Here is a 99,804-nt window from a genome sequence, read left to right as displayed (position 1 = left end):
TTAGGGTGTATAACTCAAATAAAAATAAAAATACTGGGTGTATAACCAGATTGAAATTAATTCATTAACCTGTATAGCTATAAACGGATAAGACAGATTTGTTTCTACTTATCACCTTACTATCTGCTGCTCAATACCTCGGTCGTAGCTTGTTCGTAAAAAGTACCCTTTTTATGAGCCAGGTGTGCGCAAGCTACGAGCAAAGTACGCCCAAGGACGAAGGTAGAGCCAGATTTATTACAAGCCGCCTTTTATAGGCGGCTTGTATTTTTCTTAGGAGTTTTAGCTGGTCAGTTTTGCAGCATCACGCAAAGCCTTGATCGCATCATGCGCAGATTTGATCTCTTCAGCCTGCCGGCTTACAGTCGACAAAGCTTCGCCCCCCAATTCTCCTTTTTGCAAAGCCAGCTGATAAGCGGCCTTGATCGCGTCTTCCCCACGTTCTGCTTCATTGAGAATGCTCAACCGGTCATTTCCGCCAAATAACGACTTCACATCTATCCAGGCCCGGTGCAAAGTACCGGCAATGGTGTTGCCCGTTTCTACCTCTTCACCAAGCCCCGCTACCAATGCAACCAGTTCCTGGCTGAATTTTCTGCTCTGGGTACTGTACTCCTGGAATATTGCTTTCAAATCAATATTTTCATCTTTAATGTCTAAAGCCGCTTTCTGGAAACCTTCAATGCGGTCATTATTAATTTCGATCAGCTCATTTAAAATTGTTGTCGTTTTCATAGTCATCTTTCTTGAGTTTATATAACATGCAATCAATCGAATTGTTTTTTCTAGCTGGCAGCTGTTGGTACCGGTAAGCTATACCAATGGTTATGATCAGCCAACAGTACAGATGTGAAGTACAATATCAGGTTGACTACTGTTATTGAATTTGACGGGTATGATGCTACATGGATAATGGGCTCAAAACACTTATAACGATCTATTCTGCTCCAGATTCAGCTCTTTAAACACTTCTTTAGTAATAATCTTGGTATTATAAGCCAAATGCTCCCAATTACAATGGAGAATAGATATTGGATAAGGAATCCCATCCTGCCTTTTGGTTAAATCCATACTAATTACCGAATTCTCCATGATTTCCCGCTCACCCCGCATCAAACCAAAAATACGTTCGGCGAATTGCTGATCAACGCCCAAATAAAAGCTGGCATAAGTTTCCAAACCTTTAAGGGTTTTCATATTCAGCGAAATTTCAAAAGAAGTTCCCATAATAGAAGATAAAAAAAAGAGCCACCTGATGGCAGCTCTGTAAATTGATTTTACAAAAAATTATTTAATCTCTATCTGACGGCTTATTGCCTTTGCCTCTTCCCTTTTAGGGATATCAATAGCCAATATACCTTCGTTATAGCTTGCCTGTATGCCGTTTTCATCTGCACTTTCAGGTAAGGTAAATGAACGGACAAAAGAGCTATAACTATATTCGCGCTTGGCATAGTTTCTTTGCTCCTGCTTATCTTCTGTGCGCTTCTCTACAGAAATATTCAGCACATTCCGTTCAAGACTGATTTTGAAATCTTCTTTTTTAAGTCCCGGAGCAGCCAGTTCAACGTGATAGTGGTCCCCCGATTCACTGATGTTGGCCGCAGGTACCCTGGTTACCATACGGTCGGCAAAGAAGGTATCATTGAAAATAGAATCAAAAACATCATTAAAGCCCGGCATTAATGTGTTGTTTTTTTGTGGATTAAATTTAACCAGTGTCATAGGTTTTTCCTCCTTAATTTGATTTAATGATTAAAACTTATAATTAATTAAACAATTTGAACTCAAGGTTCGGTAAAAATATGACAACTGAAATGCCAAATGGATTTTTGCTTAAATTAACAGAAATAATTACAGCATTGCTGAAAAATATTCAGTTTCCGGCTGTCAAAAATTCAGAAATAGCGGGTTCATATCTGTAATCTATAACAAATGGAAAGGACATTTGCATCAGGAATTGCTGGTTTTGCCAGACAGGTGTATCAAATAAAAAGGGTTGCTCTTTGTGGAGCAACCCTTTTTATTTAAGCTTTCCGCTTGGCGGAGAGGGCGGGATTCGAACCCGCGGTACCGTTGCCAGTACGACAGTTTAGCAAACTGTTCCTTTCGGCCACTCAGGCACCTCTCCAATTCCCGTTAGCATCCTTGCTGAGGGAGTGCAAATATAGCAACGTGATCGGTGTTTGCAAAAAAAAATTACAGAGTTTGCTGATAATCTATGCGCACATGATAAATGCTCATCAGCATTGTCTTGAATATCAGCTTTATAGTTTCCAGATCTTTTAACGTAATATCGCAATTGTCCAACTGGTTTTGCTCCAGTTTATAATCTATGATCCTTTCAACAAGGTCATTTATACTTTGGGCATCCGGATTTTTCAGGCTCCTTGAAGCTGCTTCTACCGAATCGGCCAGCATCAGCACCCCTGTTTCTTTAGAAAACGGGATAGGCCCCGGGTACCTGAAAATGTTCTCATCTACAAATTTTTCAGGCGAGTTCTTTAAGAACGACTGATAAAAATAATCTACCCGCGTATTGCCATGGTGTGTCCGTATAAAATCAATCACACTCTCCGGCAGCTGGTGCCTGCGGGTAATTTCTATGCCCTTATGCACGTGTTTAATGATGATCTGAGCACTCTGCTCGTAAGGCAGCTTATCGTGCGGACTCAAAGCGGTATTCTGGTTTTCTATAAAATACTGCGGGTTCTCTATCTTACCGATATCATGGTACAGTGCCCCTGCCCTTACCAGCAATGAATTGCCCCCTATTTTAAAAATGGCTGCCTCGGCCAGGTTGGCCACCTGCAGGGAATGCTGAAAAGTACCTGGTGCTTTAAAAGCCAGCTCCCGCAGCAGCTTGTTATTGGTATTGGTCAGCTCAATCAGGGCCACATCCGAAGTAATGCCAAACATCTTTTCAAAGGCATAAATAAGCGGGTATGCCAGCAGCGAAAGCAGGACACTTACAATAAATGGCACAAAATTCATCCATTCTATCTGGGTCAGTGATCCTTCCCTTAGTAAAGCTATACCCAGGAAAGAAACAAAGTAAGCCGAAAGGATAAATAAAGCAGACAACAGCAATTGCTCGCGCTTAATTAAATTTCTGATACTGTAAATGGCGACCATGCCCGAGGTAACCTGATAAAAAACAAACTCAAAGCTGTTGGCCACAAAAAAACCAGAAATGAGCACCACCAGCAAATGCAGGTAAAGCGCAAGCCGGGTATCAAACAGGATACGGATAATGATGGGGACAATACAGAACGGTATATAATAAATACTCGGCAGATTGAGTTTAATGGCCCAGGTTAAGGCCAAAAGCATCGTGGTAATCACCAGCAGGATCAGTGACAGCTGCCGGTTATCGGCAAAAATATCCTTTCTGAACAGCTTAAGAAACACCATCAGCAGGCTCACGATAAAGCCCACCAGCAAGATCTGGCCCAGGTAAACCAGTTTACTGTCGCCTATGGTTTTGGTCTGGGCCTCATAGGCCTCCTTAAAGGAAAGCAGTTTTTGATATACCTCATCGTCAATCACATTGTCCTTGGAAATGATCAGCTCGCCCTTTTGCACCATCCCCCTGGTGGTAGACAGGCTGCTTACCGTGTTGTTCTGCACCACAGCAGTCAGCTTTTCATCAAAAACAATATTGGGCTGTAAATGATCCTCCGCCAGGTTCTCTACCACTTCCTCAATTTTCAGGTTAACCGATTTAAAGTTATTTTTAAAATAGGCCAACGCGCTCTGTACCGTAAAAACGTCCTGGGTGTTTACCGTCTTGCTGATGTTGTTGTTCAGCAAAGAAAAATCGTAATTGGGGTTATTGCTTTTCTGGTGTTTTATGTTGATGGCAATAATCCCTTTGTTATAGATATCCTGCAACAGCTTCAAAGCGCTTTGCCTGTAGCCTGGTCTTTCACTTTCAGGGAAGGCATTGGTCCTCCATTTCACATCAAATTCATTCAGATAAGCCTCTTCTACCGCGTTAAAAAGTTCTCTGTTTAACTTATAAATTGGCAAAACATTGTCCAATGCATCCTGTTTATCAATGGTAACCTGTGGATTTGTTTTTAAAATGGCAAAACTAAAGGGCGATACCAGGTCTTTGTTCTTCCAGATCGTACCTTTCTCAAACTCATACCTGAAACGCGGTTGTTTAGGCAAAAAAACCGTTATGATGAGCACTGAAAGCACCATCATAATGTATTTTATGTTAGATGAATACTTGCGGTACAATACCTTATGGGAATTCTTTCTGATTTTAGCCAAAGCGATATAAATTGATTATTACTCAAAAATAACACAAATATTCGTCGTAATGTAATTGTTTTTAAATCGCCGGGCGATGATCATGCGTTTTGGTAACGTAAAGCACCGGATTTGCTTTTCATATGCTCCATTTATTTTTAAATTTTTTTTTAAACATTTTTAGATCATTTTTAAATCTTATGTTGGTCAAATCGACCTAGCAAGGACCTAGCAACGTTCCAGTAAGGTCCTAATAAGGTTCTAATAAAATATAGCGCAGTTTAAACACATTTCATCAGGACCAGGCCCTGCGCTCAGCCCCCGGACATTGTAAAAGTTAAATTACCTGGTATTTAACCACCGATAGCCGGTAAATACTTAACTTTGTTCATAACTAACTTAAAAACATTAAATGAAAGAAGTAGTCATTGTTTCTGCTGTAAGAACCCCGATTGGAAGTTTTGGAGGCTCATTATCGGGCTTTTCTGCTATCCAGCTGGGTGCTTTTGCCATTAAAGCAGCTGTTGAAAGGGCCGGGATTAAGCCAGGCGACATCCAGGAGGTTTATATGGGCAATGTGTTATCTGCCGGACTGGGACAGGCGCCCGCCACGCAGGCAGCTAAATTTGCCGGTTTGCCGGATGTACCTTCAACAACAATCAATAAAGTATGTGCATCGGGTACCAAGGCCATTATGCTGGCCGCCCAAAGTATAGCCCTGGGCCAGAACGATATCGTTGTGGCGGGTGGTATGGAAAGCATGAGCAATGTGCCCTATTACCTGGACAAAGCCAGAAATGGTTACCGGCTGGGGCACGGACAAATTACAGACGGACTGGTAAAAGATGGGCTGTGGGACGTATATAACGATTATCACATGGGCGCTGCTGCTGAACTTTGTGCTGCTGAATGTGGCTTTAGCCGCGAAGAGCAGGATGCTTTTGCGATCGGTTCCTACAAAAAATCGCAGGCCGCACAAACAGAGGGCAGGTTTAACCAGGAAATTATTGCTGTAGAAGTGAAAGACCGCAAAGGCGATACTACAATGGTAGATAAGGACGAAGAGCCATTTGCCGTAAAATTTGATAAGATACCTGGCCTTAAACCTGTATTTAAAAAAGATGGTACTGTAACAGCGGCAAATGCGTCGACCTTAAATGATGGCGCTGCTGCACTGGTTCTAATGAGTGCCGATAAAGCTGCAGCACTGGGTTTAAAGCCCCTGGCTAAAATTTTAGCTTATGCCGATGCCCAGCAGGCACCGGAATGGTTTACCACTGCACCGGCAAAAGCCATCCCCCTGGCCTTAAAAAAAGCCGGAAAAAGCATCGCTGATGTTGATTATTTTGAAATCAATGAAGCTTTTTCTGTAGTTTCGTTAGCAAACAATAAAGAAATGGGTTTAAATGCAGAAAAAGTGAACATTAATGGTGGCGCGGTTTCAATGGGACATCCCCTTGGTGCGTCTGGTGCCAGGATTGTGGTTACCCTGCTTTCCGTTTTAGCGCAGCAACATGGCAAAATAGGCGTTGCCGGTATTTGTAATGGCGGCGGCGGTGCCAGTGCCCTGGTAATAGAAAACATGAACTAAATGATTAAGGCTTTAAAACCTTTACTGTTATTTTTTATACTATGCTGTGCCGCAACCCCGGTTTGGGCGCAGCATAGCTTCGACCTCAGCAATGTTCCGGCGTTAAAAAAATACCAGGACTCGCTCATCAGCATTTCCGAGGCAATGTACAATGCCGGGAACAACCAGGACCGCTTTGCGGCAAATGCAACATTTATTAAAACCCTGGTCAATGCATTAAAAACCCAGGCCTCCTTTAATTTCCCCTTCGACTCTTTAAAAAAGGTTACCGTTTTAAAATCGCCCGATAATGCCTTAAGGCTGATCTCCTGGTATGTACCCAATGATGATGGCACATACCGCTTTTTTGGGACCATACAAATGGCTACCAAAGACGGTAAACTAAAAATGTTCCCTTTAATTGACGGCACAGATAAAATTAAGGATGTAAACCAGGTAACAGACAATAAGAACTGGTACGGTGCACGCTATTATCAGATTGTGCCTGTTAAGATAAACGGACAGCAACCTTATTATGTGCTGATAGGCTGGAAAGGGAATAACGCCAAAACTTCAAAAAAAGTGATCGAAATCCTTTCTTTTGACAGGGCCGGGCAACCTGTATTTGGCAAGACCGTATTTGATGGCGTAAAAGGGAGCAGCCAGAAAAACAGGGTGGTTTTTGAATACAACAAGTTAAATTCCATGACCCTTACGATGGACAGGTCGGTAAACATGATCGTATTTGACCACCTCGCCCCTTTTACCCCTGATCTGGAAGGAAACTTTGAATTCTATGCATCCGATTTGAGCTTTGATGCGTATAGAGTTGCAGGCGGCAGGTTAAAGCTGGTTGAAAATGTAGAGATGAAGAATGAGCCCAATGCAATGGACGATTTTTATGCTGATCCGAAAGATAAAAGTACCAAAGCCCCAAAAAAACTTTAAACAACAGTATGAGGCAATTCAATCCATGTTAAAAATTTGTCAGTTTGACCACATGTAACTATCTTGCGCGATTAAAAAACAAACATTCCTATCATAAACTAACTAAACTTATTACATAAAAAACTAACATGAATACACAAAATTTGGACACACCAAATAACTTTTTCGAGAATAAGGTACTCGGACATCCGGCTGGATTGTTTGTCCTTTTCTTTACCGAGATGTGGGAACGGTTTTCTTATTATGGCATGCGGGCCTTGCTGGTGCTGTTCTTAATTTCAAACCTGGATAAAGGTGGCTGGCACTGGCCGGAAGAGAATGCACTGGCTTTATATGGCACTTATACCTCACTGGTGTACCTGACCACCATTATGGGTGGTTACCTGGCCGACAAATACCTGGGCTACCGCTGGGCTGTAGTTATTGGTGCCTGTCTGATGACCATGGGCCATGCCAGTATGGCGGTAGAAACACCGACGTTCTTGTACCTGGGCATCGGTTTCCTGATTTTTGGAAACGGCTTTTTCAAGCCCAACATGACCTCTATTGTTTCTTATATCTATAAAGACCATCCTGAAAAGAAAGATGGTGCCTATACCATTTTTTATATGGGTGTAAATGCAGGTGCATTTCTGGGCATTATGCTGTGTGGTTACATCGGCGAAACGGTGAGCTGGAGCTGGGGATTTGGTCTTGCAGGTATTTTCATGTTTTTTGGTATGCTGCAGTTCTATTTTACCCAGGGTATTTTTGGCGATGTGGGTAAAAGACCTACAGCTGAAGATAACCTTAAAAAGGCCAGCAACGATGATGGCGACAAAAGGGTACCTTTCACTAATCTTGACCTGACTTTAATTGTGGTTTCTTTGTTACTGGGCCTGGTATGGATCCTGAACGATCCCTATTCTAAGATCAGCGGTAACAATTTACTTGATTTTACGGCACTGGGCTTATCCGGACCAAGCTTTACCATTATCAGTGGTGTAATCATATTTTTAGTTTTACTGATCAGCAGGATCCTGCGTTACACTAAAGTAACCAGGGACCGTTTAATTGCCGTAACCATATTTGCTTTCTTTACGGTATTCTTCTGGGCCTCTTTTGAGCAGGCTGGTGGTTCTATGACCATCTTTGCTGATAAATATACACAGCGTGATTTTTCCGGCAGCGCAGCTGCCACCTTTAAGATCATCAATACCCTGCTAACAGTGGTACCGCTTGGCATCATCACCTTTGTACTGTGGAAACTGTTTACCCAGACTTTTAAAAAGTTTGCTGTTGGAAATATGATCCTGGGAACCAGTTTTGTGGTGATCTGGGCTGTAGTGATCTGGATGCTGAACAATGAGTTCCAGAAAGAGACCACTACTGTAGCCGCTTCCTGGTTTGGTATTTTAAACTCCTTTTTTATCATTTCTTTTGCACCCCTGGTCTCAAAGATCTGGGAAAGCAAATACAATCCGCCTGCAGCATTTAAATACGGACTGGGCATGACCCTGCTGGGTCTGGGCTTTGCCTCTCTGGCCTATGGTGCGTCGGCTATTACAGGTCCCGATGCCTCTATAAAAGTGAGCATGGTCTGGCTCATCTTTGCTTATCTTTTCCATACACTGGGCGAATTGTGCCTGTCACCTGTGGGCTTATCTTATGTCAGTAAACTGGTGCCTGCAAGGATGATCGGTGTGATGTTCGGCATCTGGTACCTGGCCATTGCCATTGGTAATAAAACTGCAGGTGCAATGGGTGGTATGATCAATGAAATTACCCATAAATATTCGCTTTCCACATTTTTCCTGATCTTTACCCTGGTGCCGGTTGGCCTGGGTATCCTGGTGATGTTGTTACATCCCCTGCTTAAACGGTTAATGCACGGTGTCAGATAATAAAAAAGGAATATGGCCGAACAATTGACATTAGAAGAAATCCAGGATTTTAAGGGCAAATACCCTAAACAACTCTGGGCGCTGTTCCTTGTAGAAATGTGGGAACGTTTCTGCTTTTACGGGATGCGGGGAATGCTGGTCATATTTATGATCGACAAGGTGCTTGGCCTGGCACTTACAGACAAGAGCGCCAACCTGCAATATGCGGCAATACAGGCCTTTGTGTATACCTTTACCTTTCTGGGTGGTATATTTGCCGACAAAGTGCTTGGCTTCAGAAAATCACTGTTCTTTGGTGGAATGGTGATGGTGCTTGGCAACCTGATCATCGCCACATCGCCTAAAGAGCTTTTCTATATCGGCATTACGCTTTCCATTATCGGGACCGGCTTTTTTAAGCCCAATGTTTCTTCAATGGTAGGCGAATTGTATAAAGATGGTGATGGCCGCAGGGATGCCGGTTATGGTTTGTTCTATGCTGGCATAAATGTAGGCGGTTTACTGGGTGGCGCTTTATGTGTATACCTGGGTAAGTACGTTTCCTGGAATTATGCTTTCCTGGCAGCGGCCGTTGTCATGGCGCTGGGGCTGGTTACCTTTATCTTTACCCAGAAAACCCTGGGCCCTATCGGTGATTCTCCTTTAAAGCATATGCCGCTAAATAAAAGAAGGATGCGTGAAATCGGTGTTTACCTCCTTTCGCTGATCTCTATACCACTGATCCTGATCATGGTGCAAAACACCAGGTACACGGATTATTTCATGTATACCATTGCACCTGTTGCGATTATTTATTTTTTGTACGAAACCTATACGGTTAAAGACCATAAGTTCAGGCTAAAACTATTTGCAGCCTTTATATTTATCTTCTTTTACTTTCTGTTCAATGCTATTTTTGAGCAAAGTGGTGGTTCTTTATCGCTTTTTGCGGCCGAGAATTTAAACCATAGCCTTCTTTTCTTTAACATCGACCCCAATGTGGTCAACAACAGCTCCAATTCTTTTTTTGTGATCCTGTTTAGTCCTTTAATTGGTTTGTTATGGTTATGGCTGGCCAAAAAGAAGATAGAGCCCAACTCGATCATCAAATTCGGCATTGGCTTTCTGTTTCTGGGTGCTTCTTTCTATATTTTCTTTTATACCCGTTTCTTTGCCGATGCAAATGGCATAACTTCCTTAAACCTGTTTACTTTTGGTTACCTGGTAACCACACTGGGCGAGCTGTGTTTAGGGCCTATCGGCATGTCGCTGGTTACCCAGCTTTCACCCAAGCGCTTAACAGGGATGATGATGGGCATGTGGTTCCTGGCCAGTGCATTCGGACAGTTTGCTGCTGGTAAACTGGGTGCCGATATGTCGGTAAGTGACGAGCATGCCTCTTTGGTTACCAAACTGCAATCGTACACGGATGGATACTACCAGCTGGCCATTTATGCTGCTGTTGCTGGTGTATTTTTAATTGTATTCTCACCTTTGATCAAAAAACTGATGCAGGGCGTCAGTTAATCGGATCATATTTAACATATTTTAACCCGTAACCGGTCACTGGCTACGGGTTTTTTCATTTAGAATCCATAATTTCGTGGATTAATTTATTTTACGTGTCAGACAGCCTGGTTATTATTCCCACTTTCAACGAAAAAGAAAACATCGAGAAGATCATCAGAAAGGTTTTTTCATTGAATTACTTTTTTGAGATCTTAATTATCGACGATGGTTCTCCCGATGGTACGGCTGATATTGTAAAAAAACTACAGCTGGAATATCCTGCACTTCACCTGGAACAGCGTACCGGAAAGTTGGGGCTGGGCACAGCTTATATCCATGGTTTTAAATGGGCTTTGGCGCGGCCGCAATATGCCTATATTTTTGAAATGGACGCTGATTTTTCGCATAGCCCGGAAGACCTGGTCCGTTTAAGAAATGCTTGTGTAAATGGGGCTGATGTGGCCATAGGCTCCCGCTATATCAACGGTGTTAACGTAGTGAACTGGCCAATGAGCAGGGTACTGATGTCGTATTTTGCTTCTATGTATGTCCGGATGATTACCCGTATCAACATACAGGATGCCACTGCGGGCTTTAAATGCTATACACGTAAAGTTCTGGCTACCATACCATTGGACAAAATTAAGTTTGTAGGCTATGCCTTCCAGATAGAGATGAAATTTACTGCTTTAAAATATGGTTTTAAAGTAGTAGAGATTCCTATCATCTTTACTGACCGTACCGAGGGGGTATCAAAAATGAGTACCAGGATATTCAGGGAAGCATTTTTGGGGGTGATCCAGATGAAGGTCTCGAGCTGGTTCAGAAAGTACGACCGCTCCTGAGTTATTTTTCTTCGCGCGGTTTACCGTCGCGCATCATGGTACCGAAGTCCCAGTCTTTATCCATTGCTGAAACGATCTTTACAATACGCTTGGTACGAGTAGCTTCGGTTTTGGCTGTATTTAACCAGTTGATGTGCCAGTTTTGATGTGATTTGGGCTGCTTTAAAAAGTTTTTGAGCAGGTGTGGTTCATCAGCCAGGCAAAGCTCAAGGTCTTCCGGCATTTCAATTTTAAAGGTCTTATCTTCCTCCAGGCTCAGTTCAATTACGGCGCCCTTCTCTTTCCTCAGTTTTTTGCGCAATGCCGCATTTAGGGCCATGATAAAATTGCCTTCGCCCATCGGCACAAAGGACAGGCCTTCAATGTCCACGTTATCTAGCTTACCTTTTACCCGAAAACTTTTTCTGCAATCCGGTTTAAGTTGATTTGCTATAGCCTGTGGAATAAAAACATAGGTCCAGCCAGATTTCTCCCCCATTTCGTTAAAACGTTCTATTTCTGCTTTAAAGGTGATCATACAAGTTAAAGTTATAAAGAATATCTTTTTTTTTTAAAACTTCTCTTCAACCCCTAAGCCAAACAAAGCAAAATCATACTTAACCGGGTCTGAAGGATCAAACTCCAGCAGGCGTGCAGTCAGCTCCACTGCCGTTTTCCAATCTGTCTGTTTACGTTCAATAAGTCCAAGCTTCCGCGCTACCCGGTCTACATGCACATCACAGGGGCAGATCAGGTCGGCAGGTTTCAACCGGTTCCATATCCCAAAATCAACCCCCTTATGATCCTGACGAACCATCCATCTCAGAAACATATTCAGCCGCTTGCAGGTAGATTTCTGCAAAGGGGAAGACACATGCTTGATCGTTCTGCGCGGGTAATCTGCCAAAGAGAAAAAATAAGAACGGAAATAATTGAGTGATTTTTCTATTCGCGGCACAGCACTGCTCAATTCCGGCAGCAGGCAGGCTGCAGAAGCACTGCCGCTAACCAGGGGTACTGTTCCTGATGTCATACCTGCTGTATATTCCGTCCTGAACTCATCTGCAGGTGATAGAAAGGCGGTTTCCAGGCTATCCGATTGCTGATAGTGCCGGTTAAAGAAGGACACAAAATACAGCAGGTCGGTATCGTTAAAAGTCCGGTGCTTAAAGCCCAGAAGCCCTTTCAGATCAGCATTGCCATGATGGAGCATAAAGTCGTAAGGCGCATGGTCCATTCTTGCAAAGAGTTCATTGCATTTATTGATGATGGTTTTGCGCTGTCCCCAAGCCAAAATTGCCGCAAAAAATGCGGCAATTTCTATATCCTGTTTTTTAGTGAACTGGTGCGGAATGCAGATCGGATCGTTTTGAATAAAGTTAGGGCGGTTGTACTGCGCCACCTTCATGTCCAAAAAATCTTTAAGTTCTAAAAATTCCAATATTTCATGTATTTATTTTAACTGTCTGCCTTTTATTTAAGTGCCTGTTCCAGATCCTCAATCAGATCGTCAATATCTTCAATGCCAACGCTCAAACGCAACAGGTTATCCGTTACACCAACCTTCTCACGCTCTTCCTTTGGAATAGAGCCATGTGTCATAGATACCGGATGGTTGATCAGCGACTCTACTCCGCCCAAAGATTCAGCAAGTGCAAAAACTTTAAAAGAACCTGCTACACGGAAAGTTTCCTGCAGATCGGCATTTTTTAAAGTAAAGGATACCATGCCCCCAAAATCGCGCATTTGCTGTTTGGCAATAGCATGGTTGGGATGATCTTCAAAGCCCGGCCAGTAGATCCGATCAACTTTAGGGTGTTTTTTAAGGAAATGCGCTACTTTAGCCCCATTTTCGCAATGTGCTTTCATGCGCAGGTGCAGGGTTTTAATGCCCCTTAAAACCAAAAATGCGTCTTGCGGACCAGGAGTGGCTCCACAGGCATTGTAAATAAACCAAAGGTCTTTATACAATTGTTCGTCATTTACCATTAAAGCACCCATTACCACGTCAGAGTGGCCGCCCAGGTATTTGGTAACTGAGTGCATCACAATATCAGCACCCAGGTCTATCGGGTTTTGCAGGTAAGGGGAAGCAAAAGTATTGTCAACCGCCAGCAACAGGTTATGCGCTTTGGCCAGTTTGGAAATACCGGCGATATCTACAATCTGCATAGTCGGGTTGGTAGGTGTCTCTATCCATACCAGCTTTGTTTTATCGTTTACAAAAGGCAAAATATTTTCCGGTCTGGAAAGATCAAGAAAATGGAATTTAATCCCATATTTTGCATAGATCTTGGTAAAGATGCGATAAGAACCCCCGTAAAGATCGTTGCCTGTGATCACCTCATCACCAGGCTGCAACAATTTCATCACTGCATCGGTAGCACCCATTCCGCTCGAGAAAGCCAGCCCATGTTTGGCATTTTCCAGGGCCGCCAGGCAATCTTCCAAAGCTTTACGGGTAGGGTTGGTACCTCTGGAATATTCAAAACCCTTATGATCGCCGGGCGATTTCTGCCAGTACGTAGAGGTTTGGTATATGGGGGTCATTACGGCCCCTGTGGTTGGATCAGGCTCCTGACCCGCGTGGATAGCTTTAGTCGCGAACTTCATATGTCTTATTTTGCTCTGTTTCTGCCTTAAACTGATAACCCAGGTGTTTACCAGTAGGATAACCACTGGCTACCAGCATAGATTGTTTTTGATTTAATGTGACGTCTTTTACCTGTGCAAAAGGTGGGATAACCAGGTCGGAGTCCAGACAGAACAGGATCGATCTTTCGATAATGTCTGTCAGCTTTTCTTCAGTTACCGTGTTGTTGGCAAAATCCTGGTACAGGAAATCGAGTGCCCCCTCCCCTTCCACTATAAAGTGTTTTTCTTTATTGATCAGGATCCTTGCAATCAGCGAACCTTCATCTGCCAAACGGTTATACTTAATAGAATCTGCCAGAAAATTATGGATGTAAATGATGCCACAATAGCTTAAAGAATCATCATCCTTAATGTATTTGGTCTGATATATGGAGTGTGAAGGATCGAAGGTGAAGATATTGGTATGCATAGATACCATCAGCATATCGCCGGAAAACTTTAGCTGGCCTTCAAATTTACTGTTCTCATTGAAATGAACCTCAACAGAAGGGTCTTTGGAGGTATAATCATGCTGTAATTTAATGGCAATCGTTGCCAGCTGTTTTTTCAACAGGGCAAATACCTCGGCCGTACTTCTGTAGATGGCCTGTTTTAAAGAAGCTTTATTTTCAAACTCGGTTAATATTTTCTGATAGTTTTCTGTCTCCATAATCAAAAATTAGCAGGCTTAATATGCCCTTGCAAATAATACACGCTGTTTAGATGGTTTGCCCGAATAAATACAAACACCGTCTTCCAGCTTATTGTTTAGCGGAACGCACCTGATGGTTGCTTTGGTCTCTTCTTTGATTTTTTGTTCCGTTTCGGGTGTTCCGTCCCAATGCGCTGCAATAAAGCCAGCCTTGGTATCCAGCAGTTCTTTCAGCTCATCATAAGAATTGGCCTCGGTAATGTGCGTATCCCTGAAGTTTAAAGCTTTATTATAGATGTTTTCCTGGATTTCTTCCAGCAGCTGGGCAATAAAGATCTCGAGCCCATCCTGCAATACAGTCTGTTTTTCCCTGGTATCCCTGCGGGCCAGTTCCACGGTTCCGTTTTCCATATCGCGGCCGCCAATGGCCAGACGTACAGGAACACCCTTTAACTCATATTCTGCAAATTTAAAGCCCGGACGCTGCGTGTCACGGTCGTCATATTTTACCGAAATGCCCATTCTTTTCAGTTTTGCGATCAGCTCGTCTACAAAACCGGTTATATTTTTCAACTCTTCCTCATGCTTATAGATCGGAACGATCACCACCTGTATAGGTGCCAGTTTTGGTGGCAATACCAGACCTGCATCGTCGCTGTGCGCCATGATCAAAGCCCCCATTAAACGGGTAGACACTCCCCAGGAACTGGCCCATACATGTTCAATTTTACCTTCTTTATTGGTAAATTTCACATCAAAAGCTTTGGCAAAGTTCTGGCCCAGGAAATGGGAAGTACCGGCCTGCAATGCTTTTCCATCCTGCATTAAAGCCTCAATACAATACGTATCCAATGCACCGGCGAAGCGTTCATTAGGGGTTTTTACCCCTTTTACGACAGGCACAGCCATCCATTGCTCGGCAAAGTCGGCATATACATCCAGCATTTTCCGTGTTTCTTCAACGGCCTCTTCGGCTGTGGCATGCGCAGTATGGCCTTCCTGCCACAAAAACTCGGTAGTACGCAAAAACAGGCGTGTACGCATTTCCCAGCGTACCACATTGGCCCATTGGTTGACCAGGATAGGCAGGTCCCGGTACGACTGGATCCAGCCTTTATAAGTGTTCCAGATAATGGTTTCAGAGGTTGGCCTCACAATCAGTTCTTCTTCTAATTTTGCCGTCTCGTCTACGATGATGTTTCCATTTCCATCATTTTTCAGCCGGTAATGTGTCACAACGGCACATTCGGTGGCAAAACCCTCAACATGTGAAGCTTCTTTTGAAAAAAATGACTTAGGGATGAATAAAGGAAAATAAGCATTGCTATGGCCTGTATCTTTAAATTTCTGGTCTAAAACCGCCTGCATCTTCTCCCAAATGGAATATCCATAGGGTTTTATGACCATACATCCCTTAACAGAGGAATGCTCTGCCAGGTCGGCTTTTATAACAATGTCGTTATACCACTGTGAATAATCTTCGTTTTTACTAGTAATACCTTTGCTCATAGCTGTTTGGAACGTTTTTTGTGTTAAATGACTTGTAAAGTAGGCTACAAATCTATAAATTTATACCTACAAAAAAACACAACACACAAAGAAGGGATATAGTTATGAAAGCAATTAATTTATTCACCGGCATGGCACTCACAGCGATAGTTGTGGCGTCGTGTTCTGCGCCCAGGTTAGCGCAGCAAAATTCGAATGATGATGTTTATAACTCAGTGGCGAAGGCTAAGGAATATAGACAGCAGGTACCGGTAAAAGAATCGGAGTACAATGCTCAGGATGATTATTATGGCACCAGTGATCCTTACTATGATATGGATTACTCTTCACGTATCAACAGATTTTCTTACGCCAACCCTTCATGGAGAAGCTATTACGATCCCTATTTTGATGGCGGATGGTATGGCAACTACGGTATGTCGTTGGGCTTAGGCTTTGGTTTAAGTCCTTTCTGGGGCTCTATGTGGAGCTCGCCATATTATGGCTGGGGCAATTATTATTCTCCTTTTTACGGTTATAACGGCTGGGGCTACAACAATTTCATAGGTGGCGGCTATTATGGCGGTGGCTACTGGGGTGGCGGTTATTATACAGGCAGAACCACTAATGTACCGGATTACAGGGCAAGACCCGCCAGAGGGGGCAGCAATGGCTACAATGGCACCAGGGGGAATGCAGAATACCTTTCTCCAAGATCAAGCGCAAGGGGACAAAACAATGCCGGCAATACAGCAGTAAGTTCAGGCCGTCCATCAAGGGGCAGCAGTGGTACTACACAACGTACTACCGAAAGTTCAAGACCGGGCAGCTCAGAAATGTCCAGACCAAGCAGGACTGAAACCTCGAGACCCGCTCCTACCTACACTCCTCCGTCAAGGGGCAGCGAAGGCAGCTCATCAGGCGGAAGCTATGGTGGTGGTTCATCGGGTGGCGGTGCAGGTGGTGCAGGCGGCGGTGGCAGACCATCAAGAGGTGGTGGCAGATAATTTTAGCGAAATACACAGATGAAGAAATTTACACAAATGCTAATGGTAGCTATGGTAGCTACCACTGGCACAACATACGCGCAGTACGCAGGCGATGCCATACGGTTTTCCAATGGAAATTATGGCAGTTCGGCAAGGTTTAAAGGAATGGGAAATGCCCAGATTGGGGTGGGTGGCGACATGAGTTCCTTAGGTGGCAACCCTGCAGGCCTGGGTCTTTTTACACGGTCGGAGTTCAGCTTTACACCAGAATTTAACAGTGCGGGTTCAAAATCTGACTTTCTGGGCAACAGGACAAACGATTCAGGCAATAAATTAAATGTAAACCAGGCCGGTGTGGTATGGTACAACCCTACCTATAGGATACAGGGAGAAAACACCAATAAAGGTGTGCTCAGCACTGTATTTGGCATAGGGTTTAACAGAAATGCTGATTTTACCCAGCATTATACTTATGGTGGCGACAATACAGCCAATTCCATGCGGAATTATTTTGCCGAGCTGGCCAATGGTTCAAAAAACCAGCAGGGCGACCTTGCTGCAAAATCATTGGAAAATTATGCTTTTGAAGATTATCTGATCAATTTTGGTACACCAGGTAACGCCAATACCTATACATCAGATGGTATAAATGGTGCTAGTCAGGTTAAAAAACAGATCTCATCAGGAGGTACTTCTGAACTGAATTTTTCAGGGGCATTGAACATCTCTAACCAGTTGTACATTGGGGCAACTATTGGAATGGTAAATGCACGTTATACCAGTGATGCAGAATTTACCGAGAATGGCGTTATAAACAGCTATAACGGTACCCCGGCTAATGGCCCTGTTGGTTTTGCCGGCAATGAGAATTACAGTTCTGTTTACACACAGAACCAGGAAACCAAAGCTTCCGGGGTTAACGGACGTTTGGGGATGATTTTCAGACCGGCAGGCAATTTCAGGATCGGTGCCACTTTTCAGACCCCAACCTGGTTATATGTAGAAGACATTTATGCTGAAAATTTGTATACTACATTGTCGGGCGAGCGTTTACCGAGCCGGAACGCACTCAATTACAGTTACAACTACCGTTTAAAAACCCCTTTAAAAGGGTCTTTGGGTGCAAGTTATGTGATTGGGGGCCAGGCCATACTTTCTGCTGATGTAGACTTTATTGATTATGCCAGTACCCGTTTTTCTCAGGATGGTGGTGGTACTCCTGACCAGACCATTATGGACAACAATGCAGATATAAAAAGACTGTATACATCAGCAGTAAACTACAGGGTTGGCGGCGAGTATAAGCTCAATAACCTAAGCTTAAGAGCAGGTTATGGCTTAAATGGCAGTCCATTAAAGGATGATACCCAGAACATATTTGACACCAAATATTACAGTGCTGGTTTAGGCTACCGCGTAAACGAGTATTATATAGATCTGGCCTACCAGCGTGTAGAGTCTCAGGACAGGGTAAGTCCTTACAGCCTTAACAATGGTACAGAACCTGTAGCCAGTCTGAAAAATGCAAACAACAATGTATTCCTTACTTTCGGAATCCGTTTTTAACAGCTTTATCCTATTGTCATAAAGGCCGGGGTTTTCCAACTCCGGCTTTTTTTATAGTATACCGTATAAAGAGGCCCCTTTAAGCCCCAGCCGTTCTATGTGTTTTTCTACCCTTTCATCCTTGATCAGCTCGGGTGCATGGTGCGGTTTTTTACGGGCATCAATAATCAGCGGCCCGCTGCAGCCCCAGTGCTTATTGTGGATAAAGGCGCCCAGTCCATGTACATCTGCTGCCGGATTGCTCCGTGTAAAGGTAACCCAGACCAGGTTGCTGATATTTCTGGCTGTAAATTCCTGATCGTCACAAAGTACAATTAAAGCCAGGCCATCATGCTGCTGACCTTTTAAATGCTGTTCCAGTAATACCAGTTCCTGCTCGGTATGCCCCTGATCTGTATAAGGCCTGGCCTTAAGGGCCAGCACACCAGGAATGGCCATCTGGTAGTGGTTAAAGGGTTCAGGCAGGTTAAAGCCTTTGGGCAGCTCATTTGCCAGTATCCTTTTTTGTGCCCCTGCGGCGGCAAAAACAACTTTTGAACCACTGTTAAGTCCATCGCCACTGTAATCCAGTGTATCTATAGTGGTGTTGGTATGGAAATGAAGATCAGTCCTGAAATCCATCCTCGAAAGCACATGCTGCATAAAGGCAGAAAGATCGTGCGTATCCAGGTGTTCATCATCTTCCCTGGCAGCAATAAATAGATATTTAGCCAGACTAAGCTGATTTTTTCCTAGAATATGATTGGCAATGGTCAGGATCTCCTGTGGCCTTCGGTCTTTCAGAAAAGGAGTATACCTTTCGCTGCCTATGGCAAAAAGCAAAGGATGTACACCTGCTGCATCCACTGCATTAACTTCTTTTAAGCCATGGATCTCTTTGGGCAGGGCCGATCCGGCAATTTCATGGATCAGTGCGCCAAAGCTGGTATCTTCCTGGGGTGGCCTGCCCACTACGGTAAACGACCAGACCGCATCTTTGCGGTGGTATACATTGTGCACCTTCATCAAGGGAAAAGGATGCGTAAGGCTGTAATAACCCAGGTGATCACCAAAAGGCCCTTCCGGTTTATTTTCCTGCGGATAGACCATACCGGTGATGACAAAGTCGGCATCGGCCGAAAGGCAAAAACCTTCTTCGTCGTAAAAATAGCGGAACCTTCTGTTGCCCAGTGCACCGGCAAAGGTCATTTCCGAAAGTCCTTCGGGTAAAGGCATTACCGCAGCCAGCGGATGTGAAGGTGGCCCGCCCACAAAAATGCTGACCTTTAAAGGCTGGCCTTTGGCATTGGCTTTACTCTGGTGTACCCCTATTCCACGATGGATCTGGTAGTGGAGCCCAATTTCTTTGTCCCGGATATAATCATTGCCGGCCAGCTGGATCCGGTACATGCCCAGATTGGCATTCAGGATACCAGGCTTGTCTATATCTTCTGTATACACCTGCGGCATGGTGATAAAAGGCCCGCCATCCATAGGCCAGTTTACAATCTGCGGGAGGGCGCTGATGCTTGTTTTACTGAATACCGACTTAAAACTCAGCTTTAAAGGGAGGGCCGTAAGGGCAGTAAACCCGATACCCGGTAATTTTAAAGGATTTTTAAGTGCCTTAATCGGATCGGCACGCAGGTTTACCAGCTGTTCTACTTTGGGCAGACTGTCCCTGAACATGAATTTAGCACGTTCAAGCGTTCCGAACAGATTGGAAACCGCCGGAAACTTACTGCCCTTAATGTTTTCAAAAAACAATGCGGGGCCATTTTGTTCATAAACACGAAGGTGGATCTGAGCCATTTCCAGGTAAGGATCTACCTCTTCTTTGATCCGGATTAAATGACCATGTTTTTCCAGGTCTGCAACACAATCTGCTAAACTTTGATATCCCATTACAGCCAAAGGTATTAAAGAATTATGGTTTTATGTAGCTGTTAAACAGAAAAGCCCCGCTTGCAGGCAGGGCTTTTCTGTTTAACGTCAGTATTATTTCTTACCGGCAAAGGAGCGCAGCATCCAGGTATTTTTTTCTTTAAACTGCATAAACCTGTTTACCATATCGTTGGTGCCATCGTCGCTGGCCTTATCTGTAGCTTCCAGCAGCTCACGTTCCATTTCAATCAGTTTGGCCATATCGTCCAGAATGGCATCTACCATATCCAGGTCTTTCATGCCTATCGTATCGATCTCTTTGATGGCCGATTCTTTAATGTAATCTGCAAAGCGGCTGTGTGGCGGCTTGCCCAAAGTAAGTACTCTTTCGGCTATCTCATCAATAGTTAGCTGTGCATTGGTATATAACTCTTCAAATTTGATGTGTAAAGTAAAAAAATTCTGGCCTTTGATGTTCCAGTGACACCCTCTTAATTTTTGGTAATGGATATGATAATTAGCCAGGTAATCATTTAACATATCTACTACTGGTTTTACTTGTTTTTCGTTTAAACTGATTTCTTTTGCGTCCATGGTATTTATTTTAGATTTATTCCTGAGATCAGGGTCCTGGAGGTATAACAGTCAACTTAAAAAATGGTTTTCAAAAATCTGCATTTACAGGCAATAGGACAATAAAAAGAACGTTTAATAATCGAATTCGACGCTTTATTTATATTATTCGTATAATTGCCCTTTAAAATTTATAAAGACATTAATGCACAAATATTATATAGTATCCGTATTCGCCCTGCTTTTAAACCTGTCGACATTCTCGGCAAGCGCCGAGAGCACCAGAGATTCGATAGGGGTAGAAAACCACAATGGAAAAAAACTGATTGTACACCAGGTTGTTGCCAAGGACACCTATTACTCCATAGCCAGGCGCTACAATGTATCCCCTAAAGACATCATGACCTATAACGACAGCAAATTTTTACAAATTGGCGTCATCGTTAAAGTACCTACCAATGTTCCTTTTAACAGTACCGTAACCCCTCCGGGTAAAACAGGTAAAGCCCAGGTTACAACACCTGCAGCTGCTGTTGCCACTGAAGGCGGGCTGACGGAGCATATCGTACAGAAAAAGGAAAACCTGAACATGCTGGCCGAGAAATACGGTACCACAGTAAATGAGATTAAGCGGGTAAACAACCTGAATTCCATCAACCTGCAAATTGGCCAGGTGCTCAAAATCCCTGGAAAACCGGCAGAACAGGAACCTGTTCAAACGGCCCAGGTGCCAGTTGTACAACCCAGAAAAGAAGAAACACCGGTAAAAACGTCTATCCCTCCTGAAAACAGGTATAAAAAACCGGAGCAGCAGCCTGCAAAAAAAGAAGCCGCCCAGGAAAAGCCCCAAGAACTTGTGGTACATACAGTAGCTTCTAACGAAACCATTTATTCTATTGCTACCACCTATAAAATGACTATGGACCAGTTAAAGGCCAAAAACAACCTGACAGACAATGCGCTGCATGTTGGCCAGAAGCTGCTGATCAGGGGACAATATCCGGTAAAAGGTGCTTATACGCCGGCCGAAAGCAGTGCAGATACGCTGAAATCTATAAAAGATCCGGCATTAAGGTATCCTGCAAGCCGGTACGGATTGAACCAGGTGGATGAAAAAGGAACAGGGATCTGGATTGCAGATGCAGACCTTGACCCTTCAAAAATGCTGGTGCTGCACCGCACTGCCCCAATAGGTACGGTGATGAAAATCACCAATCCCATGACCAACAGGTCTACCTTCGCTAAAGTTGTTGGTAAATTCACAGAAAATGAATCGACAAAGGATGTGATCATTGTAATGACTAAAGCTGTTGCTGATGCACTGGGTGCTTTGGACAAACGATTTTATTGCAATTTAACCTACGGCGGACAAGACAATGAACAATAAGCCTTTCCTGATTGGTATTGCCGGTGGCAGCGGTTCGGGCAAAACCTTTTTTTTAAATTCCTTTTTACATCATTTTAAGCAGGATGAAGTTACCCTGGTCTCGCAGGATGACTATTACTTTCCGGCCGGCGAAATGACGCAGGAAGAGAACAAATTATACAACTTTGACCTGCCCTCAACCATAGACCATGAACAGTTTTTGCTCGACATTAAAAAACTGATGAAAGGCGAGGTCATTTATAAAAAGGAATATAATTTTAACAACCCCCTTGCGGTTACAAAGATCCTGGAGATCAACCCGGCACCAATCATCATTGTAGAAGGACTTTTTATTTTACATTTTAAGGAAATAGCCGGCCTGCTGGACCACAGGATTTTTGTGGAAGCAGAAGACGGAGTAGCGTTGCAGCGCCGCATTAAACGCGATGGCATGGAACGCGGCTATCCTGAAGAGGATGTTTTATACAAATGGCACAACCATGTTGTACCCGCCTACAGGGAGTTTTTGCTACCTTACAAGGAAAGCTGCGACACCATTGTCGTCAATAACCAGGATACCCCCGACGACATCATCCGGATCACAGAAGAAATTTCTGCCGACCTGAAAAAAGAATATTGCAACAAAGACTAAGTCAGCACCATTTCCGGCACATGGTCAGCAGCAAACAGCTTACCGGTGGTAGATTGTTTAATAAAATCAACACTCACACCCGGGGCCCTTTCAATTAATTTAAAACCACCTTCAGGCAATACATCCAGTACTGCCAGTTCTGTTACGATCTTTTTTATGCACCCTACCCCTGTTAAGGGCAGGGTACACTGGGGCAGCAATTTGCTTTCGCCGGCCTTATTTACATGCTGCATGGCCACAATAATATTTTTGGCAGAGGCCACCAGGTCCATAGCACCGCCCATGCCCTTCACCATTTTACCCGGGATTTTCCAGTTGGCAATGTCGCCATTCTCCGACACTTCCATAGCACCCAGAATGGTCAAATCTATTTTCTGGCTCCTGATCATTCCGAAACTCAGGGCAGAATCAAATATGGACGATCCCGGCAAAGTAGTAATGGTCTGTTTACCGGCATTGATCAGGTCGGCATCTTCTTCACCTTCAAAAGGAAAAGGCCCCATGCCCAGCAAGCCGTTTTCCGACTGCAGGACGACATTTATTCCCTCGGGAATATAATTGGCCACCAGTGTTGGAATACCAATGCCTAAGTTCACATAATATCCGTCGCGTATTTCTTTTGCGATACGCTGCGCAATTCCGTTCTTATCCAGCATATTTTATGGGCTTATCCGTTGGTCCTTACTGTACGTTGTTCTATTCTTTTTTCATAAGCCGGGCCCTGAAAAATACGGTGTACAAATACACCGGGGGTATGTACCTGGTCGGGATCAAGCCCGCCAGCTTCCACCAGCTCTTCCACCTCGGCAATGGTAACTTTACCCGCCATGGCCATTACCGGGTTAAAGTTCCTGCTGGTCGACCTGTAGATCAGGTTTCCGGCAGTATCCCCTTTCCAGGCTTTTACGATAGCAAAATCTGCCTCAAAGGCATATTCCATCAGGTAATCTTTACCTTTAAAATTTCTGATCTCTTTACCTTCCGCTACTTCTGTACCCACCCCTGCCGGGGTAAAAATGGCCGGCATACCATAACCTGCAGCCATACAGCGGGTAGCCAGTGTACCCTGAGGGATCAGTTCCACTTCCAGCTCACCACTCAGCAGCTGACGTTCAAATTCTGCATTTTCACCTACATAAGAAGAGATCATCTTTTTTACCTGGCGCTGCTGCAGCATCAAGCCTATTCCAAAATCATCTACACCGGCATTGTTAGAAATACAGGTTAAACCTTTAACCCCCATTTTTACCAGTGCAGCAATACAGTTTTCGGGAATACCGCATAAACCAAAGCCACCAAGCATCAGGGTGCTGCCATCTTCGATGTCTTTTATCGCTTCTTCAGCACCTGAAACAACTTTATTGATCATATCATTAGATTTTGCTGCTAAATTATACTATATCCGGCGTACCGGCCAAATGTTTAGTTGATTTCTATGATCTTATCGTTGCTGCCATTGCTGCTGCCTATGTATATTTTGCCGTCGGGCGACTGGCATATGGCCCTTAAGCGGCCAAATTCATTGACAAAAAAATCTTTGCTGCCCAATATTTTATCACCCGCCTCATTCAGTTTAAGCTGGGTAAATTTAGAGGCCTTTAAACTGAGCAGCAGCAATGAATTTTTAAACTGGGGGATCAGATCGGAATTGTAATAGGTTAATCCGGATGTGGCAATAGTGGGTGTCCAGGCCATCAGCGGCTCTACCACATTGTTGGCGCTGCAAAAAGTCTGCTCGGCAGGTTTATCGCAAAAACCTTCCACATTTGGCCAGCCATAGTTACGGCCCTTCAGGATCAGGTTTACTTCATCATCATTGTTTGGCCCATGTTCCGATGCATAGAGCTTAGCACCCACCTGCACCAGTCCCTGCGGATTACGGTGCCCGTAAGTCCATACCCTGTTGTTCGCTATCGGATTATCCACAGGAATGCTGCCATCCATATTTACGCGTAATATTTTACCCGATAAAGAAGCGGTATTTTGCGCATTTGCAGCTTCACTGGCATCACCAGTGCTGATAAAAAGCTTTTGGTCATTGCTGATCAGCAACCTGGACCCATTATGGATGGAGGATGCAGGGATAAGGTCGAGAATGGTTAATGGCGAGGTTAAGGCAGTACCCGAATAGGTATAGCGCACTACCTTTTCTTTATAGCCCGAAGCAGAATTGTAATTGTATACCACATATACCCATGGATTGGTGCTAAACTGTGGGTTTATAGCCATACCCAGCAGGCCACCTTCACCATTGGACACCACATCGGGCACATTCAGCAGCAGGCTTACTGCACCTGTCTGCGGGTTAACGCGACTGATCTTACCAGCCCTTTCGGTGATCCACAACTGCTGATCGGGGCCATAAACCATTTCCCATACATGCGACAGGCCGGAACTTACCGTTCTGGTCTTTAATTCCACATCGGGCAGCTGTTCGCCCTCAAGGGTATTGGATTTGTTCTTTTTACAGGCAAAAAAAGCCATTAAAAGGGCAAACATACTTATAGCGAGGATTTTCATGAGCAATGGATTTGATGAATAAATTGGGTTACCTTAAATATAACACACTCATTTTAAATATGTTTAATTAAAATAAACATAAGTAATCCCATCGCCACCCCTGTCGGCATGCTCATCCTCTACCCTGTTCACCTGGCTGTACTTTTTCAGGTAATCCCTGATCAGTTTTCTCAAAATACCATCCCCCTTACCATGGATGAGCTTTACAAAAGGAAAACCAAGCATAATGGATTTGTCCAGGTACTTTTCTACCTCGTGCAAAGCATTTTCGCCCCGCATGCCCCTAAGGTCCAGTTCGGCATTGAAATTACTGATGGCCTCAGCAACGCTGCCGGTATAAGAATTCCGCTGTGCGGCTTTTTTAGCCTCCCTGTTGCTGATCTTAAATACCCTGTTCTTTTTGAGCACCGAACGCAGGTCGCCCAGCGCCAGCACCAGGTTGTCCCTGTTGATCTCCAGTACCTGGCCTGTGGTTTCACTGTCCTTCAGCTGCACCCAATCGCCTACTTCTATTGGTGTATTTAAGTTTAAAGGGCTAACCGGCTCGGGCTTTTTGTCTTCCCGTACCTGGTTTTGCACCAGCACCTGTTGCAGGTTTTGCCGCAGCTGTTTGGTTACCGCTTTATCGGCCTGCTTTTCCTTAATTTCGGCAATGGTATTTTCAACCAGCTTATTGGCATTTTTAATGATGTTCTGTGCTTCCAGCTTGGCCTCTTTGATCAGTATCTTTTTATTGTCGTCCAGAAAAGCCTTCAGCTTTTCATTCTCGGCCACCAGGTTTTTTACCTTGTTCTGCTGGTTAGATAAATTCAGTTTGGTATCGTAGATCTGTTTTTTCTCGCGTTCCAGGTCTACCAGCAAACTGTCTATCCGGTTCTGGTTGGTGCCTGTTTTGGCCCTTGCCAAATCCAGCACTTCCTTTTGCAGGCCTATATTCTGGGCTATCTCAAAAGCATAAGAACTACCGGGTTTGCCAATCTCCAATATATACAGGGGCTTCATCCGGTCGTTGTCAAACAACATAGAGGCATTTTCCAGTCCGGGTGTATTGCCAGCAAACAACTTTAAATTGGAATAGTGGGTAGTGATTACCCCCCTTGCCTTTTTATTGTTCAGCACTTCCAGCACCGCCTCGGCCATTGGTCCGCCAAACTGCGGATCGGTACCTGTACCAAACTCATCGATCAGTACCAGCGATTTTGGTGTGGCATGGGCCACAAAATAGCGCATTTTGGTTAAATGGGCACTGTAGGTACTCAAATCACTTTCTATCGACTGGTCGTCACCAATATCTGCAAATATATTGTCGAATATTCCTACCTCACTGGATTCATGAACGGGGATCAGTAAGCCCGACTGTACCATTAACTGCAACAGGCCCACCGTTTTCATGCATACCGATTTACCTCCGGCATTGGGGCCGGATACCAGTACAATTCTCAGTTCCTCGTTGATGTGGATGTTCAAAGGCACCACCGTTTTTTTGTCTTCCTTAAAGGAAAGATACAATAAGGGGTGCCTGGCATTGACCAGCCTGGTTTTTGCCGCATTGATCAGTACCGGCATATCGGCCTCTACATCAATGGCAAACAAGGCTTTTGCCCTTACAAAATCAAGTTTTGTTAAAAAACCATGGTACGATAGCAGCAAAGGTGTATAAGGCCTCAGTTCAGTGGTCAGCGCAATCAGTATTCTGATGATCTCCCTGCGCTTGTCAAACTCCAGGTCCCTGAGCTTATTGTTTAAGGTAAAAACCTCTTCCGGTTCAATGTAAACCGTTTGTCCGCTTGCCGATTCGTCGTGTACAAAGCCTTTCAGCTTACGCTTGTTTTCGGCCAGCACAGGGATGCACATCCGGCCATCGCGGATGGTCAGACTGCCATCGGCCACCCAGTTGTTGCTTACCGCCTGCTTATAGATCGAGTCCATCCGCTTGCGCACATCCTGTTCTGCTTTGGCAATATCGCCAATAATGTTTTGCAGTGCCGGCGAAGCATTTGGCTTTATTTTACCCTTTGGGTCAAGTACGGTTTCAATCTTTTTAAGGATATTTTTTTCTACCGGAAGGTGTTCAAACAAAGCTTCCAGATTGGGATAAACAGCGGCACGTTCTTCAAAGAAGCGCAATACCGAAAACACCGTTTGCAAAGAGGCGTACATCTGGTGCAGCTCTTCTTCTACCAGGTAAGTGCCTTCTACCCTGATCTTATCGGCCAGACTTTTAATGTCAAAAAAGGTACTGATCTGCAAAGGTTCCTGGTTTTCAAGAATACTTTTGAACTCCTGCGTTTGCCGCAAAAACTTATTGATCTGGTCAAACTTGGCCATCACCTGCATTTTTGCCACCATTTGCTGCCCCATCGGGCTTAAACAATGTTTGTGGATAAGCTGTTTTACCTCATTAAAACCCAAACGCTCCAAACAATTCTCCGGATATAACATACTTATTTTAAATCTTTTGGCCCCTTGTAGCCCATCTTTAATTTGATCACCTCCCTGCTTTCAACCGGCAAATCGCGGCTCCTGGCAGAATCTCTTAACAAAAAGTTGGCCCAAAAAAGAGAATCTGCCTTTCTTGTAGAGTCCTGCAATGCCTTTCGTCTTATCTTTAATACCTCATTTGCATTCAGCAGTGAATCGGCTTTTTCAATGACATTCATTTCTTTTTTCAGCTCGCCCACTACCTTACCGTAAATTGCGCTTAAGACTTTAGGATCATCGTAATAATAGGCCATACTGCGACTGTACAATGCCGAGTCTATATTGTATTTTTTATAAATCCCCTTGTAATAGGCGGCTGCAATCATTTTGGCCGAATCGGGGCGGCCCACATTGTTAACAACTGCATCTGTCAGATGGATATCGTGCAATACCATAGCCATCTCATCCGGCTGTATGATATCCTTAGGTATACCCGGTTTACAGCCAGAAACAGAAAAAATAACAACTATGCTATACAGAATTTTCCTCATTATGTTAAAACATCATTATTTCTTAGACAAAGTTCGCTAAGGTTATTAATTTTACCAAAAATACTGATAAATGAGTATAGCAGATAACTTATTAAAATATAAAAGCGAACTGGACCCGGCAGGTGTTAAATTAATTGCAGTTTCCAAGTACCAGGAAGCCGATGCAGTTTTAGAAGCCTATAATGCCGGACAAAGGATATTTGGAGAAAACATTGTACAGGAACTGGTTGATAAACAAGCTAAACTACCGCAGGATATTGAATGGCACCTGATCGGTCATTTGCAGACCAATAAGGTGAAATACATAGCACCATTTATCAGCCTGATCCAATCTGTTGACAGTTTAAAATTACTGGCCGAGATCAATAAACAGGCGGCAAAAAACAAAAGAGTGATCGATTGCCTGCTGCAGATCTATATTGCAGATGAGGATACCAAGTTTGGGCTGGGCTTTGACGAAGCGATAGAACTGCTGCGTTCGGAAGAATTTGAAGCCATGAAAAACGTGCGCATTACCGGGGTAATGGGCATAGCCAGTAACCATGCTTTGGAAAAACAAACATCAGATGAGTTTCATGAACTTAAAGTGCTGTTTGACGGGATTAAACTAAGCTTTTTTAGAAAGACTGCTCATTTTAAGGAGATCTCTATGGGCATGTCGGGCGATTATAAACTGGCCGTTGAACAGGGCAGCACCATGGTACGCATAGGCAGCAGTATTTTTGGAAAAAGACGGATTAAACATTATACAGTAGAATGAGCATAAATATAAGAGTAGCGGTAAAAGAAGATTGTGTCAGATTGCTGGAACTGGTAAATGAACTGGCCGTTTATGAAAAGGCACCGGAAGAAGTAACCGTAACACTGGACGAATTTATTGATGCGGGTTTTGGCAAAACCAAGGTTTGGGAAGCTTTTATAGCAGAAGAAGATGGCTTTATTGCAGGGTTTGCCATTTATTATACGCGGTATTCGACCTGGAAAGGCCGCCGCCTGTACCTGGAAGATTTTATTGTAACAGAAGCCTACAGAGGCAAAGGGATCGGAAAACTGCTTTTTGAAGCCGTCATTAAAGAGGCCGGAGAAAAGGGCTTTAAAGGAATGAGCTGGCAGGTGCTGGACTGGAACCAGCCGGCCATTAATTTTTACAATAAATACAATGCACAGCTTGAGGCAGGTTGGTTAAATGCCGCTTTTTCGACAGAAAAATTGGCCGAACTGCAAAATACATGAAACATATGCCAATGAAAAAACTATATATATTGCTGGTGGCGGCCAGTTTTGCGGCATGCCAGAGCGAACAAAAAGCTGGCAGCAATACAGATTCGACCATCATTGCCGCTGCAGAACAGCTCTCTTTTAAGTACGACTCCGTAAAAGTTTACAGTCAGCACCCCATCAGCAGCGAAAATGTAAAGGACACTACAAAAGCAGTGCTCTCTTACCCTGTATTTGCCGATCAGAAAATAAACCAGTTTATTGAACAAAAAGTAATGAACTCCGCCAATGAAGGTGAACATTACAGTTCTTATCAGGATTTTAGTGAAGCCTTTGTAAAGAACTTTGATGATTTCAGTAAGGAAAACAAGGATTATGCACAAACCTGGTTTATGAATGGCAAGGTAGAAGTTGCTGCCCGGCAGCCCCGTTACCTGTCCTTTTTATATACCTTTATCAATTACGAAGGCGGGGCACATCCCAACACTGTTTTTACCTATCTGAACTATGATCCGGTAAGTCACCAGGAAATTGTGCTCGACACGCTGATCAAGCCCGGAAGTATGCCCGCTTTAACGGCAGTAGCAGAAAAGATCTTCAGAAAAAATGAAAAGATTCCGCCCTCAGCAAGCCTGAAAGACAATTATTTTTTTGAAAACGATAAGTTCAGTCTGAACCAGAATTTCACCATCACCAAAGAAGGATTAAAGTTTCTTTACAATCCGTACGAGATCAAAGCCTATGCTTATGGCACAACTGAACTGCTGATCCCCTTTGCCGAACTGAAAGAAATTGCAAGACCCAACAGCTTATTAAACCCTAGAGATTAACAGATGAAAGTATTTAAATTTGGTGGCGCATCTGTAAAAGATGCCGAAGGAATAAAAAACGTTTCATCTATTATCAACAGTCATAGCGGCAATGAACTGCTGGTGGTGGTTTCTGCCATGGGCAAAATAACCAACCAGCTGGAAGACCTGTACAGGGCATATCTGAATGGCCAGGACGACATGCAGCAAATATTTGAAAACATTAAACTGTATCATTTCAATGTGCTGCACCAATTGTTTGCCGACCATAACCATCCGGTATATGACGAGGTGATGAACACCTTTGTAGAAATAGACTGGCTGATTGAAGAAGAACCCGATGATGCGGCCGATTACATTTACGACCAGATCGTATCTATCGGCGAGATTGTCTCTTCTAAAATACTGGCCGCATGGCTGGCTACCTTACGCAGTGATGTAAAATGGCTGGATGCCCGCAACTATGTGCATACCGACAATACCTACCGCGAGGGATTGGTAAACTGGGACAAGACTGAAGCGGAGATCAGCAAGAACCTGGTGCCATTGCTGCAGCAAAACATAGCGGTTACCCAGGGTTTTATTGGCAGTACCAGTGAAAATTTTACCACTACGCTGGGCCGTGATGGCTCTGATTATTCGGCGGCCATATTTTCTGCCTGCTTAAATGCAACATCACTTACCATATGGAAAGATGTACCGGGCGTATTAAATGCCGACCCAAAATGGTTTGATGAGACAGAAAGGATCCCGCAGCTTTCTTATCATGATGCAATAGAGCTGGCCTATTATGGGGCAACCATTATCCATCCCAAGACCATCAAGCCTATCCAGAACAAAAGCATTCCTTTATACGTACGCTCTTTTTTGCATCCAGAAGCCGAGGGGACCGACATTACAGACCTGAAGAACCACCTGCCTGTCCCTTCCTTTATATTTAAGGTAAACCAGGCGCTGATCTCTATTTTTCCAAAAGATTTTTCTTTCATCATTGAAGAGAACCTGAGCGATATTTTCAGCCTTTTCCATAAACACCGGGTTAAAATCAATACCATGCTCAACTCGGCCATCAGTTTCTCCATCAGCTTTGACCATGATGCACTGAAACTGGAGCATTTAATGGCCGACCTGTCCAGGCACTATAAGGTAAAATACAATACCGGTGTAGAGCTGGTGACCATCAGGTATTACAACCAGGAAACCATAGATCGGGTTACGGTAAATAAAAACATACTTCTGGAAGTGAAAAGCAGGAATACCTGCCAGATTGTAATGCGCGACAAAGTAAAAACGGAATAAACAGGCTATTGAACAAGCACATTTTAGATAAAGCCGTTCAGGAATACATCAGCAAACACCTAACTGAGGATGTACATAAAATGGCTATGGCCAAAAGTCCCTTTAAGGAAGTGGATGCCCGGGAACTGGCCGGGCAGATTGCCGCAAAAAACAAATCCTTTAAAAAATTACCTTCCTGGTACAGGCAGGAGGGCATTTATTACCCCCCAGTCCTTTCTGTTGAACAATGTTCTTCTGAAACTACAGCTGCTTATAAAGCGGGACTGGCGGTTGGCGATAACCTGATTGACCTTACCGGGGGTTTTGGGGTAGACAGCTGTTATTTTGCCAGGGTACTGAAAACGGTAACCCATTGCGAGATCAATACTGAACTGTCTGAAATAGCGGCACACAATGCCCAGGTACTGGGACTGACGAACATACAGTTTCTGGCCACCGATGGCATTGCATTTCTTAAAACCAGTGGAAAGCCATACGATTCCATTTATATCGATCCTGCCAGAAGAAGCACAGCCGGAAAAGTTTTTATGCTGAAGGACTGTACACCCAATGTGGTAGAACACCTGGATTTACTGCTGTCCTGCGCTCAACGCGTTATTGTTAAAACCGCTCCCCTGCTTGACCTTACTGCCGGTTTAAAGGAACTCAAAAACGTAGCAGAAATTCACATCGTAAGTTTGCGGAATGAACTGAAGGAATTGCTTTGGGTGATGGAAAAAGAAGCCACGCCGCCGGTTAAAATTGTTTGCCGCATGCTGAACGGGCCCCATAAAGGTTTCAGTTTTTACAGGGGGGATGAAGAAAGCAGCCATGCACAGCTGCTTGCGGGAAGTCCGTCGGGCTATCTGTACGAGCCCGATGTTGCCTTGCTGAAAAGCGGGGCCTTTAACCTGATCGCACAGGCGTATGGCCTGAAAAAATTAGATACCCAAACCCAGCTTTATACTTGCGAACTGGTAAATGACCGTTTCCCGGGAAGGATATTTAAGATCAACCGCTGCATCAGTCCGGGCGAGCTCAAAAAAGAAAAGCAGCTGTATGGAAATGTCATCGTCAGAAATTACCGGGACAAGGCCGAAAACCTGGTCAAAAAGTATAAGATCAAAGCCGACAATGAGCAGTTCCTTATTTTTACCCGCAGCAAGAGCGAAGGTTATGTGGTCATCGATGCCAGCATTGTACAACATTATTAGTCGGCCAAAACCAGGATTTCCCCTACTTTTAATCAACAAAAGCTTTCCAGCACCATTTTTTAACATTCTTTAACAAACTTTAACACTTGCAAAGAATTGTATCCTAATGATTTAATTATTTTTGATTAACCCTAAATCAAAAATCAAATCATGATCTCCTACCAACGCCTGAATAACCTTACCGGATTTATACTGTTTGGCATAGCCGCCGTAGTTTACTGGCTTACCATGGAGCCTACACTGAGTTTCTGGGACTGCGGTGAATTTATTGCCGCTTCCAGCAAATTAGAAGTGGGCCATCAGCCCGGTGCGCCTTTGTTCCTGATGATTGGCAAACTCTTTTCTTTGCTGGCAATGGGCAATACCACTAAAATTGCTTATTGGATCAACCTCAGCTCAGTACTGTTTAGCGCCGCAACCATTATGTTCCTGTACTGGACCATTACTGCACTTGCCACTAAACTTTACCCTGAAAAGAAAAGCAATACCCAGATCCTGAGCATCATAGCGGCGGGTGCCATTGGTGCGCTGGCCTATACCTTTTCAGATACCTTTTGGTTCTCGGCCGTAGAGGCCGAAGTGTATGCCCTGTCTACCCTGTTTACGGCCATAGTATTCTGGGCCATACTAAAATGGGAAAATGAGCCCGACAACCGCTGGCTGGTGTTTATCGCCTTCATGGTGGGCCTGTCGATAGGTGTGCACCTGTTGAGTCTGCTTGCCATTCCGGCCATAGTACTGGTATACTATTTTAAAACAACGGCAAAGCCTGGCCTGAAGGGAACGTTTAAGGCATTGTTATTTGGCTGCTTGCTGGTAGGTCTGGTACAGTTTGCCATTGTACAATATCTGGTGCTCAGTGCCGCACAGGCCGATCTTTTCTTTGTCAACACCCTGGGCCTTGGTTTTGGTACCGGCGCCATGAGTTTTATACTTCTGATAGTTCTATGGATTGCCTATGGCATTTATTATTCTGTTAAACACAAAAAATACCAGCTTAACCTGGCATTGGTATGCCTTGCCTTTGTGCTTTTTGGCTTCAGTTCCTATTTCATGATCGTGATCAGGGCAAATGCCAAACCGAACATCAACCTGTCCAATCCCGACAATCCTTTTTCCCTGTATGGCTACCTTGGGCGCACCAATTACGGAGATACGCCATTGCTGTATGGCCGTACTTTTGACGCCGGGCAAACCGGCATTAAAGAAACGGGTACCGAATATAGAAAGGGAGCTGATAAATATGAAGAATCGGGTAAAACATATAAGGCCGAATACGATAAAAACCTGATCTTCCCGCGCACCTATAGCCAGAAACCCAATCACATCGCCTTTTACCGGCAATGGCTGGGGCTTGGGGAAAATGAAAGCCCGAACCTGGCGCAAAACCTGAGCTTCTTTAGCACCTACCAGGTAGGTTTCATGTACATGCGCTATTTTTTATGGAACTTTGTAGGACGGCAGAACGACATCCATAGCCAGGGTAATTTTACCGACGGCAACTGGATCACCGGGATCAAAAGTATGGATGCCCTGCGCCTGGGCAATCAGGCCAAACTCCCGCCCTCCATTACAAAAAATGAAGGCAACAATGTATATTATGGCCTGCCCCTGCTGCTGGGACTGGCAGGAATGATCTATGTATACCGTAAAAACAAACAGGCCACACTCATTATAACCACGCTGTTCTTTTGCACCGGACTGGCCATTATCTGTTACCTGAACCAGGACCCGATGCAGGTTCGGGAACGCGATTATGCTTATGTAGGTTCATTTTATGCCTTTGCTATTTTTATTGGTTTTGGTGTGCTGGCCATTCAGGAACTGTTTCAGCGTTTTGCAGCAGCTAAACTCAGCCTGTCCATTGCTGTGCTGACGGGCCTGCTTGCCGCACCAGCAATTATGGGCATACAGGGCTGGGACGACCACAACCGTTCGGGCAAGCAAACGGCGCTCGATTTCGCCAGCAATTACCTGAACTCCTGCGCTCCCAATGCCATCCTCTTTACCAATGCGGATAACGATACCTATCCTTTATGGTATGCACAGGAGGTTGAAGGTATCAGAACTGACGTAAGAGTGGTGAACCTGCAATTTCTGGCCGACAGCGATTACATCAACCAGATGAAAAAACAAGCCTACCAATCGGCAGCACTGCCCATTGCCATGCGGCCTGATCAATACCAGAAAGGGGTACGCGATTATTTTCCTTATATCGATTACGGCTTTAAGGATAGTGTAGAGCTAAAAGACCTGCTGGCGGTACTTACATCAGACAGCAAGGAAGATAAGGTAGAAATGCAGGGTGGCTCTTTTGAAAACTTCCTGCCTACCAAAAGGTTAAAGCTCAGTGTAGATGCCGCTCAGCTGGTCAGGACAAATACCGTAGCTGCCAAAGACCTGGACAAAGTAGTGCCACAGATGGAATGGGACTTCAAGAAAGATTTTGCTACCAAGGCCGACCTGGCCATCTTTGATATCCTGGCGCACAACAACTGGGAAAGGCCGGTTTACTTTGGTTCTTCATTGTCTGATGACACCTATATCGGCCTGGACAAATACCTGCACCTGGAAGGTTATGCCTACCGGCTGCTGCCCTATAAAAAAGGGGCGGATGATCAACGCGACAAATCGCAGGTAACCAATTCTGAGGTCATGTACCACAATACCATGCAGAAAATGAACTTTAAAGGTTTCCATACAGCCAGGTACCTGGATCCTGAAACCCGAAGAGTAGCCAATGACACCTGGGTTTTTCAGAACGCACTGGCGGGCAACCTCATCAATGAGGGTAAAAAGGCCATGGCACAGCAGGTGATGACCAAAAGTGTAAGGGAACTGCCTTTAAAACTTTATTCTATCCACGACACGCTAAACAGACTGGAAACCATCAGTAACCTGAACCATTTAAACGACCGGAAAACCGCAAGCTTACTGGGCCAACAAACCTTGTCATTTTTAGATGCGGAGCTGGGTTACATCGCTTCCCTGTCGCCCGCCCTGCAGCGTGCCTCAATTGGCGACATACAGCTGGGTATGTATGTTTTAAGCGGACTGGATGAGTTAACCGCGAAAGGAATTGACCCAAAGCTGAACCAGCAGATCAAAGCGAAATTTAAAGAGCTGGAAGGTATTTTTAGCCGGAACTTAGGCTAAAAACTTAAAAAGGGGTATATCATTGATGATACACCCCTTTTTTATTGGGTTTTTACTTATTTGGCTGAGGGGTTGTCCTCAGGTAAGGTTTGATCACTTTATGCCCTTTAGGGAATTTTGCAGGAATATCCTCAGTTTTAATGCTGTTCATGACCACCACATCCTGGCCATCTTCCCAGTCGGCCGGTGTAGCCACGCTATACTTGGCGGTAAGCTGCAGGGAATCGATTACCCTGAGTACTTCATTGAAATTACGTCCTGTAGAAGCAGGGTAAGTCAGCATCAGTTTTACTTTCTTATCCGGTGATATGATGAACAAAGAACGCACGGTTAAGGTCTCGGATGCATTAGGGTGGATCATGTCATACAGATCAGCCACTTTTTTATCCTCATCAGCGATGATCGGAAAATCGACCTCGGTATTTTGGGTTTCGTTGATGTCCTTGATCCATCCTTTATGCGATTCTGCTGAATCTACGCTTAAGGCCAGTACTTTAACATTTCTTTTTTCAAATTCCGATTTCAAAGCCGAGGTACGGCCAAGCTCAGTTGTACATACCGGTGTATAATCTGCCGGGTGGGAAAACAAAACACCCCAGCTGTCCCCTAAGAATTCATAGAAATCAATTTCACCGATAGAAGTGTCTGCTTTAAAATTGGGAGCGGTGTCCCCTATTCTTAAACTCATAATTTTATATTTTTAGGTGTAAATAATGTAGGTATACAAGGTACCCAATAATGTCTACAAATTAAGTATAGTATTTAAAATAATTCTCTTTGTTTTGTAATTTCTTTGGGTTTGTCAATAAAATTGATTGCCGCAACTTTAGCGCCTAAATGCTGGTTAAATTGTTGTATGGTATAATCGGCCAGGATCGGGGTATCTTTCTCGTCATGCTGGTGCAGAAAAAAATACACCTTTTTTAAGCCTTTATCCAGCCAGGTCTTTATCCGGGCTGTCCAATCATCAATCCTCGCAAAGTCGGACGCTGCAAATTCCTGTCCGTTGCCCACAAAGCGTATAAATATTTCAGGGATGGTCAGCTCCATGTGCATACAGTCACGGCGCCCACTTGCATCTGTAATTACCGCACCTTTTTTTAAGCCGGCCAGCATGTCAAAAAGCCTGGCACGCATTTCAGCGTCCGAGAACCACTCTTCATGTCTCAGTTCCACAAAAACTTCCAGGTCTTTGGGCAGTTGTTTCAGGTAATTTTCAAGTACCTCAAAGTTTTTGGGGCCAAAATTATCGCCCAGCTGCAGAAAGCAGGGCCCCAGGAACTTACCAAATTCAGAGATGCCCGACAGGTAAAGGTCGGTAGGTACTTCAGCATCCTTTAACCTTTTGATATGGCTGATGGTCCTGGAAAACTTGGGACAGAAAACAAAGCCATTGCCTGAATTTTCTTCTGCTTTGATCCGCCATTTGCGGATCAGTTCGGCATTGGGGATACTGTAAAAAACAGCGTTCAGTTCTATAGAATTGAAATGTTTTACATATTCATCCAAAAAATCAGCTTCTTTTGTTTTGGGTGGATAAATCATATTTACCCATTCCTTGCGGCCCCATTTGGCGCAGCCGATATAAAAATCAGGGCTTTTAACCGGCTTCAGCCCATTCAGGGTCATGGCTGTTTGTTTACCATCTGGGGGCAATGTAAAATCGACACCAGCAATTGCGGCTGCAGCTACCTTTCCAAAATCCATATCTAAAAATCTATATAAAAAATAAAACCCCGAAACTTAGTTAAAGTTTCGGGGTCTTCAAATTTATATTTATTTAATGCTAATTATAAACTTTAATCATAAATACAAAGTCCTGCATCTTTTCAATTTGTTTGGTCAGTTTAAGGCCCTGCAACTGGTTGGTCTTACCAGATACAATCCGTTTCACCAGTGAATCCTGCGGGATGGCATTTAATGCTTCGGCAATGTATTTGGATTTTACTGCAAAAGCCGCCCCGTCGGTGTTGCTTTCCTTTGCATTGATGATACCGATTACGTTTCCGTTATTGTCTAGCAAGGGGCCACCGCTATTGCCCGGATTAACGGTAATGGCTACCTGGTAAGCCAGTGTATCTCCATTGAAACCCGTTTTAGAGCTCAGGTATCCTTTTCCAAATACCACATCGTCTTTAGGGTAGCCCAGCGTATAAACCTGTTCTCCCATACCTGCAATGCTCTTTTTCAACGAATAAGGCAAAGCTGAAAGATGAGAAAAATTCTTGTCGGTAATTTTCAGGATGGCGATATCGTTTACAGGGTCACTGTAAACCATTTTCACTTTATAAGAATCGCCTTTATAGTTTTGAACATATACTGAATCTGACTTTTCAATCACATGGTGACTGGTTAAGATGTAACCATTTGAAGAAAGGGCAAAGCCGGTACCGCCAAACTTACCGGGGTTTACATTCGGTTTTGCAGGTGCATTGGATTTTACATTTCTGATCAGGTTATTTGTTGAACTTCTCAGGTTATTTACTTCCTTATTCAGTTTTTCATAAGACCCTGTTTGTTGCGTGGTTTGCTGTATAGAATAAATGGTAACTACTGTTAACAGGATAAAGGATGCGGCCACAGCAATGGCAGCTTTATTTTTACGCCACAGGTTAACAATAAAAGAAGGATGAGGACCCAGTTTTCTGCTCAGGGCATTTACATCCATCTGCTCATGTATCAGGTTCATCGTATTTTTCAGGTCAGAAACCCTTGCATAATCGTTTAATGACTCCATAAAAACCTTATGGGCAACTACCTTATGATCAACAGCAGGATCATTTAAGCGCAATTGTTCAAAAGCTTTTGCTTCATCATCATTCAGTTTACCATTCAGGTAATCCTCAATTATACCTTCTAACTCTAACTCGTTCCTCATATCAATTTAAGATTGAAAAAATAACTTTTTTAACCTTTGCAGGCATTTATACTTCTGTGTTTTGGCATTATCGGTATTGGTATACCCAAACTTTTCACAGATTTCCTGCATGGAAAGGTTATTTATATAAAAATCCTGAATAATGGTTTTACAGGGTTCGCCTAGATGAAGAAGTGCGGACTGCATTTTTTCAAATTGCTGATCTTTTTCTTCATGCTGTTCCACATCTGTTTCTACAGCAATTACATCTTCAAAGTCTGAAAGGTCATTTGATTTCCTGCTCTGCTGTGAAAGCTTTTTCAACCAAATCCTCCGGCAAACCGAGTAGATGTATGTTTTGAGTTTACTGCTTAATTCAAAATTACCGCCTTTAATTTTATTGTACAAAACGATGATGCCTTCCTGATACACGTCTTTTGCATCATCCTCATTACCGTTGTTATTTAAAATAAACTGTAAAATCATCGGGAAATATCCCGTGTACAATTTATTTAGCGCTTCTTCCGAGTTATTTAGAATCCCTAAAACAACCTCTCTATCTGTTGGAACTGAACTGCTTAACTTATTACTCACCAATTAATACCTTTATACGTGAATGGTAACCCAATGTTAGCTAAAAAAATTATTTTTTTTGTGTATTTCACCTTAATACCTGAATAATGCCGGGGTAACCCATTGAACGCTTATCTTTTTTGTTACTAAAATACAGGCGGGGAAAGGCCTGGTTCTTCACAAAGAAAGCCATTCTTCACACCTGGTTCACCTATCCTTCACACCAAACCCACAAACAGGTACCTTTTTGTGAAGAAAGTGTGTAGCATGTGTGGACGATGTGAGGACCTGTTATCCGGAAAGGTTAAATTGAGCTTTAATTTGTGCGCAGGCAGGGCCGCGACCTCAACAAAAATAAAAAAATATACTTTAATGTATACATAAGTTATATCTTTGCGCCGTCGGATGGCCACTCACAAAATTTATCTAGCTATAAAACAGCTTGTTAACACATAAAAATAAGGTTATTAAAAATAATTTTACTTTTTTTTGAAACAGCTGGGTTACCTTTTAAGTTTTGGGGTATTAATCTGTAAAATTAATTAATTATTTAAAATAGAATTAGAATGAAAAACGCATTTAAATTTGGCTTTTTAGCTTTAGCAATCTCTTTATCAGTAGCAGCTTGTCAATCATCTGAAAAAACTGGCGAATCTACAGATACTACTTTAACTGATACTTCTGCTGTTGTAACTACAGTTGATACTACAGTTACTGATTCAACTGTAAAAGATACTACAGTTAAAACTACAACTGAAGAAGTTAAACCAGCTCACTAAGCTAAATGAATTTATAAAAAGGCCTTGGGTATCCCAAGGCCTTTTTTTATGCCGTCAGGATTGCTACCTTTGCGCTTGTAAAAAACCTTTCATTCATGAATTTATCTCCACTACAAGCAATTTCTCCGGTAGACGGCCGTTACAGAAACACCACACAAAGCCTTTCTAAATATTTTTCAGAGTCTGCATTGATCAAATACCGTGTCTATGTAGAAATTGAATATTTTATTGCGCTATGTGAGGCTGGCTTACCCGGACTGGATCAGTTTGATAAAGGTAATTACCCGAAATTACGCCTCATCCATGAACAGTTTAATGACCAGCATGCCCAGGAGATCAAAGACACAGAAAAGATTACCAATCATGATGTAAAAGCGGTAGAATATTTCATCAAGAAACAATTTGACCTGCTGGGGCTGGCAGATTATAAAGAGTTTATCCATTTTGGCTTAACCTCGCAGGACATCAACAATACCGCTATCCCCTTTACCTTTAAACTTGCCCTTAACGAGGTCTATTATCCTGGAATTACTGAATTGATCAGTAAAATAAAAAACCTGGCCAATGAATGGAAAAATGTGCCTTTGCTGGCCCATACCCACGGACAGCCTGCCTCGCCTACTAAACTGGGCAAAGAGTTCCTGGTATTTGCCGAACGCCTGGAAATACAGCTGAACAACTTAAAGAATATACCCAACAGCGCTAAATTTGGTGGTGCTACCGGGAATTTTAATGCACACCATATTGCTTATCCGAATATTAACTGGGTCCACTTTTCGAATCGCTTTGTAAATGAGGCCCTGGGCCTGACCCGTGCACAGCATACCACGCAAATAGAACACTACGACCAGTTTGCGGCACAATGTGATGCTTTGAAAAGGATCAACAACATCATTATAGATCTGGACAGGGATATATGGGCCTATATCTCTAAAAACTATTTTAAACAAAAGATCAAAGAAGGAGAAGTGGGCTCTTCGGCTATGCCGCATAAGGTGAACCCTATTGATTTTGAAAATGCAGAGGGGAATGCTGGAATAGCCAATGCCCTGTTTGAGTTTTTTGCTGCCAAACTTCCCATTTCACGTTTACAAAGAGACCTTACAGATTCGACTGTACTGAGGAATGTTGGGGTGCCCATGGCGCATACCAGCATTGCCATTGCCTCTACTTTAAGGGGATTAAACAAATTGCTGCTGAACCAGGAAGCCATTGATGCCGACCTGGAAAACAACTGGGCTGTGGTTGCCGAGGCCATACAAACTGTTTTGAGAAGGGAGGCCTATCCTAACCCTTATGAAGCTTTGAAAGACCTGACACGCACCAACCAAAAGATTACAGCACTGACTATGGCCGACTTTATAGATGGCTTAAATGTAACTGAAGCGGTTAAAACAGAACTGAAACAGATTACGCCATTTAATTATACAGGCATCTTTTAAGGGCATTAAAAGGGCTGTTTAAGATATATGACCTAAAACAGACACCTGCAAAGGGAATTGCATCAATGAATTATTTATTTTTGTATAAAAAATTAAGACAATGACGATCAACGTATATACAGAACAGACCCCAAACCCTGCTACAATGAAGTTCATGGTCAATAAATTATTGATCAATGGCAGTGAAGATTTTGCGACCAAAGAAAGTGCAGAACATTCTCCTTTTGCGAAAGAACTGTTTAAGTTCAGCTTTGTTAACGGTGTTTTTTTTGCCAGTAACTTTGTAACCGTTACTAAAACAGAGGATGCTGAATGGGCGGATATTGAACCTATCCTGAAAGAGTTTGTAAAAGGCGCGGTTGAATCAGAATATAAGATCAAGGAAGATACATCGGCCGAAGCACCAGCTTTTGAAGGATCCGACCTGGAAATTAAGATCCAGCAGATTTTACACGATTATGTACGTCCGGCAGTTGAACAGGATGGCGGGGCAATCAGCTATAAATCGTTCGACGATGGTGTGGTTACCGTAGAGTTAAGGGGTTCATGCAGCGGCTGCCCTTCTTCTACCATCACGTTAAAATCGGGTATACAAAACTTATTGCAGCGTATGGTACCGGAAGTGAAAGAAGTGGTATCTGAAGCCTTATAAGATTTACAAACACATAAAAAAAGGGGATCATTTATCATGACCCCCTTTTTTTATGTGTTTTATTTAAAGTGTTTCTGCATCAGCAAGAGCAGCTCTTCATCCAGCAAAGCATTGCTGGCCAGTATTTCTCTTTTTTCAATGAATTCATCCCCTCCTTCAAAATTCAGGATATGCCCGCCTGCCTGCTGTACAAGGTAAGCCCCGGCTGCCACATCCCAGGAGTTGAGGTTATATTCAAAAAAGGCATCAAACCTGCCACAGGCTACATAGGCAAGGTCTACCGCCGCCGCCCCTATTCTTCTTAAACCATGACAGCTGCGCATCATTTCGGCTAAAAGCTCCATATACTGCAACTGTTTGTCGAACTGATAATAAGGGAAACCGGTAGCCAGCAGGCAATCTGCCAGTCTGGTTCTGGATGAAACAGCAATAGGTTTGTTATTTAGAAAAGCCTGTCCCCCTTTAAAGGTATAGAACATCTCTCCGCGGTTGATCTCGTATACTACCCCAATAACAGGCTTAGCCTCTTCATAAAGGGCAATGCTGATGGCATAGGTAGGGATGCCGTGGATAAAGTTGGTTGTCCCGTCGAGCGGATCAATGATCCAGTTATAGGTAGAGCCTGTTCGGTCAACCGTCTTTTCTTCGGTAATGAAGCCGGCCCCGGGCAATAGTTTGGTCAAATTTCTGACCAGTTGCTTTTCTGCATTTTTATCTACATAAGAAACCAGATCATTCAGTCCTTTGAACTCAATGTCCGTAGCATCGAAGTTCATGGATTCTTTCCTGATAAAATTACCTGTAAGTCGGGCTATAGCAATAACCTTTGCGCACAATATTTCGTAGTTCAAACCCTGCAGATATTAATAATTAGCTAATTTTTCTTTATTTCTGACTGAATAGGTGACCAGCAGCAGACCGGCAATGAACAACATACTGGAGATCATTTCTGCCTGTGTAAACCTTAAACCTGCCACTTCATATTTTGTATTTACCCTGATCAGTTCTATGAAGAAGCGCTCCAGTCCGTTTAACATCAGATAGATACCGAACATCATTCCTGGCAACTTAATACGGTGACGGATGCGCCAAAGGAACAAAAACAGGATAAAACATACGACTACCTCGTAAATTGGTGTAGGATAAACCGGTAAAGGCAGTTCATTACAGAATTTGCCTACACAGCCAGCTATGCGTTCACCTTCGTTGGCCACGTTGTTTGGATAGGTATATGCCCAGAGCCAGTCGGGCAGCCAGCTGAAAGGTTTTGGGTTTACATTTACGACACCCCAGTCGCCATCGCCGGACATGTGGCAGCCTATACGGCCTACACTGTAGGCCAGCATCATACCAGGCCCACCAATATCGAGCATATGCAATGGCTTGATACCATTTTTCCGGGCAATGTACAATACCGCAGCACCACCACAGATGAGCCCTCCATAAAAGGTTAAGCCGCTGAACGACAGCAAACTGTTGATCGGATCCTGCACAAAGGTGTTCCAATGCTCCAGGTTATCGAATATTTTAGCGCCTAAAAAGCCCCATACTGCAGCCCATACAATCAGGTTGCCCATCAGTTCATACGGGTGCTGGGTTACTTCAACAGTTTTAGGTTTAGGTAGTTTTGCTTTATTTTTTTCATGGTAGTCCCACCAGGCAAACAGGCCGGCAAAGCATAAGCCGCCCAATATATTTCCCTTCATGGATAAGAGTACGGTTTGCGCATCGCTTACAAACAACCTATAATTTAAAAGTGCGTAAACCAGCTTATACCCTATCAAAAAGCCAAAAACTGCATTGGAAGCCAGTTCAATGGTACTGGCAGGCTTGCCTATAGTTATTGTTTTTTTTACCGCATGTAAAATGCCCAGTGCCTCTTTGCGTTTAAACTCTTTGGTAAAGGCCCAATAACCTGCAATAAAGGCCAGCGCCACAAAAACACCAAATGTATTGAAGGGAAGCGGAACCTGTATACCGAAAAGGTATTCTATGAAATGAGATACGGTAGGAAACATACGCGAATATAAGTTTTATGCGAATATAGGATTAATGCGCTAATACTTCTGCTGTTTCTGCAACTTCTACCTCTCCGTCGGCAGTTAGTTCTACCAGTTTAACCGTTTTGATTTCATTCACCATTACCGGATCGTATTTTGCCTTTACTTTTACATAGTTTTTGGTAAATCCATGCATAAAGCCATTTTTCTGATCGTCTTCAAAAAGCACTTCGCCCACTGTTCCGATCTGCGACTGATAGAAGGCCCTGCGTTTCTTGTCTGATAAGATGTGCAGCATTTTACTGCGCTCGGCACGGGTGCTGCCTGCTACACGGCCTTTCATTTCGGCAGCCGCTGTTTGTTCCCGTTCGGAATAGGTAAACACGTGCAGGTATGAAATGTCCAGTTCATTTAAAAACTGGTAAGTATCCAGGAAGTCTTCCTGCGTTTCGCCCGGGAATCCGACAATGACATCTACACCAATGCAGCAGTTGGGCATTACAGCCTTTATTTTAGCTACGCGCTCGGTATACAGTTCCCTTTGGTAGCGCCTGCGCATCAGGCCCAGTATTTTATTGGAACCCGACTGCAAAGGAATGTGAAAATGGGGTACAAACCTTTTAGAAGTTGCCACAAATTCGATGATCTCGTTGCTGAGCAGGTTGGGCTCTATAGAAGAGATCCTGATCCTTTCTATGCCTTCAACTTCATCAAGTGCTTTTACCAGGTCGAAAAACTTGTCTTCACGTTCGCCGTTCCTGATGCCAAAATCGCCGAGGTTTACCCCTGTTAAAACAATTTCCTTTACCCCACTTTCGGCAATCTGCCGGGCCCGGTTGATTACATTTTCGATGGTATCGCTCCTGCTCCCCCCCCTGGCCAGCGGGATGGTGCAATAAGTGCATGGATAATCGCAGCCATCCTGTACTTTTAAAAAAGTACGGGTACGGTCGCCAATAGAATAGGCCGCAATGAAATTATGGTTTACTTTTTCTATATTTTGCTGATGGACAACCGCTTTGGGCTGTTTGGTAAGATCGGAGATGAATTCTACAATACGGAATTTTTCGGCTGCACCGAGTACCATATCTACCCCCTCTATCTCTGCTATTTCAGCTGGTTTTAGCTGGGCATAACAGCCCACAATCGTAACATAGGCATGAGGGGCATATTTTAGGGCTTCTTTAACTACCTTCCGGCATTTTTTATCGGCATGTTCTGTTACAGAACAGGTATTGATCACGTATACGTCAGCGCCGTCGGTAAAATCTACAACGGCATAGCCTGCATCGGTAAATAAGCGGCCAATTGTTGATGTTTCAGAGAAATTCAACTTACAGCCCAGTGTATAAAATGCAACTTTCTTCATCCTTTTCTATTGTTGCTTTTGGCCTGCAGGTCAAAAGCATTTGCAAAGGTAAGGTTTTAGCTGATATTATTCTTCATTCCAGCGGTAACTATCCTGCTCCAGTCCGGCCAGATCGATCACGCGGCTTACTACAGTTTGCGCCAGCTCTTCAATGGTTTTGGGGATACTGTAAAAGGAAGGACTTGCAGGACAGATGATTCCACCGGCTTCAGTAAGGGTTTTCATGTTATTGATGTGGATGAGGCTAAAGGGGGTATCGCGCACTACGGCGATCAGTTTCCGGCGTTCTTTTAAGATCACATCAGCCGCCCTGGAGATCAGGTCATTTGAAATTCCCTGTGCGATGCGCCCTAAGGTTCCCATTGAACAGGGAATAATAATCATGGTGTCATATTTTGCAGAACCAGAAGCAAAGGGCGCATTGAAATCCATTTTTGGATAAAAAGTAAAGGGATAATGGTTATAATCCTGGTTGCCCAGCTCAAAACGCCATACCTCTTTTGCATTGTCTGACATGACTACCCCCACTTTTTCGATCTGATCAGCTAAGCTTAACAAGCTATCCAGCAACAGTTTGGCATAAACAGATCCGCTGGCACCGGTAATTGCAACAATTAATTTCCTCTTATTCATAAGGGTATAAAGATACGGGAAGCCTGCCCAACAAAAAAGGGCCGAATATAAATATTCGACCCTACATCTACCTATGAAAAACATACCCTCGAAAGGGTAAGCTCAAATGTAACTATCTTTTTTAATAAATGAAAGTTTAAACATACTTTTTTCAACTCTTTTTCTTCCATACAAATTTGGTATCCTGCTGAAAAAAGAAGGGGTCAGGAGCATTTGCCTGAATTAACAAAGTTATTGGCGCAATACATGAGCCCAGGCTGAGCACAGTTTTTTAAAAAATACATTCAGCGTATTTGGCATAATTGATTGCAATTTTGTCGCTTACTAGGTATTTATAAAACATTTTTCTATTTTTAAAACCGTAGCTAACCAAATATGTAATGAAACCTCAACTGCTCAAAGTTTCCAATACGCTGGTCAACTCATTTAGTGCCAGAAGAGATAAAGTACCCTATATCAACAACCGCTGGCATTACCATGCTGAAGTGGAGCTGATCTATTTCAAAAAAGGCAATGGCACCCAGTTTATCGGCGATAGCATCAAGCGTTTCAATTCGGGGGATATTGTATTGGTAGGTGCCCATTTACCACATTACTGGAAATTTGACGACATTTATTTTGATGAAGGTGAGCAGAACAATGCCGATGTAGTGGTGGTCCATTTTTGTGAAAATTTCTGGGGCAACCATTTTCTTTCGCTGCCCGAAAATAAAGGCATCAGGCTGACCCTGGAAAAAGCCCAGCGCGGGATACAGATCAGGGATAACAGCAAGCGGCAGATTGGGGGCCTGATGGAAGACATATTGCAGGCAACGGGCCCATCAAGGATTATTTTATTGATGGAAGCCTTACTGGCCATAGAGGGCAGTACGCAGGACAAACCTTTATCTTCTATGGGTTTCCGCAACAATTTCGAAGAAACGGAAAATGACAGGATCAATGCCATCTACAACCATTCGCTGATGAACTTTAAGCGGAAGATCCCGATGGAAGAGATGGCTGCAGTGGCCAACATCAGTCCGAATTCCTTTTGCAGGTATTTTAAATCCAGGACACGGAAAACCTATACCCAGTTTATCAGCGAGATCAGGGTTGGTCATGCCTGCAAACTGCTGATTGAAGACAGCATGAACGTAAAACAGATCTGTTATGAAAGCGGCTTTCATAATTTTGCCAGCTTTCATAAACATTTTAAGATCATTACCGGGCAAAGCCCGCTCAACTACCAGAAGTCATACCTCAGCAAATAAAGCTATTTTATTTTCCGGATTACCTTTTCATAGGCATCGGCATAACGCATCATGCCGATATCATTCGGATGGGTACCATCCACCATTGTGTCGATGTCCTGGTTAATTTCTGCTTTAGACAGGTAATAAATGTTTTTTATACCTTTTGCTTTTAAAGCTGCAAAAGTGGCTTTTAACACGGCATTTACCCGTTCATAAGCCTTTGTCCGCTCCTGGTTGATGCCACCGTCGGTATAGCCGTCATGTTCTGTCAGCAAAATGGGAACACCAGGTTTTTTCGATTGCAGGTATGCCACTGCATCTTCAATTTTTTGTTTGATGATCTCGTTGGTAAAGGCCTCACCTGTCAGATTGGGCAGGCAGTCCAGCACATACAGGCGGGCATCAATTTCGGGCAGCAGTTCTACAATCTCTTTTTCCATGCGCCCGTTGCCGGAAAAAGCAAGGTTAATGACGGGTGCATCCAGTTTACGGCTCAGGATGTTTGTCCAGCCCATGCCGGGGCGGCTGGCGCATGCCCCCTGTGCAATAGAGGTTCCATAAACCACAATGGGTTTTTGCGCAACCGGTGCTAAAGGCGTAAAAGCGCTTTGCTTAGGCACGCTTATTTCCATCCATTTTACAGCATTGTATAAAGGAAGAAAAAGGGTGTAAGTTCTTTCTTTAAGGTCAGCACTTTCCAGGCCCGTAAAGCGGTAAACCAGGGTATCGCCAAAGCTATATTTGCCTGCCGACCAAAGCCACTGGCCATCTGGGCCTTTGGCATACAGGTCCAGCCCGCTTACCCCTGTTGCCGGCATGTGCGACATTTGTACAGGCCCTGTAACCTGATACCTGACTACAATTTCTGCTGCATTCGATTTAAACCGGAGGTTAAGTCCTGTACTGTTTTTAGAAAGGTTCCAAACCACTTTTCTGGCTGTTTGCTCTGCTTTTGCGGGCAAACGGTCGTAATAGTCCTTTAGTCCGCTATGCCAACCTTGTCCGCCCACAACACTGGTCTTTTCATTGACGGGGTTCCATGTTTTATATTCTATTACCTTCTGGGCAATACAGAAATGCCCTGTTGCCGACAGCAGCAGCATTAAAAAAATGAGTTTCTTATACATATAGTAAATATAGTAAAATAGTTAATTGACAATGGCAGGCTGACGCAGATTTTTACCTTTTCTGCCGGTAAGGTCATCTCCCATGTCCGCTCTTGCCTCTTCCACAAAAACAAGCATTTTTTGTACAAGTTCGGGATACTGTTGCTGAACATCATAAGCCTCGCCGGGATCATGGGCCAGGTCGTATAAAGCCATTTTTACTTCCGCCCGCGTTGCGGCTCCCGGAAAACCATCTTTGCCATGGATGTCGCTGGTATAGGATACAGAAGTATGTGGCAACACCAGTTTCCAGTTTTTATACCTTACGGCCTTGAGGCTGTTTTCATTATAGTAATAATAAAAAACCTGGCGGGGGGCTTTATCAGATCTGCCCAGCAGCAAATCTGCAAAACTTATTCCGTCTATCTTCTTTTCGGGTGGGGCGGCATGGCTAAGCTGCAGCAAAGTTGGCAGGATATCCATATTGGTAATCAGGTTGCTGTTTACACTTCCGGCTTCCACTTTGCCCGGCCATCTGATGATGCAGGGAACACGGGTCCCTCCATCCCATATGGTCATTTTTCCTCCGCGAAACCCACCTGAAGAGCCTGCATGGTTACCGAACCTTAACCAGGGGCCATTGTCGCTCATAATTATAAGAATGGTATTTGAAGCAATTTTATTCCGGTCCAGCGATTTCATGATCTCCCCGACAGACCAGTCCAGTTCCATAATAACGTCGCCAAACAGTCCCAGCTCACTTTTACCCCTGAATGCTGCCGAGGCAGCCAGCGGCACATGGGGCATGGGATGGGCCAGGTAAAGAAAAAAAGGTGCGCTTTTATTATTTTCAATAAAGCGTACCGCCTTACGGGTAAATGTTCCGGTAAGCATGGCCTGATCATCAGGTGTACGCACATAGGCAGCAGGCTTGTCGCCATCCAGCAAGGGCAGTTCGGGGTAGCTTTTTTTCCCCGCAACAGCCACCTGGGGCTTTCCTTCATAATCCACCGGCCACATATCGTTCGAATAGGGAAGCCCGTAGAAGCTGTCGAAACCATAATGAAGCGGAAGGTTGGGGGCCTTGCTGCCCAAATGCCATTTACCCAGCATGGCAGTTTTATACCCTGCCTTTTTGAGCAGGGAGGCGATGGTTTCTTCTGCAGTATCCAAAGCTATTTTTGAATCGGGGGACAATGCCCCCCGCAATCCGATCCGGTTTGGATAACAGCCGGTCAATAATGCTGCCCTGGACGGGCTGCAAATTGCCTGAGCAGCATTAAAGTGTGTAAACCGCATGCCTTCCTTAGCCGCTTTATTAAAATTAGGCGTTGGTATTCCAGTCATCCCATAGGGTTCGGTATCCCCGTACCCCATATCGTCCATGTTGATAATGATCACATTCGGAGGTTGCGTTTTAGTGGTCTGGGCTCTGCCAGCAGCAAAAAAACAGCAAAATGATAGTATAAAAAGCCCGGTTTTCATAATTATCTGCCCATCCAGCCACCATCGACTGTCATCACTGTACCGTGCATGTAATCTGATGCTGCCGATGCCAGGAATACCACAGGCCCTTTGAAATCTTCGGCTTCGCCCCAGCGGCCTGCAGGGATGCGTTCCATGATAGAGCGGCTCCGGTTTTCATCGGCCCTTAATGCCGTAGTATTGTCGGTAGAGATATAGCCGGGTGCAATGGCATTTACATTTACGCCTTTTGCGGCCCACTCATTGGCAAAAGCCTTGGTTAACTGGCCAATGGCACCTTTACTGGCAGCATAACCCGGTACGGTAATGCCCCCCTGGAAGGTAAGCAAAGAGGCTGTAAAGATCACTTTACCGCTTCCCCTGGCAATCATATCCCTTCCAATTTCCCTGGTCAGGATAAAAGGGGCCGTCTGGTTTACTGCGATCACTTCATCCCAGAACTCGTCGGGATGCTCGGCAATAGGTTTTCTCAGAATGGTGCCCGCATTGTTCACCAGGATATCGATTACCGGATGATCTGCCTTTACCTGTGCACAAAATGAATTGATCGCTTCGCGCTCGTTAAAGTTACACTGATAAGCATAAAATTTTCTTCCCAATGCAGTTACAGCTCCGGCAACTTCGCTGCCTTCAAGTTCCAGATTGGCCGACACCCCAATGATGTCTGCCCCGGCTTCAGCCAATGCTTCGGCCATTGCCTTGCCAATACCGCGTTTACAACCGGTAACCAAAGCTATTTTTCCTTTTAAATTAAATAAATCAAGTACTGCCATTTCTATTGCTTTATAAATTATTGCACACTTACCTTTAAAGGCTGCTGCAATTGCTGTTTAAAATTATTCAGATAATTAAACCAGGCCTGGGCCGTGGTTATTTCATTTCCCTTGCTCCATGCAGAGCCATTATAATATACTACAGGCTCGCCATTTTTGGCAGTAGCATGGCTAAGTAAATGGGTCTTATCGGTATCCATTGTTACAGGCTGACCTGTAACAATGGTGGCTACGCCAGTGGTACCATCAACACCGTGCTGAGGTTCCCAGTATCCTAAAATACCTTGTTGCTCATCCATTAAAATGGTTCCGGGTTCTTTTCTTTTCACGATACCTACGACTACCGGCAGCATATCACCGTTATAAGTATACACTGCCTCTACCCTGTTCAGGTGCGAACCGGCATCCAGACTGATGGTTTTAAGCACTTTCACAGATTTTCCGGCTACATCCCAGGCATCATAACCCAGCTGGAACGTGGTGCGCAGCGGTCCATTGTCGAGCACCTTCCAGTTGTGGTAATTTAAAGGAAAATAAACAGAATCTTTTACATAAGGAGCAATATCACCAGCACCCAGGGTCAGGCCTACACTGTAATAATCCATTCCATCACCGTGGTCCGTATGGTAATCACCTGTCTTGTACCAGTCGTTGATCACCAGTTTACTTGTCCTTTTTACCCATACATCGGTTCCAAAAGCATTGTCTTTTCTTCCTTCCAGGGCTTTGCCATACATGCGGAAAGCTACTTTATCGTTTTCCCAGGCAAAATCGTCAAAACGTTCAGGCACATAGCGGCCATAAGCTTTTTTTGCAACCGGCGCTGGTTTTCCAGCAACGATCAAAAGTTTGGCAGTGCCATTTGCTTTCAGGCTAAGCTGCACCAACAGGTTTTGTATCGATGCCTGTCCGCGGTGTTCCAGCTGAAAAGGAACTTCTTTTTTGGTAAGCGCATTGAGCACCTTAAAATTCGCCGTATCAATACGCGGATATTTAGCCGTTATCTGAGCCCAGCTAAGGCATACAACTGCATTTATCCGCTCTATTTTTGCAGGATTACTTACTGTTAGGATTGCTTTGGCACCGGTTTGCTGTGCCATCAGAGCTGAAGACAGTGCAGGGAACAACAGTAAAAAACCAATTATTCTTTTCATCTTATTCTTGTTTAATCCTTATTTTAAATCATTAATTGCGCAATGGTCCATATCCCCATAGTCCAGGTTTTCGCCGGCCATACCCCAGATAAAGGTATAATTGCTGGTTCCTGCACCAGAATGGATAGACCAGTTTGGCGAAATTACGGCTTGCTCGTTCTGCATCCAGATGTGCCTGGTTTCCTGAGGTTCGCCCATAAAATGACACACACTCTGTCCTTTTGGCACTTCAAAATAGAAATAGACTTCCATCCTTCTGTCGTGCGTATGTGCCGGCATGGTATTCCATACACTTCCGCTTTTCAATTCGGTCATTCCCATTTGCAGCTGGCAGGTTGGCAATACACTGTTTACCAGCAATTTATTGATTACCCTGTGATTTGCAGTTTCCGGTGTACCGAGTTCAACAATTTCAGCATCAGCTTTTGAAACCTTTTTGTTTGGATAAGTATGATGCGCAGGGGCAGAATTGATGTAGAATTTTGCCGGGTTACTTTTATCATCTGAGGCAAAAGTTACTTCTTTAGTACCTTTGCCCAGGTATAGGGCTTCTTTAAATTCCAGTTCGTAAGTGATGCCATCGGCAACAATTTTACCTTTTGCACCAACGTTAATGATGCCCAGTTCCCTTCTTTCCAGGAAATAAGCAGCTTTAAGATTTTCAGGATTAGACAACGCTACGGCTTCATTTACAGGCATTACCCCGCCTGTGATGTAACGGTCAAAATGAGACAGTGTCAAATTAACAGCATCAGCTTCAAACAAGCTTTCCATTAAAAAATTCTTACGCAGAGCGGCGGTATCAAATTGCTTTGCTTCACCGGGACTAACTGCATAGCGGCTTTCAAAAGATGTTTTCATGTATATATATTATTTGTTCTTATTTATTTCTGCAATTCAAAGAATCGCTTTTGTGTTTAATTAAAATCTAAATTGTACTGGTCGACATTCTGCTGATCAGTTTTACAGAGATAATGATGGGTTCGGTCTTATATACAGCCCCTTCCTGGTCGGCAGCCAGCAAGTCGACCAGTGTTTCCACAATCCGCCTGCCTACCAGGTTCGGAAACTGCTCAACAGAAGTAACCGCGGGGCTAATGATTGCGGTTCGGGGATCGTTAGAGTACCCGGCAATTTTTAAGCTTTCCGGTACGGCTATGCCCCTGGCTTTGGCAAATTCAATGGCCGCAATGGCCGTAGTATCGTTATCGGCAAACAAGGCATCGGGCACTGCAGTAGTTTCAAACAATTTATGCATGGCCTTAAAGGCATTTTCATGGCTCAGTTCCTGATGAAATACCCAGTCCTGGTTTACCGATAAACCATGCGCTTCCATCGCTTTTAAAAAACCTGCGGCCCGGTCCTGGTACAGGTTAGAGGTTAAGGGCCCAGAAACATGGGCAATTCTTTTACAGCCTGCTGCAATCAGGTGACTGGTAGCGGCATAGGCCCCCTGGAAATCATCTCCCTTAATCAATGTGGCCCTATAGGCCTTTACCGGCACCCTATCGTAAAAAATGACCGGGGTACCATGTTCCACGAATTTATCAAAGTGCGCAAAATCTATGGTCTGCAAAGTACAGGCGGCAATCAATGCGTCCACCCTTGAAGCGTAAAGTGTTTCGGCCAGTTCCCGTTCCATACTTACTGAGTCGTTAGACTGGCAAATGATGAGGTTATAACCATGTTTGTGCAGGTCGTTCTGAATGGTCGTGATCACTTCGGCATGAAAAAACATGGAAACCCTCGGAATAATCAGTCCTACTGTGCGTGTCTTATTACTCCTTAATCCTGAAGCCATGTGATTTCTTCTATAGCCCAGTTTAGTAGCCATTTCTACCACATCGTTCCTGGTCTTTTCTTTCACATAGGGATGGTTGTTTAAAGCCCTTGAAATGGTTGCAGGTGAAAGCTTTAAAGCTTCAGCAATATCCAGTATGGTATTTTGATAAGTCTTTTTTCCAGTTGCCATAAACCTGTAATAATTGGCAAGCTAGCATTTTTTTTAATTATCTGAAAACGTTTTCATAATTTATCGGTATTGTTACCGGGGGTATGACAGCACAGGATGGTCTGATGAGTTAAAAACGCTATCTTTAACCCCATAACCCTATATATACATGAACGTAGGCCTTTTCATACCTTGTTATATCGACCAGTTTTATCCAAATGCCGCTATTGCCACATTAAATCTATTAAGCAAACTTGGCATAACAGTAAAATATCCTGTCAACCAGACCTGTTGCGGACAACCCATGGCCAATTCGGGATTTGAGCATTTAACCCAGGGCTGCAATGAGTTGTTTATAGATAATTTTGCTGAATTTGACTATATCGTTTCTCCGTCGGGAAGCTGTGTGCTGCATATAAAAGACCATTTACACTCGCCAACAGCGGAGGAAAAGGCGTCAGGGATCAGGAAAAAAGTTTATGAGCTTACAGAGTTTTTAACGGATGTACTTAAGGTAGATAAACTGAGTGCAAGGTTTCCGCATAAGGTGGGCGTACACCAAAGCTGCCACGGCCAAAGGGGATTGATGCTGGCACAAATGACAGAGCTGGTTGCTGCACCATTTTCGAAACCTTTGCAGCTGTTAAAAATGGTAGAGGGACTGGAGCTGGTGGAGCTGAGCAGGCCGGATGAATGCTGTGGTTTTGGGGGTACGTTTTGTGTGGCCGAGGAGGCCGTATCTGTAAAAATGGGCAAAGACCGGGTGGCAGATCATGTAAACCATGGTGCGGAATACATTACGGCAGCAGATATGTCGTGCTTAATGCATATGGAGGGGATCCTGCGCCGACAAAACAGCAAGGTAAAGGTACTGCACATTGCAGAAATATTAAATGCAGAATAGTAAGAAAACAGATGAGTTCAGCAACAAAAGACCATGCCGGATTATCGGACATTTTTAATAAAGACGAAGCAAGGGTAGACTGGCACGATGAAACCTTATGGTTTGTGCGCGCCAAACGTGATAAAGCCGCCCATAACCTTCCGGAATGGGAATCCCTGAGAGAGACAGCCTCACTGATCAAGAACAATGTACTTTCGAACCTGTACAATTACCTGGTTGAATTTGAAACTCAGGCCCAAAAAAACGGGATAACCGTACACTGGGCAGCCAATGCCGAAGAACACAACCGGATTGTGCATGGCATATTGAAAGCGCATAGTGTAAACAGGCTGATCAAGAGCAAATCTATGCTTACCGAGGAGTGCCATTTAAATGAGTACCTTAAAAACAACGGGATCGATGTGATTGATACCGATCTGGGAGAGCGGATTGTACAGCTTGCACAGGAACCGCCGAGCCATATTGTATTGCCCTGCATCCATAAGAAGAAAGAAGAAATAGGCGAACTGTTCCATGAACACCTGGGCACTCCAAAGGGGATGGCCGATCCTTTGTTTTTAACGGCAGCGGCCAGGGAACACCTTAGGGAGACCTTTTTAACACGCAAAGCAGCCATTACAGGCGTAAATTTTGCCGTTGCAGAAACCGGGGAATTTGTGGTTTGCACCAATGAGGGCAATGCCGACATGGGCGCACATCTGGCTGATGTACATATTGCCTGCATGGGGATTGAAAAGATCATCCCAAAACGGACAAACCTGGGGGTGTTTTTAAGGTTGCTGACCAGGAGTGCTACTGGCCAGCCTATCACCACTTATTCCAGTCATTTTAAAAAACCGAGACCTGGACAGGAAATGCACATTGTGCTGGTAGACAATGGCCGGACCACACAACTGAGCCGCCCAGATTTCAGAAACTCGCTGAAGTGTATCCGTTGTGCGGCCTGTATGAACACCTGCCCGGTTTACCGCAGAAGCGGGGGCCATAGCTATCATACTGCAGTAGCCGGTCCTATTGGCTCTATACTTGCCCCTAACCTGGACATGCGGGAATATGCAGACCTGCCATTTGCCTCTACCCTATGCGGTTCCTGCAGCAATGTTTGTCCGGTTAAGATCAATATCCACGAACAGCTGTACAAATGGCGGCAGGTTATTGTTAAAGAGGGTTATGCAGACCCCAAAAAGAAACTGGCGATGAAAGCCATGGAATTTACTTTATCCAGCCCTTTTGTTTACAAAAACGCAGGTAAAGCAGGCCGATGGTTTATGAAACATGCCCCATTTACGGTAAACAACAAGCTAAACCTTTGGTACCAGCAGCGTGAAATGCCTGAAGTACCTCAGCAATCGTTTGGAGAATGGTATAAAAAGAACAAAAAAGCATGAGTAGCAGAGCACAGATATTAGCCAGCGTATTACAAAACCAGCCTGAACTGCAGGCCTTACCGGAAGATTTACAGACCAGCTTTCCCGCAGCAGATCCTGTGGAAGCTTTTAAAACTGTACTGACAACCATTGGAGGTGCATTTATTGAAGTTTCAGATTATCTGGCTATACAAAACTATATATCAGAACATTTTGCCGGACAGCGTGTGGTTTCTACTTTACCGGAACTGGCAGCAATAAGCGAAAAGGGCTGGGAAAACCAGGACCCGCACAGCTACGCAAATGTAGACCTGGCCATCATTACCGCCCATTTCGGGGTAGCAGAAAATGCGGCCTTATGGATTACAGAAGACCTGATGCAGCAAAGGGCCGTACCTTTTATTTGTCAGCAGCTGGCTGTTGTGATCAGCAGAAAGGACATTGTACAAACCATGCATGATGCCTATTTAAAAATAGGCGCCGCGGATTATGGTTTCGGGAGTTTCATAGCCGGCCCTTCTAAAACGGCAGATATAGAGCAATCGCTGGTGCTTGGCGCACATGGGCCAAAAAGCATGACGGTGTTTGCGCTGGATTAATGATTAATCCTCTACAAAATCGAGGTCTTTATGATGGGTCTCGGGAATGGTCCTGATACAGTAGAAGCCTATACCAAAGCATAGCAGTCCGACTACCGCTGCAGCATTGAGTGCCAGCAGGCCCGGTTTTAAAGCTGCATATAAAGTGGTCATCAATACCACTGTACCCCTTACCATATTCGGTATGGTTGTGGCGGCAGTTGCCCTTACATTGGTGCCAAACTGTTCTGCCCCTATGGTTACAAACATGGCCCAGTAGCCGATTCCAAAACCTATCCAAAGGCACATTGCATAAAGCCCTGTAGCGGTATGGATTCCACCATACAGGTATATGATACTGCCAATTGCAGTAAAAGTCATTAAATAAGTAACGGCCCTGATCCTCGATTGGAGCCAGTAACTCAGCAAGCCGCTCACCAGATCGCCGGCCGATAAGCCTACATAGCACCACATTACCGCCAGTCCGGGTTTTATGGCTTCTGTAATGCCCAGCGCTTTGCCAAACTCGTTGCTGAACGTGGCCAGTATCCCGATGACATACCAGGTGGGCAGACCTATTCCGATACATTTAAGGTACAGCAGCAAGCGGCTCTTTTTGGTAAAAAAAGAAAGAAAATTACCTTTGGCCACATGGTGTTTTTCTTTCATGGCATGGAACATCCCCGATTCAAATACACCTATTCTTAAAAACAACAATAAAATACCCATACCCCCACCAATAAAATAAGCATTTCTCCAGCTAAATAGCTCTACTGTAAAATAGCCAACCACAGCACCAAGCAGGCCTACTCCTGCCACTACCGAAGTGCCTATTGCCCTTAATTTTTTGGGCAGACTTTCCGATACCAGGGTAATCCCTGCCCCCAGTTCACCGGCCAGACCAATACCCGCAATAAAGCGCAATACTTTGTAAATGGTTACATCGTGTACAAAACCGCAGGCGAAGTTTGCAATAGAATAGGTAATGATAGAGCCAAAAAGCACCGACAGACGCCCTTTTTTATCTCCCAGAATGCCCCATAGTATCCCACCTAGCAATAAGCCGGTCATTTGCCAGTTCAAAATACTTGCCCCCTCAATGGATACCGCCGCCTCATCAAGTCCCAGTTCGGTTAAACTGGGGATCCTTACGATCCCAAATAAAAGCAGGTCGTATATATCTACAAAATAGCCCAAAGAAGCTACAATAACAGGGGCACTGAACAGGTAAGCTGCTGCACTTTTCTCTTTTGTGAGGTTGGTCATGTGGTGGTTTATATTTGGTTTAGTTTATTATCAGGCTAAGATATTTATTTTTATAAATAACTATAAGATTCATCTTAAAATTATTTTATAATTAAACCTGCCGGGTTTTTATGCAGTGCCTTACCTGCCTGGTACTTCCAATTGCACAATTTTATTTCGGTCAATATCCCTTTGGGCGGCAATGGGCCACCCAAAGGGATAAGGCCCTTATTTTAACTTCTTTTTAAAAAAATCAATGCTGCGTTGCCAGGCCAGTTCTGCCGCAGCTTTGTCAAAGCGCGGCGTTGTATCGTTATGAAAGCCGTGGTTAACATCAGGATAAATATAAGCAGTATATTCTTTTTTATTTTCTTTTAAAGCAGCCTCATAGGCCGGCCAGCCCTTGTTGACATTGGTATCCAGGCCGGCATAATGCAAGAGCAACGGGGCTTTTATTTTTGGCACATCCTCATTTGCAGGCTGCCCCCCGTAAAATGGTACTGCAGCGGCCAGTTCCGGAATCCGCACCGCCATCATGTTCGAGATCCAGCCGCCAAAACAAAACCCTACCACCCCTACTTTACCATTGCAGTCCTTCTGGTTTTTGAGGTAATAATACGCTGCTATAAAATCTTCAAGCATTTCCTCCTTACTGCGTTTGCTTTGCAGCTCACGGCCTGCATCATCGTTACCAGGATAACCACCCAGCGGGCTCAGGGCATCTGGGGCAAGGGAAATAAATCCGGCCAGTGCTGCCCTCCGGGCTACGTCCTCAATATAAGGATTTAAGCCCCTGTTCTCATGCACCACTACAATACCACCCAGCTTCTGTTTTTCGGCAACAGGCTTACACCATAAGGCTTTGATGGTACCCCCACCTTTTTCAGACTGGTAATTGATGTATTTGGATACCAATCGCGGATCATCCGGCTGAATCTGAACACCTCCCTTGTAATCGGGCATGAGAAAGCTCATCAATGAGGTTACCGTAAGCCCTCCTACCGCGTACACGCTCAGCTTTTGCATAAAATCACGACGGTTAACCCTGTTATGGGCATAATCGTCATAAAGGTCAAACACACCTTGCTGGATATCTTCTTTCCTGATTTCCTTCATAGCTTTATTTTTTAATTTCACCGTTACAGGCTACCTGCCTGCGAATTAAATATACGGTTTTATTTCCAGCCTCCACCGAGGTCCCTATAGATATTGGTGACAGCATTGAGCTGTCCCTTTTTGGTTTCTACCAGTTCCAGTTTGGCTGCCAGCGCATCTCTTTGGGTCATTAAAACTTCCAGATAATCGGCACGTGCCGACTTAAACAGATCATTGGAAATATCTATTGAGCTGCTGAGTGCCTTTACTTCTTTCGATTTCAGGTCGTAACTTTTTTCCAGGTTACTGATTTTCGACAATTGGGCAGAAACCTCCAGATATGCATTTAGAATGGTCCGTTCATAATTGTACATGGCCTGAAGCTGGCGCGCATTGGCATTGTAAAACTCTGCCTTGATGCCCTTTCTGTTGATGAGGGGACCGGCAAGATCTCCGGCAAGCGAATAAAGCACTGATTCCGGAAATTTAACCAGGTAAGATGGCTTAAATGCCTGAAAGCCTAAAGCAGCAGAAATGCCGAAAGAAGGATAAAATTCGGCCCTTGCAACTTTAACATCCAGTTTGGCTGCAGCCAGCTCCAGTTCAGCCTTTTTGACATCAGGCCGGTTGGCCAGTAACTGGGACGGGATACCGGTACTTACTGCTGTCGGCATCAGGGTTAAAAAGCTGTTTTTATCCCTCTGTATGGGTTGCGGATACCTGCCCAGTAAAAAGTTGATCCTGTTCTCAGTTTCTGTGATCTTCTGAAGGATATCAAACTCCAGTCCCTGGGAATTCAGTACTTCTGCTTTAAATTTCTGGACTGCCAGCTCTGTTACCCGGGTTGCCTCTTTCTGAATCTTTACAATTTCCAGGGCATTTTTTTGCAGTTCGATATTTTGTTTAACAATCTCCAGCTGATTGTCGAGGGCCAGCAGCTCATAGTAAGAATTGGCCACTTCAGCAATCAGGTTGCTCAGCACAAAATTTTTACCTTCTATGGTCGACAAATACCGGCTGACCGCTGCTTTTTTTGCATTGTGCAGTTTTTTCCAGATGTCGGCCTCCCAATTGGCAGTCAGCACTGCCGTATAATCCATCAGCGGATCGGGCATTTCCTTTCCAGGAGCTATTTCTGTGCTGGCATCACCGGCACCCTGACTGGTATATCTTCCAACTTTTTCAATACCGGCACCAATTTTTCCATTTACCGCAGGCAACAGTTGCCCTTGTCTGCTCCTGATGTCATTTTTTGCAATCTCAATTTCCTGCAAAGTGATCAGCAGTTCCTGATTGCGCGTCAGTGCAGTATCTATCAGGTGCTGTAAGTCCTTATCGGTAAAAAAGTTCCGCCACGCGGCAGTGGCTACATTAATGGTATCCAGACTGTTACCATAAGATACCGGTACCGACCTGTTTTCGGCCCGCTGTGTGACGGCCGGAAGCTTACAGCTTGCAGCAGCCAGGCAAATGCCCAGCACTGCGATATATTTATATCTACCAAGTTTATACATTGTGATCAATTTCTTCGGTTAAAGGGTTTTCTTCTTCGTTTTTAACAAGCAGGTGTTTTTCGGATATTTTACCGAATATGTAATACAGCCCGGGTATAATAATTACGCCGAATACCGTTCCGAAAAGCATACCTCCGGCAGCGGCAGAACCGATTGTCCGGTTACCTGTTGCCCCCGGGCCCGAGGCAAAAACCAGTGGGATCAGTCCCGCTATAAATGCAAAAGAGGTCATCAGGATCGGGCGGAACCTAACCGATGCCCCCTCGATTGCAGCTTTGAGTACAGAGCTGCCAGCCCTGTGTTTCTGAACAGCAAATTCGATGATCAGTACAGCATTCTTGCCCAGCAAACCAATGAGCATCACCATGGCTACCTGCGCATAGATATTGTTCTCCAGCCCAAATAATTTGAGCAACAGGAATGCACCAAAAATTCCTGCCGGAAGGGAAAGAATTACCGGAAAAGGTAAAATAAAACTTTCATACTGGGCAGCAAGCAACATATATACAAATACCAGACAGATGAGGAAGATGTAAACGGCCTGGTTTCCGCGGCCCACCTCGTCTTTGGAGATACCTGCCCAGTCGATACCAAAGCCTCTTGGCAAACTGGTTTTTGCCACTTCATTTACCGCATCAATGGCTGCTCCACTGCTGTATCCCGCTGCAGCCGATCCACTGATCTCTGAGGCATTGTACATATTGTGCCTGGTGATCTCTGATAAGCCATACACCTTTTCAATTTTCATGAAAGCGGAAAAAGGTACCATTTCTTCATGGTCGTTCTTTACATACAGCTTCAGCACATCTTCTGGTAAAGCCCTGTACTGCGGCAGGGCCTGCACCATTACTTTGTATTGCCGGTCGTATTTGATAAAACTGGTCTCATAGTTACTTCCAATCAGGGTAGAAAGCGTATTCATGGCATTCTCGATGGTCACCCCTTTTTGCTGGGCAATGTCATTGTCAATCCGCAGCATGTACTGCGGAAAGCTGGCGCTGTAAAAGGTGAATACAGACGACAATTCAGGCCGTTTCTCCAGTTCCTTCACAAAATCCCGGCTTACGGTCTCCATCTTTTTATAATCGCCGCTCCCTGCTTTATCCAGCAGGCGCAGCTCAAAACCACCGGCAGCCCCATAACCAGGTACTGCGGGCGGCTGGAAAAATTCTATGGTAGCGCCTGTAATGTCTTTGGATTTTTCTTCCAGCTCATTGATCACTTCCTGAACACCGTGTTTGCGCTCATCCCAGCTTTTCAGATTGATCAGGCAGGTTCCTGAATTGGCACCTGTACCCTCTGTAAGGATCTCATAACCGGCAAGGGAAGAAACCGATTGTACATCTTCCATCCCTTCTGCAATCTTCTGCAGTTTTTCGGCAATCTGGTTTGTCCTTTCCAGTGAAGAGCCGGGAGGGGTTTGGATTACGGCGTAAAACATTCCCTGGTCCTCGTTCGGTATGAAGCCGGCAGGCAGTACCTTATTGAGTAAGCCTATCCCTGCACAAAAAGCGAGCAGCATGCCAAAGGTGATTACCCTCCTGTTCACAATTTTGCCCAGCAAGTTCTGGTACCTGCCGGAAACACTGTTAAACCAATTGTTAAAACCATCCAGCATTTTATTCAGCCAGGTTTTCTTTTTTGGTTTCCCATGATTGTTTTTCAGCATCATGGCACACAATGCCGGAGTAAGGGTAAGCGCAACCACTCCCGACAGGATAATGGAAGTTGCCATGGTAATGGAAAACTGCCTGTAGAATATACCAACAGGGCCCGACATAAATGCAACCGGTATAAATACTGCAGCCATTACAAAAGTGATGGCAATGATGGCCCCGCTGATCTCGTGCATAGCCTCTTCGGTAGCTTTGAGTGGCGAAAGATTTTTCTCTTCCATTTTGGCGTGCACCGCCTCAATTACAACTATGGCATTGTCTACCACAATACCAATTGCCAGCACCAGCGCAAATAGGGTAATCAGGTTTAAGGTAATACCCAGGTATTGCATGAACAGAAAAGTTCCGATCAGGGATACCGGTACCGCAATGGCAGGGATCAGGGTTGAGCGCCAATCGCCCAGAAAAAGAAATACCACCAGCCCTACCAGGATAAAGGCCTCTACCAGGGTATGGATTACCTTTTCAATAGAAGCATCCAGAAATTTGGAAACATCATAGCTGATCTCATAATCCATTCCTTTAGGAAAGGAAGTTGATTTGATCTCTTTCAGTTTGGCCTTGATGTCTTTAATTACCTGACTGGCATTACTTCCATACGATTGTTTTACAGTTATGGCAGCAGAAGGCTTGCCATTCAGGTTGGAATACAGATCGTAATAGGAGCTTCCGAATTCTACATCCGCAACATCTTTCAGGTGCAGCAGCTCTCCTTTGTTGCTGGATCGTAAAATGATGTTTTCGTAACCTTCCTTGGTACTGAACCGTCCGGGATATTTCAATACATATTCAAAGGCCTGCGACCTTTTGCCCGAGCTTTCTCCGGTTTTGCCGGGTGAGGCTTCCAGACTTTGCTCATCGAGCGCTTTCAGTACTTCATCTGCAGAGATTTTATAGGCCAGCATACGGTCGGGCTTTAACCAGATCCTCATGGCATATTCCCTGTTACCCAAAATATCGGCCACACCAACCCCGTCAACCCTTTTCAGTTCCGACAAAACATTGATATCGGCATAATTGAAAAGAAACTTCTGGTCCATATTGGGGTCTTTGCTGTACAGGTTGATGTACATCAGCATGTTGGACTCTTCACGTGTAATTTTAACACCCTCGCGCACCACCAGTGGCGGCAGCTTATTGATTACCGAGGCCACGCGGTTCTGGATATTTACTGAAGCCTGGTTAGGATCGGTACCCAGGTTAAAGATGACCTGTATGGTAGCCTCTCCGTCATTCCCCGCATCAGAAGCCATGTATTTCATTCCGGGAACACCGTTAATGGCCCGCTCAAGTGGAATGATAACAGATTTGATCATTAATTCGCCATTGGCCCCGGGGTATTCCGCAGTGATGTTCACTTTTGGAGGAGAAATAGAAGGAAATTGTGTTACCGGTAACTGGGTTGCCGCCAAAACCCCCAGAAAGGTAATGATGAGCGATATCACTATAGACAGGACAGGCCTGTGTATGAATTTATTAAACATAAAATTAAATTTAGGGATGGACCACTATTCCGCTCTCAATTGCAGACGGGAAATGACTTCCTTAGGTGCTACAAAATTGTAGACGATCTTATCGTCATCTTTTACCTTCTGGACACCTTCCAGAAGAATCCTGTCATTTTCAGAAAGGCCATTGCCTACCACATACAGATCAGGCATCTGGTTACTGATACTGATGTTCCTTGATTTGACTTTGCCATTTTTATCCACCACAAAAACATATAGTTTATCCTGGATTTCATAAGTTGCCTTCTGTGGTATCAACAGGGCATTTCTGAGCGGGACAGTCATCTGAACCTTGCCCGTTTCGCCATGCTTTAGCAACCTGTCAGGATTCGGAAACCTTGCCCGGAAGGCAATATTTCCGGTTTCATTGTTAAATTCACTTTCTATGGTCTCCACTTCACCTTTGTACTTCAGGGGCTGGCTGTTGGCCAGCACTAAACTTACCTTGCTGTTGCCCCGGTTTCTGGTATTGGTTTCGTAATCCAGGTATTCTGGTTCAGACACATTAAAATAGGCAAACATCTGGCTGTTATCGGACAGGCTGGTAAGCAGCTCACCCTCGTCTACAAGACTGCCCAGCTTTAATGGGATGCGGTCAATTGTCCCATCAAAAGGAGCCCTGATCTCGGTAAACGACAGGTGGAGTCTGGCCAGTGCCGTCTCTGCTTTCGCCTGTTCCAGTTTGGCCTGGGCCATAGCCAGTTCATTTTTTGAGACCACATTCTTATCGGCCAGCAGTTTGGTATTCTGCAGTTCTATTTCTGCAGCCTTGGTTTCGGCCTGGGCTTTCAGCAATTCAGCTTCATACATTTTAGGCATAATTTTGAACAGCAGCTGACCCGCTTTCACAAAATGGCCTTCATCTACATAGATCTGCTGAAGGTAGCCTTTTTCCTGCGCCCTGATCTCGATGTTCCTTACAGATTTGATCTGCGAAACATATTCTTTGGTAAATGAGGTATCTATTTTTAAAGGACTGGTAACCGCATATTTGCCGGTCTCTTCCTTTGCTTCTTTTTTTGAGGTACAGCTGATATGGCACAAAATGGCACACAAGCCTGTAAGCATTACAATTCTCTTCATTCGTGTTATTGATTATTAAAATTTGATGGCCGGGAACCATAGCGGTCCCCTTAAGAAATATTTCATACTCCGGAGGTATGACCGATCAAATTCTTAAAACCCTTTGCAGAATATATTTAAAAGAAGAAGTATAAGACAGGTGCTCACAAAACGGCAGGCTGCCGTTTAAGCAGGTACATCTATAAATTAATTCCGCTGAATGGACAGGCCTGATCGCATAGCGTAGCGGTAATACCTGTTTTCTGACAGAGAAGCCATCTTCTTCATCGCCTTCATCCTCAACACTGGTAAAGTCCTCTTTCTTTTCGGTCAGGTTATTGTTACTGATTAAAAAGAGGTACCTGCAGGTGTTACCGATCTTTAACTGCTGCTTATCTGTACGCTGAATAGCCGAATGACTGGTACTATGGTGTGGCTTTGCTGCAAAAACGCCATTGCGCCCGCCCAGCAGGAAGAAACAAAGTGACAGAAAAAATACAGCAACAGCTCTCATTTGGGCGCAAAAATAATATCAGTCGTGAGAATTAACGCCTGCCCAATCAATTTAATGGTCAGAATTTTGTAATATTCACGAGCCTTCCTGATACAGACCTGGAAGATTTAATCGTCATCATCTTTCTTTTTCTTTTCTGCAATCACAAATGCACTTCTTCTGGGGGCAGGCATTACAGCATCCTCCCCTTTTACAGATTTCCATACCACCTGGTTCAGTTGCAGGTCGGGCGCCTCATCCTCTTTCGCAAAACTAAAAGTTTCCGAAAGTTCAGCACTTTTATTCAATGCTACATTCCTGGTATCGAGGTTTACCCCTGCCTTCCGGTGATTATAGGGGGTATAATCCGGTGTTGCTGTAAAACAATCGTATAAGGGCATTGCTGCTGCATCATACTGGCTCATTGGTGGCAGTCCAAGTATCAGTTCCATAGTCCGCAAAAACCCACTGGTAGAATACATCGTGCTCACTACCTGGTTCCTTTTGGTATAGGGACTGATGACCAGTGCGGGCGAACGATGTGCATCCACATGGTCGGGTCCGTTCTGGGCATCATCTTCCAGTATAAAAACAGCTGATTCTTTCCATATCCTGCTGTGCGAGAGGTGTTCAATGAACAATCCCACAGCAAGGTCATTGTCGGCAACAGCAGCCAGGGGCGAAATCTGCCCCCTCTTTTGTCCGCTGGTATGGTCATTAGGGAATTTAATGGTATTAAATTGCGGAACTTCATCTTTTGCAAGCAGCCGGTCAAAATCTTTTATCCAGATGGCACAACGGGTGGTATCTTTTATTTCAAAGTCAAAAGAAGGAAAACCGACACAAAAATGGTCTTTCAAAGCTGCAATAACCGCGGTCTTGCCATTTGCAAATTCGCCGTAGCTCCGGTAACTGACCCCCGCCCTTTTACAGTAATCCCAGATAAAACCATCCCTGGGATAAGTAATTTTCCGGTTTCCGCCATAATCTCCGGCCCCGCCACGTTTACCATATTGTGTGGGCCAGGTTTTTTCGACATAATCATTCGCATAGGCGCCCATACTCCAGTTATGGCCATCGGCACTCACCTCGGCATCCACATAAAAATTATCCAGCAGTACGTATTCTTCAGCTAAAGCATGGATGTTTGGCGTTACTTTTTCCGGAAAAAGACAAAGCTTAGGATCTCCGTTTCCTTTTTTTACATCTCCCAATACCTGATCATAAGTCCGGTTTTCCTTAATAATATAAAAAACATACTTTATAGGGCTTACATCACCTTTTTTAAAGGGTATAGGATTGGATGCTGATGGTGCCTGCTGCTGCTTATTGAAAGGTGTGTTACTGTACACCATTTGTGTATAATCTTTCAGCACCGTTTCTTTCGGATCATCAACAATAGACAGAGTTCCTTTAAACAAGCCGCCAATATACTGCAACCTTTTATCCGGAGTGGAGCCTTCATGCAGCTCGCTGTTGTCTGCTTTGCTGATGGGTTGCGGACCTTTAGGATTTGCCATGCTGGTAAAGCCTTTTCCATTTGCTACCCAGATCCTGTTTTTGCAATACTTAACACTCGTTGGGTACCAGCCTGTCGGGATAAAACCCAGGCTTACACTTTCGCCTATTTTAGCAACATTAAATACCGCAAGGCAATTGTTATCGGCATTGGCAATGTAAAGTGTCTGTTCATTGTCTGACAAGGCCAGGGCATTGGTTGTTGAGCCGGTCAGTTGTGTTGGATGTACTGCTGATGAGATCACCTCAACTACTTTTTTTGTCTGCGTATTGATGATGGAAACCGAGTTATCGCCACCATTGGCTACAAACAGATAATCGCCTTTTTTATTCAGCAACAGCTCATTAGGCGCATATTGCGTAGCAATGCTATCCGTAATCTGCCCCAGCTTTGTGTCCAGCAGGACTACCTTATTGGCTCCCCAAAGTGAAATGTATAAAATCTTCCGGTCGGACGAAAGGATACAGGAATAAGCTTCTGAGCCTAAAGCAACTTTTTTAAGTGTTTTTCTGGTAGTCAGGTCAACGATATAAAGACTATTGTCTTCCTTGGTAACTACATACAAAACCTGGTTCAGGTCATCAAGGGCAAGTCCGGCCGGACTGATCTTTACTGGCCAGGCTTTTCCTAGCCTGATGGTATCAGGTTCAAGCAGTTTACCCTTTTCAACCGGATAAACCAGGATGATATTGTCATTGCCCCCTGAAACATAGAGCTTATTATCCTTATCATTAAACTGCAGGCCATACCAGGATTTCCCAATCTCTTTTTCATCGGTAATACGTTCCGTTTTAACATCTATCAGCTGGATAGTTTGCTTACTTTGGCCATTATTGGTCACCGCAATCTTCTTTTTATCGTGGGAAAGCTGGATGTTCAGGGGAAGGTCTCCTAAAGGGAGCGACCTGCCAACCGGACTTAAGGACCAGCCATTGGGTAAAAGTACCCGACTGCTGCCATGAACTTTTCCGGGTAACTGTGCGAAAATTAAATTACTGGATACGCTGATCAGCAGCAACAGGATACATAATTTCTTCATGATGATTACACTAAAATTAGTTTCATATCCTGTCTGTTTTGTCCATATGCTGCTGCCTTTAATAAAGCCTCTCCTGTCTGACATGGATATATTTTGTAATTAATGTTTTAATAGCAGCCCCAATATTAAGGTTACTAGATAAGAACAAAATCACTTGTACATTATCATTAAGTTAATATACGGCAATTCTTTTCGTCTTTGTTCTTTCCCGAAAAAAACCATTGAATTTCCTTCAATTTTATTTAACATCATTGTCATGAATTAATATTTAATATATTTAAAAAACCAAGCACAAGCCTCCCTGAAAGGGCAAAAGTTTAGAACTCAAATAATGAAAGGATTTGTAAAAAATTATAGCGGCATTATATGGTTGCTCACAGGAATTGCTTTAGGCAGTATTGCCGGATTAATATTCGGTAAAAAAGTAGAGGTATTAAAGCCAATAGGCGATATATTTCTAAACCTCTTATTTACCGCTGTCATCCCCCTGGTCTTCTTCGCCATTTCTTCTGCTATAGCCAATATCAAACCTTCAGATAAACTGAGCAGAATGATGGGGTTTACCGCAATCGTATTTCTTGCCACGGTACTCATATCTGCCATACTGACCATTGTTGCCGTTAAAATATTCCCTATCCACGAAGCATTGGGCAATGCTCAGCTTAACGAAAAAATAGAAGACAGCCCCTTTGCCGAGCAACTTACAAAATTATTTACCACAACAGAGTTTTACGAACTGCTGTCACGTAAAAGCATGCTGGCGATGATCATCTTTTCCATCATGATAGGCTTTGCCGCATTAAAAGCCGGAAAGGCCGCAGATCAGTTTGTTGGTTTCCTGCATTCCGGCAACGAAGTGTTTAAAGGGGTATTTATCCTGATCATGAAAGCAGGCCCTATAGGTCTGGGTGCTTATTTTGCCTACCAGGTTGGTGTCTTCGGTCCACAATTGTTTGGCACCTATGCCAAGTCTTTGGGCCTGTACTATGGCTTTGGGGCTTTTTATTTCGTGGTCATGTTCAGTGTATACGCCTTTGTAGCGGGCGGCATCAAAGGCATCAGAAGGTACTGGAAAAATAACCTTATTCCTTCTGCAACGGCAGTAGGCACCTGCAGCAGTATTGCCGTTATACCTTCCAACCTGGAAGCCGCAAAAAGAATGGGCATCCCTGAATACATCGCCAATGTAACCATTCCCCTTGGCGCAACCCTGCATAAAGATGGCTCCAGCATCTCCTCTATTGTTAAAATGGCGGTTGTTTTTGCCTTATTTGGTAAAGGCTTTGATACGGCCGATGCCATTGTGCTTGCACTGGGTATGACAGTTCTGGTAAGTGTGGTAGAAGGCGGTATCCCAAATGGTGGTTATGTAGGCGAGCTGCTGTTCATCTCGGCCTACGGACTACCGATTGAGGCCCTCCCTCCTGCAATGATCATTGGCACATTGGTTGATCCCATGGCTACCCTGCTCAATGCTACCGGCGATACGGTTGCCTCTATGGTGGTAACCAGGTTTACCGAAGGCCGGCAATGGATAGACAAGGCAATATAATTGCCCGCAACACCAACAAACTTAACCATTAGTCGACGAAATTAATGTTTCCGTCTACACTATTGCATAATTGTGAATAATACTTGCCACTTTTGAACTTTAAACTTAAATTTAAATTTAAAAGCAATAAGAAACTACCAAATTAAACACACTTAATGAAAATTTTAAAAGTATTAGGGCTAATTGTCCTTTTTGTGATTGTTATTGCCACTGCTGCAGGCTTCTATGTAAATGTTGCCCTACCCGATACCGGAAAGGCACCGGCAGTAAAAATTGAAGTGACCCCTGAGCGGTTGGAAAGGGGCCGTTACCTGGCCAATCATGTTACAGCCTGTATGGACTGTCACAGCAGCCGCAACTGGAGTTTATTTTCCGGTCCTCCGGTTGCCGGTACTATAGGTCAGGGTGGCGAAGTTTTCGATGAAAACATGGGTTTCCCCGGCAAAATTTACGCGGCCAACATTACCCCGCATGCCCTGGGTAGCTGGACTGACGGGGAAATATTAAAAGCAGTAACCACCGGTGTAAATAAAGACGGAAAAGCTTTGTTCCCATTAATGGGTTACAGCCGCTTCGGAAAAATGGACAGAGAAGATATTTATAGCATTATTGCTTACATCCGCAGTCTGCAACCTATAAAAAGCCAGGTACCAAATACAGAACTAAATTTTCCGGTAAGCCTGATCAATAAAACATTACCAAAAGCGGCCGACTTTCAAAAAAAGCCTGATGCAAGCGATAGCCTGAAATATGGCGCTTACCTGGTAAATGCCGCCGGTTGTGTAGATTGCCATAGTAAAATGGATAAAGGCAATATTGTACCTGGTTCTGAATTTGGGGGTGGTATGGAATTTATACAGCCTGCAGGAATTATGCGCTCGCCAAACATTACCATGCATAAGGTAAATGGTTTGGGCAACTGGAGCAAAACCATGTTTGTACAAAGATTTAAAATGTATGCAGACAGTACCGTTAAACTGCCAGGCATGGGCAGGAACGAACTCAATACCCCAATGCCATGGACCATGTATGCCGGAATGACACAGCAGGACCTGGCTGCCATTTATACTTATCTGAAAAGCTTAAAACCACTTGACAATAAGGTTGAAGTAAGGGAAATTAAAGGACAACCGCTTTAAAATACTTATATTTGTGCAAAAAGAATACCATGTCAATCACATCGCAGGAAGAATTATTTGGAATGAAACAGGTAAGCAATGCTGTTGCAGAAACATTAAAGCAAATGCGGAAGTATGCTGCACCAGGCATGTCGGCCCAGGAGCTGGACGAGTTTGGCGGTAATATCCTGAATCAGCTGGGTGCCAAATCTGCCCCCAGGCTAACCTATGGTTTTCCGGGCTGGACCTGCATCAGTGTAAACAATGAGGTGGCGCATGGTATTCCAACCAAGGCTAAGATTTTGAATGAAGGGGACCTGATCAATATTGATGTCTCGGCAGAACTAAACGGTTTTTGGGCAGATAATGGCGGCTCATTTATACTTGGTCGTGATTTAAATAAGCTACAACCCCTGGTTGATGTGTCCAAACAAATTTTGAAAAAAACAATTGCTCAGATTAAGGGCGGTGTAAGAATTGCAGATATTGGTAAATTGATAGAAATGCAGGCCAAACAAGCAGGTTACAAAGTGATCAAGAACCTTGCAGGACATGGTGTAGGAAGAAGCCTGCATGAAGAACCCCATGATATATTGAACTGTTATGACAGGTACAATACCGATCGTTTCAAAAAGAATTCTATAGTAGCGATTGAGACTTTTATTGCTACAGACTCCAGCTATGCAGAACAGCAGGAAGATGGCTGGACCTTGATAGGAAACCGTGGTGGGTATGTAGCCCAGCATGAGCATACCATTATGATCACTAATGGTATGCCCATAATTCTTACTGCTGCAAACGAGATCTGGGGATAATCAGGCATATTGAGCAAGCTTATCAGTTTTTCATGGTTTCCCGGGTTCGACTGCATTTCTGTTTGAATCGGGAACTGTAGATGGTAGGGTGTCGGTGTGTTTCTTATTTTTCTTTCTAAATAGATTGGTCAATTTTTCCCCTGCTTTGTTTAATGCTTTATCTGTAACATTGTCTGCGGTTTTATTTACAGCCTTATCTACAACTTTGTCGGTTGAGCGGTCAACTGAATTTTCTGTAGCGGCTTTTGCTTTTGCTTTAAGTTTACTCAAAACCTGTGCTTGTGCCATCCCTCCTGCACCAAGGGTAAGGAAAAGGATAAAAATTACTTTTTTCATAGTTTTATTTTTTTCTAAAAGTAGCCTGGAAATACTTGCAGGTCAATCGTTAAAAAAGATGATTTTTATAGGTAGACATCTAAAAAATCATTAAAAAAGAGGATATAAAACAGGTCAGGTCCGTATTTAATTTGCAGTTAGAAAAATGTAAATTAGGGTATGAGAAAATTAACGTTGCTATTTTTTTCAGTTATAACCTGTTTTGTATGTAATGCTCAGGTTGACAAAGTAGACAGCCTTTTAAAGAAAATTAAAGTGATACAGAATGACACCAATAAGGTAAAACTGTATTATGCACTGGCCGACCAATATCTAAATAGCAATTTAAAAGAGGCAGAAAAATTTTGCCGTAAAGCTGAAGTTTTAAGTAGAAGACTAAATTATAAGCAAGGGATACTGGACTATTATAGCAATTATGCTAATGTACTCTATTTAAATGGGAGATTTGATGATCGACTAGAGTTAGCTTTGGAAGCTGTGGAGTATGCTAAAAAAAATGCCGACTCTACCGAATTTGCCCGTAGCATGCTAAATGCCGGTATTGCATATTCGTTAATCGAAGATTACCAAAGTGCCGTAAATCAAATTGAAAAGGCAAGAGATATATTGATCAGAAACAATCGGCATAAATACAATGGTAATATTTATAATTTACTCCAACTGCTGTATAATTCCATGCATCAGTACAGAAAAGGAGCAAATAATGGCTTGTTAGCTATTGATATTCTTGCAAAATCAAAAGATAAAACATCGCTACAAGAAGCATTAAGCAATCTGGGATTAAATTATATTGAGTTAAAACTATACGACTCCGCCAAATATTACTTAAACAAGGCTGTGGTTTTGGCAAATGCAAGCGGAAACAAACAAATACAGACAGCAGCAGCACTAAACTTTGCCTTAATTGCGCTTCGGTCGCAACAAACAGACAGCATAAAACCCTATGTAACCAAAGCACTTAAACTTTCCAAAGCGAATGATTGGCATGAACAAGAGGGTTTAGCACAATACGGACTGGCCTATTATTACCTGCTGAAAAAGAACAATGCGATTGCGCAGTTATACGCCGACTCTGCACTTCGCTTAACTCAACAATACAATATACCAAACTTAAAACAAAAGCTATACCCCTTGCTTTCAAGCTTATACTACGCCCGACAGGAACCGCAGCAGGGTTACTTTTATTATAACAAATCAGAAATGTTTAATGATAGCTTGTTAAATACGGCCATTACAAAACATACCATTTTCACCGAAAAAAAATTTGAAACCTCAAGAAAAGAAGCACAAATAAAATTGCAGCAATCGCAACTACGACAAAAAAACAACCTGATTTATTTCTTATTTGCAGGTGCCCTAGCCTTGCTTTCTATTTCTTTACTTAGCTACCGGAATTACAGGAACAGGCGAAAATTACAACAAGCCAAAATAGATGAATTAGAAACTGAAAAACAACTCATGGCCACTGAAGCGGTGCTAAAAGGCGAAGAGCAGGAACGCACCCGACTAGCCAAAGACCTGCATGATGGGCTTGGCGGGATGTTGAGCGGAATAAAATTTTCATTAAGTAATATGAAGGAGAATATGGTAATGACGCCCGATAATGTTAACGCTTTTGAAAGAAGTATGGATATGCTGGATAGTTCCATTAAGGAAATGCGGCGTGTAGCGCATAATATGATGCCCGAAATTTTATTAAAATACGGCCTTGATACGGCATTAATGGAGTTTTGTACTGAAATTGATCGCAATGGTGTATTACGTGTAAACTATCAATCGGTGGGGGTACATGAGGCAGATATACCGCAAACAATCTCCGTTACCATTTACCGTATTGTACAAGAATTATTAAACAATGCAATTAAACACGCTCATGCAAAAAATATACTGGTTCAACTTCATCAATCCAATCAAGGGAAATTATTAGCTATTACCGTAGAGGATGATGGAAATGGATTTGATACCGATCTATTAAAAAAATCTGACGGGATGGGCTGGCTGAATATAAAAAACCGTGTGGAGTTTTTAAAAGGCAGAATAGATTTGCAATCTGCCCCTGGCAAGGGCACTTCAGTAATGATAGAAATTAATAGTTAACTGATGACGATGAAAGTAGGCATTTTTGTAGTAGATGATCACTATATGGTGATAGAGGGCATTCGTTCTTTATTGCAAAATGAAAAAACGCTTGATTGGATGGGCCATGCTACCAATGCGGCATCCTGCCTGAGTTTTCTTAAGTTACACGAACCTGATGTGATATTAATGGATGTAAATCTTCCGGATAAAAGTGGAATAGATCTATGTAAGGAAGTTAAACAACTATATCCTTCTGTAGCAGTGCTTGGGCTAAGTACATTTAACCAGCAGGCTATTATCAAAAACATGATAGATAACGGTGCATCAGGCTATGTGTTAAAAAATGCGACCAAAGAAGAACTCCTGGAAGCCATAAATGCCGTTTCAAAAGGCAAAGTATATTATAGTCAGGAAGCTTTTAGTTCATTACGAATACCGGCACCTGATCAGCTCCTGATTACCCGAAGAGAAAAAGAAGTGCTGTTGTTAATTGCTGAAGGGCTAACCAATGCCGAGATAGCGGAAAAACTTTTCATCAGCATTCCAACGGTAAACACGCATCGCAAAAGCCTGATAGAAAAATTTAATGTAAAAAATACAGCTATGCTAATTGGCAAGGCTATAAAGCTGGGCCTGATTTAATTTCTTTGATAAGTTTTCCCGAAACTGCTTATTTAATCCTGCCATTTTCATTTTCCAATGCAGAACTCCTGCTCCTTGGCCCTTTCGAGTTTCCTGTAGCAAACCTGTAGCTGAAATTTAGTTTTATCTGCCTGGTTTCATAATAACTATAGTTGTGGATAAATAATCCAGCTACACTTTGTGTCGAACTGGCCTTGCTTCCTTTATAAATATCACTAAAAACCAGCCTTAAAGTAGCCTTGTTATCTATAAAACTGCGCTGTAAACCCAGATCCAGCTGGCTTGTTGCCCGGGCAAATTGATTGGCTCCGGCCAAACGTTTTGAATTGTAGAACCCTACTACCTCGGCATTGAAGCGATGTGGTAACTTAAAAGTTTGTTGAAGGTTCAACCTGGCAGCTGTTTGTCTGAGTTTTAGCGTTCTACCTGCCCCAAAGTCGATGTCATTGTAAATTTGGAACAATGCCCCATTAAAAGTTATGTTCCACCACTTGTATGGCACCAGGGTTTGTGTAAGTGTTAAGGCCACGTGTTTTTGTACACCCAGGTTACGGGGAACCATTACAATTCTAGTTTGATCGACAGTATCTGTAACCTCTACAGAGAAATTGTCAGTATAAGTATAGCTTAACCCTAAAATAGTAGCGCTCTTATATACATATTGAAGCAAAGCCCGATGGCTCAATTGCGGTTGCAAAAAAGGATTTCCCTGCCAATAAGATAGCTCATCTAATAAGTAAATAAATGGGTTCAGGTTCTGATAAGCAGGGCGGTCAATCCTTCTGGAATAACTGATGGAAAAGGTGTGCGGTGCCGATGGTTTTATACTTGCGGAAAAGAAAGGGAATAGATTGGTGTAATTTCTGCGGATTGATTTTGCATTTTCCGAAATAGGGGAAATGACCTCAAGTTTTCCTTCTGAAGCAGAATTTTCTACCCTTAGCCCTGCCTGAAGCTGCCATTTATGCAAATCCCTTTTGTAGTTGAGGTAAGCACTTGCAATTTCTTCAATATAGACAAATTTGTTTGATCGTGATGGGTCTAGAACCTCACTGTTTGCCTGAACCTCCAAAAATCTGGAATCATTTCCAGCCGACACTGATGAATACTTAGCTCCGGTTTCCAGTTTTCCTTTCCAAAGATTAGTTGTGTAATCTAGTTTCACAGCTTTTAAACCGATATCAATTCCATTTAATGACCGGTACAGATTGTCGCTCAGCACCACATTATTTATCGCGGTATACCTGTTAGATTGCAGATTGCCCGCTCTTTTAGTAAAATCGCCATAATCTGCATCAAAATTTATAATCCTACCTAAAGTATCTTCGTATTTATAGTTTAGGTTCACATTATATCTTTGTGTTTGTTGAGAATAATAATCATTTATGGCGGTAAGCACCTGATCTACTTCAGTGGTTGCTGCGGCACCAATTTCAGTTCTGGTATCAGTAATCCCTCCTCCAAAAATAAAATTTCCATTTAGCAATACACCCACTGTTTGATTTTTGTCAATGGCAAAATCGGCCCCAAGCCTGGAACCCATTCTATTACGTTTGTCGGTATCATCGGTAAAACTATTGAAGAACTTTCCCTCCTGAAGTCTATCCGCCCCATACAAATAGGAATAGTGGCCTATAAAATGACTGTAGCCTCCATAGAGATTTATTTTGTTTTTTCTGTAGCTTACAGACAAATCCTGGTTACTCCTCAGGTTCAGCCCATAACTGAAACCTGTTGTAAAACCAGCGTTGAAACCTTGAATAACAGATTTTAAAGTTTTGATATTAATGATCCCAGCCGTGCCGGCAGCATCATATTTTGCACTAGGGCTGCTGATGATCTCTATCGATTTGATATCCGATGACGACATCGATCTCAGTACTTCGGCTATCTCTTTGCCGGAGAGGTAGGTCTGTTTTCCATCTATAAGTATCGATGTTCCGGATTTGCCATTAAGCGAAACATTGTTATCCGTTCCTACTGTTACTCCAGGTGCCCTGCCCAACAATTCGAGTCCATTTAACCCATGCGCACTAATGCTTTTCGAAACATTAAATACAATATTCCCTCCATCCACTTCTATTACTTTCTGATCTCCACTAACAGTTACTTCCTTTAGCTGCCTGGCTTTTGGCTTTAGTTTAAACTTTGCAAATTCCTTTAACTGCAATTCATTCCCGGTAAGAGAAAAATTCAGGTTTAGGCCCTCATAACCAAGAGAAGATATTTTTAATGTATACGCTTTGTTGGCCTTAAGTGTATGCCTAAATTGAAAATTGCCATGCTCACCACCAATAGCACCATTTATCTGCATTGCACCATCAAAGAGCCCTATGGTAACGAATGGAACGGCATGGTCTTCGGAATTAACAATGGTACCGGACAACAAGGTGCTTCGTGTATCTAAATCTTCCTTTTTCAAAAGCATGATGCTTCCAATTACGATCATCCTGTCGGAGAGCAGGCGATAAAAAAGCTGTTTTTTTGAAAGGGTGCTATCCAATACTTTGGAAACCGGCAAACGTGATGCATAAATAGAAACGAGCATTGTATCTGAAACTATCTCGTCGCTAAAAACGATGTTGTACCCGCTCTGCAACTGGATTTCCTTAAAAAGCGTTAAAATAGACTTATCTTTTAAATTAAGGGTTATTTTCCGGTCCTGGGCATAAAGCATACTGTAACTGAACAGCAATAATATTGATGGTATTAATTTTTTCATACTTAACCTTTGATCATACCAATTTATTGTTGATTACAAACATTAGCTTATACGTTAAGGACAGCTTTGAATAGGAAACTACTTACTGCATCATAAAAAAAATATTAATTTCCCAAATTATGATAAAGATTGACGGCAGGTTTGGTTTTGGTAGGTAATTCGAACTATTTTGTGGAAGAGTTTACCAGGAAGGGTTTCCAGATCTTTTGATGACTGGCAAGATTGTGCACGCACTTGTTGGGCCAACCCAAAGAATGCAGTTACTAAAATAGCAATGATCAATGTATATATTCGTTTCATGGGTTGAATTTGATGTTAGATAATTATTCCAACATTTTTTTCAATGCACCAATATCAAAATGCTGTTCCCAATTGTTAAACAACCTTGAAGAGTAGCCATAATCTTTAGTGATTTCATACCGAAACTGTACTTCTATCAACAAAGGTTTTGCAGCCTGCCCGTTATTGGAAACAAAATAGGCTGGGTTTAAAACATACAGGGCACTTTTATACTCTCCTTCTGCATCATAAAACCTACCCAAAGCTTCCAAGATTTTATTTGCATCTTTTAGCAATCTATCCTGATCTACCACTGCCGGTTTTTGTAACCATTCCGGTTTTTGTTTGACAAGCAGATCATTCACTTTTGCTTTTTTTGCTTCATATATCTTGGGGTAAGCAAGTTTATCTGCTTCCAAAGCTGCCATTGTTCTTTTTGCAGATTCAGAAGTATTATTTCCTATATTTTTAATTTTTTCTGCGTTGTCATACTCAAAATTGGCTTTTTCAATTTCAAAATATTCCAGCATATCCTGCAGGTATTGCTTGCGGCTAACGGGGATCAGTAAAGGCACTCCCGGTTTGGTGAGGAAATAACGACGATCTATAAATTGATACGAATTGGGTCCGTGATTATCATACCTGCCGCCCATTTCCCAGTGCTCAACATAGCCATTGCCATTGTTGAGTTTTAAAAAATCGCTATGAAAATCTTTATAGTTATCAGAACGGGCAACCATCAGCGTTGCTTCTGAAATATATTGTGATACGCGGCTGGGATTGTTGCTTTTGTCTTTTTCAAAGTTGGGGCCCACTTTTGCTTGTACAGGAATTTCGTACATCGGATTCCCATTTTTCATATTGAACTCGCCTGTACCTACTGCATGTACGCCCCCCGGCATTATAGAAGGATTGAACTCAACCCTGAAAACCGTTCTGTATTCATCTACTATTTTGCTGGCGTGTTGGTTAACATTGCAGACAAAAGCATATACGCCCATGCTGTACCCATAGCTGGCATAAACATTTTTGCCGTAATTGCTGCTGCCATGCCTGGCAAAACTTACTCTGGCGGCACATCCCGTCAACTTAAAATCCTTACGGCTGGCTTCTTCCAGTTTTTCTGCTGCGATGAGGTTTTTCATCATCGTAGTTTTTTCGGCGGGCGTGCCTTTTAAACTGAAGCCATATATTGTATTGTTGTGGTCGGTATAAATACCGGGCATAGCGTCAACTTCTGCACGTGAACCACAGGGCGTTAATGGATCAGCTATTTTTTTTATTCCTTGCGAAAAACCTGCAATGCTCCCCAATACTATTACTGAAAAGATCAAAAACTGTTTCATGGTTTGTTGTTTATTTATTTAAAGATACCTGTTCCGTTTAGTGAGCCTGCGCCACTATTAAGGCTCATTCTTCCTTCCATACCTGCGCTTGCACCAGCAGGGCCAACTCCTGCCGCAGCTTCTACACCTCCCACTACCACTACATCGGTTACACCTGTTCTGTCAATTTCAATATCTGCACCTACACCAGCGCTTACGCTTGCCTGTAATGGCCCCAATTTGCCGCCGGCACTTACTTTAGGTCCAATGCTAACTGTGCAATTCTTAAAGGAATCGCCAAAACCTGCATGATCTAAATCTTGATTTAAAGTGCCGCTGATTACGCCTGCATTAACGGTGGTGGTTAAGCCACTGCAGGTAAGCGTCATCGTGAAGCCCAGTTTTGAGCTTCCAAATTCACTGTTGATGCTACAGTTTGGGTCTTTGAACTGCGTTAACCGACCACCTTTACCTTCTGCATCATCCACACAATCGTATTTTAAAATGTTGGCAAAGTTGAATCCACCGTTTTGCGTTAAACTAAGGTCTTTTAACCACTGCGCCTGCAAGCCTGCGTTGATGCCGGGTAATAATTTTGGATAGGTGGTATAAAGGGATGAGTAAGCCATTTCATTTAGCAGTTGTTTATCGGCAGCCAGGTAATCATTATACAGCCCTTCCAATTTGGTATTGTATGGTTTTAAAAATGCATCCGATGCTTTTACCGATTCCCTGCAGATCATGTCCAGTGTGGTATTCCCGCCTTCACCCACGTCGGCCATTTTTTTATTAATAACAACCATTGCGTCGTCGTATTTTTTCTTTAAAGCATCGCCTTCGCCATTCATATATTCCTTGATACTTTGAGCGGCGGCCTGTTTTTTTTGTTGCAGGTTTTGTAACACTACGTTTTCTTTTGCATTCATTTTCTTTGCATACATGGGTGCAGCCACAATTTTCAGGGCTTCACTCTGGCTTACAGAACCGGGGTTTGCTAAGGTTTCGTTCATGACATCCATAAATTGCTTTTTTTGTTGCTCTAATTGATCCAGCATTTGCTCTTTTGATGCATCGCTGGTTTTCTGCAATGTTTTTAGTCGTTGGTCAATATCAGCACGAAATTGTTTCCATATCGGGTCCATCGCCTTACATTCTGCTACTGATTTTGGAAAGGCAGGCATGGCAAAACCTCCGAGGTTAAGTAAATCATCATTTTTATTTGCAAGTGGAAAATTGTTGTAATCACCGATGCCGGGGATGTAGCCTAAATTTTTCAACAGATCTGCTCTTATACCACTATACCCTTGTTTGAAAGCAGTTTTCGCTGCCGCAATGGCTGCTGTTTTATTACCATTCCCTTGAGCAATCAAACACATCGTTTGGTTGGCCTGCGAGTGTGATGCGGCAAGTGCAAGTGTGGTATCCAGGTATTTTTTGGCTTTGTCCACATCACCTAAGGCAAACCATGCCTGACCGAGGTTGTTGAGTATTGTACTATTCTTTTTAAATTGTCCATTGAGATTATTGAGAAGAGGGATGGCCATTTCAGGAGCCCCCGTCATCGTTAACATAGCTGCATAGTTATTCAAATTATCGGTGTTATTGGCATCATCTTTACATACCTGTGCCATCAGGCTCAATGCGATTTGTGTACGGCCACCCACCCATAATGCGGCAGCAGCATTGCCCATTTCATCAATGCTTGCTCCTTTTTGTTTCAGGTCTTTATAGATATTGTTGGCTTTATTTTTTGCAACAGGAAGTACAGCCGCAAAAGTTGTATTTCCTGTATTGCCGATAAATGCACCCATGTTTACTTTGGAAGGTGTAGCAGCAATACCAGCAATGGCTTTGGTGTCTTTTGCAGGAATAAGACCGTTGGCAACACCGCCACTTTTTGTTGGCCCACCTTCGTTTACCTGTTTTATGGCATTGTCCATCTTTTGTCCCACACCATATTGATTGAGCAGACTGTCATATCCCTTTTTTACCTTGGGGTCCATTTTAGAAGTCTTTTCATTGAGTTTTTGCATGGCTTCAGTCAATCGCTTCCTATCTGCCTCCATTTGCTCTTTAGATGGCCTTTGTGAAAAAGCAATCGTTGCAATTAACGTGGTAAAGATTAATAGGCCTATTCGTTTCATCGCATGAATTTGGTTTAGGTATAAAATTTAATTAAGCATTAGGTAAACAAAGGATTGTTTTTGCCTTTAAAAATTTGTCCATGCTGTCCCCTGAATGGTATCCCAACCAGATTTGCTAGAAATTTTTATATTGCCTTTGGCATCTGGACTGTAATAGATCCAGCCAATGCGATTGGCTTTTAGCTTTATTTTGCTGGTATTATTTGCCACAATGTCTGTACAGCTCTCCACTTTTACATCTTCCAGAATTATTTGGCGAGCCAGCGTAGGCATATTGTTGCCAACCCTATTGGTTACCGATATATCAATTTTTGATATTGGAAATGTTTGCAGCGACTGAGTAGCTATTTTTCCAGGACTTGACAATAGGGTTGTGTTTAAAGGTTTAACAGCAGTACTAACTGCTGGCTTTGCAGTTACAGTTTGTTGTGGTGTGGCAATGATGAGGTTCCTGAAATCTGCAATGCAAGCACTGGTTGGCACTTCTATTTCTATTGAGGCTGTATGATCAGACCCGCCCGTATAATTTACAACAATGATCTGGTCTTCATACATTTTCATTACAGATGTGCCTTTAATACGGCTGCCATCCCCTTTTGTTACTTTACCGTAAATAGTGACTGTTTGCGCGTACGATGTCGCTGTTGTCATGATAACAGCAAATAATAATAGCGTTTTTTTTAGTGCTTTCATATTTTGTTCTTTTTAAAAAGCCATTTTAAACCCTGGCGGATTATCCTTGTTTTTTAATTTTGTGATATAAAAGTAGGTTGATATAAAAAAATGGTCAATCATTAAAAAAGATGATTTTTTTTGTAACTACAAGCTGGCCAGATCAATGACATCAGTTACAGCCACTTTAAACTTTTAATTGGCCGCCTTGTTTATCGCACAACAATAGCATTGCCTGATGAATTAAGTGTGGTATTTCCCAAATTAACAGCCACTCCATTTTTCCAGTATTTTGCTACATTGTATGCTCCGTTGTTTTCCCATCCCGATACATATACATCAGTGCCAAAAACTGCAATACCTGTAGCACCCGATGATGCTGTTGATAATTTTACCTCCATCCCGTTCTTCCAGTATTTGGCAAAAGTTGGCCCGCCACCATAATAATTCTCCTGTTCATATCCTGCCACATATACTTCGTTTCCCTTTACGAAAACAGCGGTTGCCACGCCTACCGAAGCCGTACCTGCGGTTAATGTTGTAGCAGTTCCGTTTTTCCAGATGGTAGCCATGGCCAAGCCTGTTGTTGCATTGTTTTGGTTGCCTGCCACATACTTATCGCTTCCGCTTGCGAAAACTGCATTGGCAAAGCAATGCTTATCGTTATTGGGAATGGTATTAGCTGGTATTGTCCCGTTTGTAAATTCCCAGGGCGAAAACCTCCCCTGTGAGTTGCGATAACTTCCAACGGCATAAACATTGTTGTTATTTATATAAATTCCTGTACAAGAGCCATTACCGGTAACAATCTGCGATACAATGGGATCATTAACACTTATGGTTGTACCTGTCCCGTTTTTCCAGTACCGGGAAAGGTCAAATCCGTTGATGATTTCCCAGCCACCAACATGCACATCGTTACCGTTTACAGAAATGCTATTGGCAGCAGATTCGTTGATGCCAAGCGTGGTTTTAGTACCGTTTTTCCAATAATTGGCCAATTGTAAATTATTAATCCTTTCCCTTCCAGCTACATATACATCATTACCATTTATAAATATGGAATTCAATCCCGACTGTTCGATACTCAATGTAACAGCACTACCGTTTTTCCAGTAAGTAGCCAAAGGACGGCTGTTATTATTCTGAGCGCCCGCTACAAATACATCAGGTACATAAGTAATATTACCACCGGTTGTAGTTTGGGTACCTGTTTTTATTTTTACTTCACCGCTAACAGCTCCCACAGCAGGAACAATTATCTTCAGCTGTGTAGCCGTGGCCGATTGTACGATGGCTGCCACCTCATTAATAGTAACGGTATTATTAAGGACTACGGTAGAAAAATTGCTGCCAGTAATGCTAAGCGTGTCGCCATAGTGTAAGGTGGTGGCAGATAAAGAAGCTACTTTAAGCGTAGTATCTTTTGGTGTTGGATCAGTAATGGGAGTGCCATTCTCTTTTTTGCAAGAAGACAATGCAAGTAGGAACAGTACAAACGCTATACCCGATGCTACTGCAAATGTGTTATATTTTAATGTTTTCATATAGGTTGAATTTTTTAATTGAAAAAAATAATATGATATAAAAGTAGATTAGCCTAAAGACTGTAGCAATCATTAAAAAAGATGATTTTTATAGATAGTTGTTGTCACCTTTTTTTTGTATGTCGTTTAGTTGAATTACCCAAAAACGAAGTTTCTGTTGCAGTTCATGTTCAACCGTAAAACAACTATATGATGAAACAGCTATTAACCTTCTCACTCGTCGTACTTTTTAGTTGCAGCGCAGCAGCACAAGAAAACAATGTATTGACTCACATTCGGATGGACAGCTTTATCAATGACCATCTACCAACTCATCCATGTATACCATCCCCCTAAATGCTCAGCCAGGGGATAAATGGCTTTATTCAAAGCCGGTCGTTATACAGCAAACATCGGAGTTTACGGCTCACGTTGGGCATTTAGTCATGCTTGGATGATGAATTTAGTTACCATAAAGGTTCAGTGATAGCCAAATTTGAAGCGCTAAAAAAAACTTAAATAAAAAAGCAGCTCTTTTCAGAGCTGCTTTAAAAACTTGGGGTTGTTTATGGTACAAATTTCATCCCGGTTTGTGGCTGATTTGAAGCGGTTGGCAGATTTAAAAAGAAAAATGGATGAAATGGACGAGTTTATTTTTTCAAAAGTTCAAATAGCTCTATATTGATATATATAGTTTCCTTCCAGACTTTTTTAGAATGCAATATTCCGATCTTTTCTAATCCGTTAAGGTATTTGGAAGCTGTTATCCTTGAAACGTTAAGTCGATCAATAACAAATTCTATTTTACAGTATGGTTGCTCAAATAACAACTCTAATAGTTCTTTATTGTAAAGCTTGGGCGCCTTCTCTTTTATTCCATTTTGTAATTTCAAAAAGAGCTGATTGATTGACTTAATTTGATCAGTGGTTTGTTTAGAAGTTTCTTCTACGGCTTTTAAAATAAATAATATCCACTCTTCCCAATTGTCCTTTGTCTTCACTTCTCCAAGTAATCTATAATAATCAGGTTTATGTTTTATGATATAATCACTTAAATAAAGTACGGGACTGTCTAAAAGCCCATGCAGGCACAAATAAAGAACATTAATAATTCTTCCGGTCCTGCCGTTACCATCATAAAATGGGTGTATGCTTTCAAACTGGTAATGTTGAACTGCCAACTTAATCAATGGAGAAAGTACATCGGGTTCATTTATATACTCCTCTAAGTTTTTCATTAACGCAAGGATTGTATCATAATCATCCGGCGGCGTGTAAATGACTTCACCAGTAACAGCATTTTTTAATGAGGTTCCAGGCAATCTTCTAAGTCCTGCTTTATTCTCTTCCAGTATTTCCTGTATAGTCAATACTCCGTTTGTATTCAAAAATCCCTTTTGAACGATCATTTTAAACCCAGCGAGCATAGCTTCCCTATAGCGTAAAACTTCCTTGGTAGCATGATCTATTTGTGAGCCACTTGCAGACAATGCTTGATAGAGCCTATCATGAGTTGTAATTACATTCTCAATTTCAGAACTCATGCGAGCTTCTTTGAGTATTACAGCATTCAGAAGTATAGAAGGATTAGGGAGTGTATAGGCTAGTCCTTTTAATTCGGAAAGGGCTATTGAAGATTGGACGACTTGCCTTAAAACAGGAATTGTCTCCACTTTAATTTGATCAGGGGGCAGCGGAGGCAATTCATTAAAAGGTACATCACTTCTCAATTTGGCCAATTTCTTCATACAAAGTTTTTATATATGAGACTCTTATCATGTAAAGATAATTTAATTTTTTATACATGACAACTTAATCATGCAAAGATTATATACATGATGTTTTGATGATTATAAAAGATACCGATCCAACCCATAGATAGTGTGCGGAAGAAGGGACTCGAACCCTTAAACAAAAAAAGCAGTCTTTTCAGACTGCTTTCAAAACTTGGGGTGGAAAGACCTACTGTTGTCTACGGATTTTATGTATGATTTGACGCGCCTAGCAAATATGAGAGGGAAAATGATGGAGATTGATCCACAACTTCCAGCAACAAGTTTGGCTTCTTAGCGTGTTTTTTTCGCATGCATTAATTTCAATTAATTTTATCTCTAGTGGTGAACATTAAAAGTTCTCCACTAGAGATTTTTTAATAAAATGTTCTCTAGTAATGATATAGATAATAAAAAGCAATTACGCAATAGCAGGTTATCTTTTATCTTGCTAATATCGCTATTCTGAACCTTTTACCTGTTCTGCCAGTATAGCGATCAGTTCCTTTTCCAAGTCATTTCGGTTAGCCAGGCTGTTGGTCAGGATCACCAAACCGGAGTTCAACTGCGGGAAACAATCCAATGAACTACGGGAACCACCCGTACCGCCGCTGTGTTCCAATATACGATATCCCTTAGGACTGCTGTGGATAAACCAATTCAGGGCCATACCCTCCTGGTCAGTACCGAAGGTTCGTTGATGGGAAAACTTAATGGCAGGATCCGTCTCGGCATTGTTAGCATTGATATAATTGACCAGGTCAGCAGAGGTGGATCTTAAAACCCCCATTGCCGGTACTTCTCCCAGATCCCATAGCGACACCGGTTGTCTTTGCGCATTATGCGGCCACGCGATCCGGCTTGGCGAAACTGATGCGATGTTGATCCGGGTTTCCCTCATCTGGTATGGATTTAGAATATTTTTTGATACCAGTGAAAAGTAATCCTGCCCGTAAGCGTCTTCCAGTATGGTACCCAGTAAAGCAACCGCCATATTTGAGTAGGAGTAAATTTTGCCGGGAAGGGTATCCATCTTCATTTGGTGCAGACCTTCGTACAAAAGCGCGCAGGTGTAATCATGTAGAGGATTAAGCGAATCGTAGGTCGGCCTTTCCCACATATTCGGAAATATCCGTGTAATTCTTGAGGTGTGATTAGCCAGATCCTTAATACGGATGGGTGTACCTTTATAACTTAAGTTAGGAAAAGTTCCCTTCAGATATTTCCGGATATCATCTTCCAGGTTGATCTTCTTATCCAATACAGCCCGGGCCAGAATGATCCCGGTAAAGGATTTGGTCATCGACCCAATTTCATAAATGGTCCTGTTATTTGGACGCTGCCCGTTGCCGGTCCTCGTTTCTCCATAATTGTAAAAATACGGTTTGCCGTTCTGCACTAGGGCGATGGAAAGCCCGACCGCTCTTTTATCCTGAAAATACCGCTGAACACTTTTATCGACCAGCGAATCCAGCCGGGAACTCAGTGGGTTGTCTGATGCTACTGACCGGCTCTGTCCGGCACAGGCCAGGCTATTCAGACAAAAGGCCAGGATTAGCAAAATCAAACTAAAATGTTGGCTCATAAACGTTTTTTTTTAACGGAGAGCGATGGACCGGGTTGTTCATAAATTGTTGACGATTAAAAGATAGTATTTTTTTAAGGCGTTCAAATAGCATGACACCGTTTGGTTGGGGGCAATTGTGCGAGTTTTTTCTAATCCGTGTTGACTTTTTTTACGAAAGAAAACCGGTAACCATTTTGCTTAAGGTTTCGCTTGCCAGGCCTTTGACCGCCATATCAAGAGCATCAGGATCGCGGTAACGCCGATGTAGGGCAGCAGCACATGTAAGGGATGATAGTCCCGGGCATCCTGCACAAGGGTAAAAAGCATGGTTTTGCCTTCTGCTGGCGAACGTGGAATAAGCGCCTGAGCCAGGTTCCAGCCAAAATGCAAACCAATGGACAAAATCAATTTGCCGGTCTTGAGATAGCAAAGCCCGTAAAGTAAAGAGCCCAGGCCGGTAGTGAGCCAGGTCATCAGGAACTGTTGCCAGCTTATGCCGGTATTCAGCGTCAGGTGCATGACCGCGAAGGGCAGGGTGACCGCCAGCTGAGCGATCCAGGGCCCATATGATCGCAACAGTCGTTGAAAGGGATAACCCCGGTAGGTAAATTCCTGCGCAAAAGACGACCAGAGATGGATGAGAACGAGTATCAGTAAAAATACAGGATCGGCATGCCCGGTAAATACCAGCCGGCTGCCGTTCAGCCAGATCGTAAGGCCGGCGCTTGTCAATAATGCGATTATGCCCCAGACCAAGCCGCGAAATAAGTTTTTCCAATCGGTAGCTCCAGCAGGTACAAAACCCAGGCTGGTTAACGGTTTACCTTCTGCTTTGAGGAACACAAAGCTCAAAAGCAAAGCGATCCCAAAATAAAAAAAGATACTGTCAAGCGCGGGGACAACGCCGGCGATATAAGCGGCCACGACAATAACTATAAAATAAACGCTTACCCTTAGCCAGACGGGCAGCTGGCCGATCAATTTGTTCCTTTCCATTTTTTTCGGTTTGCTCGCAAAAAGACCTTATTCCGGCGAGGCCGGAAAATAAAATCGACGAACCCATCGGAATTGGCAACCAAACGGCCCGGACTGCCGATACGTTGCTGCCGGGCGATCCTGATCGCCATAAGCCCGCCGCCCGTTGGAAATATAAGCAGCTTCGTCGAATAAAATTGAACAGGTGCCAGATTGTTCTTCCATTTGTACTATGATCGTTATCAAAGATTTGACTTATGGCTATCATTCCCGGAACACCCTGTTCCAGGAATTGAACCTGACGCTGCTGCCGGGGAAGGTTTATGGTTTACTGGGTAAGAACGGCGCCGGTAAATCCAGCCTGATCAAAAACATGGCCGGGCTGATCTTCCCGCAAAAGGGAAGCTGCACGATCAATGGCCTGGAGGCACGGCATCGCCGGCCGGAGTTTTTAGCGCAACTGTTTTTTATTCCCGAAGAGTGTGAGCTTCCGCCGGTCACGATCGCTATTTTCCTGCGGATCTACAGTGTATTTTACCGGTCCTTTGATGAGGCTTGCTTTTATGAATACCTGAGAATTTTCAATGTGCCGGAAAAAGGCCAGCTGCATAAACTCTCCTTTGGTCAAAAGAAAAAGATCCATATCGCTTTCGCTTTGGCGGCCAATACTGATGTCCTGATCATGGACGAGCCGACCAACGGGCTGGATATCCCCTCCAAGATCGAATTCAGGGAAATTATCGCCCGGACAAGACGGGATGATAAGATCACGATCATGTCTACCCACCAGGTCAAAGACCTGGATGGCCTGATCGACAGCGTGATCATCATTGACAAAGGGCAGGTAATACTTTCCGCCGATAAAGAAGAGATCGGGCAAAAGCTTTGTTTCGGGGCGAAGCGGGCCGGCGAGGATACCATCTATGGCATTGATACGCCGGGGGGCCATATCTCAGTCAGCAGGAACAACGGGGCTGAGGAATCCCCACTCGATCTGGAGCTGCTTTTTAACGCAGCCATTTATAACCCGGCGGGCATCCGGGATGTTTTTCAAACCCAATAAAATTGACATGAACTATATCGCAAAAACGATCGCCCTGAACCGGCGCCAGTACCTGGAGCACCGGCAGGTTTATGGCTTATTGGCAACGGCTATCGCCTGCTTATTATTTCTGCTCTTTTTTATTACCTGGCATTGGCGCGAAAGCTTTTCCGGCGGTGTGGGTAACGGTATCTTCCTGATCGGACTCTTCGGCGGAGGCGCGGCATTTTCCGCGTTCTTATACCAGGAACTCCGCCATCCGGCGAAAACGATCTGGCTGCTGGGCATTATTGCATCAGCAGGCCAAAAGATCGTGCTGTGGATACTGTACGCGGTCTTTCTGTACGGCGCGGCTTACACCGTGATCTTTTACCTGGTCGAAACATTATTTTTCAGCATTGCAACCGGCCCTCAGTCCACCATGATGAAAGCAAATGTGTTCCGCAATGGCTTTTATAGCTTTTACCTGGTCTTTGTCAATTTCCAGTTATGGCTACTGGTCGGCAGCCTGGCTTTCCGGAAAGGCGCGCTGATCAAAACGCTTTTATTAATGGTGCTGTATTTTATCATCGCTGCAACGGGTAATGTCGTACTCATGAAAGTGATGACCGGTGAGAACAGCATTACCAGCAGTTTGCCGTTTAATTATTTCCAGTTCATTCATGACGGCGAAAATATTTATGTCTATCTGCCGGCAAGCATCCAGGCACTGATCAATGTCAGCTATAATTTTCTGCTGCCGCTGTTCTTAAGCTACATCGCCTACCTCAAGTTTACCGAAAAAGAAATCTAACCTTATGATGATCAAAAAAAGCAACCTGATATTAGCGGCTTTCGCTGTTTTCTTCGTGGCAGCCCTTTTTGCTGCCGATCGCGAACTGGCCCTGCAATACCGCCGGATCGACCTGAAAGACCCTTTTAAAAATTTCGGAATGGTACCGGTCCGGCCTTACCAGGTTTTACATATCAGCGGGGGTAATTCTTATGCGGTCAGGATCGTGCGGGGAACTGATTATACAATCCGGCTGATGAATTCCAGGAAACAATTTTTCCGGATGGAACAGCACCTGGATACTTTGGCGATCAATTTTACGGTTTCCAACCAGCAGTACCAGTTACCGGACCAATGCAGCACCGGACTGATCCTGACCGTTCCCGCGCTGACGACGATCAATACCTCCGGCATTAATTGTGAACTGAGCGGATTGGAACAGGGTTCACTGTTGATCACGCAGGAGCATAATTCTATCCTGAGAATGAAAGACCTCCGGCTCTGCAACCTGGTCATCAACGGCAGACATTCATCGACCGCAACTTTAAGGGAAAGTAACCGAACGGACACTTTGCGCCTTACGTTGGACGAGGGCAGTTCCGTAGATCTGGGACCGCTTAAAGCCGGAAAAATCTTCACCAAACTGAATGGAAATGCCCGGCTGGTCATCACTGCTGCCAATTTAGACAACTTTGTTAAGTGACACGACGGGCTCTTCAGAGCTGCAACCTTTGAAACAGTTCTTCCCGGTTGCTTGCCCCGATGGGTACCTCGGCATTTTCGAGTTCGATCATATTGCCCTTGATCGCGCGGATTGCTTTAAGGTTAACGATATAGGACCTGTGCACCCGGAGAAACTGCCTGGGCGGCAGCAAATCTTCGAATAACTTTAAGTGCATGCCTGCGAGCAACCTTGTTTCCTTCAAATAAACCGAACTGAAATCTCTTTCCGCCTGTATATACAGAATTTGGTCATGCTCCACACGCACCAGCCTGTTATCCTGGCGGATGAACAGGTAGTCCGGCTGATGCGCTGCCTCTGGCAACGGGATCTGTTTGATCGCCATTCTTTCGCTTACTTTCTGCACGGCCTGGTAAAACCGTTCAAATGTGATCGGCTTTAAAAGGTAATCAACGGAATTGAGCTCAAATCCTTCAACCGCATAGTTGGAATAAGCTGTGGTAAAAACCACCAATGGTGGCTTGCGCAGCGAGCGCATGAATTCTGTACCGGTAATGACCGGCATCTGGATGTCCAGGAAAATAAGGTCGATCTGCTGCCCGTAAAGCCCTTCATAGGCTTCAGTGGCGTTGCGGCAGCTTTTAACGAGTTCCAGTTCGGGAACGCGCTGGAAATACGTTTGCAGGATATCCCGCGCGATTGGCTCATCATCAACGATCATGCAATTGATCTTTTTCATAGGCTCAGGCATAAATTCACTACATAATTATTTCCATTGTTGCTGACCTCGTAACGATAGCGGCCAGGATAATATAACTCGAGCCGCTTCCGCAGATTACCCAGGCCGATACCGCCGGACGGACCATTCGCCCTGACGGGGTCAACGCTATTCTCTATCTTAAAATTAATCGAATCAGGCGTTACAGTTAATACAATATCGATAAAAGCACCGGGTTCGTCCGGGGTGAATTTAAACGCGTTTTCGATCAGCGGAATCAGCAGTAATGGGGCGATTCCGATGTCGGCCAAAATGGTTGGCGGATTAAACGTCACCCTGGTAAAATTCAACCTTACTTTTTCCAGTTCAATATAATCGGCCATCAGCTTTACCTCTTTGCTAAGTGGCATCTTTTCCGCTTCGGATTCATAAAGCATATAGCGCAACAATTCAGACAGGCGGGATACCAGAGCCGCAGACCGTTCCTTATCGCCGCCGATGATCAGTCCATAAATATTATTCATGGAATTAAACAAAAAATGAGGGTTGAGCTGCGCTCTGAGAAAATTAAGTTCCAGTTCGAGTTTTTCTTTCGCCAGGGTTACGCTTCTCATATTGCTGCGATAGGCATTAAGGGCAGTTTTAATACTGATTGGAATGGTCAAAGTGAGTAGCAGGAAAACTGGCGTACCAAAAGTAGCCAGGCGAACGAGAACGATATTGCTCAAATCGGATTTCATAAGTTGGAAGTAGCCCTGTTCCGTCTTAGCTAACCTTGCCATACAAGGTGCGCAACTGCTAATCAGAAATTTCTCGGCAATAGCATCAGAGATCGTATAAACCACTAAAAGGAATAAGATCAGCAATATACCTTTAATGTATTGATGGCTGATGAAATACTTTGGCCAGAGGTAGTAAACCAGGGTATAATAAAATAAGACTATAACGCCGGTGCTGCAGGTGTTTAGTAACAGCATGCTGCTTACAGGAAAACCGCCGTAGACGTTAAAGGAGATATTTGTGAGATAAAAGCGTAATCCGAGCAGCAACAGCCAGAACGAAACATGCTGCAACCAGCGCTGGAGCTTGCCCGGATAAAGGAAAAATTGGGATCGGAACATTGACATACCTAAAGTTGCCCTTTTTAAGCCGTCTTATCAATATAAAACGACCAACGCAAAAAAAAAACTGACCAACAGGGAATTAAGGGCAATATATATTTTAGACACTTAATGCAAAATTTGGTTTTATAGATCTGAACTTATCAAAAATCTGCTTTTCAATTTCATCGATACACTGACAACTTTGTCATACAAGATATAACAGCGCAATCCGGCTAATCGCACCCAAAAAGGCTGTACGTCATTAGACCTTAAAAATACCCTTACGGCAATTGAATATTTAGTATTTTTAGGCGTCCTATTCAACTCAGTAGAGAAGATGAATTAATTCTACTAGGGATTTTCATTTACTTTTATGACTACTAGATAAGTTAAAATGTTGGAACCAGACAGAGCCGTACTAAAGATGATCGATACTATCGAAAACGGCAAAACACCCTATAAATTAATCACCACTGAAAAGGGGTTGGCATTAGATTCAAAGTTTCAAATCGAGGATAGTAATAATTTCAAACTCAATTTCACCCTGCAACCTGATGAACAAAAGAAAGGTATTGATTTAAATTATTTTTTTCAAAGACCATTTGCTTTGGTTACAGACGGGATGGTTATACATATAAAAAACGTCGACGTACTAAAAGGGTCAAGAGGTCTTCAAGAAGACACTCCATGTAATTTTGATATTGAAATTAAGTCATTTAGAGGTGACGTAGATGACAGTATCTGGAAGCAATCAAGACAAAAAGCTTATATAAAGTATAGTAAAGCTAAATTCAATCCTTACTCGTCAGGGTTAATTTTTGATTTGAAAACACATAAAGAAGACAATGGCTTTTTTAATGCTGTAGCGCTTAAAGTTGGGAAAGTTGATTTTTTATTTTATCATGAGGCTATTGATGCGGATAATGGTTATTTCATTATTAATCCTAATGGTCAAATCGATTTCGATCAATTTGAAACCATTGTAGATGCAGTGATAACCGCCTATGGCTTTCTCAATGGTTTTTACATGCGTAGCACGATTTACTATTTTACCGTGAAAAAGGTGGAAAATAAAGATAGGATTTCCTTTTATTATGAGAATTTTGATTCCGCCATGCTTTCCGACAAACCTATAATGGACTCTGGCAATTATGCAGATGTCTCTAGAGAACAAAGGCAATTGACCAGTATACAATTTAATAAATTGGTAAACCTATTGTATCATGATAAAGAATACTTGTTCGGCCTATCTACTGATTGAAGCCAGTACCTTAAAAGGTTGTTCTCAAGCATCATTGGGTGCGGTAGCTCTTGAGACAATCACTAGAAAGATTCAGGAAAAAAACGCAGCAGAAAAAATTATTGATGATAAAACGGTTTCAAGGGGGCTGCTTTACGATTTGAACAAAGTGATCAAGAAATACGCAGATCGCCTGAAAAAAGATCAGCTGACCATGTTGACCAATAAAATTAACATGATTAATAATAAGCCAAATTCCAGTAAACTAACTTCGGCATTTGATCAAATGGGCATCATACTGGATGGAAGAAAAGGAATGCATCAACAGCCGCAACCTTTTTCTCCATGGCAACCTACCCCGTAATAAAAATACAATTTTAAATGACCAGGAATTACTTAGTATACTGGCAAACCGCCTGGTCATGCTGAGCTCCATGCTAATACTGAAATTAGTAGGATATGATGGCAACGTAATAGACCGAGGAATGACCGAAGTAATTAAATGGCGGATGATCCACGCTGGACAAAGAGTTGGAGGTGGTAGTTGCCTGCGAAATATTGCCAGTCCTGATAAATCGTAAGCTGAGATCAGGATTAACTGTATATGGATTTAAAAATGGTTAACTTTCCCTATGAATAAAAAGAGAAATGTTATCCTATTTGGTGCCGGGGCAGTGATTGATTGGGGCGGTCCGAAAACACCAGACCTGACTAAACTTATCAGGGAACGGGGATTTTATACCAAGGATGGCAAAACCCGTATTACAGATTTTATTTATAACAAGCTTCTAGAAGTCCCTGGCTATGATGAGACAGATATAAATTTCGAAACTATTATAAATGTTATTGAAGAATTGATTGTCTACTATGCCAATCACGGTCTGCGTAAGAAAGTTCCGGCATTGATGAAACCATTTTTCAATATCAACTTCGAGGATGAGATCTTAAATTTCTCCATTATTGGTGGTGAGGTCAAACAACTTTACAAATTGCATATACCTGGAAAAGACGATGAATGGTCAATCATGAACCACGGAGAAGAAACACCCGAACAATTCTTTCTGCAACAACTACTTGCCCATCTTTTAACAGATATCACCATAGAAATAGAACAGTATGCCTATCATACGGCAAGCAAAACCAATGTGCTTACCGAACAAAATGCTGAGATGAACAAGCTTTTTCAGGATTGGGTGAATCTTATCAATGGTAACGATGTATTGCGGATGTACACGCTTAACTATGATAGAAATTTTAAAATATTGCTGACACAATCGACCTACAAGTATGAAATTTTTGAAGGATTTGATTGTGGTGATGTTATTGGCTATACCGATCAGTTAAAACCGCAGGCTAGGCGGATACTTGAAGATCAGGATTCTCATATACATTATAACCTTCATGGCAGCGTGTTTTGGCGTGTCAGGGCATTAAACCAATATCAACTGGAATTGCCAGAGTTTTATTTAGCCTGTGGGGCCTATATAGAACAGAACACCGACGAATTTCCAACTTTTCAAAGCGAAAAAGGCAAGACGGTCTTCTTGACGAATTTTATTACCGGCTACCAAAAAACTCAAAGAGCTATATTCTCTCCTTTTAAACAAATGCAAGCTGCATTTGACAGGGATTGTATATTCTGTGATAAACTGATTATCGTTGGCTAAACGCATGTCAACATTAAAAAGCTGGCCCAAATGGCTGTAAACGCACTTTGTGAAGTTGAAAAACTGTATGATATCGCCAGTATAGAGGCGAAGAGATACTTAGTAGGCATTTTGTTCCCTGAAAAAATGATCTATGCAGAGGGGGCGTGTCGAACCGGAAAACTCAACCGGGCGGCCGAGTTAATATACCTGGAAAACAAAGAGTTACGGGCAAAAAAAATGGGGCAAAAGTCTCGTTTAAAGACCTTGCCCCATACAGGGTGGAATATGGGGCTCGAACCCACGACCCTCGGTACCACAAACCGATGCTCTAACCAACTGAGCTAAAACCACCATGTGTTTTTCAACGCTACAAAAGTACGATTAAAAACATTTTATTCAAATATTTTTAATCATTGCCCCATACATTTTTTTTAATCCTTTAAATCTCAACCAATTGAATTTCTACAATAGGATAAATTATTGCTCAAAAATTGCTTTTATGGGTTAAAAAGCTAGATTTGCTCAAGTTATGATAGAAATTTATACAGACGGAGCGGCCAGCGGAAATCCCGGACCAGGTGGGTACGGTGTGATTTTACGCTCAGGTAACCACTATAAGGAACTGAGTGCAGGCTTCCGTTTAACCACCAATAACAGAATGGAACTGATGGCTGTTATTGTAGGTTTAAATGCATTAAAAACACCCGGACAAGAAGTAACTGTATTTTCTGATTCTAAATATGTAATCGATTCTGTAGAAAAAAAATGGGTATTTGGCTGGGTAAAAACAGGCTTTAAAGGGAAAAAGAACAAAGACCTCTGGATGCAGTTCTTAAACTGCTATAAACTGCACCACGTTAAATTTGTATGGATAAAAGGGCATAACAACCATCCTGAAAATGAAAGATGTGACCAACTGGCCGTTGCAGCCTCAAAAAACAGGGCAGCATTGGCTATCGACGGCCCATTTGAAGCAGAAAAAAACAGTGCATCATTGCTTTAAATCAGGCCAGCATAACCTTATTTAATCAATACCCCCCACAACCCCCAGTTCCTGCAGTTTTCCATTAACAGCACTGCCATTAACCATAGCATTGTTTTTTTCAGATGAAAATTCAACCATCAGGTCCTCTGCAACTTTAACCATTGCAGGAGAACCAATAAAGATAGAAGTACGCTGGTGCAGTTCAGTAGGTTCAATATCCAGTATCCTGTTAAAGCCATCAGAGGCTACCCCCCCGGCCTGTTCTACAATAAAAGCCATTGGATTGCACTCATACAATAACCTCAGTTTCCCGTTCGGAGAGCTGGAAGTAGTAGGATAAATGTAAATCCCTCCCTTGATCAGGTTCCGGTGGATGTCGCCCACCATAGAACCAATATACCTGGAAGTGTATGGTCTGCTGGTCAATTTATCTTCAACCTGTGCATATTTAATGTATTTTTTTACCCCTTCCGGAAAGTGGACATAATTACCCTCATTAATGGAATAGATGGTCCCGTTTTCCGGTATTTTCATATTGGGATGAGACAAGCAAAACTCGCCAATGGACGGATCCAAAGTAAAACCGTTCACTCCTTTTCCTGTAGTATAAACCATCATGGTAGAGGAACCGTAAATTACATAGCCCGCAGCAACCTGCTGCGTACCTTTCTGCAATACATCCTGAAGCGTAGCTACCCCATCTACAGATTTACGCCTATAGATTGAAAAAATGGTTCCAACAGCCACATTCACATCTATATTTGATGAGCCATCCAGTGGATCGATACATACGATATATTTGGCATTTTTAGACACCGGAGAATCAATAGGTACAAATTCATCTTCCTCTTCAGTAGCCACAATGCAACATTCACCCCCACTTGTCAATGCACTTATAAATTGCGTATTGGCAAATACATCCAGCTTTTGCTGCCCCTCCCCCTGTATGTTTACTGTGCCCGCAGCACCAAGAATGTCGACCAAACCGGCTTTGTTCACCTCTCTGTTTACAATTTTAGCAGCTATACCGATATCTCTGAGCAACCTGGAGAGTTCTCCTTTTGCATAAGGAAAATCAGACTGTTTTTCAATAATAAATTGTCCTAGTGTTTTTATGCCCGACATATACTTAGTGTATTTTATACGTTATCTATTACCTATTTCTATGGCGACTAAGGTATGTATTTTTTCTTCTGAAATACAAAATCTAATTAAAGTTTTTATTCGGTGCCAGCCAGAATTTCCGGCTGCACCGGGATTTATATGCAAACAGTTTATCTTTTTGTCGTACATCACTTTTAAAATATGCGAATGACCGGAAATAAAAAGCATTGGAGGCTTAGTGTAAATTTCAGGTTTTACCAGCGGCGAGTACCTACCCGGATATCCACCAATATGGGTCATCCATACATCCACCTTTTCACAGTTAAAACGGAGGTGCTCGGGGTAGACAGCGCGAATCTCTTTGTCGTCAATATTGCCATAAACACCTTTCAAAGGCTTAAAGGCTGCAAGTCGCTCCGCCACACCCGGTCCAAAATCCCCGGCATGCCAAATCTCGTCACATTCGTCAAAGTGTTTAAAAACCGCATCGTCCAAAAAGCCATGCGTATCAGAAATCAGTCCTATTTTCTTCATTTGTCTGTTTTAAAATGCCAGAAAAAAATCTTTTAACAATACTTTATATGCGTCGGTATAAAGCCCCTTCCCGGCATAAATGTATAAATTATGATGATGTGCAGGCTGTCCGGAATAATCCAGACAGACAATCTGTCTGATCTCAGGTTTATTTTCATCAGAATGTATGTGCAGCACAACGGCCATACCCAACCCGTAAAGCTTGGCCATGTCTACGATATTTTGAGCCTGTTTTAGTGGCAATATAAACCAAAACCTGCCGTTCCTGCTCAGCATAGCAGCCACACGCTCCAGCAACTGCTCAAAAAAATGGGCATCGGTATGTCTGGCTACCCCTTTTCTGTGTTCCGGATTTTTAAGATCGTTCACAAAATATGGTGGATTAGAAACAATTAAATCGTAATATTTTTCTGGCAAATAATCTTCAATAGCCGAATGCAATACCTTTAGCCTCCCGGAAAAGGGAGCATTTAAAGCATTTTTTGTAGCAGTAAGCGCAGCCTGCTCATCAATTTCCACCGCATCTACCAAAGCGTTTGGAAAGCGTTGGGCCAGCATCAGGGCGATAACCCCTGTACCTGTTCCTATATCCAATATATTTGCCGCTTCATTTTTTCCGGCAACCGCCCCAAGTAAAACCCCATCAGTATTGATCCGCATGGCACAACCCGTCTGGTCAATTTCAAATTGTTTAAATCTAAAAGCATTCTTCATTTACAGCTGGGCGGTTTTAAAAGATGTATTTTTTGTACAGATAACAAAGATAACAGAAATCCCAGATTAGTATATTGGTACCGTTTTTGAGCTTATTGTGTTTACAAAACCACACTTAATTAAAAATTAAATAATTAAAGTCTTACAGTATTCAAATTGGGAACTCCTTTATAATTTGTTTATAATTTACAGGGAACCAACAGGGAAAAAACAGGGGGATAACAGGGACTTAACAGGGACAAATTCCTGTATACTCCTTATTAAATTCTAATGATATATTATTAATTTATTATTAACTACAAAACCTGTTATCAACCATACCAGCGGAGGTACCTGACAACAACCTGTTCCGGCTTTGATTTTATTGCATTTTGTACATGAATTTATTGTACACTATAATAGCGCTTTTAAAATTTTAACGCTAAATTTGCATCTTCAAAAAAAAAAGCATGATCTATTTCTTCTCAAGCCAATCCAAAACGGTTTTCGCCTTACAAATAGAACGAAACCTGAGCACTACAGATATTACAAAACTAGAATGGCTGTTTGGCGGCGCAAAACTACAACAGGAAACTACATTAAATGACTTTTTTGTTGGGCCTCGCGCAGCAATGGTTACCCCCTGGAGTACCAATGCAGTAGAAATTACCCAGAATATGGACATCCATGGAATTATCCGTATCGAGGAATTTCAGCAGGTAGAAGAGAATTTTTCTGATTATGACCCCATGCTGTCCCAGAAATACAGCAAACTGGACCAGGACATTTATACCATTCACATTAAACCCGAGCCTATCCTGCAAATCAGCGATATTGCTGCTTACAACAAGCAGGAAGGACTTTCCTTAAGTGATGAAGAGGTAGCTTATTTAAACGAACTCTCGGGCCGACTGGGCAGGGAACTTACCGATTCAGAAGTATTTGGCTTCTCGCAGGTCAACTCAGAACATTGCCGCCATAAAATTTTTAACGGCAAATTTGTAATTGATGGGATTGAACAGCCCATTTCACTTTTTAAACTGATCCGCAAAACTTCAGAAGAAAACCCCAATGATATTGTATCGGCCTATAAAGACAATGTAGCCTTTATTAAAGGCCCTAAGGTGCAGCAGTTTGCACCTAAACGCGCCGATGAACCAGATTATTATACACTGAGCGATTTTGAATCGGTAATTTCCGTAAAAGCTGAGACCCATAACTTCCCCACTACTGTTGAACCTTTTAATGGTGCCGCTACCGGATCGGGTGGCGAGATCAGGGACAGGCTGGCAGGTGGACAGGGCTCTTTGCCCCTTGCCGGTACCGCAGTTTACATGACGGCCTTATCCAGACTGGAAGAAAACCGCCCCTGGGAAAAGGGCGTGGAAGAAAGGCAATGGCTGTACCAGACACCAATGGATATCCTGATCAAGGCTTCTAACGGGGCTACCGATTTTGGGAATAAGTTTGGCCAGCCGCTCATCACCGGCTCGGTACTTACTTTTGAACATGAAGAAAATAACCGCAAGCTTGGTTTCGACAAAGTGATTATGCTTGCCGGTGGCGTAGGCTATGGCAAGGCCAGTCAGGCACAGAAACACAAGCCCGCTGAAGGTGATAAAATTGTGATCCTTGGCGGAGAAAACTACAGGATCGGGATGGGCGGTGCGGCTGTATCCTCGGCTGATACCGGCGCATTGGGTACAGGAATTGAATTAAATGCCGTTCAGCGTTCAAACCCTGAAATGCAGAAAAGAGCTGCCAATGCCGTACGCGGTATGGTAGAAAGCGATCAGAACAACATTATATCTATACATGACCATGGTGCG

The 99,804-nt window shown here is 43.3% G+C and carries 86 protein-coding genes and 2 tRNA genes (1 of these 88 only partly in view); 35 read left to right on the top strand and 53 right to left on the bottom strand.

Annotated elements, in window-relative coordinates:
• Positions 1–282 precede the first annotated feature (282 nt).
• The 5 genes from HDC92_RS14995 to HDC92_RS14975 all read right to left on the bottom strand — a co-directional run bounded on the left by HDC92_RS14995 (position 283) and on the right by HDC92_RS14975 (position 4,209).
• A complete protein-coding gene (locus HDC92_RS14995; protein ID WP_255484541.1) occupies positions 283–735 on the bottom strand; it encodes a PA2169 family four-helix-bundle protein in 453 nt (150 codons plus the stop codon).
• Between the two features lie 192 nt (positions 736–927).
• Entirely contained in the window at positions 928–1,227 is a 300-nt protein-coding gene (locus HDC92_RS14990; RefSeq protein WP_015808706.1) for a hypothetical protein, read from the bottom strand.
• A 60-nt stretch (positions 1,228–1,287) separates the two neighbouring features.
• Entirely contained in the window at positions 1,288–1,725 is a 438-nt protein-coding gene (locus tag HDC92_RS14985; RefSeq protein WP_183875648.1) for an Hsp20/alpha crystallin family protein, read from the bottom strand.
• Between the two features lie 316 nt (positions 1,726–2,041).
• Positions 2,042–2,131 (bottom strand) — tRNA-Ser (locus HDC92_RS14980).
• Positions 2,132–2,199: 68 nt separating this feature from the next.
• Positions 2,200–4,209 (bottom strand): HD family phosphohydrolase, encoded by a 2,010-nt coding sequence (locus tag HDC92_RS14975; protein ID WP_255484544.1) that lies wholly within the window; start codon positions 4,207–4,209, stop codon positions 2,200–2,202.
• A gap of 463 nt (positions 4,210–4,672) precedes the next feature.
• On the opposite strand from HDC92_RS14975, the gene HDC92_RS14970 reads away from it, so the two are divergent.
• The 5 genes from HDC92_RS14970 (at position 4,673) to HDC92_RS14950 (ending at position 10,994) form a co-directional block, all read left to right on the top strand.
• Complete coding sequence (locus tag HDC92_RS14970) at positions 4,673–5,851, top strand: acetyl-CoA C-acyltransferase (RefSeq protein WP_183875646.1); 1,179 nt, start codon at positions 4,673–4,675, stop codon at positions 5,849–5,851.
• Positions 5,852–6,778, top strand: a complete 927-nt coding sequence (locus HDC92_RS14965; protein WP_015808710.1) for a hypothetical protein — start codon at positions 5,852–5,854, stop codon at positions 6,776–6,778.
• 128 nt (positions 6,779–6,906) lie between these two features.
• Entirely contained in the window at positions 6,907–8,661 is a 1,755-nt protein-coding gene (locus HDC92_RS14960) for a peptide MFS transporter (RefSeq protein WP_015808711.1), read from the top strand.
• Positions 8,662–8,673: 12 nt separating this feature from the next.
• Positions 8,674–10,167 (top strand): peptide MFS transporter, encoded by a 1,494-nt coding sequence (locus tag HDC92_RS14955; RefSeq protein WP_183875644.1) that lies wholly within the window; start codon positions 8,674–8,676, stop codon positions 10,165–10,167.
• 95 nt (positions 10,168–10,262) lie between these two features.
• Positions 10,263–10,994 (top strand): polyprenol monophosphomannose synthase, encoded by a 732-nt coding sequence (locus HDC92_RS14950; RefSeq protein ID WP_183875642.1) that lies wholly within the window; start codon positions 10,263–10,265, stop codon positions 10,992–10,994.
• A 1-nt stretch (position 10,995) separates the two neighbouring features.
• Here the strand turns inward: HDC92_RS14950 and HDC92_RS14945 are convergent, their stop codons facing one another.
• Genes HDC92_RS14945 through proS form a run of 5 tightly spaced genes read right to left on the bottom strand, consistent with a single transcriptional unit; the run spans position 10,996 to position 15,768 of the window.
• The gene (locus tag HDC92_RS14945) at positions 10,996–11,511 is read right to left on the bottom strand and encodes a YdeI/OmpD-associated family protein (protein WP_183875640.1); all 516 of its coding nucleotides are present in this window, start codon (positions 11,509–11,511) and stop codon (positions 10,996–10,998) included.
• Between the two features lie 33 nt (positions 11,512–11,544).
• Complete coding sequence (locus tag HDC92_RS14940; RefSeq protein WP_255484540.1) at positions 11,545–12,414, bottom strand: TIGR02757 family protein; 870 nt, start codon at positions 12,412–12,414, stop codon at positions 11,545–11,547.
• Between the two features lie 32 nt (positions 12,415–12,446).
• Entirely contained in the window at positions 12,447–13,586 is a 1,140-nt protein-coding gene (locus tag HDC92_RS14935) for a cystathionine gamma-synthase (protein ID WP_183875638.1), read from the bottom strand.
• Positions 13,570–14,277, bottom strand: coding sequence for a hypothetical protein (locus HDC92_RS14930; RefSeq protein ID WP_015808717.1), 708 nt, complete (start codon positions 14,275–14,277; stop codon positions 13,570–13,572). The genes HDC92_RS14935 and HDC92_RS14930 overlap by 17 nt, the downstream gene beginning before the upstream one ends.
• Before the next feature lie 18 nt (positions 14,278–14,295).
• Complete coding sequence (gene proS / locus HDC92_RS14925; RefSeq protein WP_183875636.1) at positions 14,296–15,768, bottom strand: proline--tRNA ligase; 1,473 nt, start codon at positions 15,766–15,768, stop codon at positions 14,296–14,298.
• 104 nt (positions 15,769–15,872) lie between these two features.
• Here proS and HDC92_RS14920 point away from each other — a divergent pair, with 104 nt between their 5' ends.
• Entirely contained in the window at positions 15,873–16,754 is an 882-nt protein-coding gene (locus HDC92_RS14920) for a hypothetical protein (RefSeq protein ID WP_015808719.1), read from the top strand.
• Positions 16,755–16,772: 18 nt separating this feature from the next.
• A complete protein-coding gene (locus HDC92_RS14915) occupies positions 16,773–18,302 on the top strand; it encodes an OmpP1/FadL family transporter (protein WP_183875635.1) in 1,530 nt (509 codons plus the stop codon).
• 51 nt (positions 18,303–18,353) lie between these two features.
• On the opposite strand, the gene HDC92_RS14910 is transcribed toward HDC92_RS14915, so the two are convergent.
• Positions 18,354–20,186 carry a UbiD family decarboxylase gene (locus tag HDC92_RS14910; protein WP_183875633.1) on the bottom strand — a complete coding sequence of 611 codons (1,833 nt, stop codon included), beginning with the start codon at positions 20,184–20,186 and terminating at the stop codon, positions 18,354–18,356.
• A gap of 93 nt (positions 20,187–20,279) precedes the next feature.
• Entirely contained in the window at positions 20,280–20,759 is a 480-nt protein-coding gene (locus tag HDC92_RS14905; protein ID WP_015808722.1) for a Dps family protein, read from the bottom strand.
• A gap of 184 nt (positions 20,760–20,943) precedes the next feature.
• Between HDC92_RS14905 and HDC92_RS14900 the strand changes: the two genes are divergently transcribed.
• Both HDC92_RS14900 and HDC92_RS14895 read left to right on the top strand, forming a co-directional pair.
• Positions 20,944–22,125: a LysM peptidoglycan-binding domain-containing protein gene (locus HDC92_RS14900; protein ID WP_183875630.1), complete on the top strand. Its 1,182-nt coding sequence runs from the start codon at positions 20,944–20,946 to the stop codon at positions 22,123–22,125.
• The gene (locus tag HDC92_RS14895; RefSeq protein WP_015808724.1) at positions 22,115–22,756 is read left to right on the top strand and encodes a uridine kinase; all 642 of its coding nucleotides are present in this window, start codon (positions 22,115–22,117) and stop codon (positions 22,754–22,756) included. The genes HDC92_RS14900 and HDC92_RS14895 overlap by 11 nt, the downstream gene beginning before the upstream one ends.
• Here the strand turns inward: HDC92_RS14895 and HDC92_RS14890 are convergent.
• From HDC92_RS14890 to HDC92_RS14870, 5 genes are all read right to left on the bottom strand, one after another.
• Positions 22,753–23,412 (bottom strand): CoA transferase subunit B, encoded by a 660-nt coding sequence (locus tag HDC92_RS14890; RefSeq protein WP_183875628.1) that lies wholly within the window; start codon positions 23,410–23,412, stop codon positions 22,753–22,755. The genes HDC92_RS14895 and HDC92_RS14890 overlap by 4 nt on opposite strands.
• Before the next feature lie 11 nt (positions 23,413–23,423).
• On the bottom strand, positions 23,424–24,125 hold the full coding sequence (locus tag HDC92_RS14885) for a CoA transferase subunit A (protein ID WP_183875626.1): 702 nt from the start codon (positions 24,123–24,125) through the stop codon (positions 23,424–23,426).
• 53 nt (positions 24,126–24,178) lie between these two features.
• Positions 24,179–25,276 carry a PQQ-dependent sugar dehydrogenase gene (locus HDC92_RS14880; RefSeq protein WP_183875624.1) on the bottom strand — a complete coding sequence of 366 codons (1,098 nt, stop codon included), beginning with the start codon at positions 25,274–25,276 and terminating at the stop codon, positions 24,179–24,181.
• 63 nt (positions 25,277–25,339) lie between these two features.
• Complete coding sequence (locus HDC92_RS14875) at positions 25,340–27,718, bottom strand: endonuclease MutS2 (protein ID WP_015808728.1); 2,379 nt, start codon at positions 27,716–27,718, stop codon at positions 25,340–25,342.
• 2 nt (positions 27,719–27,720) lie between these two features.
• Entirely contained in the window at positions 27,721–28,248 is a 528-nt protein-coding gene (locus HDC92_RS14870) for a DUF4296 domain-containing protein (RefSeq protein ID WP_015808729.1), read from the bottom strand.
• Positions 28,249–28,318: 70 nt separating this feature from the next.
• Here HDC92_RS14870 and HDC92_RS14865 point away from each other — a divergent pair, with 70 nt between their 5' ends.
• The 6 genes from HDC92_RS14865 to HDC92_RS14840 all read left to right on the top strand — a co-directional run bounded on the left by HDC92_RS14865 (position 28,319) and on the right by HDC92_RS14840 (position 35,923).
• Positions 28,319–29,008, top strand: a complete 690-nt coding sequence (locus tag HDC92_RS14865; protein ID WP_015808730.1) for a YggS family pyridoxal phosphate-dependent enzyme — start codon at positions 28,319–28,321, stop codon at positions 29,006–29,008.
• Complete coding sequence (locus HDC92_RS14860) at positions 29,005–29,481, top strand: GNAT family N-acetyltransferase (RefSeq protein WP_183875622.1); 477 nt, start codon at positions 29,005–29,007, stop codon at positions 29,479–29,481. The genes HDC92_RS14865 and HDC92_RS14860 overlap by 4 nt, the downstream gene beginning before the upstream one ends.
• An 11-nt stretch (positions 29,482–29,492) precedes the next feature.
• On the top strand, positions 29,493–30,296 hold the full coding sequence (locus tag HDC92_RS14855) for a DUF3298 and DUF4163 domain-containing protein (protein WP_238326484.1): 804 nt from the start codon (positions 29,493–29,495) through the stop codon (positions 30,294–30,296).
• Between the two features lie 3 nt (positions 30,297–30,299).
• On the top strand, positions 30,300–31,574 hold the full coding sequence (locus HDC92_RS14850) for an aspartate kinase (protein ID WP_015808733.1): 1,275 nt from the start codon (positions 30,300–30,302) through the stop codon (positions 31,572–31,574).
• 8 nt (positions 31,575–31,582) lie between these two features.
• Positions 31,583–32,767, top strand: coding sequence for a hypothetical protein (locus HDC92_RS14845; RefSeq protein ID WP_183875620.1), 1,185 nt, complete (start codon positions 31,583–31,585; stop codon positions 32,765–32,767).
• A 150-nt stretch (positions 32,768–32,917) separates the two neighbouring features.
• Positions 32,918–35,923 carry a DUF2723 domain-containing protein gene (locus HDC92_RS14840; protein ID WP_183875618.1) on the top strand — a complete coding sequence of 1,002 codons (3,006 nt, stop codon included), beginning with the start codon at positions 32,918–32,920 and terminating at the stop codon, positions 35,921–35,923.
• 52 nt (positions 35,924–35,975) lie between these two features.
• Here HDC92_RS14840 and HDC92_RS14835 read toward each other — a convergent pair whose 3' ends face one another.
• From HDC92_RS14835 to HDC92_RS14820, 4 genes are all read right to left on the bottom strand, one after another.
• The gene (locus tag HDC92_RS14835) at positions 35,976–36,611 is read right to left on the bottom strand and encodes a peroxiredoxin (protein WP_015808736.1); all 636 of its coding nucleotides are present in this window, start codon (positions 36,609–36,611) and stop codon (positions 35,976–35,978) included.
• Between the two features lie 74 nt (positions 36,612–36,685).
• Positions 36,686–37,630 (bottom strand): DUF72 domain-containing protein, encoded by a 945-nt coding sequence (locus HDC92_RS14830; RefSeq protein WP_183875616.1) that lies wholly within the window; start codon positions 37,628–37,630, stop codon positions 36,686–36,688.
• Positions 37,631–37,709: 79 nt separating this feature from the next.
• The gene (locus HDC92_RS14825) at positions 37,710–38,801 is read right to left on the bottom strand and encodes a S1C family serine protease (protein WP_183875614.1); all 1,092 of its coding nucleotides are present in this window, start codon (positions 38,799–38,801) and stop codon (positions 37,710–37,712) included.
• A 6-nt stretch (positions 38,802–38,807) separates the two neighbouring features.
• Complete coding sequence (locus HDC92_RS14820; protein ID WP_015808739.1) at positions 38,808–39,374, bottom strand: RNA polymerase sigma factor; 567 nt, start codon at positions 39,372–39,374, stop codon at positions 38,808–38,810.
• A gap of 545 nt (positions 39,375–39,919) precedes the next feature.
• Here HDC92_RS14820 and HDC92_RS14815 point away from each other — a divergent pair.
• From HDC92_RS14815 to HDC92_RS14805, 3 genes are all read left to right on the top strand, one after another.
• Positions 39,920–40,132: a hypothetical protein gene (locus HDC92_RS14815; protein ID WP_015808740.1), complete on the top strand. Its 213-nt coding sequence runs from the start codon at positions 39,920–39,922 to the stop codon at positions 40,130–40,132.
• 95 nt (positions 40,133–40,227) lie between these two features.
• Positions 40,228–41,574 (top strand): adenylosuccinate lyase, encoded by a 1,347-nt coding sequence (purB, locus tag HDC92_RS14810; RefSeq protein WP_183875612.1) that lies wholly within the window; start codon positions 40,228–40,230, stop codon positions 41,572–41,574.
• Between the two features lie 100 nt (positions 41,575–41,674).
• Positions 41,675–42,226 (top strand): NifU family protein, encoded by a 552-nt coding sequence (locus tag HDC92_RS14805; protein ID WP_015808742.1) that lies wholly within the window; start codon positions 41,675–41,677, stop codon positions 42,224–42,226.
• Between the two features lie 59 nt (positions 42,227–42,285).
• Here the strand turns inward: HDC92_RS14805 and HDC92_RS14800 are convergent, their stop codons facing one another.
• The 4 genes from HDC92_RS14800 to HDC92_RS14785 form a co-directional block, all read right to left on the bottom strand.
• A complete protein-coding gene (locus tag HDC92_RS14800) occupies positions 42,286–43,077 on the bottom strand; it encodes an inositol monophosphatase family protein (RefSeq protein ID WP_183875609.1) in 792 nt (263 codons plus the stop codon).
• Between the two features lie 12 nt (positions 43,078–43,089).
• Positions 43,090–44,244, bottom strand: coding sequence for a prolipoprotein diacylglyceryl transferase (locus tag HDC92_RS14795; RefSeq protein WP_183875607.1), 1,155 nt, complete (start codon positions 44,242–44,244; stop codon positions 43,090–43,092).
• Between the two features lie 31 nt (positions 44,245–44,275).
• On the bottom strand, positions 44,276–45,595 hold the full coding sequence (mtaB, locus tag HDC92_RS14790; RefSeq protein WP_183875605.1) for a tRNA (N(6)-L-threonylcarbamoyladenosine(37)-C(2))-methylthiotransferase MtaB: 1,320 nt from the start codon (positions 45,593–45,595) through the stop codon (positions 44,276–44,278).
• A 66-nt stretch (positions 45,596–45,661) separates the two neighbouring features.
• Complete coding sequence (locus HDC92_RS14785) at positions 45,662–46,228, bottom strand: UbiX family flavin prenyltransferase (protein ID WP_183875603.1); 567 nt, start codon at positions 46,226–46,228, stop codon at positions 45,662–45,664.
• Positions 46,229–46,608: 380 nt separating this feature from the next.
• Between HDC92_RS14785 and HDC92_RS14780 the strand changes: the two genes are divergently transcribed.
• A complete protein-coding gene (locus HDC92_RS14780) occupies positions 46,609–47,478 on the top strand; it encodes an AraC family transcriptional regulator (RefSeq protein ID WP_015808747.1) in 870 nt (289 codons plus the stop codon).
• A gap of 2 nt (positions 47,479–47,480) precedes the next feature.
• Here HDC92_RS14780 and HDC92_RS14775 read toward each other — a convergent pair whose 3' ends face one another.
• The 6 genes from HDC92_RS14775 to HDC92_RS14750 all read right to left on the bottom strand — a co-directional run bounded on the left by HDC92_RS14775 (position 47,481) and on the right by HDC92_RS14750 (position 53,950).
• Positions 47,481–48,587, bottom strand: coding sequence for an SGNH/GDSL hydrolase family protein (locus HDC92_RS14775; RefSeq protein ID WP_221270968.1), 1,107 nt, complete (start codon positions 48,585–48,587; stop codon positions 47,481–47,483).
• A 21-nt stretch (positions 48,588–48,608) separates the two neighbouring features.
• A complete protein-coding gene (locus tag HDC92_RS14770; RefSeq protein ID WP_317618096.1) occupies positions 48,609–49,967 on the bottom strand; it encodes a sulfatase in 1,359 nt (452 codons plus the stop codon).
• Positions 49,968–50,053: 86 nt separating this feature from the next.
• Entirely contained in the window at positions 50,054–50,824 is a 771-nt protein-coding gene (locus HDC92_RS14765) for an SDR family NAD(P)-dependent oxidoreductase (RefSeq protein WP_015808750.1), read from the bottom strand.
• Positions 50,825–50,841: 17 nt separating this feature from the next.
• Positions 50,842–51,978 carry a DUF4861 family protein gene (locus tag HDC92_RS14760; RefSeq protein ID WP_183875599.1) on the bottom strand — a complete coding sequence of 379 codons (1,137 nt, stop codon included), beginning with the start codon at positions 51,976–51,978 and terminating at the stop codon, positions 50,842–50,844.
• A gap of 18 nt (positions 51,979–51,996) precedes the next feature.
• Positions 51,997–52,839, bottom strand: coding sequence for a 5-dehydro-4-deoxy-D-glucuronate isomerase (gene kduI / locus HDC92_RS14755; protein WP_015808752.1), 843 nt, complete (start codon positions 52,837–52,839; stop codon positions 51,997–51,999).
• Positions 52,840–52,906: 67 nt separating this feature from the next.
• Positions 52,907–53,950 carry a LacI family DNA-binding transcriptional regulator gene (locus tag HDC92_RS14750; protein ID WP_183875597.1) on the bottom strand — a complete coding sequence of 348 codons (1,044 nt, stop codon included), beginning with the start codon at positions 53,948–53,950 and terminating at the stop codon, positions 52,907–52,909.
• Between the two features lie 148 nt (positions 53,951–54,098).
• On the opposite strand from HDC92_RS14750, the gene HDC92_RS14745 reads away from it, so the two are divergent.
• From HDC92_RS14745 to HDC92_RS14735, 3 genes are read left to right on the top strand one after another with little or no spacing between them, the layout of a single operon-like run.
• Positions 54,099–54,833 (top strand): (Fe-S)-binding protein, encoded by a 735-nt coding sequence (locus tag HDC92_RS14745; protein ID WP_015808754.1) that lies wholly within the window; start codon positions 54,099–54,101, stop codon positions 54,831–54,833.
• A gap of 11 nt (positions 54,834–54,844) precedes the next feature.
• Positions 54,845–56,221, top strand: coding sequence for a lactate utilization protein B (locus tag HDC92_RS14740; RefSeq protein ID WP_015808755.1), 1,377 nt, complete (start codon positions 54,845–54,847; stop codon positions 56,219–56,221).
• Positions 56,218–56,799 carry a lactate utilization protein C gene (locus tag HDC92_RS14735; RefSeq protein ID WP_183875594.1) on the top strand — a complete coding sequence of 194 codons (582 nt, stop codon included), beginning with the start codon at positions 56,218–56,220 and terminating at the stop codon, positions 56,797–56,799. The genes HDC92_RS14740 and HDC92_RS14735 overlap by 4 nt, the downstream gene beginning before the upstream one ends.
• A gap of 3 nt (positions 56,800–56,802) precedes the next feature.
• On the opposite strand, the gene HDC92_RS14730 is transcribed toward HDC92_RS14735, so the two are convergent.
• From HDC92_RS14730 to HDC92_RS14700, 7 genes are all read right to left on the bottom strand, one after another.
• Complete coding sequence (locus HDC92_RS14730; protein ID WP_015808757.1) at positions 56,803–58,044, bottom strand: MFS transporter; 1,242 nt, start codon at positions 58,042–58,044, stop codon at positions 56,803–56,805.
• A 207-nt stretch (positions 58,045–58,251) separates the two neighbouring features.
• Complete coding sequence (locus HDC92_RS14725; RefSeq protein WP_015808758.1) at positions 58,252–59,139, bottom strand: dienelactone hydrolase family protein; 888 nt, start codon at positions 59,137–59,139, stop codon at positions 58,252–58,254.
• 59 nt (positions 59,140–59,198) lie between these two features.
• Complete coding sequence (locus HDC92_RS14720) at positions 59,199–60,632, bottom strand: TolC family protein (RefSeq protein WP_183875592.1); 1,434 nt, start codon at positions 60,630–60,632, stop codon at positions 59,199–59,201.
• Positions 60,625–63,792: an efflux RND transporter permease subunit gene (locus tag HDC92_RS14715; protein WP_183875590.1), complete on the bottom strand. Its 3,168-nt coding sequence runs from the start codon at positions 63,790–63,792 to the stop codon at positions 60,625–60,627. The genes HDC92_RS14720 and HDC92_RS14715 overlap by 8 nt, the downstream gene beginning before the upstream one ends.
• A gap of 24 nt (positions 63,793–63,816) precedes the next feature.
• A complete protein-coding gene (locus HDC92_RS14710; protein WP_183875588.1) occupies positions 63,817–64,899 on the bottom strand; it encodes an efflux RND transporter periplasmic adaptor subunit in 1,083 nt (360 codons plus the stop codon).
• An 85-nt stretch (positions 64,900–64,984) separates the two neighbouring features.
• Positions 64,985–65,392, bottom strand: a complete 408-nt coding sequence (locus HDC92_RS14705; protein ID WP_183875586.1) for a hypothetical protein — start codon at positions 65,390–65,392, stop codon at positions 64,985–64,987.
• Positions 65,393–65,499: 107 nt separating this feature from the next.
• Positions 65,500–68,013, bottom strand: a complete 2,514-nt coding sequence (locus tag HDC92_RS14700) for an alkaline phosphatase family protein (protein ID WP_255484539.1) — start codon at positions 68,011–68,013, stop codon at positions 65,500–65,502.
• Positions 68,014–68,260: 247 nt separating this feature from the next.
• Here HDC92_RS14700 and HDC92_RS14695 point away from each other — a divergent pair, with 247 nt between their 5' ends.
• The 3 genes from HDC92_RS14695 to map all read left to right on the top strand — a co-directional run bounded on the left by HDC92_RS14695 (position 68,261) and on the right by map (position 71,414).
• On the top strand, positions 68,261–69,481 hold the full coding sequence (locus HDC92_RS14695) for a dicarboxylate/amino acid:cation symporter (RefSeq protein WP_183875584.1): 1,221 nt from the start codon (positions 68,261–68,263) through the stop codon (positions 69,479–69,481).
• 155 nt (positions 69,482–69,636) lie between these two features.
• Complete coding sequence (locus HDC92_RS14690; RefSeq protein WP_183875582.1) at positions 69,637–70,620, top strand: c-type cytochrome; 984 nt, start codon at positions 69,637–69,639, stop codon at positions 70,618–70,620.
• Positions 70,621–70,649: 29 nt separating this feature from the next.
• On the top strand, positions 70,650–71,414 hold the full coding sequence (map, locus tag HDC92_RS14685) for a type I methionyl aminopeptidase (protein WP_183875580.1): 765 nt from the start codon (positions 70,650–70,652) through the stop codon (positions 71,412–71,414).
• A gap of 30 nt (positions 71,415–71,444) precedes the next feature.
• Here map and HDC92_RS14680 read toward each other — a convergent pair whose 3' ends face one another.
• Complete coding sequence (locus tag HDC92_RS14680) at positions 71,445–71,750, bottom strand: hypothetical protein (RefSeq protein WP_183875578.1); 306 nt, start codon at positions 71,748–71,750, stop codon at positions 71,445–71,447.
• A 255-nt stretch (positions 71,751–72,005) separates the two neighbouring features.
• Here HDC92_RS14680 and HDC92_RS14675 point away from each other — a divergent pair, with 255 nt between their 5' ends.
• Positions 72,006–73,847, top strand: coding sequence for an ATP-binding protein (locus HDC92_RS14675; RefSeq protein WP_183875576.1), 1,842 nt, complete (start codon positions 72,006–72,008; stop codon positions 73,845–73,847).
• Positions 73,848–73,850: 3 nt separating this feature from the next.
• The gene (locus tag HDC92_RS14670) at positions 73,851–74,471 is read left to right on the top strand and encodes a response regulator (protein WP_015808770.1); all 621 of its coding nucleotides are present in this window, start codon (positions 73,851–73,853) and stop codon (positions 74,469–74,471) included.
• Between the two features lie 28 nt (positions 74,472–74,499).
• On the opposite strand, the gene HDC92_RS14665 is transcribed toward HDC92_RS14670, so the two are convergent.
• From HDC92_RS14665 to HDC92_RS14630, 8 genes are all read right to left on the bottom strand, one after another.
• Positions 74,500–77,193: an outer membrane beta-barrel family protein gene (locus tag HDC92_RS14665; protein ID WP_183875574.1), complete on the bottom strand. Its 2,694-nt coding sequence runs from the start codon at positions 77,191–77,193 to the stop codon at positions 74,500–74,502.
• 323 nt (positions 77,194–77,516) lie between these two features.
• Positions 77,517–78,818: a hypothetical protein gene (locus HDC92_RS14660; RefSeq protein ID WP_015808772.1), complete on the bottom strand. Its 1,302-nt coding sequence runs from the start codon at positions 78,816–78,818 to the stop codon at positions 77,517–77,519.
• 14 nt (positions 78,819–78,832) lie between these two features.
• Complete coding sequence (locus tag HDC92_RS14655) at positions 78,833–80,941, bottom strand: tetratricopeptide repeat protein (protein ID WP_183875572.1); 2,109 nt, start codon at positions 80,939–80,941, stop codon at positions 78,833–78,835.
• A 66-nt stretch (positions 80,942–81,007) separates the two neighbouring features.
• Positions 81,008–81,634 (bottom strand): hypothetical protein, encoded by a 627-nt coding sequence (locus HDC92_RS14650; protein WP_183875570.1) that lies wholly within the window; start codon positions 81,632–81,634, stop codon positions 81,008–81,010.
• A gap of 191 nt (positions 81,635–81,825) precedes the next feature.
• Positions 81,826–83,160 (bottom strand): IPT/TIG domain-containing protein, encoded by a 1,335-nt coding sequence (locus HDC92_RS14645; protein WP_183875568.1) that lies wholly within the window; start codon positions 83,158–83,160, stop codon positions 81,826–81,828.
• 629 nt (positions 83,161–83,789) lie between these two features.
• Positions 83,790–84,887, bottom strand: a complete 1,098-nt coding sequence (locus tag HDC92_RS14640; protein WP_183875567.1) for a Fic family protein — start codon at positions 84,885–84,887, stop codon at positions 83,790–83,792.
• 484 nt (positions 84,888–85,371) lie between these two features.
• Positions 85,372–86,496 (bottom strand): serine hydrolase domain-containing protein, encoded by a 1,125-nt coding sequence (locus HDC92_RS14635; protein WP_183875565.1) that lies wholly within the window; start codon positions 86,494–86,496, stop codon positions 85,372–85,374.
• 180 nt (positions 86,497–86,676) lie between these two features.
• Positions 86,677–87,474, bottom strand: coding sequence for a CPBP family intramembrane glutamic endopeptidase (locus tag HDC92_RS14630; RefSeq protein ID WP_183875563.1), 798 nt, complete (start codon positions 87,472–87,474; stop codon positions 86,677–86,679).
• A 184-nt stretch (positions 87,475–87,658) separates the two neighbouring features.
• Between HDC92_RS14630 and HDC92_RS14625 the strand changes: the two genes are divergently transcribed.
• The 3 genes from HDC92_RS14625 to HDC92_RS14615 are packed head-to-tail and all read left to right on the top strand — an operon-like array spanning position 87,659 to position 89,970.
• Entirely contained in the window at positions 87,659–88,516 is an 858-nt protein-coding gene (locus HDC92_RS14625; RefSeq protein WP_183875561.1) for an ATP-binding cassette domain-containing protein, read from the top strand.
• Positions 88,517–88,523: 7 nt separating this feature from the next.
• The gene (locus HDC92_RS14620; protein WP_183875559.1) at positions 88,524–89,288 is read left to right on the top strand and encodes a hypothetical protein; all 765 of its coding nucleotides are present in this window, start codon (positions 88,524–88,526) and stop codon (positions 89,286–89,288) included.
• Between the two features lie 4 nt (positions 89,289–89,292).
• The gene (locus tag HDC92_RS14615) at positions 89,293–89,970 is read left to right on the top strand and encodes a hypothetical protein (protein ID WP_183875557.1); all 678 of its coding nucleotides are present in this window, start codon (positions 89,293–89,295) and stop codon (positions 89,968–89,970) included.
• A 13-nt stretch (positions 89,971–89,983) separates the two neighbouring features.
• Here HDC92_RS14615 and HDC92_RS14610 read toward each other — a convergent pair whose 3' ends face one another.
• Both HDC92_RS14610 and HDC92_RS14605 read right to left on the bottom strand, forming a co-directional pair.
• On the bottom strand, positions 89,984–90,688 hold the full coding sequence (locus HDC92_RS14610) for a LytR/AlgR family response regulator transcription factor (protein WP_183875555.1): 705 nt from the start codon (positions 90,686–90,688) through the stop codon (positions 89,984–89,986).
• Positions 90,685–91,794 carry a sensor histidine kinase gene (locus tag HDC92_RS14605; protein WP_183875553.1) on the bottom strand — a complete coding sequence of 370 codons (1,110 nt, stop codon included), beginning with the start codon at positions 91,792–91,794 and terminating at the stop codon, positions 90,685–90,687. Before HDC92_RS14605 ends, HDC92_RS14610 begins: the two co-directional genes overlap by 4 nt.
• A gap of 400 nt (positions 91,795–92,194) precedes the next feature.
• On the opposite strand from HDC92_RS14605, the gene HDC92_RS14600 reads away from it, so the two are divergent.
• The 3 genes from HDC92_RS14600 to HDC92_RS14590 all read left to right on the top strand — a co-directional run bounded on the left by HDC92_RS14600 (position 92,195) and on the right by HDC92_RS14590 (position 94,677).
• Positions 92,195–93,031, top strand: coding sequence for a hypothetical protein (locus tag HDC92_RS14600; protein ID WP_183875551.1), 837 nt, complete (start codon positions 92,195–92,197; stop codon positions 93,029–93,031).
• Positions 92,994–93,374 (top strand): hypothetical protein, encoded by a 381-nt coding sequence (locus HDC92_RS14595; protein WP_183875549.1) that lies wholly within the window; start codon positions 92,994–92,996, stop codon positions 93,372–93,374. The genes HDC92_RS14600 and HDC92_RS14595 overlap by 38 nt, the downstream gene beginning before the upstream one ends.
• A gap of 268 nt (positions 93,375–93,642) precedes the next feature.
• Positions 93,643–94,677 carry a hypothetical protein gene (locus tag HDC92_RS14590; RefSeq protein WP_183875547.1) on the top strand — a complete coding sequence of 345 codons (1,035 nt, stop codon included), beginning with the start codon at positions 93,643–93,645 and terminating at the stop codon, positions 94,675–94,677.
• A 258-nt stretch (positions 94,678–94,935) separates the two neighbouring features.
• Here the strand turns inward: HDC92_RS14590 and HDC92_RS14585 are convergent.
• Positions 94,936–95,011: transfer RNA gene (locus HDC92_RS14585), tRNA-His, on the bottom strand.
• Between the two features lie 177 nt (positions 95,012–95,188).
• Between HDC92_RS14585 and rnhA the strand changes: the two genes are divergently transcribed.
• The gene (gene rnhA, locus HDC92_RS14580) at positions 95,189–95,662 is read left to right on the top strand and encodes a ribonuclease HI (RefSeq protein ID WP_183875545.1); all 474 of its coding nucleotides are present in this window, start codon (positions 95,189–95,191) and stop codon (positions 95,660–95,662) included.
• Between the two features lie 21 nt (positions 95,663–95,683).
• On the opposite strand, the gene fbp is transcribed toward rnhA, so the two are convergent.
• From fbp to HDC92_RS14565, 3 genes are read right to left on the bottom strand one after another with little or no spacing between them, the layout of a single operon-like run.
• Positions 95,684–96,769 carry a class 1 fructose-bisphosphatase gene (gene fbp, locus HDC92_RS14575; RefSeq protein WP_183875543.1) on the bottom strand — a complete coding sequence of 362 codons (1,086 nt, stop codon included), beginning with the start codon at positions 96,767–96,769 and terminating at the stop codon, positions 95,684–95,686.
• A gap of 21 nt (positions 96,770–96,790) precedes the next feature.
• Complete coding sequence (locus HDC92_RS14570; RefSeq protein ID WP_015808779.1) at positions 96,791–97,282, bottom strand: metallophosphoesterase family protein; 492 nt, start codon at positions 97,280–97,282, stop codon at positions 96,791–96,793.
• 9 nt (positions 97,283–97,291) lie between these two features.
• Positions 97,292–97,996 carry a tRNA1(Val) (adenine(37)-N6)-methyltransferase gene (locus HDC92_RS14565; protein ID WP_183875541.1) on the bottom strand — a complete coding sequence of 235 codons (705 nt, stop codon included), beginning with the start codon at positions 97,994–97,996 and terminating at the stop codon, positions 97,292–97,294.
• 449 nt (positions 97,997–98,445) lie between these two features.
• Between HDC92_RS14565 and purL the strand changes: the two genes are divergently transcribed.
• Positions 98,446–99,804 carry the 5' portion of a phosphoribosylformylglycinamidine synthase gene (gene purL / locus HDC92_RS14560; RefSeq protein ID WP_183875539.1) on the top strand. It continues 2,310 nt past the right edge of the window, so 1,359 of the gene's 3,669 nt are visible here — the first part of the coding sequence; it begins with the start codon at positions 98,446–98,448; the stop codon falls past the right edge of the window.

The organism is Pedobacter sp. AK017 (assembly GCF_014200825.1).
Taxonomy (GTDB): domain Bacteria; phylum Bacteroidota; class Bacteroidia; order Sphingobacteriales; family Sphingobacteriaceae; genus Pedobacter; species Pedobacter heparinus.
Note: the sequence above shows the minus strand (reverse complement) of the source record. Positions and strands in the feature narration are given on the sequence as shown.

Coding starts and splice junctions, on each gene's coding strand:
- HDC92_RS14815 (WP_015808740.1), top strand. CDS start 39,920: ATGAAAAACGCATTTAAATTTGGCTTTTTAGCTTTAGCAATCTCTTTA.
- HDC92_RS14690 (WP_183875582.1), top strand. CDS start 69,637: ATGAAAATTTTAAAAGTATTAGGGCTAATTGTCCTTTTTGTGATTGTT.
- HDC92_RS14650 (WP_183875570.1), bottom strand. CDS start 81,634: ATGAAAGCACTAAAAAAAACGCTATTATTATTTGCTGTTATCATGACA.
- HDC92_RS14645 (WP_183875568.1), bottom strand. CDS start 83,160: ATGAAAACATTAAAATATAACACATTTGCAGTAGCATCGGGTATAGCG.
- HDC92_RS14635 (WP_183875565.1), bottom strand. CDS start 86,496: ATGAGCCAACATTTTAGTTTGATTTTGCTAATCCTGGCCTTTTGTCTG.
- HDC92_RS14870 (WP_015808729.1), bottom strand. CDS start 28,248: ATGAGGAAAATTCTGTATAGCATAGTTGTTATTTTTTCTGTTTCTGGC.
- HDC92_RS14965 (WP_015808710.1), top strand. CDS start 5,852: ATGATTAAGGCTTTAAAACCTTTACTGTTATTTTTTATACTATGCTGT.
- HDC92_RS14880 (WP_183875624.1), bottom strand. CDS start 25,276: ATGAAAATCCTCGCTATAAGTATGTTTGCCCTTTTAATGGCTTTTTTT.
- HDC92_RS14835 (WP_015808736.1), bottom strand. CDS start 36,611: ATGAGTTTAAGAATAGGGGACACCGCTCCCAATTTTAAAGCAGACACT.
- purB (WP_183875612.1), top strand. CDS start 40,228: ATGAATTTATCTCCACTACAAGCAATTTCTCCGGTAGACGGCCGTTAC.
- HDC92_RS14970 (WP_183875646.1), top strand. CDS start 4,673: ATGAAAGAAGTAGTCATTGTTTCTGCTGTAAGAACCCCGATTGGAAGT.
- rnhA (WP_183875545.1), top strand. CDS start 95,189: ATGATAGAAATTTATACAGACGGAGCGGCCAGCGGAAATCCCGGACCA.
- HDC92_RS14895 (WP_015808724.1), top strand. CDS start 22,115: ATGAACAATAAGCCTTTCCTGATTGGTATTGCCGGTGGCAGCGGTTCG.
- HDC92_RS14960 (WP_015808711.1), top strand. CDS start 6,907: ATGAATACACAAAATTTGGACACACCAAATAACTTTTTCGAGAATAAG.
- HDC92_RS14705 (WP_183875586.1), bottom strand. CDS start 65,392: ATGAGAGCTGTTGCTGTATTTTTTCTGTCACTTTGTTTCTTCCTGCTG.
- HDC92_RS14665 (WP_183875574.1), bottom strand. CDS start 77,193: ATGAAAAAATTAATACCATCAATATTATTGCTGTTCAGTTACAGTATG.
- HDC92_RS14725 (WP_015808758.1), bottom strand. CDS start 59,139: ATGAAGGAAATCAGGAAAGAAGATATCCAGCAAGGTGTGTTTGACCTT.
- HDC92_RS14875 (WP_015808728.1), bottom strand. CDS start 27,718: ATGTTATATCCGGAGAATTGTTTGGAGCGTTTGGGTTTTAATGAGGTA.
- HDC92_RS14890 (WP_183875628.1), bottom strand. CDS start 23,412: ATGCTGGATAAGAACGGAATTGCGCAGCGTATCGCAAAAGAAATACGC.
- HDC92_RS14905 (WP_015808722.1), bottom strand. CDS start 20,759: ATGGACGCAAAAGAAATCAGTTTAAACGAAAAACAAGTAAAACCAGTA.
- HDC92_RS14680 (WP_183875578.1), bottom strand. CDS start 71,750: ATGAAAAAAGTAATTTTTATCCTTTTCCTTACCCTTGGTGCAGGAGGG.
- HDC92_RS14775 (WP_221270968.1), bottom strand. CDS start 48,587: ATGTATAAGAAACTCATTTTTTTAATGCTGCTGCTGTCGGCAACAGGG.
- HDC92_RS14620 (WP_183875559.1), top strand. CDS start 88,524: ATGAACTATATCGCAAAAACGATCGCCCTGAACCGGCGCCAGTACCTG.
- HDC92_RS14855 (WP_238326484.1), top strand. CDS start 29,493: ATGAAAAAACTATATATATTGCTGGTGGCGGCCAGTTTTGCGGCATGC.
- HDC92_RS14765 (WP_015808750.1), bottom strand. CDS start 50,824: ATGGCAGTACTTGATTTATTTAATTTAAAAGGAAAAATAGCTTTGGTT.
- HDC92_RS14805 (WP_015808742.1), top strand. CDS start 41,675: ATGACGATCAACGTATATACAGAACAGACCCCAAACCCTGCTACAATG.
- HDC92_RS14760 (WP_183875599.1), bottom strand. CDS start 51,978: ATGAAAAGAATAATTGGTTTTTTACTGTTGTTCCCTGCACTGTCTTCA.
- HDC92_RS14915 (WP_183875635.1), top strand. CDS start 16,773: ATGAAGAAATTTACACAAATGCTAATGGTAGCTATGGTAGCTACCACT.
- HDC92_RS14995 (WP_255484541.1), bottom strand. CDS start 735: ATGAAAACGACAACAATTTTAAATGAGCTGATCGAAATTAATAATGAC.
- HDC92_RS14985 (WP_183875648.1), bottom strand. CDS start 1,725: ATGACACTGGTTAAATTTAATCCACAAAAAAACAACACATTAATGCCG.
- HDC92_RS14955 (WP_183875644.1), top strand. CDS start 8,674: ATGGCCGAACAATTGACATTAGAAGAAATCCAGGATTTTAAGGGCAAA.
- HDC92_RS14935 (WP_183875638.1), bottom strand. CDS start 13,586: ATGAAGTTCGCGACTAAAGCTATCCACGCGGGTCAGGAGCCTGATCCA.
- HDC92_RS14910 (WP_183875633.1), bottom strand. CDS start 20,186: ATGGGATATCAAAGTTTAGCAGATTGTGTTGCAGACCTGGAAAAACAT.
- mtaB (WP_183875605.1), bottom strand. CDS start 45,595: ATGAAGAAAGTTGCATTTTATACACTGGGCTGTAAGTTGAATTTCTCT.
- HDC92_RS14990 (WP_015808706.1), bottom strand. CDS start 1,227: ATGGGAACTTCTTTTGAAATTTCGCTGAATATGAAAACCCTTAAAGGT.
- HDC92_RS14930 (WP_015808717.1), bottom strand. CDS start 14,277: ATGGAGACAGAAAACTATCAGAAAATATTAACCGAGTTTGAAAATAAA.
- proS (WP_183875636.1), bottom strand. CDS start 15,768: ATGAGCAAAGGTATTACTAGTAAAAACGAAGATTATTCACAGTGGTAT.
- map (WP_183875580.1), top strand. CDS start 70,650: ATGTCAATCACATCGCAGGAAGAATTATTTGGAATGAAACAGGTAAGC.
- kduI (WP_015808752.1), bottom strand. CDS start 52,839: ATGAAAACATCTTTTGAAAGCCGCTATGCAGTTAGTCCCGGTGAAGCA.
- HDC92_RS14945 (WP_183875640.1), bottom strand. CDS start 11,511: ATGATCACCTTTAAAGCAGAAATAGAACGTTTTAACGAAATGGGGGAG.
- HDC92_RS14735 (WP_183875594.1), top strand. CDS start 56,218: ATGAGTAGCAGAGCACAGATATTAGCCAGCGTATTACAAAACCAGCCT.
- HDC92_RS14695 (WP_183875584.1), top strand. CDS start 68,261: ATGAAAGGATTTGTAAAAAATTATAGCGGCATTATATGGTTGCTCACA.
- HDC92_RS14750 (WP_183875597.1), bottom strand. CDS start 53,950: ATGGCAACTGGAAAAAAGACTTATCAAAATACCATACTGGATATTGCT.
- HDC92_RS14590 (WP_183875547.1), top strand. CDS start 93,643: ATGAATAAAAAGAGAAATGTTATCCTATTTGGTGCCGGGGCAGTGATT.
- HDC92_RS14720 (WP_183875592.1), bottom strand. CDS start 60,632: ATGTATAAACTTGGTAGATATAAATATATCGCAGTGCTGGGCATTTGC.
- HDC92_RS14780 (WP_015808747.1), top strand. CDS start 46,609: ATGAAACCTCAACTGCTCAAAGTTTCCAATACGCTGGTCAACTCATTT.
- HDC92_RS14640 (WP_183875567.1), bottom strand. CDS start 84,887: ATGAAGAAATTGGCCAAATTGAGAAGTGATGTACCTTTTAATGAATTG.
- HDC92_RS14730 (WP_015808757.1), bottom strand. CDS start 58,044: ATGACCAACCTCACAAAAGAGAAAAGTGCAGCAGCTTACCTGTTCAGT.
- HDC92_RS14710 (WP_183875588.1), bottom strand. CDS start 64,899: ATGAAGAGAATTGTAATGCTTACAGGCTTGTGTGCCATTTTGTGCCAT.
- HDC92_RS14860 (WP_183875622.1), top strand. CDS start 29,005: ATGAGCATAAATATAAGAGTAGCGGTAAAAGAAGATTGTGTCAGATTG.
- HDC92_RS14600 (WP_183875551.1), top strand. CDS start 92,195: ATGATCGATACTATCGAAAACGGCAAAACACCCTATAAATTAATCACC.
- HDC92_RS14570 (WP_015808779.1), bottom strand. CDS start 97,282: ATGAAGAAAATAGGACTGATTTCTGATACGCATGGCTTTTTGGACGAT.
- HDC92_RS14715 (WP_183875590.1), bottom strand. CDS start 63,792: ATGTTTAATAAATTCATACACAGGCCTGTCCTGTCTATAGTGATATCG.
- HDC92_RS14700 (WP_255484539.1), bottom strand. CDS start 68,013: ATGTCAGACAGGAGAGGCTTTATTAAAGGCAGCAGCATATGGACAAAA.
- HDC92_RS14885 (WP_183875626.1), bottom strand. CDS start 24,125: ATGATCAATAAAGTTGTTTCAGGTGCTGAAGAAGCGATAAAAGACATC.
- HDC92_RS14745 (WP_015808754.1), top strand. CDS start 54,099: ATGAACGTAGGCCTTTTCATACCTTGTTATATCGACCAGTTTTATCCA.
- HDC92_RS14615 (WP_183875557.1), top strand. CDS start 89,293: ATGATGATCAAAAAAAGCAACCTGATATTAGCGGCTTTCGCTGTTTTC.
- HDC92_RS14740 (WP_015808755.1), top strand. CDS start 54,845: ATGAGTTCAGCAACAAAAGACCATGCCGGATTATCGGACATTTTTAAT.
- HDC92_RS14825 (WP_183875614.1), bottom strand. CDS start 38,801: ATGAGGAACGAGTTAGAGTTAGAAGGTATAATTGAGGATTACCTGAAT.
- HDC92_RS14920 (WP_015808719.1), top strand. CDS start 15,873: ATGAAAGCAATTAATTTATTCACCGGCATGGCACTCACAGCGATAGTT.
- HDC92_RS14595 (WP_183875549.1), top strand. CDS start 92,994: ATGATAAAGAATACTTGTTCGGCCTATCTACTGATTGAAGCCAGTACC.
- HDC92_RS14670 (WP_015808770.1), top strand. CDS start 73,851: ATGACGATGAAAGTAGGCATTTTTGTAGTAGATGATCACTATATGGTG.
- HDC92_RS14655 (WP_183875572.1), bottom strand. CDS start 80,941: ATGAAACGAATAGGCCTATTAATCTTTACCACGTTAATTGCAACGATT.
- HDC92_RS14795 (WP_183875607.1), bottom strand. CDS start 44,244: ATGTTTCCTACCGTATCTCATTTCATAGAATACCTTTTCGGTATACAG.
- HDC92_RS14975 (WP_255484544.1), bottom strand. CDS start 4,209: ATGGTGCTTTCAGTGCTCATCATAACGGTTTTTTTGCCTAAACAACCG.
- HDC92_RS14565 (WP_183875541.1), bottom strand. CDS start 97,996: ATGAAGAATGCTTTTAGATTTAAACAATTTGAAATTGACCAGACGGGT.
- HDC92_RS14830 (WP_183875616.1), bottom strand. CDS start 37,630: ATGGATTTTGGAAAGGTAGCTGCAGCCGCAATTGCTGGTGTCGATTTT.
- HDC92_RS14865 (WP_015808730.1), top strand. CDS start 28,319: ATGAGTATAGCAGATAACTTATTAAAATATAAAAGCGAACTGGACCCG.
- HDC92_RS14850 (WP_015808733.1), top strand. CDS start 30,300: ATGAAAGTATTTAAATTTGGTGGCGCATCTGTAAAAGATGCCGAAGGA.
- HDC92_RS14660 (WP_015808772.1), bottom strand. CDS start 78,818: ATGAAACAGTTTTTGATCTTTTCAGTAATAGTATTGGGGAGCATTGCA.
- HDC92_RS14785 (WP_183875603.1), bottom strand. CDS start 46,228: ATGAATAAGAGGAAATTAATTGTTGCAATTACCGGTGCCAGCGGATCT.
- HDC92_RS14605 (WP_183875553.1), bottom strand. CDS start 91,794: ATGTCAATGTTCCGATCCCAATTTTTCCTTTATCCGGGCAAGCTCCAG.
- fbp (WP_183875543.1), bottom strand. CDS start 96,769: ATGTCGGGCATAAAAACACTAGGACAATTTATTATTGAAAAACAGTCT.
- HDC92_RS14900 (WP_183875630.1), top strand. CDS start 20,944: ATGCACAAATATTATATAGTATCCGTATTCGCCCTGCTTTTAAACCTG.
- HDC92_RS14840 (WP_183875618.1), top strand. CDS start 32,918: ATGATCTCCTACCAACGCCTGAATAACCTTACCGGATTTATACTGTTT.
- HDC92_RS14610 (WP_183875555.1), bottom strand. CDS start 90,688: ATGAAAAAGATCAATTGCATGATCGTTGATGATGAGCCAATCGCGCGG.
- HDC92_RS14630 (WP_183875563.1), bottom strand. CDS start 87,474: ATGGAAAGGAACAAATTGATCGGCCAGCTGCCCGTCTGGCTAAGGGTA.